The organism is Streptomyces flavotricini (assembly GCF_020639365.1).
Lineage (GTDB): Bacteria > Actinomycetota > Actinomycetes > Streptomycetales > Streptomycetaceae > Streptomyces > Streptomyces flavotricini.
On the sequence record NZ_JAINUL010000001.1, the window covers coordinates 5,832,404 to 5,947,746 of the forward strand.

Annotated in this window: 100 protein-coding genes, 2 tRNA genes and 1 pseudogene (1 of these 103 cut by a window edge); 66 read left to right on the forward strand and 37 right to left on the reverse strand. The window is 72.1% G+C overall.

Annotation, left to right across the window (positions count from 1 at the left end):
• From K7B10_RS26525 to galE, 6 genes are all read left to right on the forward strand, one after another.
• The coding region (locus K7B10_RS26525; protein WP_229339755.1) for an Rne/Rng family ribonuclease at window positions 1-3,148 on the forward strand (3,148 nt) is incomplete at its 5' end.
• Between the two features lie 276 nt (window positions 3,149-3,424).
• Window positions 3,425-3,745 (forward strand): 50S ribosomal protein L21, encoded by a 321-nt coding sequence (rplU, locus tag K7B10_RS26530; RefSeq protein ID WP_030159347.1) that lies wholly within the window; start codon window positions 3,425-3,427, stop codon window positions 3,743-3,745.
• A 13-nt stretch (window positions 3,746-3,758) separates the two neighbouring features.
• Complete coding sequence (gene rpmA, locus K7B10_RS26535) at window positions 3,759-4,013, forward strand: 50S ribosomal protein L27 (protein ID WP_048480572.1); 255 nt, start codon at window positions 3,759-3,761, stop codon at window positions 4,011-4,013.
• 169 nt (window positions 4,014-4,182) lie between these two features.
• Window positions 4,183-5,628, forward strand: coding sequence for a GTPase ObgE (gene obgE / locus K7B10_RS26540; protein ID WP_030862386.1), 1,446 nt, complete (start codon window positions 4,183-4,185; stop codon window positions 5,626-5,628).
• Between the two features lie 77 nt (window positions 5,629-5,705).
• Window positions 5,706-7,325 (forward strand): glycosyltransferase family 2 protein, encoded by a 1,620-nt coding sequence (locus K7B10_RS26545; RefSeq protein ID WP_229339757.1) that lies wholly within the window; start codon window positions 5,706-5,708, stop codon window positions 7,323-7,325.
• A gap of 79 nt (window positions 7,326-7,404) precedes the next feature.
• Complete coding sequence (gene galE, locus K7B10_RS26550; protein WP_229339759.1) at window positions 7,405-8,406, forward strand: UDP-glucose 4-epimerase GalE; 1,002 nt, start codon at window positions 7,405-7,407, stop codon at window positions 8,404-8,406.
• Between the two features lie 79 nt (window positions 8,407-8,485).
• On the opposite strand, the gene K7B10_RS26555 is transcribed toward galE, so the two are convergent.
• Both K7B10_RS26555 and K7B10_RS26560 read right to left on the reverse strand, forming a co-directional pair.
• The gene (locus tag K7B10_RS26555; RefSeq protein ID WP_229339761.1) at window positions 8,486-9,634 is read right to left on the reverse strand and encodes a glycosyltransferase; all 1,149 of its coding nucleotides are present in this window, start codon (window positions 9,632-9,634) and stop codon (window positions 8,486-8,488) included.
• Window positions 9,631-12,510 (reverse strand): CDP-glycerol glycerophosphotransferase family protein, encoded by a 2,880-nt coding sequence (locus K7B10_RS26560; protein WP_229339763.1) that lies wholly within the window; start codon window positions 12,508-12,510, stop codon window positions 9,631-9,633. Before K7B10_RS26560 ends, K7B10_RS26555 begins: the two co-directional genes overlap by 4 nt.
• A 158-nt stretch (window positions 12,511-12,668) precedes the next feature.
• On the opposite strand from K7B10_RS26560, the gene K7B10_RS26565 reads away from it, so the two are divergent.
• The 7 genes from K7B10_RS26565 to K7B10_RS26595 all read left to right on the forward strand — a co-directional run bounded on the left by K7B10_RS26565 (window position 12,669) and on the right by K7B10_RS26595 (window position 19,165).
• A complete protein-coding gene (locus K7B10_RS26565) occupies window positions 12,669-13,700 on the forward strand; it encodes a glycosyltransferase family 2 protein (protein WP_229339765.1) in 1,032 nt (343 codons plus the stop codon).
• 3 nt (window positions 13,701-13,703) lie between these two features.
• Window positions 13,704-14,126 carry a GtrA family protein gene (locus K7B10_RS26570; RefSeq protein ID WP_229339767.1) on the forward strand — a complete coding sequence of 141 codons (423 nt, stop codon included), beginning with the start codon at window positions 13,704-13,706 and terminating at the stop codon, window positions 14,124-14,126.
• Window positions 14,127-14,215: 89 nt separating this feature from the next.
• Entirely contained in the window at window positions 14,216-15,343 is a 1,128-nt protein-coding gene (gene proB, locus K7B10_RS26575) for a glutamate 5-kinase (RefSeq protein WP_229339769.1), read from the forward strand.
• Window positions 15,344-15,404: 61 nt separating this feature from the next.
• Window positions 15,405-15,824, forward strand: coding sequence for a DUF8830 family protein (locus K7B10_RS26580; RefSeq protein WP_372481466.1), 420 nt, complete (start codon window positions 15,405-15,407; stop codon window positions 15,822-15,824).
• A gap of 223 nt (window positions 15,825-16,047) precedes the next feature.
• Entirely contained in the window at window positions 16,048-17,325 is a 1,278-nt protein-coding gene (locus K7B10_RS26585) for a glutamate-5-semialdehyde dehydrogenase (RefSeq protein WP_229339773.1), read from the forward strand.
• Between the two features lie 77 nt (window positions 17,326-17,402).
• Entirely contained in the window at window positions 17,403-17,951 is a 549-nt protein-coding gene (locus K7B10_RS26590) for an SCO2584 family spore wall biosynthesis protein (protein WP_229339775.1), read from the forward strand.
• A gap of 68 nt (window positions 17,952-18,019) precedes the next feature.
• Window positions 18,020-19,165: an SCO2583 family membrane protein gene (locus K7B10_RS26595; RefSeq protein ID WP_229339777.1), complete on the forward strand. Its 1,146-nt coding sequence runs from the start codon at window positions 18,020-18,022 to the stop codon at window positions 19,163-19,165.
• Here K7B10_RS26595 and K7B10_RS26600 read toward each other — a convergent pair.
• Complete coding sequence (locus K7B10_RS26600; protein WP_229339779.1) at window positions 19,149-20,228, reverse strand: M48 family metallopeptidase; 1,080 nt, start codon at window positions 20,226-20,228, stop codon at window positions 19,149-19,151. The two genes, K7B10_RS26595 and K7B10_RS26600, sit on opposite strands and share 17 nt — an antisense overlap.
• A gap of 141 nt (window positions 20,229-20,369) precedes the next feature.
• Between K7B10_RS26600 and K7B10_RS26605 the strand changes: the two genes are divergently transcribed.
• The 14 genes and pseudogenes from K7B10_RS26605 to K7B10_RS26670 all read left to right on the forward strand — a co-directional run bounded on the left by K7B10_RS26605 (window position 20,370) and on the right by K7B10_RS26670 (window position 34,486).
• Window positions 20,370-20,537, forward strand: coding sequence for a hypothetical protein (locus K7B10_RS26605; protein ID WP_037836848.1), 168 nt, complete (start codon window positions 20,370-20,372; stop codon window positions 20,535-20,537).
• Window positions 20,538-20,605: 68 nt separating this feature from the next.
• Window positions 20,606-21,223: a nicotinate-nucleotide adenylyltransferase gene (gene nadD, locus K7B10_RS26610; RefSeq protein WP_030862415.1), complete on the forward strand. Its 618-nt coding sequence runs from the start codon at window positions 20,606-20,608 to the stop codon at window positions 21,221-21,223.
• Between the two features lie 24 nt (window positions 21,224-21,247).
• A complete protein-coding gene (locus K7B10_RS26615; RefSeq protein WP_229339781.1) occupies window positions 21,248-22,960 on the forward strand; it encodes an LCP family protein in 1,713 nt (570 codons plus the stop codon).
• A gap of 130 nt (window positions 22,961-23,090) precedes the next feature.
• Window positions 23,091-23,537: a ribosome silencing factor gene (rsfS, locus tag K7B10_RS26620; RefSeq protein WP_030159316.1), complete on the forward strand. Its 447-nt coding sequence runs from the start codon at window positions 23,091-23,093 to the stop codon at window positions 23,535-23,537.
• Window positions 23,534-24,190, forward strand: coding sequence for a histidine phosphatase family protein (locus K7B10_RS26625; protein WP_229345431.1), 657 nt, complete (start codon window positions 23,534-23,536; stop codon window positions 24,188-24,190). The genes rsfS and K7B10_RS26625 overlap by 4 nt, the downstream gene beginning before the upstream one ends.
• A 112-nt stretch (window positions 24,191-24,302) precedes the next feature.
• Window positions 24,303-24,375, forward strand: a tRNA-Ala gene (locus tag K7B10_RS26630).
• Between the two features lie 144 nt (window positions 24,376-24,519).
• Entirely contained in the window at window positions 24,520-24,753 is a 234-nt protein-coding gene (locus tag K7B10_RS26635; protein WP_008738908.1) for a hypothetical protein, read from the forward strand.
• Between the two features lie 169 nt (window positions 24,754-24,922).
• Window positions 24,923-24,995 (forward strand) — tRNA-Ala (locus K7B10_RS26640).
• 248 nt (window positions 24,996-25,243) lie between these two features.
• On the forward strand, window positions 25,244-28,114 hold the full coding sequence (gene leuS, locus K7B10_RS26645; RefSeq protein WP_229339784.1) for a leucine--tRNA ligase: 2,871 nt from the start codon (window positions 25,244-25,246) through the stop codon (window positions 28,112-28,114).
• Between the two features lie 159 nt (window positions 28,115-28,273).
• Window positions 28,274-29,017 (forward strand): hypothetical protein, encoded by a 744-nt coding sequence (locus K7B10_RS26650; protein WP_229339786.1) that lies wholly within the window; start codon window positions 28,274-28,276, stop codon window positions 29,015-29,017.
• 100 nt (window positions 29,018-29,117) lie between these two features.
• On the forward strand, window positions 29,118-29,963 hold the full coding sequence (locus tag K7B10_RS26655; protein ID WP_229339788.1) for a DegV family protein: 846 nt from the start codon (window positions 29,118-29,120) through the stop codon (window positions 29,961-29,963).
• Between the two features lie 365 nt (window positions 29,964-30,328).
• On the forward strand, window positions 30,329-31,099 hold the full coding sequence (locus K7B10_RS26660) for a ComEA family DNA-binding protein (protein ID WP_308284639.1): 771 nt from the start codon (window positions 30,329-30,331) through the stop codon (window positions 31,097-31,099).
• A pseudogene (locus tag K7B10_RS26665) lies at window positions 31,096-33,468 on the forward strand (ComEC/Rec2 family competence protein); the annotation flags it as partial. The gene K7B10_RS26660 and the pseudogene K7B10_RS26665, both read left to right, overlap by 4 nt.
• Before the next feature lie 136 nt (window positions 33,469-33,604).
• Window positions 33,605-34,486 (forward strand): YceI family protein, encoded by an 882-nt coding sequence (locus tag K7B10_RS26670; protein WP_372481467.1) that lies wholly within the window; start codon window positions 33,605-33,607, stop codon window positions 34,484-34,486.
• 41 nt (window positions 34,487-34,527) lie between these two features.
• Here K7B10_RS26670 and K7B10_RS26675 read toward each other — a convergent pair whose 3' ends face one another.
• A complete protein-coding gene (locus tag K7B10_RS26675; protein WP_037635347.1) occupies window positions 34,528-34,770 on the reverse strand; it encodes a hypothetical protein in 243 nt (80 codons plus the stop codon).
• Window positions 34,771-34,846: 76 nt separating this feature from the next.
• Here K7B10_RS26675 and holA point away from each other — a divergent pair, with 76 nt between their 5' ends.
• A complete protein-coding gene (holA, locus tag K7B10_RS26680) occupies window positions 34,847-35,839 on the forward strand; it encodes a DNA polymerase III subunit delta (RefSeq protein WP_229339794.1) in 993 nt (330 codons plus the stop codon).
• A gap of 216 nt (window positions 35,840-36,055) precedes the next feature.
• Here the strand turns inward: holA and rpsT are convergent, their stop codons facing one another.
• On the reverse strand, window positions 36,056-36,322 hold the full coding sequence (gene rpsT, locus K7B10_RS26685) for a 30S ribosomal protein S20 (RefSeq protein WP_030010251.1): 267 nt from the start codon (window positions 36,320-36,322) through the stop codon (window positions 36,056-36,058).
• 211 nt (window positions 36,323-36,533) lie between these two features.
• Between rpsT and lepA the strand changes: the two genes are divergently transcribed.
• The 3 genes from lepA to hemW all read left to right on the forward strand — a co-directional run bounded on the left by lepA (window position 36,534) and on the right by hemW (window position 41,851).
• Complete coding sequence (gene lepA, locus K7B10_RS26690; protein WP_229339796.1) at window positions 36,534-38,399, forward strand: translation elongation factor 4; 1,866 nt, start codon at window positions 36,534-36,536, stop codon at window positions 38,397-38,399.
• Window positions 38,400-38,589: 190 nt separating this feature from the next.
• Window positions 38,590-40,479, forward strand: coding sequence for an AMP-dependent synthetase/ligase (locus K7B10_RS26695; RefSeq protein WP_229339798.1), 1,890 nt, complete (start codon window positions 38,590-38,592; stop codon window positions 40,477-40,479).
• 169 nt (window positions 40,480-40,648) lie between these two features.
• Window positions 40,649-41,851 (forward strand): radical SAM family heme chaperone HemW, encoded by a 1,203-nt coding sequence (gene hemW, locus K7B10_RS26700; RefSeq protein WP_229345433.1) that lies wholly within the window; start codon window positions 40,649-40,651, stop codon window positions 41,849-41,851.
• Between the two features lie 49 nt (window positions 41,852-41,900).
• Here the strand turns inward: hemW and K7B10_RS26705 are convergent, their stop codons facing one another.
• Window positions 41,901-42,698, reverse strand: coding sequence for a DUF3097 domain-containing protein (locus K7B10_RS26705; protein ID WP_229339800.1), 798 nt, complete (start codon window positions 42,696-42,698; stop codon window positions 41,901-41,903).
• Between the two features lie 28 nt (window positions 42,699-42,726).
• Window positions 42,727-43,452 (reverse strand): MBL fold metallo-hydrolase, encoded by a 726-nt coding sequence (locus tag K7B10_RS26710; protein WP_229339802.1) that lies wholly within the window; start codon window positions 43,450-43,452, stop codon window positions 42,727-42,729.
• A gap of 155 nt (window positions 43,453-43,607) precedes the next feature.
• Here K7B10_RS26710 and hrcA point away from each other — a divergent pair, with 155 nt between their 5' ends.
• From hrcA to K7B10_RS26740, 6 genes are all read left to right on the forward strand, one after another.
• Window positions 43,608-44,624 carry a heat-inducible transcriptional repressor HrcA gene (gene hrcA, locus K7B10_RS26715; protein WP_229345436.1) on the forward strand — a complete coding sequence of 339 codons (1,017 nt, stop codon included), beginning with the start codon at window positions 43,608-43,610 and terminating at the stop codon, window positions 44,622-44,624.
• A complete protein-coding gene (dnaJ, locus tag K7B10_RS26720) occupies window positions 44,625-45,764 on the forward strand; it encodes a molecular chaperone DnaJ (RefSeq protein ID WP_229339804.1) in 1,140 nt (379 codons plus the stop codon).
• Between the two features lie 147 nt (window positions 45,765-45,911).
• The gene (locus K7B10_RS26725) at window positions 45,912-47,003 is read left to right on the forward strand and encodes a nitronate monooxygenase (protein WP_229339806.1); all 1,092 of its coding nucleotides are present in this window, start codon (window positions 45,912-45,914) and stop codon (window positions 47,001-47,003) included.
• Window positions 47,000-47,746 carry a 16S rRNA (uracil(1498)-N(3))-methyltransferase gene (locus K7B10_RS26730; protein WP_229339809.1) on the forward strand — a complete coding sequence of 249 codons (747 nt, stop codon included), beginning with the start codon at window positions 47,000-47,002 and terminating at the stop codon, window positions 47,744-47,746. Before K7B10_RS26725 ends, K7B10_RS26730 begins: the two co-directional genes overlap by 4 nt.
• Window positions 47,747-47,911: 165 nt before the next feature.
• Window positions 47,912-48,271, forward strand: coding sequence for a histidine triad nucleotide-binding protein (locus tag K7B10_RS26735; RefSeq protein ID WP_229339811.1), 360 nt, complete (start codon window positions 47,912-47,914; stop codon window positions 48,269-48,271).
• A 4-nt stretch (window positions 48,272-48,275) separates the two neighbouring features.
• Window positions 48,276-49,181: a ribonuclease Z gene (locus K7B10_RS26740; protein WP_229339813.1), complete on the forward strand. Its 906-nt coding sequence runs from the start codon at window positions 48,276-48,278 to the stop codon at window positions 49,179-49,181.
• 43 nt (window positions 49,182-49,224) lie between these two features.
• Here K7B10_RS26740 and K7B10_RS26745 read toward each other — a convergent pair whose 3' ends face one another.
• Window positions 49,225-50,496 carry an MFS transporter gene (locus tag K7B10_RS26745; protein WP_229339815.1) on the reverse strand — a complete coding sequence of 424 codons (1,272 nt, stop codon included), beginning with the start codon at window positions 50,494-50,496 and terminating at the stop codon, window positions 49,225-49,227.
• Window positions 50,497-50,757: 261 nt separating this feature from the next.
• On the opposite strand from K7B10_RS26745, the gene K7B10_RS26750 reads away from it, so the two are divergent.
• The 6 genes from K7B10_RS26750 to K7B10_RS26775 all read left to right on the forward strand — a co-directional run bounded on the left by K7B10_RS26750 (window position 50,758) and on the right by K7B10_RS26775 (window position 55,748).
• Window positions 50,758-51,846, forward strand: a complete 1,089-nt coding sequence (locus tag K7B10_RS26750) for a carbohydrate kinase family protein (RefSeq protein WP_229345438.1) — start codon at window positions 50,758-50,760, stop codon at window positions 51,844-51,846.
• 150 nt (window positions 51,847-51,996) lie between these two features.
• Window positions 51,997-53,043, forward strand: coding sequence for a PhoH family protein (locus K7B10_RS26755; RefSeq protein ID WP_229339817.1), 1,047 nt, complete (start codon window positions 51,997-51,999; stop codon window positions 53,041-53,043).
• Between the two features lie 13 nt (window positions 53,044-53,056).
• Entirely contained in the window at window positions 53,057-53,554 is a 498-nt protein-coding gene (gene ybeY / locus K7B10_RS26760; protein ID WP_229339819.1) for an rRNA maturation RNase YbeY, read from the forward strand.
• Window positions 53,551-54,855, forward strand: coding sequence for a hemolysin family protein (locus K7B10_RS26765; RefSeq protein WP_229339821.1), 1,305 nt, complete (start codon window positions 53,551-53,553; stop codon window positions 54,853-54,855). The genes ybeY and K7B10_RS26765 overlap by 4 nt, the downstream gene beginning before the upstream one ends.
• Window positions 54,852-55,205: an MmcQ/YjbR family DNA-binding protein gene (locus K7B10_RS26770; protein WP_229339823.1), complete on the forward strand. Its 354-nt coding sequence runs from the start codon at window positions 54,852-54,854 to the stop codon at window positions 55,203-55,205. Before K7B10_RS26765 ends, K7B10_RS26770 begins: the two co-directional genes overlap by 4 nt.
• A gap of 186 nt (window positions 55,206-55,391) precedes the next feature.
• Window positions 55,392-55,748: a cytidine deaminase-like protein gene (locus K7B10_RS26775; protein WP_229339825.1), complete on the forward strand. Its 357-nt coding sequence runs from the start codon at window positions 55,392-55,394 to the stop codon at window positions 55,746-55,748.
• Window positions 55,749-55,775: 27 nt separating this feature from the next.
• On the opposite strand, the gene K7B10_RS26780 is transcribed toward K7B10_RS26775, so the two are convergent.
• Window positions 55,776-57,104 (reverse strand): MFS transporter, encoded by a 1,329-nt coding sequence (locus tag K7B10_RS26780; RefSeq protein WP_372481469.1) that lies wholly within the window; start codon window positions 57,102-57,104, stop codon window positions 55,776-55,778.
• 71 nt (window positions 57,105-57,175) lie between these two features.
• Between K7B10_RS26780 and K7B10_RS26785 the strand changes: the two genes are divergently transcribed.
• The 3 genes from K7B10_RS26785 (at window position 57,176) to era (ending at window position 60,617) form a co-directional block, all read left to right on the forward strand.
• On the forward strand, window positions 57,176-58,201 hold the full coding sequence (locus K7B10_RS26785) for a GlxA family transcriptional regulator (RefSeq protein WP_229339827.1): 1,026 nt from the start codon (window positions 57,176-57,178) through the stop codon (window positions 58,199-58,201).
• Between the two features lie 96 nt (window positions 58,202-58,297).
• Window positions 58,298-59,587 (forward strand): WxL domain-containing protein, encoded by a 1,290-nt coding sequence (locus K7B10_RS26790; protein ID WP_229339829.1) that lies wholly within the window; start codon window positions 58,298-58,300, stop codon window positions 59,585-59,587.
• Between the two features lie 79 nt (window positions 59,588-59,666).
• Complete coding sequence (gene era / locus K7B10_RS26795; protein ID WP_030384631.1) at window positions 59,667-60,617, forward strand: GTPase Era; 951 nt, start codon at window positions 59,667-59,669, stop codon at window positions 60,615-60,617.
• Between the two features lie 83 nt (window positions 60,618-60,700).
• Here the strand turns inward: era and K7B10_RS26800 are convergent, their stop codons facing one another.
• The 3 genes from K7B10_RS26800 to K7B10_RS26810 form a co-directional block, all read right to left on the reverse strand.
• On the reverse strand, window positions 60,701-61,366 hold the full coding sequence (locus tag K7B10_RS26800) for an SAM-dependent methyltransferase (RefSeq protein ID WP_229339831.1): 666 nt from the start codon (window positions 61,364-61,366) through the stop codon (window positions 60,701-60,703).
• Window positions 61,367-61,460: 94 nt separating this feature from the next.
• Window positions 61,461-61,730 carry a protealysin inhibitor emfourin gene (locus tag K7B10_RS26805; RefSeq protein WP_229339833.1) on the reverse strand — a complete coding sequence of 90 codons (270 nt, stop codon included), beginning with the start codon at window positions 61,728-61,730 and terminating at the stop codon, window positions 61,461-61,463.
• A 10-nt stretch (window positions 61,731-61,740) separates the two neighbouring features.
• Window positions 61,741-62,805 (reverse strand): M4 family metallopeptidase, encoded by a 1,065-nt coding sequence (locus tag K7B10_RS26810; protein ID WP_229339835.1) that lies wholly within the window; start codon window positions 62,803-62,805, stop codon window positions 61,741-61,743.
• 364 nt (window positions 62,806-63,169) lie between these two features.
• Here K7B10_RS26810 and leuA point away from each other — a divergent pair, with 364 nt between their 5' ends.
• Window positions 63,170-64,933 (forward strand): 2-isopropylmalate synthase, encoded by a 1,764-nt coding sequence (leuA, locus tag K7B10_RS26815; protein ID WP_229339837.1) that lies wholly within the window; start codon window positions 63,170-63,172, stop codon window positions 64,931-64,933.
• A gap of 60 nt (window positions 64,934-64,993) precedes the next feature.
• Here leuA and K7B10_RS26820 read toward each other — a convergent pair whose 3' ends face one another.
• The gene (locus tag K7B10_RS26820; RefSeq protein ID WP_229339839.1) at window positions 64,994-65,752 is read right to left on the reverse strand and encodes an SDR family NAD(P)-dependent oxidoreductase; all 759 of its coding nucleotides are present in this window, start codon (window positions 65,750-65,752) and stop codon (window positions 64,994-64,996) included.
• A gap of 160 nt (window positions 65,753-65,912) precedes the next feature.
• Here K7B10_RS26820 and K7B10_RS26825 point away from each other — a divergent pair, with 160 nt between their 5' ends.
• The 5 genes from K7B10_RS26825 to K7B10_RS26845 all read left to right on the forward strand — a co-directional run bounded on the left by K7B10_RS26825 (window position 65,913) and on the right by K7B10_RS26845 (window position 70,979).
• Window positions 65,913-66,608 carry a TerB family tellurite resistance protein gene (locus K7B10_RS26825; protein WP_030862512.1) on the forward strand — a complete coding sequence of 232 codons (696 nt, stop codon included), beginning with the start codon at window positions 65,913-65,915 and terminating at the stop codon, window positions 66,606-66,608.
• A gap of 486 nt (window positions 66,609-67,094) precedes the next feature.
• Window positions 67,095-68,723, forward strand: a complete 1,629-nt coding sequence (locus K7B10_RS26830; protein WP_229339841.1) for a nucleobase:cation symporter-2 family protein — start codon at window positions 67,095-67,097, stop codon at window positions 68,721-68,723.
• Window positions 68,724-68,809: 86 nt separating this feature from the next.
• Window positions 68,810-69,556 carry a DNA repair protein RecO gene (gene recO, locus K7B10_RS26835; protein WP_229339844.1) on the forward strand — a complete coding sequence of 249 codons (747 nt, stop codon included), beginning with the start codon at window positions 68,810-68,812 and terminating at the stop codon, window positions 69,554-69,556.
• An 11-nt stretch (window positions 69,557-69,567) separates the two neighbouring features.
• Window positions 69,568-70,392: an isoprenyl transferase gene (locus K7B10_RS26840; RefSeq protein WP_030862524.1), complete on the forward strand. Its 825-nt coding sequence runs from the start codon at window positions 69,568-69,570 to the stop codon at window positions 70,390-70,392.
• A 56-nt stretch (window positions 70,393-70,448) separates the two neighbouring features.
• The gene (locus tag K7B10_RS26845; RefSeq protein WP_229339846.1) at window positions 70,449-70,979 is read left to right on the forward strand and encodes a hypothetical protein; all 531 of its coding nucleotides are present in this window, start codon (window positions 70,449-70,451) and stop codon (window positions 70,977-70,979) included.
• A gap of 22 nt (window positions 70,980-71,001) precedes the next feature.
• On the opposite strand, the gene K7B10_RS26850 is transcribed toward K7B10_RS26845, so the two are convergent.
• The 4 genes from K7B10_RS26850 to K7B10_RS26865 all read right to left on the reverse strand — a co-directional run bounded on the left by K7B10_RS26850 (window position 71,002) and on the right by K7B10_RS26865 (window position 74,162).
• Window positions 71,002-71,436 (reverse strand): Fur family transcriptional regulator, encoded by a 435-nt coding sequence (locus K7B10_RS26850; RefSeq protein ID WP_099892502.1) that lies wholly within the window; start codon window positions 71,434-71,436, stop codon window positions 71,002-71,004.
• Between the two features lie 61 nt (window positions 71,437-71,497).
• The gene (locus K7B10_RS26855) at window positions 71,498-72,364 is read right to left on the reverse strand and encodes a metal ABC transporter permease (protein ID WP_030862537.1); all 867 of its coding nucleotides are present in this window, start codon (window positions 72,362-72,364) and stop codon (window positions 71,498-71,500) included.
• The gene (locus K7B10_RS26860) at window positions 72,364-73,155 is read right to left on the reverse strand and encodes a metal ABC transporter ATP-binding protein (RefSeq protein WP_229339848.1); all 792 of its coding nucleotides are present in this window, start codon (window positions 73,153-73,155) and stop codon (window positions 72,364-72,366) included. The genes K7B10_RS26855 and K7B10_RS26860 overlap by 1 nt, the downstream gene beginning before the upstream one ends.
• 23 nt (window positions 73,156-73,178) lie before the next feature.
• Window positions 73,179-74,162, reverse strand: a complete 984-nt coding sequence (locus K7B10_RS26865; protein ID WP_229339849.1) for a metal ABC transporter substrate-binding protein — start codon at window positions 74,160-74,162, stop codon at window positions 73,179-73,181.
• A 155-nt stretch (window positions 74,163-74,317) separates the two neighbouring features.
• Here K7B10_RS26865 and K7B10_RS26870 point away from each other — a divergent pair, with 155 nt between their 5' ends.
• Window positions 74,318-75,700, forward strand: a complete 1,383-nt coding sequence (locus K7B10_RS26870) for a glycine--tRNA ligase (RefSeq protein WP_229339851.1) — start codon at window positions 74,318-74,320, stop codon at window positions 75,698-75,700.
• 71 nt (window positions 75,701-75,771) lie between these two features.
• Here the strand turns inward: K7B10_RS26870 and K7B10_RS26875 are convergent, their stop codons facing one another.
• The 4 genes from K7B10_RS26875 to K7B10_RS26890 form a co-directional block, all read right to left on the reverse strand.
• Window positions 75,772-76,431 carry a VC0807 family protein gene (locus tag K7B10_RS26875; RefSeq protein ID WP_229339853.1) on the reverse strand — a complete coding sequence of 220 codons (660 nt, stop codon included), beginning with the start codon at window positions 76,429-76,431 and terminating at the stop codon, window positions 75,772-75,774.
• Between the two features lie 216 nt (window positions 76,432-76,647).
• Window positions 76,648-77,241 (reverse strand): TetR/AcrR family transcriptional regulator, encoded by a 594-nt coding sequence (locus K7B10_RS26880; RefSeq protein ID WP_229339855.1) that lies wholly within the window; start codon window positions 77,239-77,241, stop codon window positions 76,648-76,650.
• Window positions 77,242-77,262: 21 nt separating this feature from the next.
• A complete protein-coding gene (locus K7B10_RS26885) occupies window positions 77,263-78,291 on the reverse strand; it encodes an aldo/keto reductase (protein ID WP_229339857.1) in 1,029 nt (342 codons plus the stop codon).
• 57 nt (window positions 78,292-78,348) lie between these two features.
• Window positions 78,349-78,693 (reverse strand): DoxX family protein, encoded by a 345-nt coding sequence (locus K7B10_RS26890; RefSeq protein ID WP_229339859.1) that lies wholly within the window; start codon window positions 78,691-78,693, stop codon window positions 78,349-78,351.
• A 91-nt stretch (window positions 78,694-78,784) separates the two neighbouring features.
• Between K7B10_RS26890 and K7B10_RS26895 the strand changes: the two genes are divergently transcribed.
• Window positions 78,785-79,240, forward strand: coding sequence for a MarR family winged helix-turn-helix transcriptional regulator (locus K7B10_RS26895; protein ID WP_229339861.1), 456 nt, complete (start codon window positions 78,785-78,787; stop codon window positions 79,238-79,240).
• Window positions 79,241-79,341: 101 nt separating this feature from the next.
• On the opposite strand, the gene K7B10_RS26900 is transcribed toward K7B10_RS26895, so the two are convergent.
• Complete coding sequence (locus tag K7B10_RS26900) at window positions 79,342-80,790, reverse strand: MFS transporter (protein WP_229339863.1); 1,449 nt, start codon at window positions 80,788-80,790, stop codon at window positions 79,342-79,344.
• Window positions 80,791-80,854: 64 nt separating this feature from the next.
• On the opposite strand from K7B10_RS26900, the gene dusB reads away from it, so the two are divergent.
• The 5 genes from dusB (at window position 80,855) to K7B10_RS26925 (ending at window position 87,752) form a co-directional block, all read left to right on the forward strand.
• A complete protein-coding gene (gene dusB, locus K7B10_RS26905) occupies window positions 80,855-81,997 on the forward strand; it encodes a tRNA dihydrouridine synthase DusB (protein WP_229339865.1) in 1,143 nt (380 codons plus the stop codon).
• Between the two features lie 376 nt (window positions 81,998-82,373).
• Window positions 82,374-85,082, forward strand: a complete 2,709-nt coding sequence (gene ppdK, locus K7B10_RS26910) for a pyruvate, phosphate dikinase (protein WP_229339867.1) — start codon at window positions 82,374-82,376, stop codon at window positions 85,080-85,082.
• A gap of 388 nt (window positions 85,083-85,470) precedes the next feature.
• Window positions 85,471-86,523, forward strand: coding sequence for an ArsR/SmtB family transcription factor (locus tag K7B10_RS26915; protein ID WP_229339869.1), 1,053 nt, complete (start codon window positions 85,471-85,473; stop codon window positions 86,521-86,523).
• Between the two features lie 208 nt (window positions 86,524-86,731).
• Window positions 86,732-87,196 (forward strand): group III truncated hemoglobin, encoded by a 465-nt coding sequence (locus K7B10_RS26920; RefSeq protein WP_229339871.1) that lies wholly within the window; start codon window positions 86,732-86,734, stop codon window positions 87,194-87,196.
• A 151-nt stretch (window positions 87,197-87,347) separates the two neighbouring features.
• Window positions 87,348-87,752, forward strand: a complete 405-nt coding sequence (locus K7B10_RS26925; RefSeq protein ID WP_229339873.1) for a VOC family protein — start codon at window positions 87,348-87,350, stop codon at window positions 87,750-87,752.
• 7 nt (window positions 87,753-87,759) lie between these two features.
• Here K7B10_RS26925 and nirD read toward each other — a convergent pair whose 3' ends face one another.
• The 3 genes from nirD to K7B10_RS26940 are packed head-to-tail and all read right to left on the reverse strand — an operon-like array spanning window position 87,760 to window position 91,963.
• Window positions 87,760-88,104, reverse strand: coding sequence for a nitrite reductase small subunit NirD (nirD, locus tag K7B10_RS26930; RefSeq protein ID WP_229339875.1), 345 nt, complete (start codon window positions 88,102-88,104; stop codon window positions 87,760-87,762).
• The gene (nirB, locus tag K7B10_RS26935; RefSeq protein WP_229339877.1) at window positions 88,101-90,677 is read right to left on the reverse strand and encodes a nitrite reductase large subunit NirB; all 2,577 of its coding nucleotides are present in this window, start codon (window positions 90,675-90,677) and stop codon (window positions 88,101-88,103) included. The genes nirD and nirB overlap by 4 nt, the downstream gene beginning before the upstream one ends.
• 2 nt (window positions 90,678-90,679) lie before the next feature.
• Entirely contained in the window at window positions 90,680-91,963 is a 1,284-nt protein-coding gene (locus tag K7B10_RS26940) for an NAD(P)/FAD-dependent oxidoreductase (RefSeq protein WP_229339878.1), read from the reverse strand.
• A 168-nt stretch (window positions 91,964-92,131) separates the two neighbouring features.
• Between K7B10_RS26940 and K7B10_RS40950 the strand changes: the two genes are divergently transcribed.
• Both K7B10_RS40950 and K7B10_RS26955 read left to right on the forward strand, forming a co-directional pair.
• Entirely contained in the window at window positions 92,132-93,427 is a 1,296-nt protein-coding gene (locus K7B10_RS40950) for a ferredoxin reductase family protein (protein WP_308284640.1), read from the forward strand.
• 463 nt (window positions 93,428-93,890) lie between these two features.
• On the forward strand, window positions 93,891-94,667 hold the full coding sequence (locus K7B10_RS26955) for a sulfite exporter TauE/SafE family protein (RefSeq protein WP_030862587.1): 777 nt from the start codon (window positions 93,891-93,893) through the stop codon (window positions 94,665-94,667).
• Here K7B10_RS26955 and K7B10_RS26960 read toward each other — a convergent pair.
• The 4 genes from K7B10_RS26960 to K7B10_RS26975 form a co-directional block, all read right to left on the reverse strand.
• Window positions 94,639-95,319 (reverse strand): class F sortase, encoded by a 681-nt coding sequence (locus K7B10_RS26960; protein ID WP_229339880.1) that lies wholly within the window; start codon window positions 95,317-95,319, stop codon window positions 94,639-94,641. The genes K7B10_RS26955 and K7B10_RS26960 overlap by 29 nt on opposite strands.
• A gap of 150 nt (window positions 95,320-95,469) precedes the next feature.
• Complete coding sequence (locus K7B10_RS26965; protein WP_229339882.1) at window positions 95,470-96,012, reverse strand: GVDTG sorting domain-containing protein; 543 nt, start codon at window positions 96,010-96,012, stop codon at window positions 95,470-95,472.
• Between the two features lie 193 nt (window positions 96,013-96,205).
• Window positions 96,206-97,480 (reverse strand): ATP-binding protein, encoded by a 1,275-nt coding sequence (locus K7B10_RS26970; RefSeq protein WP_229339884.1) that lies wholly within the window; start codon window positions 97,478-97,480, stop codon window positions 96,206-96,208.
• On the reverse strand, window positions 97,477-98,184 hold the full coding sequence (locus tag K7B10_RS26975) for a hypothetical protein (protein ID WP_229339886.1): 708 nt from the start codon (window positions 98,182-98,184) through the stop codon (window positions 97,477-97,479). Before K7B10_RS26975 ends, K7B10_RS26970 begins: the two co-directional genes overlap by 4 nt.
• A gap of 249 nt (window positions 98,185-98,433) precedes the next feature.
• Here K7B10_RS26975 and K7B10_RS26980 point away from each other — a divergent pair, with 249 nt between their 5' ends.
• Window positions 98,434-98,853, forward strand: a complete 420-nt coding sequence (locus K7B10_RS26980) for a gamma-glutamylcyclotransferase family protein (protein ID WP_229339888.1) — start codon at window positions 98,434-98,436, stop codon at window positions 98,851-98,853.
• Between the two features lie 30 nt (window positions 98,854-98,883).
• Here the strand turns inward: K7B10_RS26980 and dnaG are convergent, their stop codons facing one another.
• The 4 genes from dnaG to K7B10_RS27000 all read right to left on the reverse strand — a co-directional run bounded on the left by dnaG (window position 98,884) and on the right by K7B10_RS27000 (window position 104,369).
• Entirely contained in the window at window positions 98,884-100,803 is a 1,920-nt protein-coding gene (gene dnaG, locus K7B10_RS26985) for a DNA primase (RefSeq protein ID WP_229339890.1), read from the reverse strand.
• A 54-nt stretch (window positions 100,804-100,857) separates the two neighbouring features.
• Window positions 100,858-102,123, reverse strand: coding sequence for an NAD(P)/FAD-dependent oxidoreductase (locus K7B10_RS26990; protein WP_229339892.1), 1,266 nt, complete (start codon window positions 102,121-102,123; stop codon window positions 100,858-100,860).
• 93 nt (window positions 102,124-102,216) lie between these two features.
• On the reverse strand, window positions 102,217-103,566 hold the full coding sequence (locus tag K7B10_RS26995) for a deoxyguanosinetriphosphate triphosphohydrolase (RefSeq protein WP_229339894.1): 1,350 nt from the start codon (window positions 103,564-103,566) through the stop codon (window positions 102,217-102,219).
• A 65-nt stretch (window positions 103,567-103,631) separates the two neighbouring features.
• Complete coding sequence (locus K7B10_RS27000) at window positions 103,632-104,369, reverse strand: sirohydrochlorin chelatase (protein WP_229339896.1); 738 nt, start codon at window positions 104,367-104,369, stop codon at window positions 103,632-103,634.
• A 330-nt stretch (window positions 104,370-104,699) separates the two neighbouring features.
• On the opposite strand from K7B10_RS27000, the gene K7B10_RS27005 reads away from it, so the two are divergent.
• The 4 genes from K7B10_RS27005 (at window position 104,700) to K7B10_RS27020 (ending at window position 109,737) form a co-directional block, all read left to right on the forward strand.
• Window positions 104,700-105,383, forward strand: a complete 684-nt coding sequence (locus K7B10_RS27005; protein ID WP_229339898.1) for a SanA/YdcF family protein — start codon at window positions 104,700-104,702, stop codon at window positions 105,381-105,383.
• Window positions 105,384-105,441: 58 nt separating this feature from the next.
• The gene (locus K7B10_RS27010) at window positions 105,442-106,215 is read left to right on the forward strand and encodes a glucose 1-dehydrogenase (RefSeq protein WP_229339900.1); all 774 of its coding nucleotides are present in this window, start codon (window positions 105,442-105,444) and stop codon (window positions 106,213-106,215) included.
• Window positions 106,216-106,324: 109 nt separating this feature from the next.
• Window positions 106,325-108,406, forward strand: coding sequence for a molybdopterin oxidoreductase family protein (locus K7B10_RS27015; protein ID WP_229339902.1), 2,082 nt, complete (start codon window positions 106,325-106,327; stop codon window positions 108,404-108,406).
• 185 nt (window positions 108,407-108,591) lie between these two features.
• On the forward strand, window positions 108,592-109,737 hold the full coding sequence (locus K7B10_RS27020) for an RNA polymerase sigma factor (protein WP_372481470.1): 1,146 nt from the start codon (window positions 108,592-108,594) through the stop codon (window positions 109,735-109,737).
• Between the two features lie 84 nt (window positions 109,738-109,821).
• On the opposite strand, the gene K7B10_RS27025 is transcribed toward K7B10_RS27020, so the two are convergent.
• The 4 genes from K7B10_RS27025 to K7B10_RS27040 all read right to left on the reverse strand — a co-directional run.
• Window positions 109,822-111,744, reverse strand: coding sequence for an ABC transporter ATP-binding protein (locus K7B10_RS27025; protein WP_229339906.1), 1,923 nt, complete (start codon window positions 111,742-111,744; stop codon window positions 109,822-109,824).
• Complete coding sequence (locus K7B10_RS27030) at window positions 111,741-113,474, reverse strand: ABC transporter ATP-binding protein (RefSeq protein WP_229339908.1); 1,734 nt, start codon at window positions 113,472-113,474, stop codon at window positions 111,741-111,743. The genes K7B10_RS27025 and K7B10_RS27030 overlap by 4 nt, the downstream gene beginning before the upstream one ends.
• A 161-nt stretch (window positions 113,475-113,635) precedes the next feature.
• The gene (locus K7B10_RS27035; protein ID WP_229339910.1) at window positions 113,636-115,090 is read right to left on the reverse strand and encodes an FGGY family carbohydrate kinase; all 1,455 of its coding nucleotides are present in this window, start codon (window positions 115,088-115,090) and stop codon (window positions 113,636-113,638) included.
• A gap of 73 nt (window positions 115,091-115,163) precedes the next feature.
• Window positions 115,164-115,343, reverse strand: the 3' portion of a protein-coding gene (locus tag K7B10_RS27040; RefSeq protein ID WP_229339912.1) for a YtxH domain-containing protein. 123 nt of this gene lie beyond the right edge of the window; the window shows 180 of its 303 coding nt (coding positions 124-303); its start codon lies off the right edge, out of view; the stop codon is at window positions 115,164-115,166.

A 115,343-nucleotide genomic window follows, 5' to 3' on the forward strand; every position in this document is an offset into this window, starting at 1 on the left:
CCCCGGCACACGTGTCCGTGAGCCCCTCGGCGGTCATAGCAACGAGGTCGTCGGACTCGCCTTCGCCCCGGTCCGTGGCCGCCGCGCCGTGCGCCCCGCCGTCGCCGTGTTCCAGGCGCCGGTCTTCGCCGAGCCGATGTTCCAGACCCCGGAGACCGCGGCCATGGCCGCAGCGGCCGCCGCCGCGGCCGCCGAGGCGGAAGAGGTCGAGGAAGAGGAAGAGCTCGAAGCCGAGGCCGAGGTCGTCCAGGCCCCCGCCGCCCAGCCGGCCGGCCGCCGCCGTCGCCGTGGCCGCGGTGCGGCCGAGGCCGCCCCGGCCGCCGAGTCCGCGCCGGTCTCCCTGGCCGACGTGGAACGCGTCGAGGACGAGGCCGAGGCCGCCGAGCTCGACGAAGAGAGCGCCGAGTTCGAAGAGGGCGACGAGACGGGCGAGCGCCCGTCCCGCCGCCGCCGTCGCGGTGGCCGTCGCCGCCGGCGCGGTGAGGCCGCCGACCTGGACGAGTCCGCCGAGGACGAGGCCGAAGCCGAGGCCGCCGAGCAGGAGGCGGAAGAGGAAGAGACCGAGGACGACGAGGAGACCGGCGCCCTGGGCTCCAGCTCCAGCCGCCGTCGCCGTCGCCGTCGCCGCCGCAGCGGTGACTCCGGCGCCGAGGGCGAAGCGGGCGAGGACGACGGCGTACGCACCGTCGTCAAGGTCCGCGAGCCGCGCCCGGCCCGAGAGAAGGCCGAGCCGTCCGACGAGGTGCAGTCCATCAAGGGCTCGACCCGTCTGGAGGCGAAGAAGCAGCGCCGCCGCGAGGGCCGCGAGCAGGGCCGCCGCCGCGTCCCGATCATCACCGAGGCCGAGTTCCTGGCCCGCCGCGAGGCCGTCGAGCGCGTCATGGTCGTCCGCCAGGCCGGCGAGCGCACCCAGATCGGCGTCCTCGAGGACAACGTGCTCGTCGAGCACTACGTCAACAAGGAAGAAGCCACCTCGTACGTCGGCAACGTCTACCTGGGCAAGGTCCAGAACGTGCTGCCGTCGATGGAGGCCGCCTTCATCGACATCGGCAAGGGCCGCAACGCCGTCCTGTACGCCGGTGAGGTCAACTTCGAGGCGCTCGGCATGGCCAACGGGCCGCGCCGCATCGAGTCCGCCCTCAAGTCCGGCCAGTCGGTCCTGGTGCAGGTCACCAAGGACCCGATCGGCCACAAGGGCGCCCGCCTGACCAGCCAGGTCTCGCTGCCCGGCCGCTACCTGGTCTACGTGCCCGAGGGCTCGATGACCGGCATCAGCCGCAAGCTGCCCGACACCGAGCGCGCCCGCCTGAAGACCATCCTCAAGAAGATCGTCCCCGAGGACGCGGGCGTCATCGTGCGCACCGCCGCCGAGGGCGCGAGCGAGGACGAGCTGCGCCGCGACGTCGAGCGTCTGCAGGCCCAGTGGGAGGACATCCAGAAGAAGTCGAAGCAGATCTCGACCTCTTCGCCGAGCCTGCTGTACGGCGAGCCGGACATGACCGTCCGCGTCGTGCGCGACATCTTCAACGAGGACTTCTCGAAGGTCATCGTCAGCGGTGACACCGCCTGGGAGACCATCCACGGCTACGTGAACCACGTGGCCCCGGACCTGGCCGACCGGCTGTCGCGCTGGACCTCCGAGGTCGACGTCTTCGCGACGTACCGGATCGACGAGCAGCTCGCCAAGGCGCTCGACCGCAAGGTGTGGCTGCCCTCGGGCGGTTCCCTCGTGATCGACAAGACCGAGGCGATGATCGTCATCGACGTCAACACCGGCAAGTTCACCGGTCAGGGCGGCAACCTCGAAGAGACCGTCACCAGGAACAACCTGGAGGCGGCCGAGGAGATCGTGCGCCAGCTGCGACTGCGCGACCTCGGCGGCATCGTCGTCATCGACTTCATCGACATGGTCCTGGAGTCCAACCGCGACCTGGTCCTGCGGCGGATGCTGGAGTGCCTGGGCCGCGACCGTACGAAGCACCAGGTCGCCGAGGTGACCTCGCTGGGCCTGGTCCAGATGACCCGCAAGCGGGTGGGCCAGGGCCTGCTGGAGTCCTTCTCGGAGACCTGTGTCCACTGCAACGGACGCGGTGTGATCGTGCACATGGAGACGCCGACCGCGGTCGGCGGCGGTGGCAACGGCAAGCGCGCCAAGCGTCGCGGCGGCCGCGGTCACGAGCACGACCACGAGATCGAGGGTGTCGAGACCGTCGAGGTCCTCGAGACCGAGACCGAGGCCGAGGTGGCCGCCGAGCTCGCGGCGCCGGTGGCGCTGCCCGAGCCGGCGTTCGTCGCGGACGAGGAGCTCTACGGCAGCCCCGCCGAGGCGGAGGCCGCGGCCGGCCTGAGCGGTCGGCGCAACCGCCGCCGGGCCACCCGCAAGGCGACCGCCCCGGCGGGTGCCCCGCGCGGTGCGGCCGTCCCGGCGCCGGCCCCCGTGGCCGAGCCGGTGGCCGAGCCCGTCGTCGAGCCGGTCGTCGAGGCCGCCCCGGTGACCGAGCCGGCCGACACGGTGCTGGAGCCGGCCGCCGAGGTCGTCGCGGAGGCCGCCCCGGCCGCCGAGGCGGTCGAGGCCGCGCCCAAGGGCCGTACCCGTCGCCGGGCCACCCGCAAGGCCACGGCCCCGGCCCCGGTGGCCGAGACCGCCGCCGAGCCGGAGCCGGCGCCGGAACAGGCCGCCCCGGCCGCCCCGGAGCCCGAGGTCGTCGCAGAGGCCCCGGTGGCCGAGGCGCCGGTCGAGGAGGCCCCCGCGGCCGAGGCCGCTCCGGCCCGTCCGCGTCGCCGTGCCACCCGTAAGGCCACCGCACCCGCCGGCTCCCCGGCCGGCGCGGCGGAGGCTGCCGTGGTGGTCGTCGAGACCCCCGCCGCCGAGCCCGAGGCCGCCCCGGCCCCGGCCGAGGAGGCGGAGGCCCCGCAGGCCGACGACGCGGCGGCCGAGAAGCCGGCCAAGAAGGCGGTCCGCAAGACGGCCGCCAAGAAGGCCCCGGCGAAGAAGGCCACCGCCGCCAAGAAGGCGACGGCTGCCAAGAAGACCGTCGCGAAGAAGACGACGGCCAACAAGACCGTGGCGAAGCGGGCGACGAAGAAGACCGCGGCGGCCGAGCAGCAGTCGCTGCCCTCCGTCTCGGCTCCGACCGACGAAGCCTGATCCGCCGCACGGCCGTGGACCCCGCCCCGGGCGGGGCCCACGGCCTGCACGGGGCCCGGTTTGACCCTCCGGAACCGGCCCCGTAACCTAGACCGTCGGCATGTCCCAGACGATTACGTCTGGTGCGCGTCGCGCTCCTGAGCACCTTCCTCCGCCGGGCCTCGCCCGCAGGAGAGGCCGCTCGTCCAATCCGGATCAGTTCGGTCCCCCCGCAAGAGGGGGCTGCCTGAGCGGCTGGCTTCAGGAGCATCCGTCCCGAGTGAGAGAGAGATCCGCGTGTACGCCATCGTGCGCAGCGGTGGTCGCCAGCACAAGGTTGCTGTTGGTGACATCGTTGAGGTTGACAAGATTTCCACTGCCAAGGTTGGCGACACGGTCGAGCTCTCGACCCTGCTCGTTGTCGACGGCGACGCCGTGACCAGCGACCCGTGGGTGCTGGCCGGGATCAAGGTCCAGGCCGAGATCGTGGACCACCACAAGGGCGCCAAGATCGACATCCTGCGCTACAAGAACAAGACCGGCTACCGCCGTCGCCAGGGTCACCGTCAGCAGTACACGGCGATCAAGGTCACCGGTATCCCCACGGCTGCGAAGTAAGAGGGACTGAGACATGGCACACAAGAAGGGCGCATCGTCCACTCGGAACGGGCGCGATTCCAATGCTCAGCGGCTCGGCGTGAAGCGCTTCGGCGGTCAGGTCGTCTCCGCCGGCGAGATCCTCGTCCGCCAGCGCGGCACCCACTTCCACCCGGGTTCGGGTGTCGGTCGTGGTGGCGACGACACGCTGTTCGCGCTGCAGGCGGGTGCCGTCGAGTTCGGCACGCACCGTGGCCGCAAGGTCGTCAACATCGTTCCGGCCGCCTGATCCAGCTCCTGCTGATCAGCGGTACGTAACTTCCCGAGGGCGGATCTCAGCTCTTCCCGGCGCGAGCCGGGAAGAGAGGTCCGCCCTCGGTGCGTTGTCATACAGACCACGTTTTAATGGGCAGCTAGGCCTGCCCGGGACATTCCCGTATGTATCTGGAGGAACAACCATGACCACCTTCGTGGACCGCGTCGAGCTGCATGTCGCCGCGGGTAACGGGGGCCACGGCTGCGCCTCCGTTCACCGGGAGAAGTTCAAGCCGCTCGGCGGCCCCGACGGCGGAAACGGCGGCCGTGGCGGCGACGTCATCCTGGTGGTGGAGCAGGCGATCACCACCCTGCTGGACTACCACCACAGCCCCCACCGCAAGGCCACCAACGGCAAGCCCGGCGAGGGCGGCAACCGCTCCGGCAAGGACGGCCAGGACCTGGTCCTGCCCGTGCCGGACGGCACCGTCGTCCTCGACAAGGAGGGCAACGTCCTCGCCGACCTCGTCGGCCAGGGCACCACGTACGTGGCCGCCGAGGGCGGCCGCGGCGGCCTCGGCAATGCCGCGCTGTCCTCCGCCCGCCGCAAGGCCCCCGGCTTCGCCCTCCTCGGCGTCCCCGGCGCCACCGGCGACATCGTCCTGGAGCTCAAGACCGTCGCCGACGTGGCCCTCGTCGGCTTCCCGAGCGCCGGCAAGTCCTCGCTGATCTCGGTGCTCTCCTCCGCCAAGCCGAAGATCGCGGACTACCCCTTCACCACCCTCGTCCCGAACCTGGGCGTCGTCACGGCCGGCTCGACCGTCTACACCATCGCCGACGTCCCGGGCCTCATCCCGGGCGCCAGCCAGGGCAAGGGCCTCGGCCTGGAGTTCCTGCGCCACGTCGAGCGCTGCTCGGTTCTCGTGCACGTCCTGGACACCGCGACCCTGGAGTCCGACCGCGACCCGATCGCCGACCTCGACGTCATCGAGGAGGAGCTCAAGCTCTACGGCGGCGGCCTGGAGAAGCGTCCGCGCCTGGTCGTCCTCAACAAGGTCGACATCCCCGACGGCCAGGAGCTCGCCGACATGGTCCGCCCGGACCTGGAGGCCCGCGGCTACAAGGTCTTCGAGGTCTCCGCGGTCGCCCGCACGGGCCTCAAGGAGCTCTCCTACTTCCTCGCCGAGGGCATCGCCAAGGCGCGCGCCCGCAAGCCGAAGCAGGAGGCGACCCGCATCGTCATCCGCCCGAAGGCCGTGGACGACGCCGGCTTCACCGTCACGTACGACGAGGTCGAGGACGTGTACACGGTGCGCGGCGAGAAGCCGGAGCGCTGGGTCCGCCAGACCGACTTCAACAACGACGAGGCCGTGGGCTACCTGGCCGACCGCCTCAACCGCCTCGGTGTCGAGGACGCGCTGAAGAAGGCCGGCGCCCGCGCCGGCGACGGCGTCGCCATCGGCTCCGACGAGAACGCGGTCGTCTTCGACTGGGAGCCGACCATGATGGCCGGCGCCGAGATGCTGGGCCGCCGCGGTGAGGACCACCGCCTGGAAGCCCCGCGTCCGGCCACCACCCGCCGCAAGGAGAAGGAAGCCAAGCGCGGGGACTCGGCGCAGCAGGAGTACGACGAGTTCCGGCCCTTCTGATCTGCCGCTTTGCCGTGCGCGTGCCCCGGACGGCGGAGTTGAAGTGATGTTTACCCCGGTCGCCTAGGATCCACTGGGTGAGCAGCACCAACACTCCCAGCGTTTCCGTCGTGGTGATCGCGTACAACGACGCCGTGCTCGTGGGCGAGGCCGTTTCCTCGGCTCTCGCCCAGGGCCCGGTCGTCGCCGAGGTGATCGCCGTCAACGACGCCTCGGCCGACGGCACCGCGCGGGTGCTGGACGAGCTGGCCGCCGTCCACCCGCGCCTGAAGGTCGTGCACCGCACGGAGAACAGCGGCGGCTGCGGTACCCCGCGCAACGACGGGATCGCGGCCGCGAGCTCCCCGTACGTCCTCTTCCTCGACAGCGACGACGTGCTGCCCCCGGGGGCGGCCGACGCCCTCGTGCGCGCCGCCGAGGAGCACCGCGCGCCGGTGACCGTCGGCGCGTGCGTACGCCGTGAGCTGCCCCAGCACCACGACGTGCCCTGGATGCCCGGGCTGTACACCGCGGGCGACGTGATCGAGCGGCCCGCCGACCGGCCCGAGCTGGTCCGGGACACCCTCTGCGTCAACAAGCTGTACGAGCGGGCCTTCCTGGACAAGCATGCGATCCGTTTCCCGGACGGCCGGTTCATCTACGAGGACTTCGTCTTCACCGCGCGGGTCCTGGCCGCCGCCCCGCGCATCGCCGTCATCGGCGACCTCGTCTACGTCTGGCACGTGCGCCGCGATGCCGCCCAGGTGTCGATCTCCCTGGACCGCAAGGACGTCGGCAACTGGCGCTCCCGGATCGAGGCCCACCGCACGGCCTGCCGGATCATCACCGACTCCTCCCCGGAGCTGGGCCTCGCCTGCCAGGTGAAGTTCCTGGAGTACGACCTGCGCATGTACCTGCGCGAGCTCGGCCGGGACCCCGAATACCAGGCCGCCTGGTGGACGTTGACCCGCGATTACGTCGCCGGGTTCGACGAGGCCGCCGTGGAGGCCGCCGGGGCGCACGCCCGCTGGGTCGTCCGGCTGCTGCGGGCCACCGCGACCCCGCCCGCCGACGTCGAGCGGCTCACCCGCTTCGCCGCCGAGCCGCCCCGGCTGCTGCCCCCGTACGCGACCGGCCCGGACGGGCGGCCCGTGTGGAGCGAGGAGCTCCCGGTCGTCCTGGACGGGCTGGCCGGGCTGCCGGTGGCCGGACTGCCCGTCAGCATCGACGCCGAACCGGTGGGTGCGGGCCGGCTCCGGATCCGGGTGCGCGAGCTGTACGGGCGCCTCGCCGAAGCCGGACCGCGCACCGCCCGGCTGAGCTTCGTACCCCGCGCGGGCGGGCAGCCCGTGCAGGACCGGCCGGTGGAGCTGAGCCCCGCCGCCGACGGCGACGGCTGGAGCGCCGAACTGCCGTTCCGGCTCACCGCAGTGGCCGCCGCGGGACGCCGCCAGGGGCGCCGGGGCATGCAGTCGTGGGGCGTCCAGGTGGGAGTGGAGTTCGCCGACGGGAGCTCCCTGCTCACCTCCCCGCGCCCCCTCGACGACCTCCTGCGCCGCCGTGCCCTGCCGAGCAGCAGGTACGGTGTTCTGCTGGCGCAGCCGTTCCGTACGGGCGGGGGATCGCTGGCCCTGCGGCTCGCGCCGGGTGCCGCGGGCGCGCTGAGCCTCGTACGCAACCGTCTCCACCGGGCCCGGGCAGGCCGCGGATCGGAGTGAAGACAGTCGGCGATCGCAAGGTCGCCCGAGATTTCGGACAGGACTCCGGATCAGCTCCGGGGACCCCAGGGAGATACGCATGACTTTTCTGATCACTGGTGGCGCCGGCTACATCGGCTCCCACGTCGTCCGCGCGATGGTCGCCGCAGGTGAGAGCGTCGTCGTCTACGACGACCTCTCCACGGGCAACGAGGACCGCGTCCCGGAGGGCGTCCCGCTGGTGATCGGCACGGTCCTGGACCGGCTGAACCTGGACGAGACCATCCGGCGCTACAAGATCACCGGTGTGGTGCACCTGGCGGGCAAGAAGCAGGTCGGCGAGTCCGTCGAGAAGCCGCTGTTCTACTACCACGAGAACGTGCAGGGCCTCCAGGTCCTGCTGGGCGCGGTGGCCGCGGCCGGCGTCCGCAACTTCCTGTTCTCCTCCTCCGCCTCCGTGTACGGCATGCCCGACGTGGAGCTCGTCACCGAGGAGACCCCGTGCGCGCCGCTGAGCCCGTACGGCGAGACGAAGCTGGCCGGCGAGTGGCTGGTCCGCGCCGCCGGCAAGGCGTACGGCATCTCCACCGCCTGCCTGCGTTACTTCAACGTGGCGGGCGCGGCCGCCCCCGAGCTCGCGGACACCGGGGTCTTCAACCTGGTGCCGATGGTCTTCGAGCGGTTCGACAAGGGGGAGGGCGCCCGCATCTTCGGCGACGACTACGAGACCCCGGACGGCACCTGCATCCGCGACTACATCCACGTCGAGGACCTCGCCGAGGCCCACGTGGTGGCGGCCCGCAAGCTCGTCGAGTGGGGCGCGACCGGGGAGTACAAGGACCTCACCGTCAACATCGGCCGCGGCGAGGGCGTCTCCGTGCGGGAGATGGCGGAGCTGCTGAACGAGGGCACCGGGCACTCCTACGAGCCCGTCGTCGTCCCGCGGCGCCCCGGTGACCCGGCGAAGGTCGTGGCCTCGGCCGACAAGATCGCGGCGGAGCTCGGCTGGAAGGCCAAGCACGACGTCCGCGAGATGATCACCTCGGCCTGGGCGGGCTGGGAGGCCAACCGCAAGGGCGAGCTGCCGCACGTCGCGCGCTGAGCCCGTACGCCGCGTCGAACAGCACGAAGCCGCCCGCCCCGGATGCGTTCCGGGGCGGGCGGCTTCGTAGGGGGGCCGCTCAGCGCTCCAGGAACGAGAACAGCTCTTCCCAGCGGTCGGTGATCTCGGCGCTGGAGTACCGCTGCACGCTGCGGAACGCGTTGTCGCCGAGCCGGTCGCGCAGTGCGCGGTCCGACATCAGCACGTCGAGGTGCCCGGCCAGCTCCATCGTGTTGCCCAGCCGGGCCAGCAGCCCGTCCTCGCCGTGCGCCACGATCTCCCGGACGCCCGGCGCACAGTCGAACGCGGCCACCGGAACGCCCGCGGCCATCGCCTCCAGCAGTGTGATCGGGAAGCCCTCGGCCCGAGAGGCCTGCGCGAACACCGAGGCCCCGCGCAGCGCGCCCAGCACGTCGTCGGTGCTGCCCATCCACTCCACCGAGTCGGTCAGCCCGAGCCCGGCGGCGTGCGCCCGCAGCGCCGGCTCCTCGACGCCCGCCCCGTAGATCCGCAGGACCCAGTCGGGGTGGTGCGGGGCGGCGTCGGCCCACGCGTCGAGCAGCAGGTCCACGCCCTTCTCGAAGGCGAGGCGGCCGACGCTGGCGACGACCTTCTCCGTGCGCGGTGCGGGGGAGTCCGGCATGAACGGCAGCGGGTTCGGCATGCTGCCCACGTTCTCCATGCCGGCCCGGATCCACAGGTCCGCGTCCTCCGGGGTCAGCACCAGCAGCCGGTCGACCTCCCGGTAGTGGCGGCGGACCCGATCGGCGCGGGTGGACTTCTGGCTGGCCTCGAACGACTCGTGGCTCATGCCGATGACGCCGAGTCCCTTGGTGTCGGCGAGCGCCACCCACTCCATCGCCCAGACCTGCGTGACGATTACGACGGCCCCGGGGCCGGCCGCGCGGAAGAGCTCGTTCAGCTTCTCCGCCTTGGCCCGCATCTGCGCCCGCCGGGCCGCCTGGCGGCGCCGCTCGGGGGCGTTCAGCCTGCCCTTGATCCCGCGCAGGTGGCGGGCCTTCGGCGGGTGGGTGTCGTACAGGGTGGTCATCGCGTACGGCAGGTCCTGCGGCAGCTTCTGCCGGATCTCCTCGGCGACCGGGGCGATGCCGACGATGTGCACCCGGTGCCCGCGGTCGGTGAGCAGCCCGGCCATCTGGTGCGACCAGGTCGTGACGCCGCCGAGCTCGTCGACGCTGTTGGAGACGATGAAGATGTCCCGGCTCACTTGCGGCTCCCGGTGAAGAACTTCTCGACGATCTGGCGGGCGGCGTCCCCGCGGTCGTACTCGCCGAACTCGGTGAGGAAACGCTGCCGCGCCTCGGCGTACTTGGCGTCCGCCTCGTCGAAGGCGGCCAGCGCCTGGAGGAGTTCGTCGGCCGTGGCCACCACCGGACCGGGCGCCTTCTCCTTCAGGTCGAAGTACGTGCCGCGGATGTCGGTCGCGTACTTCTCGTAGTCGTAGGCGAAGAACAGCATCGGCCGGTCCAGGACCGAGTAGTCGAACATCACGGACGAGTAGTCGGTGATCAGACCGTCGGCGAGCGCCAGCAGCGGGGTGATGTCGTGGTGCCGGGACACGTCGATGACCCGGCCCGCCACCGACGGCGGCAGCGAGACGCTGTTGAGGTAGTGCGTGCGCACCAGCAGCGTGAAGCGGTCGCCGAGGCGCTCGGCGAACTCCTCCACGTCGAAGGGGAACTCGAAGCCCTCCACCGCGCCGTCCGCGTTCGCCCGGAAGGTCGGCGCGTACAGGAGCACCTTCTTCTCCGGGTCGATGCCCAGCTCGGCCGCGAGCGGCCCGCGCACCCGCTCCCCGCTCTGCGACTCGGCGCGGTGCGCCTCGACCAGGGCGTCGTTGCGCGGGTAGCCGGTGCGCAGCAGCACCTCGTCGCGCAGCCGGAAGCCCTTGGCGAGGGTGCGGGCGTCGTGCTCGGAGCGGATCAGGAAGTGGTCGAAGCGGTTGACCGCCGCCTGGAACCGGTCCTGGCCGGCCTTGCCCTGCGCCTTGGTGCGGGGCTCGTGGAAGCCCATGCGCTTGAGCGCGGAGCCGTGCCAAGTCTGGATGTACGTGGTTCCCTCGCGCTTGGTCAGGGCCAGGGGGAAGCCCTGGTTGTCGACCCAGAACTCGGCCTGCGCCAGCGCGCGCAGGTACGGCCAGCTCCAGCGGCGCACCAGGGTGGCGTCCTTGGGGAAGCCGGTGGGCTTGCCGCCCGCGTACGACCAGACCGCCTCGAACGGGACGCCTTGGCGGACCATCTCCTCGTAGATCGCCTTGGGGCTGTCGCTGTACTGCTTGCCCATGTGGCTCTCGAAGACGACCGTGCCCTTCTTGATCGGCAGCTTCGAGAAGACCTCGTGGTAGACCTTCACCTTCTGCTCGCCCGAGCCGAGGTTGCGCCGGGCCCGCAGCGCCTTGCGCAGGCCCCGCTTGACCACGCCCGCGGCTCTGCCGTGCATCGCGCTGCTGATCAGCGTCTGCGTGCGGACGGCGGCGGCTCCCTCGGCGGTCAGGACGTAGGAGAGGTTCCCCTTCTTGGTCACCTCCGGCGCGAAGCGGTCCGAGACCAGCCGGGTCAGCCGCGGGCGCACCCGCAGGCGGGCCGCCGACTCCAGGTCGACCCCGCCGACGGAGACGCGGGTGGTGAGGCGGGTGCCGCCCGCGTTCAGTTTCAGGCGGACGTCCCAGACGGCGTCGATGATGCCGAGGGGGCGGACGGTGCCGGCGACGTCGGCCGTGGCGGTCCACTCGATCGTGTCACCGGCGTGCCGCACGGTTGCCACCGGGAAGCTGAAGGACCGTACGCCGATCTGCCGGCGGGCCCGGAACTCCAGCGTGGCCGACAGCTGGGCGTCGGCCGGGATCCGGCCCAGCGGATTCACGACGGAGCCGGACACCGTCACGGTGCCCCGGCCGTCGTCCTCGTAGGAGGTGAGCCGGTTGCCCAGGGCGAGGGAGGTGAGCGGCGTGGTGTGGAAGGCCTGCCCGGTGACGTCCAGTATCCGCCGGGCCTCGTCGCCGTCGGGGCCGTCGATGTGCTCCGCGCACCAGTAGACGCGGCCGTCGCGCTCGGCGAGCGGGGAGGTCAGCCGGCCCTTGTTGGTCATCGCGTCGGCGGCCGGGAGCAGGTTGTCCCAGTCCTCCTTGCCCAGCAGGTACGCGCAGATCGCCTGGAGGTACGTGACGTTCTCGTACGCGGCCGGGTCGATGCCCTCCAGGTAGCCGTTGGCGAGGCGGGCGAACTCCTGGCGGTACTCGTCGCTCAGCAGCGGCAGGTCGCGCAGGTGCAGCACCAGGTCGTGCTTGAGGAACTTGGCGTCCTTCGCGGACTTGATGTCCGTGTGCCCCTTGGCGGCCAGCAGCTCGTCGACGCGGCGGTGGATCTCCATCCGGTGGACGAAGTTCGCGATCTCGTGGCGCCGGTTGCTGATCGACTTCGCGGAGGCCTTCTCGACCACGTTCCAGTAGTAGACGTGGTTCGGGATCAGCGTGATGCGGCGGGCGGCGACGTAGGCCTGCGCCGAGAAGAGCAGGTCCTCGTAGTGGATGCCGACCGGGAACTCCAGGCCCTGCTCCAGCAGGAACGCGCGCCGGTAACACTTGTTCGTCGAGAGGGTGTCGTAGACCAGCAGGTCCGGGTCCTCGGTGATCGACTCCAGCGTGCGGGTGCGCGAGTAGATCCAGGGGTACCACTCGGTGGTCTTGCCCCACCTGTTGTCGAGGTGGACGCGCACGCACATGCCGGAGACCAGGTCGGAACCGGTCCGCTCGGCCGCGGCCAGCATGTTTCGGCAGGCGTTTCGTTCCAGCACGTCGTCGCTGTCCAGGAACATGACGTACGTGCCGGTGGCCTGCCGGATGCCGTGGTTGCGCGGGGCACCGCAGCCGCCGCTGTTCTCCGGCAGGCGGAAGGCGCGCACTCTCCCCGGGTGCGCGGCCTCGAGCTCCTGCGCGACCGCGTACGACCGGTCCTTGCTGCAGTCGTCGACGATCACGACTTCGACCCCGTGCAGGGTCTGGTCCAAAACCGACTGGACGGCTGTCGGCAGACGCTCTGCGTCGTTGTAGACGATGACGACCACGGAGACGTCAGGCACGTGCACCTCGATCCCTTTGTTCCATTCCGCTTAACCCGTCAAAGCTACCGTGTGCCGCGCTCGGATCCGGCAGGCCGACCCCCGGCGTGCATACTTCTAAGGAAGAGGTGTGTGGCGGGTCCGGTCGCCGACAATCACCCGTTCGGACCCAGCAGGAAGTGTTCATGACGAAGCTGTCCGTAGTAGTCCCTTGCTACAACGAAGAAGCCGTGATCGACAGCTTCGACCTGGAGATCCGCAGGGTCCTGGACTCCCTGCCCGTCGAGTACGAGGTCTGCTACGTCGACGACGGCAGCCGCGACGGCACCCTCGCCAAGCTCCGCAAGATCGCCGCCGAGCACGGTGACAGGACCCGGTACGTCTCCTTCAGCCGCAACTTCGGCAAGGAGGCCGGCATGCTCGCCGGCCTGCGCGAGGCGACCGGTGACGCGGTCGTGATCATGGATGCCGACCTCCAGCACCCGCCGGAGCTCATCGCCACGATGCTCGACTACTACCGGCAGGGCCACGACCAGATCATCGCCCGCCGCACCCGCGAAGGCGACAAGAAGGTCCGCTCCGCGCTCAGCCGCCTCTACTACCGCGGGGTCAACCGCTGGGTCGACGTGGAGCTCACGGACGGCGTCGGAGACTTCCGCCTGCTGTCCCGGCAGGCCGTGGACGCGCTGCTGTCCCTGCCCGAGTACAACCGCTTCTCCAAGGGCCTCTTCTCCTGGATCGGCTTCGACACCGTCCACTTCGACTACCGCAACGCCCAGCGCGAGGCCGGCGAGACGAAGTGGAAGTTCGGCTCCCTGCTGAACTACGCCATGGACGGGCTGATCTCCTTCAACAACCGGCCGCTGCGGATCGGGATCTGGGCGGGCGTGTCGCTGGTGGCGCTGACCGTCCTGTACGCCGTGTACGTCGCCATCAGCGCGATGACCAACGGCATCGACGCACCCGGCTACGTCACCCTCGTCGCGATCATCACCGGCATCGGCGGCGTCCAGATGATCATGCTGGGTCTGATCGGCGAGTACATCGGCCGCATCTACTACGAGACCAAGCGCCGCCCGCACTTCCTGGTGAAGGAGGCGCACGGCGCGGACCCGCAGGCCCGGCCCGACGCCGCCGGGGTCCACACCGGCGCCCGCGAGCGCGGCGGCCTGTCCGCCACGCGCCCGGCGGTCTCCGCCGAGCGGGAGGTGCGCTGAACCATGCGCGGTCAGCTCGGCCAGATCTTCCGCTTCGGCCTCGTCGGCGCCGTCAACACCGGCACCTTCTTCGTCATCTACCTGCTGCTGCACCCGTGGATGCCGTACTTCCTCGCCTACACCCTCGCCTTCCTCCTGGCGATGGTCGGCTCGTTCTTCATGAACACGTACTTCACCTACCGGACCAAGCCCACCTGGAAGAAGTTCCTGCTCTTCCCGCTGACGAACATCACGAACTACGTGATCCAGTCCGCCGGGCTCTACGCCCTGGTGACCTGGGCCGGACTCGACACCCGGATCGCCCCGCTCGTCGCCGCGGTCGTGGCCATCCCCTTCACGTACCTGCTGTCGCGCAAGATCCTCGTCCCGGGCGCGGCCGCCGCGGCCCAGGACCCGGAGCCGGCCCGCAGCGGCACCGGGGCCTGAGTCCACCGGCTGAAACCCCTGCGCGGGCGCGCCGCACCACCCCGTAGATTGAGGTGGCAGACGTACCGGCAAGGGGCAAGGGGACAGACGTGTCAGCGGCTAGGCAAGGTGTCGTGGACGCCCGCAGGATCGTGGTCAAGGTCGGATCCTCCTCCCTGACCACCGCGGCCGGCGGACTCGACGCCGACCGGGTGGACGCCCTGGTCGACGTACTGGCCAAGGCGCGCAGCGGCGGGGAGAAGGAGATCGTCCTCGTCTCCAGCGGGGCCATCGCCGCCGGACTCTCCCCGCTCGGCCTGCGCCGCCGCCCCACCGACCTGGCCCGGCAGCAGGCCGCCGCCAGCGTCGGGCAGGGGCTGCTGGTCGCCCGGTACACCGCCTCCTTCGCCCGGTACGGGATCCGCGTCGGGCAGGTGCTGCTGACCAGCGACGACACCAGCCGCCGGGCCCACTACCGCAACGCGTACCGGACCCTGGACCAGCTCCTGGCCATGGGCGCCCTGCCGGTGGTCAACGAGAACGACACCGTCGCCACCGACGAGATCCGCTTCGGCGACAACGACCGGCTCGCGGCCCTCGTCGCCCACCTGGTCCGCGCCGACCTCCTCGTCCTGCTGTCCGACGTCGACGGCCTCTACGACGGCGACCCGTCGCTGCCCGGCACCACCCGCATCGACGAGGTGCGCGGCCCCGAGGACATCGCGCACGTGTCGATCGGCAGCGCCGGCAAGGCGGGAGTCGGCACCGGCGGCATGGTCACCAAGGTCGAGGCGGCCCGGATCGCGGCCGCGGCAGGCATCCCCGTCGTCCTCACCTCCGCGAGCCAGGCGGCCGACGCCCTGGCCGGCCGCCTCACCGGAACGCACTTCCACGCCACGGGCCGGCGCTCGGCGGACCGGCTGCTGTGGCTCCAGCACGCCTCGACCCCGCAGGGCCACCTGGTCCTCGACGAGGGAGCCGTACGCGCGGTGACCGAGCGCGGCAGCTCCCTGCTGCCCGCCGGGATCGCGGCCATCGAGGGCGACTTCGTCGCCGGAGACCCGGTGGAACTGCGCGGGCCCGACGGCCGCGCGGTGGCCCGCGGGCTGGTCAACTTCGACGCCAAGGAACTCCCGCAGCTGCTGGGCCGCTCCACCAGGGAGCTGGCGAAGGAGCTCGGCCCGGCGTACGAGCGCGAGGTCGTACACCGCGACGATCTGGTCCTGCTGGAGGGCTGAGGTTCGGTAAAACCGCCGCGCGGCGGGCCGGGGACTGGTCAACTGTGAAGGGCGGACAGGCATGGCGCAGACAGGAGGCGGGCTGGTGAGACGAGCGCTGACCAGCATCAGCGGCGGCGGGGACGGCGAGCAGGTCGAAGCCTCCCGCCTGTGGCACGTCACCCTGAGCGTCTCCGGCAAGCCGGCGCCGCTGTCGGAGGTCCGGCGCGGCCTGGAACAGCTGGCGCACGACCACCCCTTCCTGCTGACCAGTCGGTACGCCGACGACCACGCGGAGATCCGGTACTGGGAGGAGGCCCGCGACCTCCACGACGCCGCGGCCGTCGCCCTGCGCCTGTGGGGCGAGCACCGCTCCTCGGCGCAGCTCCCGCCGTGGGAGATCGTCGGCCTGGAGGTCATCGACCGCGCGACGTACCACCTCCGAGTGGCGGAGGGCTACGGCCCGCCCCCGGCGCATCCGGTGGGCGTGCACCCCTATTAGACGCGCGCCCCGCACGCCCCCCCCCGGGCTTCGGCCCACTGCACCGGACTCCGTCCGGCGGGCCGCGGGGCGTGGCCACGGGCGGAGCCGGGGCCGGTCCGTTTCAGTTCCCGGGCCCACGGCCCGCGGCCCGCGCGGTGTGGCGGCACGGGACCGTGTCCGGGGCGTCTCGCGGGGTGGAACCCCGTCGGCCCGGGCGGGGCCGGGGACTACCCTGGGCGGCATGACCTCGCTCGACGCCCCCGCCTCGCCCGTGATCGCCACCGCGCAAGCGGCCCGCACCGCCGCCGCGGCCATCGCCCCCCTCCCGCGGTCCGCCAAGGACACCGCGCTGCTGGCCATCGCGGACGCGCTGGTGGCCCGTACGGCCGAGATCGTCGAGGCCAACGCCGCGGACATCGCCAAGGCCCGTGAAGCCGGCACCAGCGAGACCGTCATCGACCGCCTCACCCTCACCCCCGACCGGGTCGCGGCCATCGCCTCCGACGTCCGGGACGTCGCCGCCCTCCCCGACCCCGTCGGCGAGGTCGTCCGCGGCTCGACCCTCCCCAACGGGATCGACCTCCGCCAGATCCGCGTCCCGCTCGGCGTCGTCGGCATCATCTACGAGGCCCGCCCCAACGTCACCGTCGACGCCGCCGCCCTGTGCCTCAAGGCCGGCAACGCGGTCCTGCTGCGCGGCAGCTCCTCCGCGTACGCCTCCAACACGGCCCTCGTCGCGATCCTCCGCGACGCCATCACCGAGGCCGGCCTCCCCGCCGACGCGATCCAGCTCGTCCCCGGCGAGTCCCGCGACTCCGTCCGCGAGCTGATGCGCGCCCGCGGCCTCGTCGACGTCCTCATCCCGCGCGGCGGTGCCTCCCTCATCAAGACCGTCGTCGAGGAGTCCATCGTCCCGGTCATCGAGACCGGTACCGGCAACTGCCACGTCTACGTGGACGCCCAGGCCGACCTCGACATGGCCGTGGACATCCTCGTCAACTCCAAGGCGCAGCGGCCCTCGGTCTGCAACTCCGCCGAGACCCTCCTCGTCCACCGCGACATCGCCGACGCGTTCCTGCCGCGCGCCCTCGACGCCCTCGCCGAGGCCGGCGTCACCGTCCACGGCGACGACCGGGTCCTCGCGGCCGCCGAGCACTCCAAGGCCACCGCGCTGCCCGCCACCGACGAGGACTGGGCCGCCGAGTACCTCTCGTACGACATCGCCGCCGGGGTCGTCGACTCCCTCGACGACGCCGTCGCCCACATCCGCCGCTGGACCTCCGGCCACACCGAGGCGATCGTCACCACCTCGCAGGCCGCCGCCCGCCGCTTCACCCAGCTGGTCGACTCGACCACGGTCGCCGTGAACGCGTCCACCCGGTTCACCGACGGTGGCCAGTTCGGCTTCGGCGCCGAGATCGGGATCTCCACCCAGAAGCTGCACGCCCGGGGCCCGATGGGCCTTCCGGAGCTGACCTCCACCAAGTACATCGTCACGGGCGACGGTCACGTCCGGTAGTCGGACCCCGCACACCGGGTGGCCGGAATTCGGCTCACACCCTGCCCAAAGCGGTCCCCCCGGTCTAGGCTTGTGCTGTGCCGGACGACGTGGGGGGCAAGTTCCCGGACGACGGGGACCCCGACAACGACGACCGCGGAGGCGCGGATCAGGACTTCGCCTCCGTGGTGTTCGACGAGGACTTCGTCCGGAGCGCAGAGATCCATGAGCCGAGCGCCGCGGAACGCCAGCGCGCCGCGGACCGGGCACGCGCGGAGGCGGAAGCCGCCCGGGCCGTCGCCGGCGGCTGGACCTCCGACGAGGACTACGACGGCTACGGCTACGGCCGCCCCGAGGGGTACGGCCTCGACGAACCCGGCTGGGACAACCGCCCCGGCTACGCGGAAGGCCCGTACGGGGCCTACGGCGGCGCCCTGCGGCCCTACCGGGGCCGCTCGCCCTGGCTGCGCCCGGTCGCCTGGGTGCTCGCCTTCGTGATGGGCCTCGGCATGGTCGCCCTGGCCTTCAGCGCCGTCTACCGCAGCGTGTCGAGCGACGCGGACCACGCGCCCGCGCCCGCCACCACCCCGCTCACCGAAGTCACCGGCGCCGGAGCGTTTACGTACCCCGTCGGCCGCCAACCCTGAAGGTACGACCCCACTCGCGTTCACCGGAGCAGGGGGCTTCTCTGAAGCGGGGACAGCGGGGAGAAGCAATGGCCGTGCCAGGAGATCCACCCGACGGCACCCCCGAGGGCATCGGCGGGGGCGACGAGGAGTTCCGGTCGGACGAGTACCGGTCGGTGGTGTTCGACGAGGACTTCGTCCGGGCTGCCCGGCTCCAGGAGTTCTCCGCCCAGGAGCGCATGGGTGAACACGCACGGGCCGTACGCAGCCGGTCCATGTGGTCCGGCGGCTCCTCCCGGCCCCGGACCAGCACCCCCGGCCGCGGCGCCCGCCAGGGCATGCTGCTCGTGCTGCTCATCGCCGTGGCCTTCGCCGTGGCCGTCTACATGGGCCTGAGCAACCCGGCACTGCCCCCGGCCATCGGCCGCGCCGAGCCACTGACCAGCACGGTCGTGCCGCTCGCGCCCTCCACCGCCGTGCCCGGCGGACGGCCCGTCGACCTGTACGCGAAGAGCCCGGCGGCCGACTACCGCGTCGGGGCGGCCGGGATCAACCTGCCCGGCGCGCGCCGCACCCACCACTTCACCGAGGGGCAGGTCGTCACCGCGCTGTCCATCGCCAAGGACTACCTGGTGCAGTCCTCGCTGGACCCCGACGTGCTGGCCGGGGCCGCCACCCGGCCCGTGCGGGTCCTGCTCGACCCCGACCAGACGGACCAGTTCGACCGCAGCATGACCACGCCCTCCGGAGACGGGCGGCACGCCGTCACCGGCTGGCTGGTCCGCTTCGACCCGGGCACGGCCGTCGTGGCCGACACCCGGGTCCGGGTCAGCGGCACCCTCGCCATCGACGAGGTCTCCGCGGACGTCCTCGAAGTGATCACCGACCACACCTTCGTGTACGCCGTGCGCCCCGCCACCGGATCCCCGGCCGCCGCCGACGGCGCCTCGCTCTTCACCGTCCGGCGGGAGCTGAAGCTGCGCTTCGACCGGGAGGACCTCACGGCCCGCCGGGCCGAGCTGGTCACCGCCTACGTGATGGCCGGGCCGCAGGACTGCTCCACCGATCCCGCCGAAGGATTCCGCCCGGTCCTGGCCGGAGCCGGACCGACCACGGTCGGCCCGGCCGCGAGCGACCCGTACGCCAGCGGCACCCCGAGGCGCACCGCCGGGCTGTGCGGCGTACTGGCGCCGCCCACGCCCGCCGGGGAGGCTCCCGTCAGCCCTGCCCCGTAGCCCCGCCCTTCGCCCCGCCTGCCGCGCCCGAGCCACCGCCGGCCGCGCCCGTGAACTTGTCGCGCAGCTTGCCGCCGACGTCGGCGGCCCCGCCCGCGATGTCCCCGACCAGCTTGAACAGCGGGTCCTTGCTGCTGCGCACCGATTCCGCGTAGTGCGAGGCCGACTGCCGGAAGGAGTCCGACACCGAGGCGTCCTTGTCCTCCTCGCGCCCCGGGTAGTGGCCGTCCATGATCCGCTGGTAGTCCCGGTTCTGGGACCACTTCTTGAGCTCGGCCGCCCGCACGGTCGTGAAGGGATGCGTCCGCGGCAGCACGTTGAGGATCTTCAGCACGGAGTCGCGCAGATCGCCGCTCGACTCGTACTCCTCGGCCTGGGCCAGGAAGGAGTCCACGTTCATCTCGTGGAGGTGGTTGCCGCCCGCGATCTTCATCAGGCCGCGCATCGAGGCGTTCACGTCCTGCCCGACCAGCAGGCCGGCCCGGTCGGCCGACAGCTCCGACTTGCGGAACCACTCGCGCAGCGCGGTCACGAGCGCCATGATCGCCACATTGCCCAGCGGGATCCACGCCACCTTCAGCGCCAGACCCGTCAGGAACAGCAGGATCGTGCGGTACACCGCGTGCCCCGACAGCGCGTGGCCCACCTCGTGGCCCACGACCGCCCGCATCTCCTCCTCGTCGAGCAGCTCGACCAGGCCCGTCGTCACCACGATGATCGGCTCGTCCAGCCCGATGCACATCGCGTTCGGCTTCGGGTCCTGCTGGACGTACATCTGCGGGACCTTCTCCAGGTCCAGGATGTAACAGGCGTCGCGGAGCATCTCGTGCAGGTGCGGGAACTGGGTCTCGCCCACCCGGACCGACTCCGACAGGAACAGCAGCCGCAGGCTCCGCTCCGGAAGCAGCCCGCTCAGGGCCTTGAACACGGTGTCGAACCCGCTCAGCTTGCGCAGCGCCACCAGCGCCGAGCGGTCCGCCGGATGCTCGTACGCGCGCGAGGAGATGCCCGGGAACCTCCTGCGGTCCCTTGCCGGCACCTTCTCGAAACCGGTCTCCGTCATAACGCCCTCCCCCTTGATCGGCCTGTGCGCTCCTGCGTCTATCCTCTCCAACGCCTGAGTCGGCGTGAGCGTGCCCCAGGCCCCCGCATACGATGTGAGCGAAGTCTCCGCCCGCTCCCCGACTCGATAGGTATCTGCCTGATGAGCCTCTCCTCCACCGCCCACAACCTGGTCGTTCTCGCGTCGGAGGGCGCCGAGCAGCACGGCGGCAACCACGACAGCCTGAACCCGTACCTGACCGGCGGCGGCGCGCTGTTCATCCTGCTCCTGATGCTCTGGGTGACCACGCGCCTGAACCGCGACCGCTGAACCGGCCGTCGCGCACGCGCGCGATCGCGGGTCCGCGCCGCTCCGCCGGGCCAGTAGGCTCTGCGCTCATGGGAGAGCAGGAGATGCCTACCGGCCCGGTCAAGCGCCGGCTCGGCGTGATGGGCGGGACATTCGACCCGATCCACCACGGACACCTGGTGGCCGCCAGTGAAGTGGCCGCCCTGTTCCACCTCGACGAGGTGGTGTTCGTACCGACCGGCCAGCCGTGGCAGAAGTCGCAGCGCGCCGTGTCCCCCGCCGAGGACCGCTATCTGATGACGGTTATCGCGACGGCCTCGAACCCCCAGTTCTCGGTGAGCCGCATCGACATCGACCGCGGCGGGCCGACGTACACCATCGACACCCTGCGTGATCTGAGCGCCCTCAACGAAGACGCCGACCTCTTCTTCATCACCGGTGCCGACGCCCTCGCCCAGATCCTGACCTGGCGCAACGCCGACGAGCTCTTCTCGCTCGCCCACTTCATCGGCGTCACCCGGCCGGGCCACGTGCTCACCGACGACGGGCTCCCCGAGGACGGCGTCTCCCTGGTGCAGGTGCCCGCGCTGGCGATTTCGTCCACGGACTGCCGCACCAGGGTCGCCCAGGGCGATCCTGTCTGGTACTTGGTGCCCGACGGTGTGGTGCGCTACATCGACAAGCGTGAGCTGTACCGGGGAGCCTGAGCTTCCGGAGAGAGGGGCCCCGCGGTGAACGACCGACAGGATCCGTACGACCCGTATGCCGCCCAGGAGCAGCAGCTCATCGGCTACGACCCGTACGGGCGGCCGGTGTACGGCCAGGTGCCCGCGCAGCCCGCCCCCGGGCAGCAGTACGACCAGCAGTACGACCAGCAGTACGACCAGCAGTACGAGCAGCAGCAGTACGGCTACGACCCCCAGGGCTACGCCCGGCAGCCGCAGCAGGCGTACTACCAGCAGCAGCCGCAGCAGTCGGCCGCCCCCGAGTACGGGCAGCAGGAGTACCCGCAGGCCCCCGGCCACGGGTACGACACGCAGCAGACCCCGCAGTGGATCCCGCAGCAGGCCGCCCCCGAGCCCCCGGCTCCCGCCCCGGCTCCCGCCCCCGCGGCCGAGCCGGAGCCGCCGCGCCCCGACCGCGTCCCCGAACCGCGCCGGTCCGAGGGCGGGCCGTCCGACCCGGACTACCGCACCGAGCAGTTCGCCTTCATCGACCAGCCGGACGAGGACTCCGAGGACGTCATCGACTGGCTCAAGTTCACCGAGAGCCGGACCGAGCGCCGCGAGGAGGCCCGCCGCCGCGGCCGCAACCGGGTCGTCGCCCTGATCGTCGTCCTCGCCCTCTTCGTCGTCGCGGGCGTCGGCTACCTCTGGTACGCGGGCAAGCTGCCGTTCCTCGACGGCCCCGGCCAGAAGAAGGGCGCGGCGGCCGCCGCCGGACCGCAGAAGCGCGACATGATCGTCGTCCACCTGCACAACACCAAGAAGGGCGGCACCACCACGGCGCTGCTCGTCGACAACGTCACCACCGGGAAGGGCGCCACCGTCCTGCTGCCGAACACGCTGGGCGTCGCGAAGGACGACGGCACCGGCACGGCCCTCGGCAAGGCGGTCGAAGAGGGAGGCGTGGGCGTCAAGGACTCCCTCGACTCGGTGCTCGGCACCCACATCGGCGGCACCTGGCGTCTGGACACCCCCTTCCTGGAGAACCTGGTCGAGCTGGTCGGCGGCATCGACACCGACACCGACGTCGCGGTCCCGGCCGACGACGCCGCCAAGATCCCGGCCGTGGGGCAGGGGCCGAAGCAGCACCTCAGCGGTGCGATGGCCGTCGCGTACGCCACGTACCGCGGCCAGGGCGAGCCGGAGGCCAAGCAGTTGGACCGGCTCGGCAAGGTGCTCTACGGAGTGCTGCGCAAGGTCCCCGGAGACGCGAAGTCGGCGACCGTCACCGTCGAGAGCATGGGCCAGATCCTCGACCCCTCCCTGAACGCCCAGGCCCTCGGCGCCCTGCTGGCCAGGCTCGGCGAGCACGCCAAGGAGGGCGCGTACCGCACGGACGTCCTCGCGGTGAAGCCCGACGGCACGCTCACCGACGACGCCAACAAGAACGTCGTCAAGGAGGTGCTCGGCGGCAGCTTCAGTGCGGCCCAGGCCGGCACCGCACCGCGCGTCGGCCTCAAGGACGCCACCGGCGACGAGAAGACGCAGGTCGCGGCGAAGGCGGCGCTGCTGAACGGCGGCTACACCTTCGTGGACGGCGGCAAGGCCGACAAGACCCAGCCCGCCACGCAGATCACGTACCAGGACGACGCGCAGCGGGCCAAGGCGGTCGACGTGGCCAAGACGCTGGGTCTGGCGGAGACCGCGGTGAAGAAGGGCGAGAACACCGTGAACGCCGACATCGTGGTGACCCTGGGCAAGGACTACAAACCGTCCTGACCAGGCCTTGGACCGGGCCTGACCAGGCCCTCGGGCGATGCCCCGGCCGCGCGGGACGCTGCGCGCGGGCGGGGTCGGCGGTACATGAGACCCTTGTATGGATCTGCCCGCCAACCCGAAAGCATGGCCAGTGACCGCCACGGACCGCTCCATCGAGCTCATCACCGCCGCCGCCCAGGCCGCGGCCGACCGGCTCGCGCACGACATCATCGCGTACGACGTCAGCGACGTGCTGTCGATCACCGACGCCTTCCTGCTCGCCTCGGCGCCCAACGACCGCCAGGTCAAGTCGATCGTCGACGAGATCGAGGAGCGCCTGCTCAAGGAGCTCGGCGCCAAGCCGGTGCGCCGCGAGGGCGACCGCGACGCCCGCTGGATCCTGCTCGACTACATCGACATCGTCGTCCACGTGCAGCACAGCGAGGAGCGGGTCTTCTACGCGCTGGAGCGCCTGTGGAAGGACTGCCCCGAGATCGAGCTGCCCGAGGACGCCAAGCTCACCAAGGGCAAGGCGGAGGAGCACGCCAAGCTGCGCGAGGCGGCGGGCGACGAGGACCTGGACGGTGATCTGTTCTGAGCGCGACCCCCACCCGCACGACGGGCCGGAAGATCGTTCTCTGGCGGCACGGCCAGACCTCGTGGAACCTGGAGCGCCGCTTCCAGGGCTCCACGAACATCGAGCTGACCGAGACGGGTGTGGCGCAGGCGCGCCGCGCCGCCCGGCTGCTCGCCTCCCTGAAGCCGGCCGCCATCCTGGCCTCGGACCTGCGGCGGGCCTCCGCCACGGCCGCCGAGCTGGCCGCCGTCACGGGCCTGCCCGTGACGCACGACGCCGCGCTGCGCGAGACGTACGCCGGTGAGTGGCAGGGCCTCACGCACGAAGAGATCATCGAGAAGTACGGCGAGCAGTACGCGGCGTGGAAGCGCGGCGAGCCCGTCCGCCGCGGCGGCGGCGAGCTGGAGACCGAGGTCGCCGACCGGGCGGCGCCGGTGGTGCTCGAGCACGCCGACCGGCTGCCGGACGGCGGCACGCTCGTCGTGGTCAGCCACGGCGGCACCATCCGTACGACGATCGGCCGGCTGCTGGGCCTGAACGCGTACGACTGGGAGGGCCTGGGCGGGCTCTCCAACTGCTGCTGGTCCGTCCTCGGCGAGGGCGCGCGCGGCTGGCGTCTGATGGAGCACAACGCCGGCACGCTGCCGGAACCGGTGCTCGGCGACGACGACTGAGCCCGCCTGAGGGCGGCTCCCACCCGGATTTCACTTTCCGGCTGGTCACAGGCTAGAGTTCTTCTTGTTCGCAGCGCGGAACACCGGAAACGGGGGGAGCGCGGCGGAGAGCGGGGCTATAGCTCAGTTGGTAGAGCGCCTGCATGGCATGCAGGAGGTCAGGAGTTCAATTCTCCTTAGCTCCACAATCAGGATCCCGTCCCCAACAGGGGGCGGGATCCTTCCGTTTGTTCCTTCGGTGCCTGCTGACCTGCCCCGTACCCGCGTGGCAGAATCGGGACCGCCGGAGGGGGAGTCGACGGCCCGACGTGGGAGGGAGTCGCTGACGGATGGGTGCACACCGGCGGCGGTGCGACTGGTGCAACAACGGCACGCCGATCGTGCGGGACATGGACCCGGTCAACCCCGACTACCAGTACTGGTGCGAGGAATGTGCGCGGGCGCTGATCATAAAAGGCGACCCGATCGAGACGTACCGCGAGCTGGAGGGGGAGCCGATCTACGGCCGACTGCTCGACGAGCACTGCACGCTCAAGCGGTTCTACCAGTTCGCGAGAGCGTAGCGACCGGCTCCGGGGTGCGGAGCCGCCGCGCGCACATGGGATGAAACGGGCAAAGTCGAGCGCCCGGAAACCGATTTTTGGACCTGGGCCATGACCGTGTAATGTTCTCGATGTCGCCAGGGGGAACCGGCAAGGGAAACCGAGCAGGGGCCCGGCGGCAGAGAAACAAGGGGCTATAGCTCAGTTGGTAGAGCGCCTGCATGGCATGCAGGAGGTCAGGAGTTCAATTCTCCTTAGCTCCACAGTGAAGAAGCGGGCCACCCGATCCGGGTGGCCCGCTTCTCGTTGTGCGGAACGGTCGAGCGGCCGCCGGACCCGCTGCGGTACCCTGGCGCCATGCGTGCCGTACGCCTTCTGCTTACCGAGCCGCGCTGATCAGTGCCGACCCTCCGAGACGGTCGGCATCGGCGCGGCGTCCCCTCCTGTGCGAGGGGTTTTTTCGTTTGGGCAGGCAGAGACGGCAGAGACGATCGATGGAGCTTCAGGAATCATGAGCGAGACGAACACCCCGGCCCCCGAGGCGGCCGAGGCGCACCGTTACACGGCTGCCATGGCCGCCGACATCGAGGCACGCTGGCAGGACGTATGGGACGCGCAGGGCACCTACGAGGCCCCGAACCCGGCCGGTGACCTGGCGGGTGACGCGGCGGTCGTCGCGCGCCCCAAGAAGTTCATCATGGACATGTTCCCGTACCCGTCCGGTGCGGGCCTGCACGTCGGCCACCCGCTGGGCTACATCGCCACCGACGTCTTCGCCCGCCACCAGCGGATGAGCGGCCACAACGTCCTGCACACCCTGGGCTTCGACGCGTTCGGCCTGCCGGCCGAGCAGTACGCCGTGCAGACCGGCACGCACCCGCGCGTCTCCACCGAGGCGAACATCGAGAACATGAAGGTCCAGCTGCGCCGGCTGGGCCTGGGCCACGACAAGCGCCGCTCGTTCGCGACGATCGACCCGGACTACTACAAGTGGACCCAGTGGATCTTCCTGCAGATCTACAACTCCTGGTACGACGCCGACGCGGCCAAGGCCCGTCCGATCGCCGAGCTGGTCGCCGCCTTCGAGGACGGCTCCCGTGAGGTCCCCGGGGGCCGTTCCTGGGCCGGGCTGACCGCGGGCGAGCGGGCCGACGTGCTCAACGAGCACCGGCTGGCGTACGCCTCGGACGCGCCCGTCAACTGGTGCCCCGGGCTGGGCACCGTACTGGCCAACGAGGAGGTCACCGCGGACGGCCGCTCCGAGCGCGGCAACTTCCCGGTCTTCAAGTCCAAGCTGAGCCAGTGGAACATGCGGATCACCGCCTACGCGGACCGCCTGATCGACGACCTGGACGCGCTGGACTGGCCCGAGGCCATCAAGCTGCAGCAGCGCAACTGGATCGGCCGCAGCGAGGGCGCGCGCGTCGACTTCGCGGTCGGCGACGACGCCATCACGGTGTTCACCACGCGCCCCGACACCCTGTTCGGCGCCACCTACATGGTCCTGGCTCCCGAGCACGCGCTGGTCGAGAAGATCGTCCCGGCCGAGTGGCCCGAGGGCACGCACCAGCTGTGGACCGGCGGCTCCGCGACCCCCGGCGAGGCCGTGGACGCGTACCGCAAGCAGGCCGCCGCGAAGTCGGACGTCGAGCGCCAGGCCGAGGCCAAGGACAAGACCGGTGTCTTCACCGGCGCGTACGCGGTCAACCCGGTCAGCGGCGACCTGGTCCCCGTCTTCATCGCGGACTACGTGCTGATGGGCTACGGCACCGGCGCGATCATGGCCGTCCCGGCGCACGACAGCCGCGACTTCGAGTTCGCGCGCGCCTTCGAGCTGCCGATGCGCTGCGTCGTGGAGCCCTCGGACGACCGCGACGCCGACCCGGCGGAGTGGGAGGACGCGTTCTCCTCGTACGACGGCACCATCGTGAACTCGACCGGTGAGGGCGTCTCCCTGGACGGCCTGGGCGTCGTCGAGGCGAAGGCCGCCATCACGGCCTGGCTGGCCGAGCGGGGCATCGGCGAGGGGACCGTCAACTTCCGGCTGCGCGACTGGCTGTTCAGCCGCCAGCGCTACTGGGGCGAGCCCTTCCCGATCGTCTACGACGAGGACGGCGTCGCGCACCCGCTGCCCGCCTCGATGCTGCCGCTGGAACTGCCCGAGGTCGAGGACTACTCGCCGCGCACCTTCGAGCCGGACGACGCCGCCTCGAAGCCGGAGACGCCGCTGTCGCGCAACGAAGAGTGGGTCAACGTCGAGCTGGACCTGGGCGACGGGCGCGGGGTGCGCTCCTACCGGCGCGAGACCAACACCATGCCCAACTGGGCCGGTTCCTGCTGGTACGAGCTGCGCTACCTGGACCCGAACAACGCGTCGGCGCTGGTCGACCCGGAGATCGAGCAGTACTGGATGGGTCCGCGCGAGGGCGCGCCGCACGGCGGCGTCGACCTGTACGTGGGCGGCGCCGAGCACGCGGTGCTGCACCTGCTGTACGCGCGCTTCTGGTCCAAGGTGCTCTTCGACCTGGGCCACGTGTCCTCGGCCGAGCCGTTCCACAAGCTGTTCAACCAGGGCATGATCCAGGCGTACGCCTACACCGACGCGCGCGGTGTGTACGTCCCGGCGGCCGAGGTCGAGGAGCGCGACGGCGGTTACTTCTTCCAGGGCGAGCCGGTCAAGCGCGAGCACGGCAAGATGGGCAAGTCCCTGAAGAACGCCGTCACGCCGGACGAGATCTGCGAGGAGTACGGCGCCGACACCCTGCGCCTGTACGAGATGGCGATGGGCCCGCTGGACGTCTCCCGTCCGTGGGACACCCGTGCCGTGGTGGGCCAGTACCGGCTGCTGCAGCGCCTGTGGCGCAACATCGTGGACGAGGAGTCCGGCGCGGTCACCGTCGTGGACGGCGAGCCGGGCGAGGACACCCTGCGCGCGCTGCACAAGGCGATCGACGGCGCGGGCGCGGACATGGCGGGGCTGCGCTTCAACACGGCCATCGCGAAGATCACCGAGCTGAACAACTTCCTGACGAAGGCCGGCCGCCCGCTGGAGCGCTCGGTCGCGGAGCGGCTGGTCCTGCTGATCGCCCCGCTGGCCCCGCACATCGCGGAGGAGCTGTGGCACCGCCTGGGCCACACCGACTCGGTGGTCCACCAGGACTTCCCGGTCGCGGACCCGGCGTACGTCGTGGACGAGAGCGTCACCTGCGTCGTGCAGATCAAGGGCAAGGTCAAGGCGCGCCTGGAGGTGCCGCCGGCGATCTCCGAGGGTGACCTGGAGCGGCTGGCGCTGGCCGACGAGGCGGTCGTGGCGGCACTGGGCGGGGCCGAGATCCGCAAGGTGATCGTGCGCGCTCCGAAGCTGGTGAACATCGTCGTGTGACGTGTGACGTGTGACGTGTGACGTGTGACGTGTGACCTCGGTGACCAATGGTCTAGGGGTTGTCCCGTACGGGCAGGTTGGGGGTTCGATGGGAACCCCCGACCTGCCCGCGGCGTTTACGGTGGAGGGGACGGAGACGGCAGGGGAAGGGAGCCTCTCATGGAGGCCGGCGCGTTGATCATCATCTTTGCCCTGTTGGTGCTGTTCGCCTTCCTGGGACTGGGTGCCTGGGCCACCGTGAAGGCGGTCGGGGCGGCCAAGCGCGGCGTGGACCGCACGATCACGCAGGCCCGCCGGACCGTGGAGGACACGGCGCTGAAGGCGAAGAGCTTCGGGCAGGTGGGTGTGGCGGGGGCGCTGGCGCAGCTGAGGCTGGACCTGCGGACCTCGATGCGGGCCACGCAGCAGGCGCTCTACCAGGGGGTTCAGGCGGATGCCTCGCTGAAGGAGTCGATCGGGCTGTTCGAGCGGCTGAGCGCGCACGGGTACGAGCTGGACGACGAGCTGAAGCGGCTGGAGCAGGAGCCGGACCGGGCGCGGATCGGCGCGATGCTGCCCGAGCTGAAGGAGCGGACCGCCAAGATCACGGAGGCGGCGGATTCGCTGCGCTGGGCCGCCCGCGACCGGGCGCGGCGCTTCGCGGAGGACGAGCTGTCGGCGCTGTCGGCGCAGATCGAGGTCGAATCCGGGGCGCTGCGGGACTGGTCCCGGGAGTCGGTGGACGACCTGGCCGCGGCGGCCGCGGCCTGGGACGCACAGCAGCCGCCCGCGGGGTCCGGAGTGCGTACGGGCTCCGCCGGGTCCGCCGGGCGGGCTCCGGAGCCCCCGGCGGCCCTGAACCCCACGCCCCCGCAGACCGGCTACCCGTGGCAGAAGGCGCCGCGGCCGGAAACGACGACCTGAGCCTCGGGCGCCCGCGAGCAGCGGCGGCTCGCCACCCTTCCCGTCCCCCGGCCCGGGGTCGGGCTGCCGTCGTGCCCCCACGGGCGGTAACCTCCGGCTCATGTCCCGCCATGTCGCGATCGTCACCGATTCCACGGCCTACCTGCCCCAACCGGCCATGACGCGGCACGGAATCACCTCCGTCCCGCTGACCGTGGTCCTCGGCGACGAGGCCCTCGAAGAGGGCACCGAGATCTCGGCCCGCAGCCTCGCCCTGGCGCTGCAGAAGCGCCGCCCGGTCACCACCTCCCGGCCCAGCCCGGAGGAGTTCGTACGGGCCTACCGGGCGGCCGCGGAGGCCGGCGCGACCGGCATCGTCAGCCTGCACCTGTCCGCCGAGTTCTCCGGCACCTACGACGCCGCCGTCGTCGCCGCCAAGACGGCCCCCGTGCCCGTCCGGGTCGTCGACACCGGCATGGTCGCGATGGCCCTCGGGTTCTGCGCCCTCGCCGCCGCCGAGGTGTCCGAAGCAGGCGGTTCCGTCGACGAGGCGGTGGCCGCCGCAGAGAAGCGGGCCGCGGACATGTCCGCGTATTTCTACGTCGACACCCTCGACTACCTGCGCCGCGGCGGCCGCATCGGGGCGGCCCAGGCCCTCCTGGGGTCCGCCCTCGCCGTCAAGCCACTGCTCACCCTGCAGGGCGGGCGGATCGAGATGCTGGAGAAGGTGCGTACGGCGTCCAAGGCCATCGCCCGCCTGGAGGAGCTGGCCGTGGAGCGCGCCGGGGCGGGCAGCGTGGATGTGGCCGTACACCACCTCGCCGCGCCCGAGCGGGCCGAGAAGCTCGCGCAGCGGCTGCGCGAACGCATCCCCGGCCTGGTCGAGCTGCACGTCAGCGAGGTCGGCGCGGTGATCGGCGCGCACACCGGGCCAGGGCTGCTGGCAGCGGTCGTCTCACCCCGCTGATCACCGGAACGAGTGGCGGGGTTATCCACAGCGGCCGGGATTTCCACCGGAATTGATAACTCCGAACTGGGGTCGGGATTCGCCCCTACCGTCGTGCCATGACTCTGCGCACACGTACCTCGCCCTCCTCCGGAGCCACCAGCGGTCCCGGCCGGTCCCGTCTCTCGGACGGGAGGCTGCGCCACCGCAGGGGGCGTCCGCGTCCGCCCGGCCCCGAGCCCGCCGCGGTGCGCCGCCGGGCCGAAGCCCTGCTGGGCGGAGGTCCTGTGCCCGGGGACGGTCCTGCGCTCGGGGGCGGGCCGCCGCCCGGCGGTGGCGTGCCGCCTTCCGGGGTGGCGCCGGGTGCGGGGCCCGGGATCCGGTCCGTGGCCGATCCGCCGCCCGGCGGGACCCCCGTGGTGATCCCGCCGGGCGGAGAGGGACCGCCGTCCGGGGGAGCCGGGCTCTCCGGGGGATCCGCGCTGCGGCTCGCCGTGCGGGAGCGGCTGCCGATGTGGCTCCAGGCCCGGTGCGCGGTGCAGCCGCGCACGGTGGCGGCCGTGGGGGTGGTGCTGGCCGCCGCCGTCGCCTTCGGGGCGCAGCAGTTCTGGACCGCCCGGCCGCAGTCGGTGACCGCTCCCGCGGTGGTCGCCCCCGCGACGGCTCCGGCCCCGGAGCCGAGCCCCGGGTCCGCCACCGGTGGTGGAGGTGCCGGCGCGCGGATCGTGGTGGACGTCAGCGGCAGGGTGCGTGATCCCGGTGTACGGCGGCTGCCCGCCGGGGCGCGGGTCGAGGACGCGCTGGCCGCCGCCGGGGGAGTGCGGCCCGGTGCGGACACGAGCGGGCTCAACCGGGCCCGGGTGCTCGTCGACGGCGAGCAGCTGGTGGTCGGAGCCCCGGCGCAGTCGGCCCCGGGCGGGCCGGGGTCCGGCGCCGGCCAGGGCGCCGGTGGCGGTGGCGCCGGCGGGCCGCTGAGCCTCGGCACGGCCACCGTGGAGCAGCTCGACGGCCTGCCGGGGGTCGGCCCGGTGCTGGCGCGGCACATCGTGGAGTTCCGGACCGCCCGCGGCGGCTTCCGCTCGGTGGAGGAGCTCCGGCAGGTCGACGGCATCGGCGAGCGGCGCTTCGCCGATCTGCGCAAGCTGGTCCGGCCGTGAAGGGCCCCGGGGAGCCGGGCCCGGTGGATCTGCGCCTGGTCGTACCGGCGCTGGCCGCCTGGGCGGCGGCCGCCCTCGCCCTCGACGCACCGGCCGGCCGGACCGCCGTCGGGGCCGGGCTCGGAGTCCTCGGCGCGGGGCTGCTGCTCCTGGCCGCCTGCCGCCGTCCCGAGTCGCTGTGGCGGATCGGCCCGGCCGCGGCCGCCGCCCTGCTCTGCGCGGCCGCGGGGGCCGGGGTGGCGGGCCTGCAGCGGGCCGAGGCGCGGGCCGGGCCCGTCGTGGGGCTCGCGGGGGAGCACGCCCGGGTCCTGGCCGAGCTCACCGTCGGCTCCGATCCGCGGGCGGCCCGCGGCGGGAGCGGGCCGCCCGCGGTGGTCCTGGACGCGGTGCTGACCCGGGTGACCGGGCCCGACGGCACGCAGACCCGGGTCGAGACCCCCGTAAGGGTGCTGGCCGGCCATCCGGGGTGGGCCCGGCTGCAGCCCTCCACCCGGGTCGCGGTCGTCGCCCGGCTGGCACCGGGGCGGGCCGGGGAGCGGGCCGTGGCGCTGCTGCGCCCCGCGGGGGACACCCCGCCGCGGGTGACCGGCGGGCCCGACACCGTCCAGCGGATCGCCGGGAGTCTGCGGGCGGGGCTGCGCGAGGCCACCGAGGGACTCGCCCCGGACGCCCGGGCCCTGCTGCCGGGGCTGGTCGTCGGGGACACCTCCCGGGTGCCGCCCGAGCTCGACGGGGCGTTCCGGGCCACCGACCTGCTGCACCTGCTGGCCGTGTCCGGGTCCAACCTGACCGTGGTGCTGTTCCTGCTCATCGGCCCGCCCGCCGCCGCGCAGCGGGCCGAGCGGGGAGGCCTGGCGCCCCGCCTCGGGCTGTCCCTGCGGGCGACGGCCCTGTGCGGGGCGGCGCTGACCTCCGCCTTCGTGGTGGTGTGCCGGCCGGAGCCGAGCGTGCTGCGGGCCGCTGCCTGCGGGGCGATCACCCTGCTGGCCATCGCCACCGGGCGGCGCAGGTCCCTGATCCCCGCGCTGGCGGCCGCCGTCCTGCTGCTGGTCCTCCACGATCCGTGGCTCGCCCGCAGCCCCGGCTTCCTGCTCTCGGTCCTGGCCACGGGGTCCCTGCTGACACTCGGCCCGCGCTGGAGCGAAGCGTTGCGCAGGCGCGGGACGCGGCCCCGGCTCGCCGAGGCGCTCGGGGCCGCCGCGGCCGCCCAGGCGGTGTGCGCGCCGGTGGTCGCCGTGCTCTCGGCCCGGGTGAGCCTGGTGGCGGTGCCCTGCAATCTGCTCGCCGAGCTCGCTGCGGGCCCGGCCACCGTGCTCGGCTTCGCGACGCTCGCGGCGGCGCCGGTGTGCATGCCCGTCGCCGAGCTGCTCGCCCGGTGCGCCGGGGTGCCGGCCGGTTGGATCGCCGGCGTGGCCCGCACCGGGGCGCGGCTGCCGGGCGCGGAGCTGGCCTGGCCGGGCGGGCTCACCGGGGGGCTGCTGCTGGCCGCCGCCACCTTGGCCGTCGTGGGGCTCGGCGCGCGGATCAGGCACCGGCCGTGGGTGTGCACCGCGCTGGCCGTGCTGCTGCTCCTGGCCGTACTGCGGCCGCCGCAGCTGACCCGTACGCTCACCCGCTGGCCGCCGCCCGACTGGAGCTACGTGCAGTGCGCGGTGGGGCAGGGCGACGCGGCCGTACTCGCCGTGGGCCCGGGCACGGCCGTCGTGGTGGACGCCGGTCCGCAGGCGGCCCCGGTGGACGAGTGCCTGCGCGCCCTGGGAGTGAGCCGGGTACCGCTGCTCCTGCTGACGCACTTTCACGCCGACCACGTCGGCGGCTTGTCCGGGGTGCTGCGGGGCCGGTCCGTGGGTGTGATTCAGACCACCACGCTGGAGGAGCCGGCCGCCCAGGCCGAGTTCGTCCGGCGGACCGCGGCGGCCGCGCGCGTACCCGTCGTGGCGGCCGCGGCGGGCGAGCGGCGGCGGGCCGGGCCGCTGGAGTGGCAGGTGCTGTGGCCCTCGCCCGAGGGGCCGCGCCCGGAGGGGCCCAACGACGCCAGCGTCGCGCTGCTGGTCCGCAGTGCGGGTCTGACCCTCCTGCTGCTCGGAGATCTCGAACCGCCTTCGCAGGAAGCCCTTTTGAGGGCGCGCCCGGACCTGGGTCCGGTCGATGTCCTCAAGGTCGCCCACCACGGTTCCGCCCACCAGGACCCCGGCCTCCAGGGCCGGATCCGGCCCCGGCTCGCGCTCGTCCCGGTCGGCGAGGGCAACAGCTACGGGCACCCGGCACCGGGCACGCTCGCACGGCTGCGGGCCATGGGTGCGACGGTGCTGCGCACCGATACCGACGGTTCGATCGCCGTGGCCGGGAGCGGTCCGGGGATGCGGGCGTTCCCCTCGCGCAGGCGGCGGCGCCGACACGGGCATACCGGACACCGCCTTTCCGTTTGCCCGCAACCCGACAGCATGATCGAATGCGTCTTCGCCAGAGCGGTACAAGTCCACACAGCACGGGGGTGCATCAACCATGTTCGGTCGCAGAAGGGGGATGGAGACGGCCGGAAGCGCCGGTCAGGACACATCCGCGACACTGACGCTGCCTCATACGGCGCGGCTGCTCAGCTGTCGTGTCCTCGACACGGTCCACCAGCCGGTCAGACAGGCCAGGTTCGAAGTGACCGACCCCATCGGGCGGCGCATCGTCAGCGGCGAGACCGATCCGTACGGCGGGTTCACCGCGGCCGTGCCGGAGGGCCAGTACCGGCTCACCGTCACCGCCGAGGGCTACGCGCCGTTCCACGGGGCGACGCTGGTGGGGGACCCGGCGCAGCCCGGCACGGGGGAGATCGTGCTCGACGCCGTGGAGCCGCCGCTGCTCCCCGCGCCCGGGCACTGGGAGATCGACCCGACGCATTCCTCCATCGGCTTCATCGCCCAGCACATCGGCTTCGCCCGGATCCGCGGCCGGTTCAACACCTTTGCCGGTGCGGTGCGGATAGCCGACCGCATGGAGGACTCCTCCATGCACGTGATCATCGACGCGGCGAGCATCGACACCGGCGTGCGGATGCGGGACGACCACCTGCGGTCCGCCGACTTCCTGGACGCGGCCCGGTACCCGACGGTCGAGTTCTACAGCGAGCGGTTCATCCACCGCAGCGGCAGCCGCTGGGCCGTCGCGGGCGCCCTGACCCTGCACGGGGCCAGCCGCTCGGTGACCCTGGACACCGAGTACCTGGGTCTGGGCACCGGGTTGGAGGGCGAGCCGCGCGCGGCCTGCCGGGCGACCGCGGATCTGCACCGCGAGGACTTCAGCCTCAACTGGCAGTCCGTGCTGGCCCAGGGGATAGCGGCGATCGGTTCGAGCGTGGAAGTGGTGCTGGACGTCCAGATCGTGCACAAGGCCTAGGCACGCGCGCCCTGGCAGCGGCCCGCGGGGGGTCGGCGGGGCTACGGGGTCTCCAGCCATCCCTCGTACTCGGCGGCGAGGCCGTCTAGCACCGTGGCGTCGAGCCGTTCCTGCGGGTCCTCGACGACCACGAGCCACTGGGCGTCCTCGGCGTCGTCCTCGCCGGCGAGGGCGTCGCGGAACAGCTGCGGCTCCTCGGGGAGGCCGAAGCGGTCCACGGCCTCCTGGGCCACCTCCTCGGCGGCGTCGCGGTCGGGCAGCACCAGTACATGTCGCACGTTCACCGGGCCATTCTCGGGGATGCGGCGGGGGAGGCCGCGGTGCGGGGGGCTGTCAGTGCGGCGTGGGATGCTGGACGCGATGGCCACCAGGAAGAACTCCACCGACGATCCGCTCGCCCCGCTCACCCTCGCGGTGGGGCAGGAGGACCTGCTGCTCGACCGCGCCGTACGGGAGGTGGTGGCGGCCGCCCGGGCCGCCGACGCCGATACGGACGTGCGCGACCTCGCACCGGAGCAGCTCCAGCCCGGCACGCTCGCCGAGCTCACCAGTCCCTCGCTCTTCTCCGAGCGCAAGGTGCTGGTCGTACGCAATGCGCAGGACCTCTCCGCGGACACGGTCAAGGAGGTCAAGGCGTACCTCGCGGCGCCGTTCGAGGAGATCATCCTCGTGCTCCTCCACGCGGGCGGGGTCAAGGGCAAGGGGCTGCTGGACGCGGCCCGCAAGGCCGGAGCCCGGGAGATCGCCTGCCCCAAGATGACGAAGGCCGCGGACCGGCTGGCGTTCGTGCGGGGCGAGTTCCGGACGCTGGGCCGGTCGGCGACCCCGGAGGCGTGCCAGACGCTGGTCGACGCGATCGGGAGCGATCTGCGGGAGCTCGCGAGCGCTGCCGCGCAGCTGTGCGCGGACGTCGAGGGCACGATCGACGAGTCCGTGGTCGGCCGCTATTACACGGGCCGGGCCGAGGCCTCCAGCTTCACGGTGGCCGACCGGGCGGTCGAGGGCCGGGCGGCGGAAGCCCTCGAAGCCCTGCGGTGGTCGCTGTCCACGGGGGTGGCGCCGGTGCTGATCACCAGTGCGCTCGCGCAGGCGGTGCGGGCCATCGGCAAGCTGGCCTCCGCCCCGCGCGGCGCCCGCCCGGGCGACCTCGCCCGGGACCTGGGGATGCCGCCCTGGAAGATCGACAGGGTCCGCCAGCAGATGCGGGGCTGGTCGGCGGACGGCGTCGCGGACGCCCTGCGCGCCGTGGCCGCGGCCGACGCCGGCGTCAAGGGTGGCGGCGACGATCCGGAGTACGCCCTGGAGAAGGCGGTCGTGGCCGTGGCCCGGGCGGCCCGCCCCCAGCGCCGCTGACCGGTCTGCCGGTCTGCCGGTCTGCCGTCCGGCAGACCGGCAGACCGGGCAAGGCGAAGGCCCCGGGGGCCGCCCTGGGGAAGGGGGGCTCTCGGGGCCTTCGTTACTTCTTGTTGCGCCGCACCCGCGTGGCGAACGCTTCGTGTGCGGCGCGGGGTGCCGGTCAGGAGCGGGAGAGAGGGCCCGCTGGGTCCGTTCCGGCGATCACATCAGAGCTCAGCCCTGGAGGGAGGCAACCTTGGTGGCCAGCGCCGACTTCTTGTTGGCGGCGGCGTTCTTGTGGATGACACCCTTCGAGACAGCCTTGTCGAGCGCACGCGCGGCGGCGCGAGAAGCCACGGTGGCCTTCTCGACGTCACCGGCGAGGACGGCCTCGCGGGCCTTGCGGATCGCGGTCTTGAGCGAAGACTTGACGGCCTTGTTGCGCAGGCGCGCCTTCTCGTTCGTCTTGTTCCGCTTGATCTGGGACTTGATGTTCGCCACGAAAGAGCCTTTTCAGGTTCAGAGTTTGATCTTCGGATTGTGTCCCGACAGCTGAGAGGGCATACGAGACACAGCTGCCCAGGCTACCAGGCACGCTCCGACCGGCCCAAACCGAGCGCATCGCCCCGTCCATGGGACCATGGGAACCTGCGTACAGATCCGACGAGAGCCGGAAACGCTTCCGACTGCGACCCGAGAATCAGGACACTGCGTGCCCGCGATCCCCAGCCACGTGCCCGAGCCGAGCCGTACCGACCCGGCGCTGATCCGCAATTTCTGCATCATCGCGCACATCGACCACGGCAAGTCGACGCTCGCCGACCGGATGCTCCAGCTCACCGGCGTCGTCGACCAGCGGCAGATGCGCGCCCAGTACCTCGACCGCATGGACATCGAGCGTGAGCGCGGTATCACGATCAAGTCCCAGGCGGTCCGACTGCCCTGGGCGCCCACCGTGGGCGAGGGCCAGGGCCAGACGCACATCCTCAACATGATCGACACCCCCGGGCACGTCGACTTCACGTACGAGGTCTCGCGCTCGCTCGCCGCCTGCGAGGGCACGGTCCTCCTCGTGGACGCCGCACAGGGCATCGAGGCCCAGACCCTCGCCAACCTGTACCTGGCGATGGAGAACGACCTCGCGATCGTCCCCGTCCTGAACAAGATCGACCTGCCGGCCGCCCAGCCGGAGAAGTTCGCCGAGGAGCTCGCGAACCTCGTCGGCTGCCAGCCCGAGGACGTCCTGCGGGTCTCCGCGAAGACCGGTCTCGGCGTGGACGCCCTGCTCGACAAGGTCGTCGCCACCGTCCCGGCCCCGGTCGGCGTCAAGGACGCCCCCGCCCGCGCGATGATCTTCGACTCGGTCTACGACTCGTATCGCGGTGTCGTCACGTACGTCCGTGTGGTCGACGGCCAGCTCAACAAGCGCGAGCGCATCCGCATGATGTCCACCGGCGCCACCCACGAGCTGCTGGAGATCGGCGTCTCCTCCCCGGAGATGACCCCGGCCGACGGCATCGGCGTCGGCGAGGTGGGCTACATCATCACCGGCGTGAAGGACGTCCGTCAGTCCAAGGTCGGTGACACGATCACCAGCCTGCACAACGGCGCGACCGAGGCCCTCGGCGGCTACAAGGACCCGAAGCCGATGGTCTTCTCGGGCCTGTACCCGCTCGACGGCTCCGAGTACCCCGACCTGCGCGAGGCCCTGGACAAGCTCCAGCTCAACGACGCCGCGCTCGTCTACGAGCCGGAGACCTCGGCGGCGCTGGGCTTCGGCTTCCGCGTGGGCTTCCTGGGCCTGCTGCACCTGGACGTGGTCCGCGAGCGCCTGGAGCGCGAGTTCGGCCTCGACCTGATCGCCACCGCGCCGAACGTGGTCTACCGCGTCGTCCTGGAGGACGGCAAGGAGGTCACGGTCACCAACCCGAGCGAGTTCCCCGAGGGCAAGATCTCGGACGTGTTCGAGCCGGTCGTCCGGGCCACCGTGCTCGCGCCCACCGAGTTCATCGGCGCGATCATGGAGCTCTGCCAGACCCGCCGCGGCACGCTGCTCGGCATGGACTACCTCTCCGAGGACCGGGTCGAGATCCGCTACACCCTCCCCCTCGCGGAGATCGTCTTCGACTTCTTCGACCAGCTGAAGTCCAAGACCCGCGGATACGCCTCCCTCGACTACGAGCCCACGGGCGAGCAGTCCGGCAGCCTGGTCAAGGTCGACATCCTGCTGCACGGCGACAAGGTCGACGCCTTCTCCGCCGTCACCCACAAGGACGCCGCGTACGCGTACGGCGTGCGGCTCGTCGCCAAGCTGCGCGAGCTCATCCCGCGGCAGGCCTTCGAGGTGCCGATCCAGGCGGCCGTCGGCTCGCGCGTCATCGCCCGCGAGACCATCCGCGCCATCCGCAAGGACGTCCTCGCCAAGTGCTACGGCGGTGACATCTCCCGTAAGCGGAAGCTGCTGGAGAAGCAGAAGGAAGGCAAGAAGCGCATGAAGATGGTCGGCTCGGTGGAGGTGCCCCAGGAGGCCTTCATCGCCGTCCTCTCCAGCGACGAGTCCGGCGGCAAGAAGAAGTAGCCGCCGCGACCGGCGTCGTGTGAGACAAGCCCCCGCGCGGATGCGCGGGGGCTTGTTTCGTTATGAATCGGCCGCTCGCGGACCCTTACGCCCCGGCCGGTGGAGACCTAGTCTGATCACTGCTCGATGGTTACTCGCCAGTTACAAGCCCCTGAATGACACGCCCTGCCGCGTGGTCCGGAGGACGTCCGTGAGCGACACACAGACCTTGATCGAGAACCGCCCGCCCACCGTGGCGGCCCTGTTCCTTGAGCGTGTCGCCGCCACGCCGAACGCCGAGGCCTACCGGTTCCCGGTGCCCGCGGCCGGCGGCAGCGGCCCCGACGACTGGAAGTCGCTGAGCTGGGGACAGGCGGCCGAGCGGGTCTTCGGCATCGCCGCCGGCCTGCTGGACCTGGGCCTGCAGCCCGAGGACCGGGTCGCGCTCGCCTCCAACACCCGCGTCGAGTGGATCCTCTCGGACCTCGGCGTCATGTGCGCCGGCGGCGCGGTGACCACGATCTACCCCAGCACCAACGCCGAGGAATCGGCGTTCATCCTCTCCGACTCGGCCAGCCGCGTGCTGATCGCCGAGGACGCCTCCCAGCTCGCCAAGGCCCGCGAGCGCCGCGCCGAGCTGCCCGAGCTCGCCCACGTGGTGGTCGTGGAGGCCGCCGACGCGGTACCGGCCGCCGGCGATCCGGAAGGCTGGGTGCTCTCCCTCGCCGACCTGGAGGCGCGCGGCAGGGAGTACCTCGCCAAGCACCCCGAGGCGGTCAAGGAGCGGATCGCGGCCATCACCGCCGACCAGCTCGCCACCCTCATCTACACCTCGGGCACCACCGGCCGTCCCAAGGGCGTACGGCTCCCGCACGACAACTGGTCGTACATGGCCAAGGCCACCGTCGCCACCGGGATGATCTCCAGCACCGACGTCCAGTACCTGTGGCTGCCGCTCGCGCACGTCTTCGGCAAGGTCCTGACCTCCGGACAGATCGAGGTCGGGCACGTCACCGCCGTCGACGGCCGCATCGACAAGATCATCGAGAACCTGCCGGTCGTCCAGCCCACCTACATGGCGGCCGTCCCCCGCATCTTCGAGAAGGTCTACAACGGGGTCGCCGCCAAGGCCCGGGCCGGCGGGGGCGCCAAGTACAAGATCTTCCAGTGGTCGGTCGGCGTGGCCCGCGAGTACGCCAAGACCAGCCAGGACAACCACCGGCGCACCGGCAGCCCCGCGGTCCCCTTCGGCCTCGCCACCAAGCACAAGATCGCCGACGCGCTCGTCTACTCCAAGCTCCGCGAGGCCTTCGGCGGCCGGCTGCGCGCCGCCGTCTCCGGCGCCTCCGCGCTGGCCCCCGAGATCGGCTACTTCTTCGCCGGCGCCGGCATCAACATCCTCGAGGGCTACGGCCTCACCGAGTCCAGCGCGGCCTCCTTCGTCAACCCCGGCGAGGCCTACCGCACCGGCACCGTCGGCAAGCCGCTCCCCGGCACCGAGGTCCGCATCGCCGACGACGGCGAGATCCTGCTGCGCGGCCCCGGCATCATGCAGGGCTACCACCTGCAGCCCGAGAAGACCGCCGAGGTGCTGGAGGAGGACGGCTGGCTGCACACGGGCGACATCGGCGAGCTCTCGCCCGACGGCTACCTGCGCATCACGGACCGCAAGAAGGACCTGATCAAGACCTCGAACGGGAAGTACGTCGCGCCCGCCGAGATCGAGGGCCGGTTCAAGGCGATCTGCCCGTACGTGTCGAGCATCGTCGTGCACGGCGCCGACCGGAACTTCTGCGCCGCCCTGGTCGCCCTCGACGAGCCGTCGATCATGGGCTGGGCCGCCGAGAACGGGCTGGAGGGCAAGACGTACGCCCAGGTCCTGGCCGCGGCGGAGACGAACCGGCTGATCGAGACGTACATCCAGACGCTGAACGAGGGCCTCCAGCGCTGGCAGACGGTCAAGAAGTTCCGGATCCTGCCCCGCGACCTCGACGTGGAGCACGGCGACCTCACGCCCAGCCTCAAGCTGAAGCGGCCGGCCGTCGAGCGTGAGTTCAAGCACCTGATCGACGAGATGTACGAGGGCTCGCGCGAGGCGTAGCGCGGCCGCGGGCGGCGGCGCGGGCGGTACGAGGGGCCCGGGGGCGGCGGTGAGCGGCCGGGCCGACGAGGTCCGCCTCGCCCGCAAGGTGCTCGGCGACGACCCGCGGGCCGTGCGGACGGTCTTCGTGGGCGGCGGCACGCCGACGCTGCTGCCCGACGGTGAACCCATGCCCGAAGACGGCTCGCTGCCGTCGCATGCCCTGGCGGGTGCCGGGGACCGGCCGCTCGGGTTCTACCTGCACGTCCCGTACTGCGCCACGCGGTGCGGGTACTGCGACTTCAACACGTACACCGCGACCGAGCTGCGCGGTACCGGCGGCGTGCTCGCCTCCCGGGAGAACTACGCCGACACCCTGATCGACGAGGTCCGCCTCGCCCGCAAGGTGCTCGGCGACGACCCGCGGGCCGTGCGGACGGTCTTCGTGGGCGGCGGCACGCCGACGCTGCTGCCCGCCGCGGACCTCGTACGGATGCTCGCGGCGATCCGGGACGAGTTCGGACTCGCCGAGGACGCCGAGGTCACCACGGAGGCCAATCCCGAGTCGGTGAACCCGCAGTACCTGGCGGAGCTGCGGGCCGGCGGCTTCAACCGGGTCTCCTTCGGCATGCAGAGCGCGAAGCAGCACGTCCTGAAGGTGCTCGACCGCACGCACACCCCGGGTCGGCCGGAGGCGTGCGTCGCGGAGGCGCGCGCGGCGGGCTTCGACCACGTGAACCTGGACCTGATCTACGGCACGCCGGGGGAGACCGACGAGGACTGGCGCGCTTCCCTGGCCGCGGCGCTCGGCGCCGGCCCGGACCACATCAGCGCGTACGCGCTGATCGTGGAGGAGGGCACGCAGCTGGCACGGAGGATCCGGCGCGGCGAGGTCCCGATGACGGACGACGACGTGCACGCCGACCGGTACCTGATCGCGGACTCCGTGATGGCCGGGGCCGGGTACCACTGGTACGAGGTCTCGAACTGGGCCACCTCGGAGGCGGGCCGCTGCCTGCACAACGAGCTGTACTGGCGCGGCGCCGACTGGTGGGGCGCGGGCCCCGGGGCCCACTCGCACGTGGGCGGGGTCCGCTGGTGGAACGTGAAGCACCCGGGCGCCTACGCCGCCGCCCTCGCGCAGGGCCGCTCCCCGGGCGCCGGACGCGAACTCCTCTCCGAGGAGGACCGCCGGGTGGAGCGGATCCTGCTGGAGCTCCGCCTCGTGGACGGCGTCCCGCTGTCCCTGCTGGCCCCGGCCGGCCTCGCGGCCTCCCGCCGCGCCCTCGCCGACGGCCTCCTGGAGCCCGCCCCGTACGAGGCGGGCCGCGCCGTCCTGACCCTGCGCGGACGGCTGCTGGCCGACGCGGTGGTCCGCGACCTGGTGGACTGACCCCTCGGAGGAGTGAACCCGTACGCCCTCCGCCGCGGCTGGGCACCCCCTATGCCGTGACGAAGTCGATCAGCTCCTCCACCCGCCCCAGCAGGACCGGCTCCAGGTCCTTGTAGGAGCTCACGCGGGACAGGATGTGCTGCCAGGCGGCGCCGGTGTTCTCCGGCCAGCCCAGCGCCCTGCAGACGCCCGTCTTCCAGTCCTGGCCCGGCGGGATCACCGGCCACGCGGTGATGCCCAGCGCGGACGGCTTCACCGCCTGCCAGACGTCCACGTACGGGTGGCCGACGATCAGGACGTCCGACGAGGTCACCGACGCGGCGATGCGGGACTCCTTGGAACCCGGGACCAGGTGGTCCACCAGGACGCCCAGGCGGGCGTCGGCCGTCGGGGCGAACTCGGCGACCACCGCGGGGAGGTCGTCGATGCCCTCCAGGTACTCCACCACCACGCCCTCGATCCGCAGGTCGTCGCCCCAGACCCGCTCCACGAGCTCCGCGTCGTGCCGGCCCTCCACGTAGATCCGCCCGGCGCGCGCCACGCGGGCGCGCGCCCCCGGGACGGCCACCGAGCCGGACGCCGTACGCAGGGGGGCCGCGGGCGCCCGTGAGGGGCGGGTCAGGGTCACCACGGCGCCCTCCAGCAGGAACCCCCGCGGCTCCAGCGGGAACACCCGCCGCTTGCCGAAGCGGTCCTCCAGGGTCACCGTGCCCGCCTCGCAGGCCACCACCGCGCCGCAGAAGTCCGTACCCGCCACCTCGACCACCAGGTCGGTGTCCGCCGGTACCTCCGGCACCGGCTTGGGGCGCTTCCACTGCGGGGTCAGATCGGGGGAGTACTCGCGCATCCGGCCGAGAGTAGGAGAGAGTGCGGGCTCACGGGGCCGACACGCCGAACCGCCGTGCCAGTGTGTCGCGTTGCTCACGGACGAAGTCCGCGGAGACCACCGCTCCGTGACCCGGCACGTACAGGGCGTCGTCCCCACCCAGCGACAGCAGCCGGTCGATCGCCGCCGGCCACTGCGCCGGCACCGCGTCACTGCCCGCCTGGGGCTCCCCCGACTCCTCGACGAGGTCCCCGCAGAACACCGTCTCGCGCTCGCCCGGCACGAACACCGCCAGGTCGTACGGGGTGTGCCCGGGCCCGACGTTGGCCAGCAGCGCCTGCACCCCGCCCAGCTCCAGCGTCCATTCGCCCGACACGGAATGCCTCGGCACCACCAGCAGGTCCACCGCCTCGGCGGCCTCGGCCTCCGCCAGCCCCTGCGCGACCGCGCCGGCGCGCAGCTCCTCCCGGCCCGTGGACAGCTCCGCGTCCAGCCCGACGGCCCCGTACACCTCGGTCCCGGCGAACGCCGCCACGCCCAGTACGTGATCGAAATGGCCGTGCGTGAATGCGATATGCGTCACGCGCCGGCCGGTCAGCCGCTCCGCCTCGGCCCGCAGCTGCGCCCCTTCGCGCACGCACGAGCCCGGATCGATCAGGAGCACCGACTCGTCCCCCACCACCAATCCCACCGTGCAATCCCACACCGGGAGCCGTCGCCGTCCGGTCCGCCCGGTCAGCCGCTCCCAGCCCGCCTCTTCCCAACGCACGTCCATGCCGCGACGCTACCTTGGCGGGCCGCCCTTGCCAGGGCCTGACTACCCGGCCGTACACTGGCCGGGGGATCTCTGGCACTCGAACGCCCGGAGTGCCAACGAAGCAGATCAAACCGACCATGACGAGCGACGACGACCAGCTGGAGGTGTGCGCGATGCTCAGCGAACGCAGACTCGAGGTGCTGCGCGCCATCGTCCAGGACTACGTCGGGACGGAGGAGCCGGTCGGCTCCAAGGCGCTCACCGAGCGGCACCGGCTCGGCGTCTCGCCCGCCACCGTGCGCAACGACATGGCCGTGCTGGAGGACGAGGGCTACATCGCCCAGCCCCACACCAGCGCCGGCCGGATCCCCACGGACAAGGGCTACCGGCTCTTCGTCGACAGGCTGGCGGGGGTCAAACCGCTGTCGACGCCCGAGCGCCGGGCCATCCAGAACTTCCTCGACGGCGCCGTCGACCTCGACGACGTCGTCGGCCGCACCGTGCGGCTGCTCGCGCAGCTCACCCGGCAGGTCGCCGTCGTCCAGTACCCGAGCCTGACCCGGTCCACGGTCCGGCACGTCGAGCTGCTGTCGCTGGCTCCGGCCCGGCTCATGCTCGTGCTGATCACCGACACCGGCCGGGTCGAGCAGCGGCTCGTCGACTGCCAGACGCCGTTCGGCGAGACCTCGCTCGCCGATCTGCGGGCGCGGCTCAACAGCCGGGTCGTCGGGCGCCGGTTCACCGACGTGCCGCAGCTCGTGCAGGACCTGCCGGAGTCCTTCGAACCGGAGGACCGCGGCACGGTGTCGACCGTGCTCTCGACCCTGCTCGAGACGCTGGTGGAGGAGGCCGAGGAGCGGCTGATGATCGGCGGAACCGCCAATCTCACGCGCTTCGGACACGATTTTCCCCTGACGATCAGGCCGGTGCTCGAAGCGCTGGAGGAGCAGGTCGTGCTCCTCAAGCTGCTGGGCGAGGCCAACGAGTCGGGAATGGCCGTACGGATCGGGCATGAGAATGCCTACGAGGGACTGAACTCCACGTCCGTCGTCTCGGTCGGCTACGGTTCGGGCGGCGAGACAGTCGCCAAACTCGGCGTGGTCGGACCGACCCGCATGGACTACCCCGGAACGATGGGAGCGGTACGCGCAGTGGCACGTTACGTCGGACAGATCCTGGCGGAGTCGTAAGTGGCCACGGACTACTACGCCGTTCTCGGCGTGCGCCGCGACGCATCCCAGGACGAGATCAAGAAGGCCTTCCGCCGCCTCGCGCGCGAACTCCACCCGGACGTGAATCCGGACCCGAAGACGCAGGAGCGCTTCAAGGAGATCAACGCGGCGTACGAGGTGCTCTCGGACCCGCAGAAGAAGCAGGTCTACGACCTCGGCGGCGACCCGCTGTCCTCCTCGGGCGGCGGCGCGGGCGCGGGCGGATTCGGTGCGGGTGGCTTCGGCAACTTCTCCGACATCATGGACGCCTTCTTCGGCCAGGCCTCGCAGCGCGGCCCGCGCTCGCGGACCCGCCGCGGCCAGGACGCCATGATCCGCCTCGACCTGGAACTGGACGAGGCCGCTTTCGGCACGACCAAGGACATCCAGGTCGACACGGCCGTGGTCTGCACCACCTGCTCCGGCGAGGGCGCGGCCCCCGGCACCTCGGCGCAGACGTGTGACATGTGCCGTGGTCGCGGTGAGGTGTCGCAGGTCACCCGGTCCTTCCTGGGCCAGGTCATGACCTCGCGCCCCTGCCCCCAGTGCCAGGGCTTCGGCACCGTGGTCCCGACCCCGTGCCCCGAGTGCGCGGGCGACGGCCGGGTCCGCTCCCGCCGCAGCCTCACGGTCAAGATCCCGGCCGGCGTCGAGAACGGCACCCGGATCCAGCTCGCGGGCGAGGGCGAGGTCGGCCCCGGCGGCGGCCCCGCCGGCGACCTGTACGTGGAGATCCACGAGCTGTCGCACCCGACCTTCCAGCGGCGCGGGGACGACCTGCACTGCACGGTGACCATCCCCATGACGGCCGCGGCCCTGGGCACCAAATGCCCGCTGGAGACCCTGGACGGCATGGAGGAGATCGACATCCGGCCCGGCACCGGGTCCGGCCAGTCGATCCCGCTGCACGGGCGCGGCGTCACGCACCTGCGCGGCGGCGGCCGCGGCGACCTGATCGTCCACGTCGAGGTCACCACCCCGAGCAAGCTGGACGCCCAGCAGGAGGAGCTGCTGCGCCAGCTCGCCAAGCTGCGCGGCGAGGAGCGGCCCATGGGCCAGTTCGCGCCGGGTCAGCAGGGCCTGTTCAGCCGCCTGAAGGACGCCTTCAACGGCCGCTGACCGGCCTGCCGGCACACGTACGAGCCCGGTCCGGGGACGCCCCGGACCGGGCTCGCCGCATTGATCCGGACGCCGCCGGGGAAGCGGACTATGCCAGGCGAATGCCGTGATTTAGCCCGGTGAGCGGGACATGGCACGATGCAGTCCATGTCCTCCGCACCGTACGGTCTCTCCCCCCACCCGATCGTGCAGGCTCCCATGGCGGGCGGCGCCTCCTGTCCGCCGCTCGCCGCCGCCGTCTGCGAGGCGGGCGCCCTGGGCTTCCTGGCCGGCGGCTACAAGACCGCCGACGGCATGTACCAGGAGATCAAACAGCTGCGCGCGCTCACCCGGCGCCCGTTCGGCGTGAACCTCTTCATGCCGCAGACCGGGTACGTGGACCCGGCCGCCGTGGAGGCGTACCGCGGACAGCTGGCCGGCGAGGCCAGCTGGTACGAGCTGTCCCTGGCCGACGAGGACATCATCGGCACCAGCGACGACGGCTACGACGCCAAACTCGCCATCCTCCTCGAAGATCCGGTCCCCGTGGTCTCGTTCACCTTCGGCTGCCCCGCGCCCGCGGTGCTCGCCGCCCTGCGCCAGGCGGGTACCTACTCCGTCGTCACCGTCACCTCGGTCGACGAGGCCCGCGCCGCCCGGGCGGCGGGCGCCGACGCCGTCTGCGTCCAGGGCGTGGAGGCCGGCGGCCACCAGGGCACCCACCGCGACGACCCGCAGACGGACGGCACGGCGGGCGTGGGCCTGCTCGCGCTGGTGGCCCAGGTACGGGAGGCGGTGGACATCCCGATCATCGCGGCGGGCGGCCTGATGCGCGGCTCGCAGATCGCGGCGCTGCTGGCGGCGGGCGCGGAGGCGGCGCAGCTCGGCACCGCGTTCCTGGCCTGCCCCGAATCGGGCGCGCACCCGCTGCACAAGCAGGCGCTGACGGCCCCCCTGTTCCCCCACACCGAGCTGACCAGGGCGTTCTCGGGGCGGCCGGCCCGGGGCCTGGTGAACCGGTTCATGCGGGAGCACGGGCCGTACGCCCCGGCCGCGTACCCGCAGATCCACCACATGACCGCCGGCCTGCGCAAGGCGGCCGCCGCGGCCGGGGACCCGCAGGGCATGGCCCTGTGGGCGGGCCAGGGGCACCGGCTGGCCCGGGCGCTGCCCGCGGGGGAGCTGGTGGAGGTGCTGGCGGCCGAACTGGCCGAGGCCCGGTCCGCGTTGAAGTCGACGAACGACAGGAGTACGTCATGACCGCCCCCGTGTTCGTGGTCGAAGAGGTCCCCGCGGGGCCGGAGTTCGTGCTCGACGGCCCCGAAGGCCGGCACGCGGTGTCCGTGAAGCGGTTGAACCCCGGTGAGGACGTGGTCCTCACCGACGGGCGCGGTCACTGGACGGAGGGCGTGGTCAAGGCAGCCGAGGGCAAGGACCGGCTGGTCGTCATGGACCTGAACTCGATCGAGGAGGAGCCGGAACCGGCCGTCCGGATCACCGTCGTCCAGGCCCTCCCCAAGGGCGACCGCGGCGAGCTCGCCGTCGAGACCATGACCGAGACCGGCGTGGACGCCATCGTCCCCTGGCAGGCCTCGCGCTGCATCACCCAGTGGCGCGGAGACCGCGGCGCCAAGTCCCTGGCCAAGTGGCGGGCCACGGCCCGGGAGGCGGGCAAGCAGTCCCGCCGGGTCCGCTTCCCGGAGGTGGCGGAGGCCATGTCCACCAAGCAGGTCGCGGCGCTGCTGGCCGGGGCCGACCTGGCGATGGTCCTCCACGAGGACCGGGACACCCCCTCGGGGGCGCTGGCCACGGCCGAACTCCCGGCCGGCGGCTCCATCGTCCTGGTCGTCGGTCCGGAGGGCGGGGTCTCCCCGGAGGAGCTGGCCGTCTTCGCGGAGGCCGGAGCCCACCCCCACCGGCTGGGCTCCTCGGTCCTGCGCACCTCCACCGCCGGCACGGCGGCGACGGCGGTCCTGCTGGCGCGCACCGGCCGCTGGTCCTGAGCCCCGGGCCCGGGTCGCGGCCCCGAGCCCCGGCCCTTGGCCCCGGTCCCGGGTCCTCCCGAAACGCACATGAGGGCGCGGGCGGCGCCGGATACGATGCCGGGGCTGATCATCGTCGGCGCCGGCGGCCCGTCCGCCCGTGCCACTGTCTCGGAAGGCGAAGCAATGGCCGGGGAACCGCAGGCGGACTGCCTGTTCTGCAAGATCGTCGCGGGGAACATCCCGGCGACCGTGGTCCGGGAGACGGAGACGACGTTCGCCTTCCGGGACATCAACCCGCAGGCGCCCACGCACGTCCTCGTGATCCCCCGCGTGCACTACCCTGACGCTGCCTCCCTCGCCGCCGCCGAACCTGCCGTCGCCGCCGACCTGCTGCGCGAGGCCGGGCGGATCGCGGCCGAGGAGAAGCTCGACGACCACGGCTACCGCGTGGTGTTCAACACCGGCGCCGGCGCCGGCCAGACCGTCTTCCACGCCCACGCGCACGTCCTCGGCGGCCGCGGCCTCCAGTGGCCCCCCGGATAGCACCGTGTCCGTACGAGAGTTCGTGGTGCTGGGCACCGCCAGCCAGGTGCCCACCCGCCACCGCAACCACAACGGCTACCTCCTGCGCTGGGACGGCGAGGGCATCCTCTTCGACCCGGGCGAGGGCACCCAGCGTCAGATGCTGCGCGCCGGGGTGGCCGCGCACGACATCAACCGGATCTGCGTCACCCACTTCCACGGCGACCACAGTCTCGGACTCGCCGGGGTGATCCAGCGCATCAACCTGGACCGGGTCCCGCACCCCGTCACTGCGCACTACCCGGCCTCCGGGCAGAAGTTCTTCGACCGGCTCCGGTACGCCACCGCCTATCGGGAGACCGTCGAGCTCGGCGAGGAGCCGGTGGCCGCGGACGGGACGCTGGCCGAGGGGCCCTCGTACGTCCTGGAAGCCCGGCGGCTCTCGCACCCGGTGGAGTCCTTCGGCTACCGGATCACCGAGCCGGACGGGCGCCGCATGGTGCCCGAACTGCTCGCGCGGCACGGGATCAAGGGGCCCGACGTGGGGCGGATCCAGCGCGAGGGGCAGCTGGGCGGGGTCACGCTCGACGACGTCAGCGAGCACAAGCCGGGGCAGAGCTTCGCCTTCGTGATGGACACCCGGCTGTGCCCCGGAGTGGACGCGCTCGCCGCGGGCGCCGACATGCTGGTGATCGAGTCGACGTTCCTCGACGAGGACGTGGCGCTGGCCACCGACCACGGGCACCTCACCGCCGGTCAGGCGGCCCGGGTCGCGCGGGACGCGGGCGTACGGCACCTCGTGCTGACGCACTTCTCGCAGCGCTACCCGGACCCGCGGGAGTTCGAACGCCAGGCCCGCGCGGCCGGCTTCGAGGGCGAGCTGACGATCGCCGCCGACCTCGTACGGGTCCCCCTGCCGAAGCGGGGATAGGGCCTGCCCGCTCCCTGATCCGGCATGATCGGCGAGACCCCCCTTAGCGCTCGGCCTTGGCCTTCTGGCTGCGGCGGGCCGCCGGGGAGAGCAGCAGGACCCGGCGGGGCTTCCCGGCTCCGGTGGGGACCGCGGGAGCCGGGATCTCGATGCGGAGTTCCGGTTCCCCGGCCGTGGCCGCCCGGCTCCTGCCCGCGTGCAGGGCGACGGCGGTCAGCGGCCCGGCCACCGCGAGCAGCAGCCCGCCCAGGACCAGCCCCATGCCCGGGAATCCGAAGGCCTCGGCGAGCAGGCTGCCGACCACGGGCCCGCAGGCCGTGCCCAGCGAGGAGGCGGCGCCCGCGAACACCGCCCAGCGGCCGCGCGCGTCCAGGGCGGCCGCGAGGCCGATCACGTACGACAGGACGACCGGGTAGACCGCGTTCCACAGGATCTCCCCGGCCGCGAAACCGGTGAGCCCGTCCGCGGAGGAGGTCAGCACCACGCAGCCCGCGATGGCCGCCGTGCCCGCGCCGATCGGGACCGCCCGCCCCAGCCGGGTGCCGAACGCGGAGGCGCCCGTGACCCCGAGCAGGCCCGCGCCCAGTGCCACCGCGAAGACGACGCCCAGGGCGGCCTCGGACAGTCCGGCCTGCTCGGCGCCGATCCGGCCGCTGACGCCCCACAGGGCCTCCTGGGTCAGGGACCACAGCAGCAGGCAGCCCGCCAGCACCGCCCCGGCGCGCGGGTGCGGCGGCCGCCCGGAGCTCCGTACGGCAGGACCGGGGCGGGTCGGCCCGCCGAGCCGGCCGGTGGCCGGCCAGGCCAGCGCCGCGACCAGGGCGATGGCGGCGAAGGGCAGCCCGTGACCGCCGCCGAGGTGCGGCAGGGTCAGGTACAGGGCCCCGGCGGTCGCCGAGACCGACAGCAGCCCGAGCGACGAGACGCGGTGCGGATCGCGGTGCCCGGCGATCCCGGCGGCGGCCACGGCGGTGGCGGTCCCGGAGCCGAAGCCGCCGACCACCACGCCCGCGACGACCAGCGGGAGCAGCGAGGTCGAGGCCGCGGCGCCGTAGCCCAGGGCGGCGAGCAGCAGCCCGAGCCGGGCCAGCGGGCGCGACCCGAGGCGCGGGATCCGGGAAGCCAGGGTGAAGCCGGCGGTGGCCGAGCCGAGCAGCAGGGCGGTGCCGACGAGCCCGGCCTGGGCGGGGCTCAGCGGCAGATGGGCGTCGAGGCGTCCGACGACGGTGGGAAGCAGGTAGGGGGCGACGTACCCGGCCGTGAAGAGGGCCACCAGGGGCCAGGCGGCGGGCGGCGCGGAGGTGTTGTCGGACACGGCTCTTCCCGGTGGTGCGCAGGTGGGGCGGGATGTTCCGCGAGGCCGCGGTCCCCTTGTCTATCAAGTGCCCGGCGACCCGGAGAAGAGCGGCACGAGAGTGATGTGCGCCACACTGTGTTTTGGCCCTGCCCGGGGCGGGCAAGGCTGGCAGCTTTCCACCGCATGCCCGCTTGCAGAAACGAGCCTTCGCACCAGCCCGGGGAGAACACCGTGACCAGTCGGGACAGCCGCACCAGCCGCACCAGCCGCGGCGCAGCCATGGGCCCGCTCGACAGCGCGGCCGCCGCCGTGGACCCGCTCGGTCCGCTGCGCAGCCCCCTGGAGCCGGGCTTCGACGTCTACCTGACCGGCACGGTCTTCCTGGACATCATCTTCACCGGCCTCGACTCCGCCCCGGTGCGCGGTACGGAGTCCTGGGCGCGCGGCATGGGCTCCAGCCCCGGGGGCGTGGCCAACATGGCCACCGCCCTGTCCCGGCTCGGCCTGCGCACCTCGCTGGCCGCGGCGTTCGGTGACGACCACTACGGCGAGTACTGCTGGGACGCGCTGGAGCAGGGCGAGGGCATCGACCTGTCGATGTCGCGGACCATCCCCGGCTGGCACAGCCCGGTCACGGTCTCCATGGCGTACGAGGGCGAGCGCACGATGGTCTCGCACGGCCACGAGGCCCCGCCCCCGGCGGGCCCCGGGCCGTTCCCGCAGTGCCCGCCGCGCACCCGGGCGGCCGTGGCCTCGCTGGCGCAGGGCCGGACGGAGCCGTGGATCGCGGAGGCGGCGCGGCGCGGGGCGCGGATCTTCGCGGACGTGGGGTGGGACGAGAGCGGCCGCTGGGACCTGGGGGCCCTGCCCGACCTGGAGCACTGCGAGGCCTTCCTGCCGAACGCGGGGGAGGCGATGCGGTACACGCGGACCGACTGTCCGAGAGCCGCGGCCCGGGCGCTGGCCGAGAAGGTGCCGGTCGCGGTGGTGACGATGGGCGCGGAGGGCTCGTACGCGGTGGACGGCCGGACCGGGGAGACCGCGGAGGTCCCCGGGATCGCGGTGGAGGAGCTGGATCCGACGGGGGCGGGGGACGTCTACGTGGCGGGCTTCGTGACCGGCACCCTGGCGGGCTGGCCGCTGGCGGACCGGCTGGCCTTCGCGGGCCTTACGGCGGCCCTGTCGGTCCAGGAGTTCGGCGGCTCCCTGTCGGCCCCGGGCTGGCCGGAGGTGGCCCACTGGTGGCGCACGGCCCCCGAGGCCCTGCGGCCGCGCTACGGCTTCCTGGACGCGCTGGTCCCGCCGGGCGCAGAGCCCGCCTCCCGGCGCAGGGCGGTCCCGACCATCGGCTTCCGCCACCCGGTCTGACCGCGGCGGATCCGGCCGGGGCGGGGCCGGGAGAGGGCGGTGGAAAACCCCTCGGGGATGGCGTGGCGGAGTCGTACCCTTGGTACTCCGGAGGTCGTCGATCGGCGCGGCCCTTCAGCGGGAGGTATGTGCAGGCCACAGTGCCGGCCCATGACTCAGACACCCACAGCCCAGAACCCGGCGCCGGGGCAGGCGCGAGCCCACTTCACCGTTCCGGCCAGGCACCCGATGGTCGCGGTGCTCGGCTCTGGTGACGCCCTGTTGCGCGTAATCGAGAAGGCCTTCCCGAAGGCCGACATCCATGTTCGGGGCAATCAGGTCAGCGCGATCGGTGACGCGGTGGAAGTCGCCCTGGTCCAGCGCCTGTTCGACGAGATGATGCTGGTGCTCCGCACCGGGCAGCCGATGACGGAGGACGCAGTGGAACGCTCGATCGCCATGCTCAAGGCGAGCGGCAACGGCAACGGCCCGGACGAGACGCCGGCGGAGGTGCTCACGCAGAACATCCTCTCCAGCCGCGGCCGCACCATCCGCCCCAAGACCCTCAACCAGAAGCGGTATGTCGACGCGATCGACAAGAACACGATCGTGTTCGGCATCGGCCCCGCCGGTACCGGCAAGACCTACCTCGCCATGGCCAAAGCGGTCCAGGCCCTGCAGTCCAAGCAGGTCAGCCGGATCATCCTGACCCGCCCCGCCGTCGAGGCCGGAGAGCGGCTCGGCTTCCTGCCCGGCACGCTCTTCGACAAGATCGATCCGTACCTGCGCCCGCTGTACGACGCGCTGCACGACATGATCGACCCGGACTCGATCCCGCGCCTCATGGCCGCGGGCACGATCGAGGTCGCGCCGCTCGCGTACATGCGCGGCCGCACCCTCAATGACGCGTTCGTCGTGCTCGACGAGGCACAGAACACGACCACCGAGCAGATGAAGATGTTCCTGACCCGGCTCGGGTTCGATTCGAAGATCGTCATCACGGGTGACATCACCCAGGTCGACCTGCCCGGCGGCGCCAAGTCGGGTCTGCGCCAGGTCCAGACGATCCTCGAAGGGGTTCCGGACATCCACTTCTCGCGGCTCACGTCCGAGGATGTCGTCCGGCACAAGCTGGTCGGCCGTATCGTCGATGCGTACGAGAAGTACGACGACAGCCAGGACGCCCAGCAGTCCCGGAACGGCTACCAGCGGAAGTAGAACCCAGCGCACCATGTCGATCGACGTCAACAACGAGTCCGGAACCGAGGTCGACGAGCGGGCGATCCTCGACATCGCCCGCTACGCGCTCACCCGGATGCGGATCCACCCGCTCTCCGAACTGTCCGTCATCGTCGTCGACGAGGACGCCATGGAGCAGCTCCACATCCAGTGGATGGACCTGCCCGGTCCCACCGACGTCATGTCCTTCCCGATGGACGAGCTCCGTCCGCCGTCGAAGGACGACGAGGAGCCCCCGCAGGGGCTCCTCGGTGACATCGTGCTCTGCCCCGAGGTCGCCAAGAAGCAGGGCGAGGACGCCCCGACGCAGCACTCCATGGACGAGGAGCTCCAGCTCCTGACCGTCCACGGGGTGCTGCACCTGCTCGGGTACGACCACGAGGAGCCGGACGAGAAGGCCGAGATGTTCGGCCTCCAGGCGGCCATCGTCGACGGCTGGCGCGGTGAGCGCGGCATGACCGGTCCGTCCCCGGCCCCGACCGTCTCGTGACCGCCCCGCAGCTGATCACCGGCGCGGTGCTGCTGGTGGTGGTGGCCTGGTTCGCGGCGTGCGCCGAGTCCGGGATCGCCCGGATCTCCAGCTTCCGCGCCGAGCAGGCCGTACGGGAGGGGCGGCGCGGCAGCGAGAAGCTCGCGCAGGTCGCCGCCGACCCCACCCGCTACCTCAACGTGGCGCTGCTCGTGCGGGTCACCTGCGAGATGGCGGCCGGCGTGCTCGTCACGTACGTCTGTCTCGACGAGTTCGGCGACAACTGGAAGGCCTTGCTCGTCGCGATCGCCGTGATGGTGCTGGTGTCCTTCGTGGCCGTCGGGGTCTCCCCGCGCACCATCGGCCGCCAGCACCCCCTCAACACGGCGACGGCGGCCTCGTACGTCCTGGTCCCGCTCGCCCGTGTCATGGGGCCCATCCCGCAGCTGCTGATCCTCATCGGCAACGCGCTCACCCCCGGAAAGGGCTTCCGCAAGGGGCCGTTCGCCTCCGAGGCCGAGCTGCGCGCGATGGTCGACCTGGCGGAGAAGGAGTCGCTGATCGAGGACGAGGAGCGCCGGATGGTGCACCAGGTCTTCGAGCTCGGCGACACGCTGGTGCGCGAGGTGATGGTGCCGCGCACCGATCTGGTCTGCATCGAGCGGTACAAGACGATCCGTCAGGCGACCACCCTGGCGCTGCGGTCGGGCTTCTCGCGCATCCCGGTGACCGGGGAGAACGAGGACGACATCGTCGGCATCGTGTACCTGAAGGACCTGGTCCGCAAGACGCACATCAGCCGGGAGGCGGAGGCCGACCTGGTCACCACCGCGATGCGGCCCGCGGTGTTCGTACCGGACACCAAGAACGCGGGCGACCTGCTGCGGGAGATGCAGCAGGTGCGCAACCACGTGGCCGTGGTCATCGACGAGTACGGCGGCACGGCGGGCATCGTCACCATCGAGGACATCCTCGAGGAGATCGTCGGCGAGATCACCGACGAGTACGACCGCGAGCTCGCGCCCGTCGAGGAGCTGGGCGAGGACCGCTACCGGGTGACGGCGCGGCTCGACATCACCGATCTCGGCGAGCTGTTCAAGGTCGAGGACTACGACGACGAGGACGTGGAGACGGTCGGCGGCCTGCTGGCCAAGGCACTGGGCCGGGTGCCGATCGCAGGCGCCTCGGCGGTCGTGGAGCTGCCGGACGGCCGGCCGCTGCGGCTGACGGCCGAGTCCCCGGCGGGCCGGCGGAACAAGATCGTGACGGTGCTGGTGGAGCCGCTGGCGCGGGCGGCGGGCGAGGAGGGGGAGGGCGCATGACGCCGGCGGAGCTGCGCGCGTTCTGCCTGGGGTTCAACGCGGCGGTGGAGGAGTTCCCCTTCACGCCCGAGACCTCGGTGTTCAAGGTGCTGGGCAAGGTGTTCGCGCTGAGCGCGCTGGACGCCGACCCGCTGAAGGTCAACCTCAAGTGCGAGCCGGAGCAGGCGGTGCGGCTGCGGGCGGAGCACGAGGCGATCGTGCCGGGCTGGCACATGAACAAGCGTCACTGGAACACGGTGACGGTCGGCGGGCTGCCGGACGCGCTGGTGCGGGAGCTGGTCGAGGACTCCTACGACCTGGTGGTCGCGGGTCTGCCGAGGGCGGAGCGGTTGCGGCTGGACCGGCCGTGAGGCTGGAACGCGAACAGGACGAAGGTCGCGGAGTCATGTGACCTTTGGATCGCAGGCTCTGCCGACTGGGTACTTGTGTTTGGTCCAGCGTGGCACAAGATCCAGGGGGCCGCGGGGGACGGAGGGGAGAGCGTCTCGGCGGGGCCGTCGTGCGGCCCCGCCGAGACCCTCCATATGCTTTCGCCCATGACCGACAGCACCGGGATCAACCCCGAGGACAGCAAGATCATCACGCTGGCGCGCAGCGCCCGGGCCCGCAACGGGGTGCCCGAGGGCGCGGCGGTGCGGGACGAGACGGGTCGCACGTACGTCGCCGGGACGGTGGAGTTGGACTCCCTGAAGCTGAGCGCGCTCCAGACGGCGGTCGCGATGGCAGTGGCGAGCGGGGCCGAGTCCCTGGAGGCCGCGGCCGTGGTCAGCTCGGCGGAAGCGGTGGCCGACGCCGACCGCGCGGCCGTCCGCGACCTCGGCGGCGCCGCCACCCCGGTCCTGCTGGCCGGCCCGGACGGCACCCTCAAGTCCACGACCCCGGCCGGCGCCTGACCCCGGCGGGACCCGCCGCCGCCCCGGTCACGCCGTGAGGGCGGCGGGGCGGCGGCGGATCACCATCGCCATGAGCGCGGCCATCGCGCACAGCGCGCCCGAGGCGTACCAGACCAGGTCGTACGAGCCGAAGGCGTCACGGGCCAGGCCGCCCAGGAAGGCCACCAGCGCCGCGCCCACCTGGTGCGAGGCCAGGACCCAGCCGAAGACGATCGCGCTGTCCTCCCCGTAGTGCTCGCGGCACAGCGCGATGGTCGGCGGGACGGTCGCGACCCAGTCCAGCCCGTAGAAGATGATGAAGAAGACCATCGGCGGGTGCACGGACGGCGCCAGCAGCATCGGCAGGAACATCAGCGAGATCCCGCGCAGCGCGTAGTACACCGCCAGCAGGCGGCGCGCCTCGAAGCGGTCCGTGAACCAGCCGGAGGCGATCGTGCCGATCACGTCGAACACGCCGACCACCGCGAGCAGCCCCGCGGCCGCCGTCACCGGCATGCCGTGGTCGTGCGCCGCCGGCACGAAGTGCGTCTTGACCAGACCGTTGGTCGAGGCCCCGCAGATCGCGAAGGTGCCGGCCAGTAGCCAGAAGGGGCCGGTCCGGGCCGCCTTGAAGAGCACCGTCACCGCCCGCCGCGCGGCGCCGGGGGCAGGCGCGGGCTTCTCGGCGTAGGTGCCCCCGTACGGCGCGAGCCCCACGTCGGCCGGGTGGTCGCGCAGCAGCAGCCAGACGAACGGGGCGACGACCAGGGCCGCCAGCGACACCGTCACGGCCGCCGGACGCCAGCCGTGGTGCACCACCAGCCAGGACAGCAGCGGCAGGAAGACCAGCTGACCGGAGGCTCCGGCCGCGGTGAGGATGCCGGTGACGAGCCCGCGCCGGGCGGTGAACCAGCGGTTGGTCACCGTCGCCGCGAACGCCAGCGCCATGGAGCCGCTGCCCAGGCCCACCAGCACGCCCCAGAACAGCACCAGCTGCCAGGACGCCGTCATCCACAAGGTGGCCACCGTGCCGCCGGATATGACGAGCAGGGCCAGGGCCACCACCCTGCGGATGCCGAAACGGTCCATCAGCGCGGCGGCGAAGGGCGCGGTGAGTCCGTACAGCGCGAGGTTCACCGAGACGGCGAAGCCGATCGTGCCGCGCGACCAGTCGAACTCCTCGTGCAGCGGCTCGATGAGCAGTCCGGGCAGGGAGGCGAAGGCGGCGGCGCCGATGATCGTCACGAACGCGACGGCCGCGACGAACCAGGCGCGGTGGATGCGCCCGCGGGCGCCCGGGGCCGGGGCTGGGGCCGGGGCCGGGGCCGGGGGAGTGGGGGCGGGAGCGGGCTGGGGATTGGGGGCTGTCTGCGTCACGCAGACAGCTTCCGGCCGGGAGGGCCCCGTACGACAGTGGCCTGACCGACACCCTTCGATACGATTGGGCCATGGCCCCTCACCGCGTCGTCGTCCTCGCGCTCACCGGGCTGCTGCCCTTCGAGCTCGGCATCCCGCACCGGATCTTCGGCCGCGCCAAGGATCCCGCCGGAGCGCCGCTGTACGAGATCCTCACTTGCGCCCTCGTCCCCGGGCCGGTGCGCACGGACGCCGATTTCGCGGTCCACGTGGAGCACGGTCCCGAGCTGCTGGCCACCGCCGACACGGTGGTGGTGCCCGCCTCGTACGAACTGGGGCCGGTGTACGAGGAGGGCCGGCTGACCGACGAGCTCGCTGCGGCGCTCGCCCACGTCCGGCCCGGCACGCGGCTCGTCTCCATCTGCACGGGCGGGTACGTGCTGGCCGCCGCCGGGTTCCTGGACGGCCGCCCGGCCACCACCCACTGGGCGCACGCCGAGCACTTCCAGCGGCTCTTCCCGGCCGTACGGGTGGACGCCGGCGTGCTCTACACCGACGACGGGGACGTGCTGACCTCGGCGGGGGTCGCCGCCGGCATCGACCTTTGCCTGCACATCGTGCGCCGCGACCACGGGGCCGCCGTCGCCAACGACGTGGCCCGGCGGACCGTCGTACCGCCCCACCGGGACGGCGGACAGGCCCAGTTCGTCGACCGGCCGGTGCCGCAGCCGCAGCTGGCCAGTACGGCGGCGGCCCGCGCCTGGGTGCTGGACCGGCTGCACGAGCCGGTGCGGCTGGTCGACCTGGCCCGTCAGGAGGCCATGTCGGTGCGGACGTTCACGCGCCGCTTCCGGGAGGAGTCGGGGGTCAGCCCCGGCGAGTGGATCGTGGGGCAGCGCGTGGAGCGGGCCCGGTGGCTGCTGGAACGGACGGACCTGCCGATGGAACAGGTGGCGCGGGAGACGGGGTTCGGGACGGCGCAGTCGCTGCGCAAGCACGTACAGGCGGCGCTGGGGGTGAGCCCGACGGCGTACCGGCGCACCTTCCGCGCGACCGGCGGGCGGGGGAGCCTGCCATCTCCTGATGGGCCATCAGTTGATGCCGGGTCCGTGCATTGACTTCTCCCGCCCCCCGCTCGTGAATGGCCCCCTGTCGGCGCGAGGGAACCCAGGGGGCGGGCCGTGCGAACACGGGCGGGCAGCAGGAGATGGTCGGTGGCCGTCGGCGTGGCCGCGCTCGCGGCGACGACCGGGGGCGCGCTGAGCCCTTCCGCCGCGGCGGAAGGCGAGGCACCGTCCGGGCAGGTGGAGTTCCCGACGCACTGCGCGGCGCCGCCACAGGCGGGTCTGCCGCCCGCCGACGGGCCGACCACGGCCCGGATCACCGTGGACGACCCGGCCCCGAAGGCCGGCGACACGGTGACCGTCACGTACCAGGTGGCCCGCACCCCTGCCGTGAACCCGATGGGCGCCGGACTCCCGGCCGACGTGCTGACCCCGACGGGGCGGATCGTGCTGGGGGGTGCGCAGAGCGGTGAGGTCACCGTCGTGGGGGCGAAGCGTAACGATCCCGTCGAGGCGGGGGCGGCGCTGCCGGCCGTCACGATGACCGGCACGTTCACCGTCACCGGGGCCGGCGGGATCACACTGGCCCCAGGCGGCTACACGCTGCACACCAGCCACATGGTGGACCTGGACACCACCTGCGCCGTGGTCGGGGCGCCGGTGTCGGAACGGCTCACCGCGAGCCCTCTGCCCCGGGCCAGCCTGCGGTCGCTCGCGCTCGGCACGGCGTACGGGAGACCCGGCGCCGAGGTCGAGGTCACCGGCGCCGGCTTCGCCCCGGGCGCGGCCGTGACGGTGGCCGGCCGCGCGGGCGCCGCCGAGACCGCGGACCGGGTGGCGGCGACGGCGGACGAGCGGGGCGGGATCCTCGCGCGGCTGCCCGTCACCGACAGGGCGACGACGGCGGTGGTGGCGTACGAGGGCGCGGCGTGGTCGGCGCGGCGGGGCTCGGGCCCGGCGGCGTACACGGTGGTCGCGGCGGCGCCGACCGCGACGCAGCGGGTGTCGGCGGTGGTCGGGCCGGGCGCGCTGTCGATGACCCAGGCGGGCGAGTCGATCACGCTGGGCGGGGTCTCGTACGGGCAGGGCGGCGCGGCCCCGGGCCGGATCGGGACGGTCACGGTCACGGACGCCCGGGGCGGACCGGCGGGATGGACGCTGACCGGCAAGATCACGGAGTTCACGGGGCCGGGCGGGGTCCGGATCCCGGGCGCCTCGCTGAGCTGGACCCCCAGGTGCACGGTGGCGCCGGGCGGCACGGGCCGGTGCGTGGCCGGCGGCGCCGGGGCGGTCGGGCCGGAGGGGGCGGTGCTGGCGTCGGCGCCGGACGCCGCGCAGGCGGGCGGGGCCTTCACCATCGACGCGACCGTCACCCTCCGGGTGCCCCCCTACACCCCGCCGGGCGCGTACCGGGCGGTCCTGACCCTGACCCTCTCGTGAGCCCGGCGGCGGCCGTTGCGGGGCCCGCCCGGCCCTCCTCGCGGCGGGCTGGTCGGCGCCGGGACCCGCATCGGGGAGAATGGCCCGTATGAGCGATCGTTCCCCCGAGTCCACCGCCCCGCACCGTGCGGGCTTCGCCTGCTTCGTCGGCCGCCCCAACGCGGGGAAGTCGACCCTGACCAACGCACTCGTGGGCACCAAGGTCGCGATCACCTCCAACCGGCCGCAGACCACCCGCCACACCGTCCGCGGCATCGTGCACCGCCCCGACGCCCAGCTCGTACTGGTCGACACGCCCGGTCTGCACAAGCCGCGCACCCTGCTCGGCGAGCGGCTGAACGACGTCGTGCGGACCACGTGGGCCGAGGTCGACGTGATCGGCTTCTGCCTGCCCGCCGACCAGAAGCTCGGCCCCGGCGACAAGTTCATCGCCAAGGAGCTCGCGGGGATCAAGAAGACCCCCAAGATCGCCATCATCACCAAGACCGACCTGGTCGAGTCCAAGCAGCTGGCCGAGCAGCTCCTCGCCGTGCACCAGCTCGGCGCCGAGCTCGGCTTCGAGTGGGCAGAGATCGTCCCCGTCTCGGCGGTCGGCGACACCCAGGTCCAGCTGCTGGCCGATCTGATCGCGCCGCTGCTGCCGGAGAGCCCGCCGCTGTACCCGGAGGGCGACCTCACCGACGAGCCCGAGATGGTGATGGTCGCGGAGCTGATCCGCGAGGCGGCGCTGGAGGGCGTACGGGACGAGCTCCCGCACTCCATCGCCGTCGTGGTCGAGGAGATGATCCCCCGGGAGAACCGCCCGGCGGACCGCCCGCTGCTGGACATCCACGCGAACGTCTACATCGAGCGGCCCAGCCAGAAGGGCATCATCATCGGCCCGAAGGGCTCCCGGCTGAAGGAGGTCGGGATGAAGTCGCGCAAGCACATCGAGGCGCTGCTCGGCACCCCGGTCTTCCTCGACCTGCACGTCAAGGTCGCGAAGGACTGGCAGCGCGACCCCAAGCAGCTGCGCAAGCTCGGCTTCTGAGGCGCGCGGCCGCACCGCACGACGACGGACGGACGCGGCCCCTGGCGGGGGCCGCGTCCGTCCGTCGTCCTGGTGTCGGGCCGCTACGCGGGCCGGCGTACCCGCACCACGTTGTCCGTACGGTGCCCCGGCGTACCGTCGGGCTTCTCCTGGACCCGCTCGGTCTCCTCGGCCCGCAGCACCTCCCAGCCCGCCGTGACCGGCTCCAGCTGCGCGAGGACCTCCTCGGGCGTGGGGAAGTGCGCCTCCTCCCGGTCCTCCTGCCAGGGTGCCCATCCCGCGTGGCCGACCACCAGCAGGGTGCCGCCGGGGGCCACGGCCGCGGCGGCCCTGCGCAGGACGGCGTCACGCGGGAAGTCCCCGTAGTTGTGCAGGAAGCAGGCCGAGACGAGGTCGAACTCCCCCTGCGGGAAGGACTCCGTGAGATCGTGCCGCGCGAAGGAGACCCGGTCCGCGACCCCGGCGTCCACCGCGTGCCCGGCCGCCCGGCCGAGGGCGACCCCGGAGATGTCGGTGCCGGTGACGGTCCACCCGCGGCGGGCCAGCCAGACGGCGTCGCCGCCCTCCCCGCAGCCGAGGTCCAGGGCCCGCCCCGGGGCGAGGCCGGACACCTCGCGCACCAGCATGGCGTTGGCCTCGCCGCTCCAGATCCGGTCGCTCTCCGCGTAGCGGCCGTCCCAGAACTCCTCTCCCGCCGGGGGGCCGGACGCCGGGGGGTGCTGCGTGTGCGTGTGCGCGTGCTCGGTCATGGGTTCCTCTTCCCGTACGGATGCCGGTACGGCCGATGCTCCGCCCGGCCCGCCCGCACGGGCAAACCTTGTTGCCGTTCCGGCAACACGCCGCTCAGGCGCCCTCCTTGAGCAGCCGGGAGATCAGCGTCCGCTGCGCCTCCGACAGGTTCGGCTCCCGGCAGGACACGGTGCGGTCGTCGACGGTGATCCGGTACGAGAACCCGTCCCGGATCCGGTCCGACCCGGGGGCGGGCGGGACGGGCCGCAGCGCCAGCCGGGCCAGGGCCCGCCACTCCTCCTCGTCGGGCCGGCCCGAGGTGTCCACCTCGGCCCGGCGCTCGATGCCCGCGAAGCCGCCCGTCCGCACCACCAGAATCCGCATGTCCTGCGTCCTACCCCAGGCCGACGGCCGACCACGCCTTCTGGAGGGCCTGGTGCTCCGCTCCGCCGTCCCCGTACCGGGCCACGGCGGCCGCCACCGACAGCCGGGCGAAGTCCTTGAAGTCCGCGTCCGAGGCCAGCTCGCCGCCCGTCAGCGTGTCGTACCAGATCCGCCCGGCCCGCTCCCAGGCCTTGCCGCCGAGCTCGGTCGCCAGCAGGTAGAAGGCGTGGTTCGGGATGCCCGAGTTGATGTGCACCCCGCCGTTGTCCTGCGAGGTCTTCACGTAGTCGTCCATCGTCGCCGGCTGCGGGTCCTTGCCGAGCTCGTCGTCGTCGTACGCCGTGCCCGGCGCCTTCATCGAGCGCAGCGCGACCCCGCTGACATCCGGCCCCAGCAGGCCGGCGCCGATCAGCCAGTCCGCGTCCTGGGCCGTCTGGTCCAGCGAGTACTGCTTGATCAGCGAGCCGAAGACGTCGGACATCGACTCGTTCAGCGCGCCCGACTGCCCGTGGTACTCGAGGTTCGCCGTGTACTGGGTGACCCCGTGCGTGAGCTCGTGCCCGATGACGTCGATCGACACGGTGAAGTCGAGGAAGATGTCCCCGTCCCCGTCGCCGAACACCATCTGCTGGCCGTCCCAGAAGGCGTTGTTGTAGTCCTGGCCGTAGTGCACGCTCGCGTCCAGGGCCAGCCCGGAGTCGTCGATCGAGTGCCGGCCGAAGCCCTTCAGGAACAGCTCGTACGTGGCGCCGAGCCCGGCGTACGCACGGTTGACGGTGGCGTCGCCGGTGGGCTCGGCGCCCTCCGCGCGCACCTTCTTCCCGGGCAGCCGGGTGCGGTGCTGGGCGTCGTAGACGGTCCGGCGGGGCGCGTCGGAGACGGGCGTCCCCACGGCGGGGGCGATGCCGCGCAGGGTCGTGACGCTGCGCCGGGTGCGCAGCAGGGCGTCCTGTTCGAGGGTGCGCTGGGCGGCGTCGGCGCGCCGGAGCTGCTCGGACCGGGCGATCTTGTCGAGCAGGTGGGGCGGGACCACCGTGCAGAAGACGGGGTGGCGGGAAACGTGGGAGGCGTCCATCCCGGCAATGTGGCAGTGAGTCATGATGCTGTCACTACTCGCAACCATGATTCATTCGGTTGTCTGAAAGCGGTCACGCCGCGTTGACGGATCGGCCGGACCTGTATCGATATAAGCGATGTACCTCACATTAGGTACAAATCGGACAGGGCGGTCCCGCATACTGAAACAGGTCCTCGCGTTACGGCGCGGCTCGGTTAGGCTCGGTCCATCATGCGTTTCGGGCTGCTTCTCCTTAGCTGCCGCGGCGAGGGTCTGTAGTCGTAGGCCGACCCCCTCCCCGCGGAGTTTGGTGTTGCGGTTTTTACGACCGCCGTCGGCCGTCCCAGCGAACTACACGCGGACACGCGAGGAGCCCAACGCCATGAGCCAGCAGCCTTTTGTCGGTCGCCCCACGCCCATCACCAACGCGACCCACACCCAGAAGACCTCCGGGATGCCGATCCACAAGTACGGCCGCTACGAGCAGGTCGACATCGCGGACCGCACCTGGCCGGACGCCCGCGTGACCAAGGCCCCCCGCTGGCTCTCCACCGACCTGCGCGACGGCAACCAGTCGCTGATCGACCCGATGACCCCCGCCCGCAAGCGCGAGATGTTCGACCTGCTGGTGCGCATGGGCTACAAGGAGATCGAGGTCGGCTTCCCCTCCTCCGGCGAGACCGACTTCGCCTTCGTGCGCTCCATCATCGAAGAGGGCGCGATCCCGGACGATGTCACGATCTCCGTACTGACCCAGGCCCGCGAGGACCTGATCGAGCGGACCGTCGAGTCGCTGATCGGCGCCAAGCGCGCCACCGTGCACCTGTACAACGCGACCGCTCCCACCTTCCGCCGCGTGGTCTTCCGCGGCTCCAAGGAGCAGATCAAGCAGATCGCCGTCGACGGCACCCGCCTGGTCATGGAGTACGCCGAGAAGCTGCTGGGCCCGGAGACCACCTTCGGCTACCAGTACAGCCCGGAGATCTTCACCGACACCGAGCTGGACTTCGCCCTGGAGGTCTGCGAGGCCGTCTGTGACGTCTGGCAGCCGTCCGAGGGCCGCGAGATCATCCTGAACCTGCCGGCCACCGTGGAGCGCTCGACGCCGTCCACGCACGCGGACCGCTTCGAGTGGATGGCCCGCAACCTGACCCGCCGCGAGCACATCTGCATCTCCGTGCACCCGCACAACGACCGCGGCACCGCCGTCGCCGCCGCCGAGCTGGCCCTGATGGCCGGCGCCGACCGCATCGAGGGCTGCCTGTTCGGGCAGGGCGAGCGCACCGGCAACGTCGACCTGATCACGCTGGGCATGAACCTGTTCTCCCAGGGCATCGACCCGCAGATCGACTTCTCGCAGATCGACGAGATCCGTCGCACCAGCGAGTACTGCAACCAGATGGAGGTCCACCCGCGCCACCCCTACGCGGGCGACCTGGTCTACACCGCCTTCTCCGGCTCCCACCAGGACGCCATCAAGAAGGGCTTCGACGCCATGGAGGCCGACGCGGCCGCCGCCGGCAAGACCGTCGACGACATCGAGTGGGCGGTCCCGTACCTGCCGATCGACCCGAAGGACGTCGGCCGCTCCTACGAGGCGGTCATCCGGGTCAACTCGCAGTCCGGCAAGGGCGGCATCGCGTACGTCCTGAAGAACGACCACAAGCTGGACCTGCCGCGCCGGATGCAGATCGAGTTCTCGCGGATCATCCAGGCCAAGACCGACGCCGAGGGCGGCGAGGTCACGCCGAAGGCGATCTGGGACGTCTTCTCCGACGAGTACCTGCCCAACCCGGAGAACCCGTGGGGCCGCATCCAGCTGCGCTCCGGTTCCACGGCCACCGACAAGGACGGTACGGACACGCTGACCGTCGAGGCGGTCGTCGACGGTGTGGACGCGGTGCTGAACGGCACCGGCAACGGCCCGATCTCGGCCTTCTTCGACGCGCTGGCCGGCATCGGCGTCGACGCCCGCCTGCTGGACTACACCGAGCACACGATGAGCGAGGGCGCCTCCGCCGTGGCCGCCTCGTACATCGAGTGCGCGATCGACGGCCGCGTCCTGTGGGGCATCGGCATCGACGCCAACACCACCCGCGCCTCCCTGAAGGCGGTCATCTCCGCCGTCAACCGCGCGGGCCGCTGATCCCTCGTACGTGAACCCCGTCCCTCCCTCCGGAGGGGCGGGGTTCCGCCGTTCCCGCCGTCAGCGGGCCAGGTAGCCGCCGTCGACTGGCAGGATCGCGCCCGTCACGAAGGAGGCCGCGTCGGAGGCCAGGAACGCGATGACCCGGGCCACCTCCTCCGGCTCGCCGAGGCGCCCCATCGGATGGGCCGCGGAGACCTCCGCCAGGTACTCGGGGCCGCCCGGCTCGTCCTTCAGCGCCAGCACCCGCTCCGTACGGATGGTGCCGGGGGCCACCGCGTTGACCCGGATCCCGCGCGCCGCCCACTCCACCGCCAGGTGTTTGGTCAGCCCCGACGCCACGAACTTCGCCGGTCCGTACGCCGCCTGCCGGGCCTGCCCGGCCACCCCCGAGACCGAGGACACGCAGACCAGCGCCCCGCCGGGCCGCTCCTGCGCGGTCATCGCCTCGATCGCGTACTTGCAGGTCAAGAACATGCCCCGGCCGTCGATCGCCATGACCCGGTCCCAGTCTTCGGGGCTGGTCTCGTTCACGTCCGAAAGAGGGAGCACCCCGGCGTTCGCCACGGCGACGTCGAGCCTGCCGTACGCCTCCACGGCCGCGTCGACCATCGCCCGGTTGGCCTCCGGATCGGCCACGTCACCCGCCACGACGGTGACGCCGATGCCCTCGGCGGCCAGATCCGTACGCAGTTCCTCGACCCCGGGGCCATTGATGTCGGCCGCGGTGACCCGGGCCCCGGAGCGGGCCAGCAACAGGGCGGTGGCCTTGCCGATGCCGCTCGCGGCACCCGTCACCAGACATGACTTCTCGTTCACGCGGCAGAGCGTAGGGAAAAACGGAGGCGTGCGGGGGCGCAGTTCGGCCAAGTCCCCTGGGTGGCGCAGGTTGTCTTGTCACACGACTGACGGATCCTCACCGATGTGGCTAACATCACGCCAAACCGGCGGTGCTGCCGGAAGGTGACGGAGGTGCGACGTGCTGCCAGTTCGGGGTGGGGACGGCCGGAAGCTGACGGTCTGGGGCATCCGTACCACCTGGAGCACCGTGGGTGACGGGGAGTTCTTCTGCCCCGACTGCGGTGGTGACCGCAACTACCGCCGGCGCACCGGGCGCCGCCGGTTCACGGTCCTCGGCGTCCCGCTGCTGCCGCGCGGAGCGGCCGGGCCCGTCATCGAGTGCCAGGGCTGCCGGGAGCGCTTCGACACCGAGGTGCTCGACCACCTGACCACCACCCGCTTCTCGGCGATGCTGCGCGATGCCGTGCACACCGTGACGCTGGCGGTGCTCGCGGCCGGCGGGACCACCTCGCGCGGGGCGCTGGAGGCCGCCGTGTCGGCCGTACGGGCCGCGGGCTTCCAGGACTGTACGGAGGAGCAGCTGGAGTCCCTGGTGGAGGCGCTGGCCACCGACGAGGGCCGGCTCGGGCTGTACGACGTACCCGAGTGCTGCGGCGCCGCGCTGGCCATAGAGCTCCACGAGGCCCTGGAACCGCTGGCTCCGCACCTCGCCGGGCCCGGACGAGAATCGATCCTGCTCCAAGGTGCGCGGATCGCGCTCGCGGACGGCCCGTACATCCCGGCCGAGCGGGAAGTGCTCGCCACGGTGGGCGCCGCCCTGCGGATCGCCTCGGAGGACGTGTCCCGTCTGCTGTCGGCGGTCCGGGCGCCGTAACCCTGGCCGGAACGGCCTCGCTCCGGGCTCGGAACGGCCTCGGTACGGCCTCGTCAGGACGTCGGCGGGGTAACGATCCGGCCTCGCGCGACGGAATCCGCCCCCCTTCGCACTCCGCGTGAAGGGGGGATTCGTGCGTTCCGGCCCCGGCCGTCCACCCCTTGGACACCCGGACGGGGCCGTGACCTGCACGTACCGGTGTCGCGACCGCTGGCATTACGCCCCTGCGCAGACATGCGCCAGTGGAGATACCCACAGATCTGACGGCCTCAGGCGTCAACACTTTGTGGAAGTCCACGATATCTGTGAGCACCCCCACAGGCGTTCAATTCCGGTCACACGACGAGACGCCGCCGGTAACACAGCGGGGCTTCGATTCACGTGAACGCACTGACAACCCTGGCGAACAAACGGGATAGCGACCCACTTCGCCCAGGGATAACCAGATTCCTCTCGTTTACCTACCTCTTGAAGGGCAAGGCAGAGATGGCACGTGTCGCCGCCCGGTTCTCCGTCAGCGGAGAGCCCAGTACGCACCCGGTCGACGAGGTGCTCCCCCTCCCCAAGCTGGCGCTGTACGGCTTCCAGCACGTACTCGCGTTCTACGCCGGTGCGGTGATCGTCCCGATCATCGTGGGCGGCGCCCTCGGCCTGACCACCGAGCAGTTGGTCTACCTGATCAACGCCGACCTGTTCACCTGCGGCATCGCCTCGATCATCCAGGCGTGGGGCATCGGTCGGATCGGCGCCCGTCTGCCGCTGATCCAGGGCGTCACCTTCACCGCGGTCTCCCCGATGATCGCCATCGGGCTCGGAGCCGGCGGCGGTACGGCGGGGCTGCTCGTCATCTACGGCGCGGTGATCACGGCCGGCATCGCGACCTTCGCCTTCGCCTGGCTGCCCCCCAAGGCCTTCCGTACGGTCATGCGGCTCTTCCCGCCGGTCGTCACCGGCACGGTGATCACCGTCCTCGGCATCGTGTTGATCCCCGTCGGCCTCAACGACGCCGCGGGCGGCCTCGGCAGCCCCGACTTCGGCGACCCGAAGAACTTCGCCTACGCCGGCGGCACGATGCTCTTCATCCTCGTCCTGATGAAGCTCGGCAAGCCCTTCCTCTCCAGCATCTCCATCCTGATCGGCCTGGTCGGCGGCACCGCCGTCGCCTTCCTCCTCGGCGACGCCAAGTTCGGCGACGTGAGCAACTCGGACTGGATCGGCATCACCACCCCGTTCCACTACGGGGCCCCGAAGTTCGCCTGGTTCCCGATCCTGCTGATGCTCATCGTCATGCTGATCACCATGGTCGAGACGACCGGTGACACGTACGCCGTCGGCGACATCGTCGGCAAGGAGATCGACAGCGAGACCGTGGCCCGCGCCCTGCGCGCCGACGGAGCCGCGACCGCCCTCGGCGGTGTCCTGAACTCCTTCCCGTACGTGGCCTTCGCCGAGAACGTCGGCCTGGTCCGCATGACCAAGGTCAAGAGCCGCTTCGTCGTGGTCGCCGCGGGCGTCTTCATGATCGTGCTCGGGCTGATCCCGAAGGCCGCCGCGATCGTCGCCGCGGTCCCGCACGGAGTGCTCGGCGGCGCGGCGACGGTGATGTTCGCGATGGTGGCGCTGGCCGGTATCCAGACCCTGGCCAAGGTCGACCTCAAGGAGGAGAAGAACGCGCTGGTCGTGGGCGTCTCCCTGGCCTTCGCGCTGCTGCCGGCGACCGTCCCGGTGCTCTTCAAGGACCACATGGACGCGGACCTGTCCTCGCTCCTCAACAGCGGTGTGACGCTCGGCGCCACCTCCGCGATCGTGCTCAACCTGATCTTCAACGGCCTGGGCAAGAACGATCCGCACCGGGACTCCCGCGCAGAGCTGCCCGCACAGTCCTCGGCCGCGCCCGACGCCGCGCCCGCGCCCGATGCCGCGTCCGCGCCCGATGCCGCGTCCGCGCCCGACGCCGCGCCCGCGCCCGAGGCGGAGGCGGAGGCGGTGCCCGCGGCGGAGGCGGCGGGTGAGGCCGAGACGGTGGCCGAGGCGACCGTCGGAGCCGCCGTGGCCGCGACCGTCCCCGCGGCCGCGAAGGCGGACGCGGGCGACGGGGCGACGCCCGCGTCCTGACCCTCCCAAGGGGCGAAGGCCCTCCGTGCGGACCCGGGTCCACACGGAGGGCCTTCCGCCGTCCCGGCACAGGCGACAATGGGCGCATGAGTCTGTTCCGCGACGACGGCATCGTGCTGCGCACCCAGAAGCTGGGTGAGGCGGACCGCATCATCACGCTCCTCACCCGGGGCCACGGCCGGGTGCGGGCCGTCGCCCGCGGGGTGCGGCGTACCAAGTCCAAGTTCGGCGCCGGGCTGGAACCTTTCTCCCACGCCGACGTGCAGTTCTTCGCCCGGGGCAGCGAGCTGATCGGCCGCAGCCTCCCGCTCTGCACCCAGACCGAGATCATCGCCCCGTACGGCAACGGCATCGTCACCGACTACGCCCGCTACACCGCCGGCACGGCGATGCTGGAGACCGCCGAGCGGTTCACCGAGAACGAGGGCGAGCCCGCCGTACAGCAGTACCTGCTGCTGATCGGCGCCCTGCGCACGCTCGCGCGCGGCGAGCACGAGCCGAACCTCATCCTCGACGCCTTCCTGCTGCGCTCCCTCGCCGTCAACGGCTACGCGCCCAGCTTCACGGACTGCGCGAAGTGCGGGATCCACGGCCCCAACCGGCACTTCTCGGTCGCCGCGGGCGGGGTCGTCTGCGGGGACTGCCGGGTCGCCGGCAGCGTCGTACCCTCGTCGGAGGCCATCGCCCTGCTCAGCGCACTGCTGACGGGCGACTGGGGGCATGCGGACGCCTGCGAGGCGCGGTACGTGCGGGAGGGCAGCGGGCTCGTCTCCGCCTATTTGCACTGGCATCTGGAGCGCGGGCTACGCTCCCTGCGATACGTCGAGAAATAGGAGCTGGGCACATGGCACGACGCGGGATTCTGGGACGCTCTCGCCGGGAGTACAAGGTTCCCGAGCCGCACCCGTCCGGTGAGCGCCCGCCGAAGATCCCCGGCGAGCTCGTCCCGAACCACGTCGCGGTGGTCATGGACGGCAACGGCCGCTGGGCCAAGGAGCGCGGGCTGCCGCGCACCGAGGGCCACAAGGTCGGCGAGGGCGTCGTGCTCGACGTGCTCAAGGGCTGCCTGGAGATGGGCGTCAAGAACCTCTCCCTGTACGCCTTCTCGACGGAGAACTGGAAGCGTTCGCCCGACGAGGTCCGCTTCCTGATGAACTTCAACCGGGACGTCATCCGGCGCCGCCGTGACGAGATGAACGAGCTGGGCATCCGGATCCGCTGGGTCGGCCGTATGCCGAAGATGTGGAAGTCGGTCGTCCAGGAGCTCCAGGTCGCCCAGGAGCAGACCGTCGACAACGACGCGATGACCCTGTACTTCTGCGTGAACTACGGCGGCCGCGCGGAGATCGCGGACGCGGCGCAGGCGATCGCGCGGGACGTGGCCGCGGGCAGGCTGGACCCGTCGAAGGTCAACGAGAAGACCTTCGCGAAGTACATGTACTACCCGGACATGCCGGACGTGGACCTGTTCCTGCGGCCGAGCGGCGAGCAGCGCACCTCCAACTACCTGCTCTGGCAGAGCGCGTACGCCGAGATGGTCTTCCAGGACGTGCTGTGGCCGGACTTCGACCGCCGCAACCTGTGGGCGGCCTGCCTGGAGTACGCCCAGCGCGACCGCCGCTTCGGCGGCGCCGTCCCGAACCAGGCGGAGCCGGGCTCCACGGCCTGATCCGAGGCGGGAAAAGGCCGTCGCGGAGGCTCGGCCGGGGGATAGGGTCCGTTGTCATGGACACGGATGGGGAACAGGTGCCGGTGCGGCTCAGCTACCGGATCACCACGGCGGACGTCGCGCAGGCGCTCCGGGCACGTGACGCCCGGGTGCCCGCGGGGCGCCGCAAGCGGCTGCTGCTGATCGTCTTCGGGGCGCTGCTGCTGGTCTTCGGGGGGCTGGCGTCCCTGGGCGGCGGCTCCCTCACCCGGCCGCTGTCCGTCCTGGGCGGCGGCGTCCTGCTGCTCGTCCTCACGTTCTTCGGCCCGCAGCTCACGGCGCGGGCCTTCGCGGGACTGCTGGCGAAGGCCGGTCAGACCACGGCGGTGATCGACGCCACGGGGCTGTGCGTGAGCACCGCCGACACGCAGTCGCGCATCAACTGGGCCGCGCAGCCGATGTACACGGAGACGGCCGACACCTTCGTCACGCTCAGCGTCGCCAAGCGGGCGGTGGCCATGACGATCCTGCCCAAGCGCGGGGCCGAGGCCCCGGCGGACGTCGACCGCCTCCGGGCACTCCTCGACCGCAATCTGCAGAAGCTCTAGGCGGGCGTTCCAGGCAGACGTTCTAGGCGGAGGCGGCGGCCGCGCAGTCGGCGCAGGTGCCGAAGATCTCCACCGTGTGGGCCACGTTCACGTAGCCGTGCTCGGCCGCGATGGACTCCGCCCACTTCTCCACGGCCGGGCCCTCCACCTCGACCGCCTTGCCGCACTTGCGGCAGACCAGGTGATGGTGGTGGTCCCCGGTGGAACAGCGCCGGTAGACCGACTCCCCGTCGCTGGTGCGCAGCACGTCGACCTCGCCGGCGTCGGCGAGCGACTGGAGGGTGCGGTACACGGTGGTCAGGCCCACCGAGTCGCCGCGGTGCTTGAGCATGTCGTGCAGTTCCTGGGCGCTGCGGAACTCGTCCACCTCGTCCAGCGCCGCGGCGACGGCTGCCCGCTGCCGGGTGGATCGTCCTCGTACTGGCGCGGTATTCATCTCGCCAGGCGCAGTCGCCACCGGTTCCTCCTCGTATCGGCCTCGGCCCATTGTGCCAGGCGGCCGTACCTCCCAGATCTGCCTAGACCTTCACATCATCGCGCGTGCAGACCTCTTCGGCGGCGCGGGCCGCGTTCGCGCGGCGCCGGGCCAGTGGCGTGGACAGCGCGGTCATCACCATGAAGACGCCGATGGCGAGCAGCACGATGGTGCCGCCGGAGGGGGCGTCGATGTAGTACGTGAGGGTCGTACCGGAGAGCGAGACCAGCACGCCGATCACCATGGCCACCGACAGGGTGGCGGTGAACCCGCGGGTGACGCGCTGCGCCGCCGCGACCGGGATCACCATCATGGCGCTGACCAGCAGCAGACCGACGATCCGCATGGCCACGGTGACGGTGACGGCGGCGGTGACCGCGATCAGCAGGTTCAGGAAGCGCACCGGCAGTCCGGTGACCCGGGCGAACTCCTCGTCCTGGCAGACGGCGAACAGCTGGCGGCGCAGCCCGAGGGTGACGGCGATGACGAAGGCCGCGAGGATCACGACCGCGGTGACGTCCTCGGCGGAGACCGTGGTGATCGAGCCGAAGAGATAGCTGGTGAGGTTGGCCGTCGAGCCGCCCGGAGCCAGGTTGATGATCATGACGCCGCCCGCCAGGCCGCCGTAGAAGAGCATGGCGAGCGCGATGTCGCCACTGGTCTTGCCGCGGGAGCGGATCAGCTCCATGCCGACCGCGCCGATGACCGCGACCAGGGTCGCCATCCACACCGGGCTCGCGTTGAGCAGGAAACCGAGCGCGACCCCGGTCATGGCGACGTGCCCGATGCCGTCGCCCATGACGGCCTGGCGGCGCTGCACCAGGTACGTGCCGATGGCCGGGGCGGTGACGCCGACCAGGACGGCCGCGAGCAGGGCCCGCTGCATGAAGGCGTAGTCGAGGAGGTCCATCAGCTCAGCAGTCCCGTCCGGAGCGGCTCGGCGCCGTGCGCCGCGTGGGGGTGTACGTGGTCGTGGCCGGGCAGGGCGTGCTGCCCCACGGCCTCGGGGGGCGGGCCGTCGTGGACGACGCAGCCGTCGCGCAGGACGACGGCGCGGTCGATCAGGGGCTCCAGCGGGCCCAGCTCGTGCAGGACGAGCAGGACGGTCGAGCCGGCGGCGACCTGCTCGCGCAGGGCGTTCGCGAGGACCTCCTGGTTGGCGAGGTCCACGCCGGCCATCGGCTCGTCCATGATCAGGAGTTCCGGCTCCACGGCGAGCGCCCGCGCGATGAGCACGCGCTGGTGCTGCCCGCCGGAGAGGGCGTTGACGGAGGCGTCGGCGTACTGGCTCATGTCGACGAGGGCCAGGGCCCGCTCGACGGCCGCCTTGTCGCTCTTGCGTAGGACGCCGAAGCGGGAGCGGGCGAGCCGGCCGGAGGAGACGACCTCGCGGACGGTGGCCGGGACCCCGCTGGCGGCGGTGGTGCGCTGCGGGACGTACCCGATGCGCGACCAGGCGCGGAAGCGGTTGAAGTCCGTGCCGAACAGCGCCAGTTCGCCGTCCGAGAGCGGGACCTGTCCCACGATCGCGCGCACGGCCGTGGACTTGCCGGAGCCGTTGGCGCCGAGCAGGGCGACGACCTCGCCGCGCCGGACGGTGAGGTCGACCCCGCGCAGCACGGGGCGCGAGCCGAGCGAGGCCGTGGCCCCGCGCAGGGATATGACGGGCTGGTCCGCTGCCTCCGCGGGCTGGGACTCCATGGCACGCGCCTCCGTTACTGCCATTACTTGCTACCGAGCGCCTTCTGCAGGTTCTTCAGGTTGGACCGCATGACCTCGAAGTAGTCAGCGCCCTGGGACTTGTCGGTGATTCCCTCGAGCGGGTCGAGGACGTCGGTCTTCAGGCCCGTGTCGGTGGCGAGCGACTTGGCCGTCTTGTCGCTGGCCAGCGTCTCGAAGAACACGGTCGAGACATTGTCCTTCTTCGCGACGGCCTGGAGCTCCTTCATGCGGGCCGGGCTCGGCTCGGACTCGGGGTCGACGCCGGAGATGCCCTCCTGGTCGAGGCCGTAGCGCTCGGCGAGGTAGCCGAAGGCGGAGTGCGTGGTGATGAAGGTCTTGGTCGCGGTGTTCTGCAGGCCGTTCTTGAACTCCGTGTCGAGCGCGGTCAGCTTGCCGAGCAGCTCGTCGGTGTTCTTGCGGTAGTCCGCCGCGTGGTCCGGGTCGGCCTTCTCCAGGGCCGCGCCGACGCCCTTGGCGACCTCGGCGTACTTCACCGGGTCCAGCCAGACGTGCGGGTCCTCGCCGGCCTCGCCGTGAGCGTGGTCGTGGCCCTCCTCGCCGGCGGTGTGGCCCTCCTCGCCCTCGTGGGCGTGGTCGTGGCCGGAGGAGCCGTGGACTTCCAGCTCGGTGAGCTTGGCGGCGTCGACGACGTGCTTCACGCCGGACTGGGCGACGGCCTTGTCGACGGCGGGCTGCAGGCCCTTGAGGTAGAGGACGACATCGGATTCGCCCAGCTGCCCGGTCTGCTTCGGGGTGATCTCCAGGTCGTGCGGTTCGACGCCCGGCTTGGTCAGGGTGTCGACCTTCACGTGGTCCTTGCCGATCTGTTCCGCCAGGAACTGCATCGGGTAGAACGACGACATGACGTCCAGCTTGCCGTCCTTGCCGCTTCCCGCTCCGGCTCCGGAGCAGGCGGTGAGGGCCGTGGCGCCGAGGGCTACGGCTCCGGCGAGGGCGGCGGTGGGTATGAGGCGTCGTACGTTCATGACATCCATTTTCATCAAAGATGGAAACGATTGTCAAAAACCCAGGTGAGGAGCCCGGGGACGGTGCCGTGGAAGGGGAACCGATTTGAAAGGGGGGGTGCGGGCGCCGGTAACCTAAAGCCTTCGCCGTTCGTCCTCGTAATGAAGAGAGCACCGTGGCCGCCGACAAGATCGAAACCATCGTCAGCCTGAGCAAGCGCCGTGGCTTCGTTTTCCCGTGCAGTGACATCTACGGCGGCTCCAAGGCCGCCTGGGACTACGGTCCGCTCGGTGTCGAGCTCAAGGAGAACATCAAGCGCCAGTGGTGGAAGGCCATGGTCACCGGGCGCGAGGACATCGTCGGCCTCGACTCTTCCGTGATCCTGGCCCCCGAGGTCTGGGTGGCCTCCGGTCACGTCGCGACCTTCTCGGACCCGCTGACCGAGTGCACCTCCTGCCACAAGCGCCACCGCGCCGACCACCTGGAAGAGGCGTACGAGGCCAAGCACGGCCGCCTCCCCGAGAACGGTCTCGCCGACATCAACTGCCCCAACTGTGGTGTGAAGGGTCAGTTCACCGAGCCGAAGCAGTTCTCCGGCATGCTGGAGACCCACCTCGGCCCGACCCAGGACACCGGCTCGAAGGCGTACCTGCGCCCCGAGACCGCCCAGGGCATCTTCACCAACTACGCCCACGTGCAGACCACCGCGCGCAAGAAGCCCCCGTTCGGCATCGCGCAGATGGGCAAGTCCTTCCGCAACGAGATCACTCCGGGCAACTTCATCTTCCGCACGCGCGAGTTCGAGCAGATGGAGATGGAGTTCTTCGTCAAGCCGGGCGAGGACGAGCAGTGGCAGGAGTACTGGATGCAGGAGCGGTGGAACTGGTACCGCGACCTCGGCATCCGCGAGGAGAACATCCGCTGGTACGAGCACCCGAAGGAGAAGCTGTCCCACTACTCGAAGCGCACCGCCGACATCGAGTACCGCTTCAACTTCGGTGGCAACGAGTTCTCCGAGCTGGAGGGCGTCGCCAACCGCACCGACTTCGACCTGAAGGCGCACTCCGCGGCCTCCGGCCAGGAGCTCGTCTACTTCGACCAGGAGACGAAGGAGAAGTACACCCCGTACGTCATCGAGCCGGCGGCCGGCGTGAACCGCGCGATGCTCGCCTTCATGCTCGACGCGTTCAACGAGGACGAGGCCCCGAACGCCAAGGGCGTCATGGAGAAGCGCACCGTGATGCGCTTCGACCCGCGCCTGGCCCCGGTCAAGGTCGCCGTCCTGCCGCTGTCCCGTAACGCGCAGCTGTCGCCGAAGGCCAAGGGCCTGGCCGCCGACCTGCGCAAGTTCTGGAACATCGAGTTCGACGACGCGGGCGCCATCGGCCGCCGCTACCGCCGCCAGGACGAGATCGGTACGCCGTTCTGCGTCACCGTCGACTTCGACACCCTGGACGACAACGCGGTGACCGTGCGCGAGCGCGACACCATGAAGCAGGAGCGCGTCTCCCTGGACCAGATCCAGAGCTACCTCGGCAGCCGTCTGCTCGGCTGCTAGCTCTCGCTCGAAAGGCCGGTGGCCCGGTGCGCGGATCGCGCACCGGGCCACCGGCCTTTTCCGTACGGGGCTCAGGCGGTGAGGCCACCGGCCTGTCCGTCCGCGGCAGCCGCAGCGTCCGCGGCGGCCCGCTTCTCGCCCTCCGCCTTGGTGCGCTTGACGAAACGGACCGTCCAGAAGGCCAGGCCGCCGAGCGTTCCGTAGATCATGAACGGGCTGAGGGTCACCATGGCGGAGGTGTCCAGGACGAACGACAGGGCGATGCGCACCGCCGCCTCGATGAGGTAGACCACGCCCCAGACCAGGGTCATGCGGCGCTGAGCGTCGCGGAAACCCTCGAACCGCCACAGGCCGTTGTAGTAGGCGACGCCCGCCGCGGTGCCGTCCGTGCCGAACTTCCGGCCGAAGTAGAACATCAGCGGACGCGGTGCGAGCAGCGTGGCCAGGCACAGGACCCCGAAGAGGCCCGTGACGACCGAGTCCTTGACCAGCAGGGCCTCCGTGGACCGGGCGCCCACGAGGGAGACCACGGCGGTGATCACCAAGAACACCAGGGTGACGATGGCGAACTCGTCGAGCTTGCGCCGCCAGGCCACCATGACGGCGCTGTCGAGCACCGGCCAGGCGCCGCTGGCCAGCAGAGCGGAGGCTTCGCTCCAGCCGTGGTCGTCCACGAGGGTGTTGTACGTGATGATCGGTGCCACCACGTTCAGCGCGATGGTCAGGATCAAGCCGATCGCAGCGGCGCCGCCTGAACGGGCCGGAGGCGCGGGCTGCGCTGCCTGAGCGGGTTGAGCAGGTTGAGCGGACAAGATTCCCCCTGGGACGTGCCTGATGAAGTGCGGTAGGGGGAACGTATGGAATTTGACGGGGTACGGACAAGGCGGTCCCACCCCAAATGATCATCAAGTCGTTCGGAGCGGCTCGTTCCGGACGTTCTCGACCGGTCAGGCGCGCAGGCCCCGGATCACGAGCGCGGTGACCGCCTCGAACTCCGTGATGATCGTGGGCCTCAGCCACTCCGCGGCGTACTGCGGATCGTGGAACCGGCCGGTGGCGTCGAACACCGCCCGGGCGGCTGCCGGTACGTCGGGCGCGCTGAGCGAGCCCGCCTCGACTCCCTCCGCGATGATCCGGCCCAGCTGCTCGATCAGCTGGTGCAGGTGCTGGTCCACCACGTCGCTGTTCTCGGCGAGCAGCACCGTGTACGTCGCGAACAGCTCCGGGTCGTCACCCGCCTTGTGGCGCTTGGCCTCGAAGAGCGCCTCCAGCCACGCCTCCAGCTTGGAGGGCCCCGTGCCGCCGGGGGCCGACGTGATCTCTTCCAGGCGGACGACGTTCTTGGTGAGCCAGCGCTCCGTGACGGCCTCGCGCAGTGCCGCCTTCGACGGGAAGTGCCGGTACACGCTGCCGTGGCTGACGCCCAGGGCGCGGGCCACGTCCACCACGGTCGCCTTGGTGGGGCCGAAGCGGCGCAGCACCTCCTCGGTGGTCTCGAGGATGCGCTCGGGTGTCAGGGGCTCGGCAGCAGCGGGGGGCATGAGTACGACCGTACCGCCCGCTCAGTGCTCGCTGTCGAGGTGGGCCATCTGCGCTGCCGGGTACCGCTCGCCGGCCGCTGCTCCCGCCGGGACCGCCTCCTCGATGGCCGCCAGGTCCGCCTCGGTCAGCTCCACGGCCATGGCACCCAGTGCCTCGGCCAGTCTGTCCCGACGGCGGGCTCCCACCAGCGGCACGATGTCCTCGCCGCGCGAGAGCACCCAGGCGATGGCGGTCTGGGCGACGCTGACCCCCTTGTCCTGCGCGATCTTGCGCAGGGCGTCGACCAGGTCGAGATTGCGCTGCAGGTTCTCGCCCTGGAAACGGGGGCTCATTCCGCGGAAGTCGCCGGGCGCCAGCTCCCGGTCGCGGCTGAAGTGCCCGCTGATCAGGCCGCGGCTCAGCACTCCGTACGCCGTGATCCCGATGCCCAGCTCACGGGCGGTCGGCAGGATCTCCGCCTCGATGCCGCGGGAGATGAGCGAGTACTCGATCTGGAGGTCCGAGATCGGCGCCACGGCCGCGGCCCGGCGCAGGGTGTCCGCACCGACCTCGGAGAGGCCGATGTGGCGTACGTGCCCGGCCTCGACGGCCTCGGCGATGGCGCCGACGGTCTCCTCGATCGGGACGGACGGGTCGACGCGGGCGATCCGGTAGACGTCGATGTGGTCCCGGCCCAGGCGCTGGAGCGAGTAGGCCAGGAAGTTCTTGACGGCCTCGGGGCGGCCGTCATAGCCGGTGAAGCCGCCCTCGACGGTGCGCAGGGCGCCGAACTTCACGCTGATCAGGGCCTGCTCGCGGGCCGCGGCGGGCGCGGTGCGCAGGGCTTCGCCGATCAGCATCTCGTTGTGCCCCATGCCGTAGAAATCCCCGGTGTCGAGCAGTGCGCTCGCGCTGTCGGGGACGGCGTCCAGGTACGCGTGGATGGTCGCGAGGGACTCGGTGCGGTCGGCCTCCCCGTACAAGGCGGACATGCCCATGCAGCCCAGCCCCAGCGGGAAGACGGAGGGGCCGGTCGAGCCGAGGGTGCGGGTGTTCTCGTTCGTGGTCATGGAGCAACCTTGGCATGACGGGTGACAGATTTCAATATCTGTCACCCGTCAGGGTGGCTATGCCGCCACCCGCAGGGCCAGCGCCGCCGCCGCGACCAGGGCGAGGATGGCCGCCGGGGCCAGTTCGAAGTCCTTGACGCGCAGGTGGCTGATGACGGCGCCGATGAAGTAGAGCGTCACGCCGACGGCGGCGGCCACGCCCAGCGGCGTCACCCACAGGCCCGCGACCAGGCCTGTCGCGCCCGCCGCCTTCAGGGCGGCCAGCCGCGGCAGCCAGGCGTCCGGGACCTCCACCTTCCGCATGCTCGCCATGACCGCCTCGTTCCGCTGGAGCGTGAAGGTGGCGGACGCGGTCAGGGCGAGTGCGAGCAGACCGGCGACGACGGCGTAGGCAATGAACATGATGGACTCCAATGATCGGTAATGTCGAATCATTGAACAACATCAACGATCGAAACTCTGCAACCATTCCTCGATTGTTACGATGTCCGATATGACGGCAGCTCAGGACTCCCCGCACCCCCCGCAGCGACTGGGCCTGCTGCTGGCCTGGCACGGCTCGATCACCGAGACCCGCATGAAGAAGGCGCTCAGCACGGCCGGGCTCACCCCGCGGCACGCGATGACGCTGATGCACCTGGAGGACGGCCCCATCGGCCAGCGGGCGCTCGCCGAGCGGCTGGAGGTGGATCCGAGCGTGCTGGTCGGCATCCTGAACGACCTGGAGGGCGAGGGCCTCGCCGTCCGCCGCCGGGATCCGGCGGACCGCCGCCGTCACAACGTGGCCATCACCGAGGCCGGATCGAGTGCCCTCGCCAAGACGAACGCGGCGCTCGACGAGGTCGAGCTCTCGCTGTTCTCGGCGTTCTCGCAGCAGGATCAGGACGCCCTGCGCACGCTGCTGGGCCGGATCGACTCGAACGCCGAACACTTCGAATGCGGCGAGTAGGCGCCCGGGACGGGCGCCCCGGACGGTCCCCACGGCCTGTCCTGCGGATCAAGGCCGGATGGTCCTCAAGGCCGGATGGGCCCCGGGCCCCGTCTTCCGGATCAGCCGCGCGGTGGAGCCGAGGTCCGTGACGGGCCCGCGGCCTGCTCCAGCGTGCGGGCCGTCCGCGCCGCCGTCGCCATGGCCCACCGGCCACTGGTCGCGGCGCCCACCACGAGCGCGAGCAGTCCGCAGCCCGTGATGATCCACCAGGCCGGCCGCGCCGCCTCGACGAAATCGGCGCCGCCCGCCGTCCCCGCCGCCAGGACCGCGCCGATCACGGCCACGCCCAGCGTGCCGCCGGTCTGCCGGCTGGTCGAGGCGACCGCGGCCGCCACCCCCGCCTGAGCCCGGGGCATCCCGGAGACCGCCGTGTTCGTGATGGGCGCGTTCACCATGCCGAAGCCGAGTCCGAACAGCACGTACGCGGTGAACAGCAGCGGCGTCGAGGTCTCCGCCGAGAAGGCGGCGAACAGCACCCCGCTCGCCGCCATCGCCGTCCCCGCGATCAGCAGCGACGGCCGCGGCCCCCGATTGCCGACCAGGCGGCCCGACAGCGGGGCGCAGACGAAGGTGAGCAGGGCCATCGGCAGCATGTAGAGCCCCGCCTCGAGCGCGCTGAGCCCCCGTACGTCCTGCAGGTACAGGGTGTTCAGGAACAGGAACCCCGACAGCGCTGCGAAGGCGCCGATCGCGATCACCGTCGCGCCGCTGAAGGGAGCGCTCCGGAAGAACCGCGGGTCGATCAGCGGCTCCGCCCGCCGCGGCTCGTAGAGCAGCAGCCCCGCCAGCGAGGCCACGGCCAGGGCGGCGCAGCCGAGGATGACGGGAGAGCTCCAGCCGGCGCTCGGCGCCTCGATGATCCCGTACGTCATGGAGCCCAGCAGGGCCATGACCAGCAGCTGGCCCACCGGGTCCGGGCGGCGCGGGCGCGCGGCCCGGGACTCGGGGACGAACCGCAGGGTCAGCGCCAGCGCCAGCAGCCCGATGGGGAGGTTGATCCAGAAAATGGACCGCCACCCGACGGACTCCACCAGGAGCCCGCCGATCAGCGGTCCCACGGCCATGGAGATGCCGACCACCGCGCCCCAGGCGCCGATGGCCCGGGCCCGTTCGCGCGGATCCGTGAAGGTGTTGGTGATGATCGACATGGCGACCGGGTTGAGCATCGAGCCGCCCACGGCCTGGACCATCCGGAAGGCGATCAGCCACTCCAGCGTCGGTGCCAGCGAGCAGAGCAGCGAGCCGGCCGTGAAGAACACGAGGCCCACGCTGAAGACCCGGCGGCGCCCGATCCGGTCCGCCGTGGAGCCCGCCAGCATCAGCAGCGAGGCCAGGACCAGCGTGTACGCGTCGATCGTCCACTGCATGCCGGAGACCGAGGCGCCCAGCTCACGGCGCATCGAGGGCAGTGCGACGTTCAGGACGGTCACGTCGAGGCTGACGATGAGCAGGCTCATGCAGCAGATCGCCAGGACCAGCATCCGCCGCCGGCGGCTCAACTCCGACATGGTTCCGATAGTACGCCTAACTAAAGAGATGCGTGCTCCCCTCCGGCTGGGCGACAATGGGGGGATGACCACGCTCCCTCCGCCGCTCGCGATCGGCCCGCACACCGTGCAGCCCCCCGTGGTGCTCGCCCCCATGGCCGGCATCACCAATGCCCCGTTCCGCACCCTCTGCCGGGAGTTCAGCGGCGGCAAGGGACTGTTCGTGAGCGAGATGATCACGACCCGCGCCCTGGTCGAGCGCAACGAGAAGACCATGCAGCTGATCCACTTCGACGAGATCGAGAAGCCTCGCTCGATCCAGCTGTACGGAGTCGACCCGGCGACGGTCGGCAAGGCGGTCCGCATGATCGTCGAAGAGGACCGCGCCGACCACATCGACCTCAACTTCGGCTGCCCGGTGCCCAAGGTGACCCGCAAGGGCGGCGGTTCCGCCCTCCCGTACAAGCGGAACCTGCTGCGCGCGATCCTGCGCGAGGCGGTCGCGGGCGCCGGCGACCTGCCGGTCACCATGAAGATGCGCAAGGGCATCAACGACGACCACCTCACCTACCTGGACGCCGGCCGCATCGCCGTCGAGGAGGGCGTCACCGCCATCGCCCTGCACGGGCGCACCACCGCCCAGCACTACGGCGGCACCGCCGACTGGGACGCCATCGCGCGGCTCAAGGAGCACGTGCCGGAGATCCCCGTGCTCGGCAACGGCGACATCTGGTGCGCCGAGGACGCGCTGCGCATGGTCCGCGAGACCGGCTGCGACGGAGTGGTCGTGGGTCGCGGCTGCCTCGGCCGTCCGTGGCTGTTCAACGACCTGGTCGCGGCCTTCGAGGGGCGCCCCGAGGACTTCCACAAGCCCACGCTGCGCGAGGTCGCGGGCACCATGCACCGGCACGCCCAGCTGCTGGGGGAGTGGATCGGCGACGAGGCGCGCGGGGTGATCGACTTCCGTAAGCACGTGGCCTGGTACCTCAAGGGCTTCTCGGTGGGTTCCGAGATGCGGAAGAAGCTCGCGGTCACCTCGTCCCTGGCCGAGCTGAACGCTCATCTGAGCGAGCTCGACCTGGACCAGGCGTGGCCCGAGAGCGCGGACGGCCCGCGCGGCCGGACGTCCGGAAACAACCGGGTTGTCCTCCCGGATGGCTGGCTGAAGGATCCGTACGACTGCGCGGGCGTGAGCGAGGACGCCGAACTGGACGCGTCCGGGGGCTGAGAATCAGCTGACAAACTATGCCACCAGCGGCGTGACATACGCCACGCATGGGTGGGGTTGCGCTCACATGAGCGCGAAAATCACGGGTAAGACTTCCAAAGGGTGGCACTGGGTGCCACCCTTTGTCTGTTCAAGACTTGAACGCAAATGTATCGATGATCGCTCATCCGAGCGGGAACAAGCCCTAAGAGGCCCTTCCGGTTTCGGGAGGTGAACGCTCTTCGTATGTTCTGGCTACCCAGCGGTTACTTTCGATCTGGTGGCGCACGAGTGGTTACAGGCACATGACGGCCAAGTGGACGTACCCAGAAGCCTTCGATCTGGGTATGTTCCTGGCCGTCAGGGCAGCCACCGAGTCCTCGAGGAGTCGAGACCCGTGTCGGAAAACAAAGATCAGAAGTTCGTCTACGACTTCACCGAGGGAAACCGCGACCTCAAGGACCTTCTCGGCGGCAAGGGGGCCAACCTCGCCGAGATGACCAACCTGGGTCTGCCGGTCCCTCCCGGCTTCACCATCACCACCGAGGCCTGCAAGGTCTACCTCGCCAGCGGTGAGGCCCCGGCCGCGCTGCGCGACGAGGTCAGCGCCCACCTGGCGGCCCTCGAGGCGAAGATGGGCAAGAAGCTCGGCCAGTCGGACGACCCGCTGCTGGTCTCCGTGCGTTCCGGTGCCAAGTTCTCCATGCCCGGCATGATGGACACGGTCCTCAACATCGGCCTCTCCGACGAGTCCGTGGCCGGCCTCGCCGCCCAGGCCGGCAACGAGCGCTTCGCGTGGGACTCGTACCGCCGCCTCATCCAGATGTTCGGCAAGACCGTGCTCGGCGTCGAGGGCGAGCTCTTCGAGGAAGCCCTCGACGAGGCCAAGGCCGCCAAGAAGGTCACCGTCGACACCGACCTCGACGCCGCCGACCTCAAGAAGCTGGTCACCCGCTTCAAGAAGATCGTCGCCAAGCAGGCCGGCCGCGAGTTCCCGCAGGACGCCCGCGAGCAGCTCGACCTCGCCGTCGAGGCGGTCTTCAACTCCTGGAACACCGACCGCGCCAAGCTCTACCGCCGCCAGGAGCGCATCCCGAGCGACCTGGGCACCGCGGTCAACATCTGCTCCATGGTCTTCGGCAACCTGGGCCCCGACTCCGGCACCGGCGTCGCCTTCACCCGCGACCCGGCCAGCGGCCACGCGGGCGTCTACGGCGACTACCTGCAGAACGCCCAGGGCGAGGACGTCGTCGCGGGCATCCGCAACACCGTCCCGCTGGCGGACCTGGAGTCGATCGACAAGGCTTCGTACGACCAGCTCATGACGATCATGACGACGCTGGAGACCCACTACAAGGATCTCTGCGACATCGAGTTCACCATCGAGCGCGGCCAGCTGTGGATGCTGCAGACCCGCGTCGGCAAGCGCACCGCCGGCGCCGCCTTCCGCATCGCCACCCAGCTCGTGGACCAGGGCCTGATCGACGAGGCCGAGGCGCTCCAGCGCGTCAACGGCGCCCAGCTCGCGCAGCTGATGTTCCCGCGCTTCGACGAGGGCGCCGCCACCGAGCTGCTCGGCCGCGGCATCGCCGCCTCCCCGGGCGCGGCCGTCGGCAAGGCCGTCTTCGACTCCTACACGGCCGTCAAGTGGTCGCGCTCCGGCGAGAAGGTCATCCTGATCCGCCGCGAGACCAACCCGGACGACCTGGACGGCATGATCGCCGCCGAGGGCATCCTGACCTCGCGCGGCGGCAAGACCTCGCACGCCGCCGTCGTGGCCCGCGGCATGGGCAAGACCTGCGTCTGCGGCGCCGAGGACCTCGAGGTCGACACCAAGCGCCGCCGGATGACGGTCGGCGGCACGGTGATCGAGGAGGGCGACGTCGTCTCCATCGACGGCTCCACCGGCAAGGTCTACCTCGGTGAGGTACCCGTCGTACCGTCCCCGGTCGTCGAGTACTTCGAGGGCCGCATGCACGCCGGCGCCGACGACGCCGACGAGCTGGTCCAGGCCGTCCACCGGATCATGGCCTACGCGGACCGCGTCCGCCGGCTGCGGGTGCGCGCCAACGCCGACAACGCCGAGGACGCGCTGCGCGCCCGCCGCTTCGGCGCCCAGGGCATCGGCCTGTGCCGCACCGAACACATGTTCCTCGGCGAGCGCCGCGAACTGGTCGAGCACCTGATCCTCGCGGACACCGACAAGGAGCGCGAGGAGGCACTGAGTGCCCTCCTGCCGCTCCAGAAGAAGGACTTCGTCGAGCTGTTCGAGGCGATGGACGGACTGCCCGTCACCGTCCGCCTCCTCGACCCGCCGCTGCACGAGTTCCTGCCCGACATCACCGAGCTGTCGGTGCGCGTCGCCCTCGCCGAGGCCCGCAAGGACGCCAACGAGAACGACCTGCGCCTGCTCCAGGCCGTGCACAAGCTGCACGAGCAGAACCCGATGCTGGGTCTGCGCGGTGTCCGCCTCGGTCTGGTCATCCCCGGTCTGTTCGCCATGCAGGTCCGGGCGATCGCCGAGGCCGCGGCCGAGCGCAAGAACGCCAAGGGCGACCCGCGCGCCGAGATCATGGTCCCGCTCGTGGGCACCGTCCAGGAGCTGGAGATCGTCCGGGAAGAGGCCGACGCGGTCATCGCCGAGGTCGAGGCCGCCACGGGCACCAGCCTCAAGCTGTCCATCGGCACGATGATCGAGCTGCCGCGCGCCGCCCTGACCGCCGGCCAGATCGCCGAGGCCGCGCAGTTCTTCTCCTTCGGCACGAACGACCTGACCCAGACGGTGTGGGGCTTCTCCCGCGACGACGTCGAGGCCAGCTTCTTCACCGCGTACCTGGAGAAGGGCATCTTCGGGGTCTCGCCGTTCGAGACCATCGACAAGGACGGTGTCGGCGCCCTGGTCCGCAGCGCGGTCCAGGCCGGCCGGGAGACCCGCCCCGACCTCAAGCTCGGCGTCTGCGGCGAGCACGGCGGCGACCCCGAGTCCGTCCACTTCTTCCACGAGGTGGGTCTCGACTACGTCTCCTGCTCGCCCTTCCGGATTCCGGTGGCGCGTCTGGAGGCCGGCCGTGCCGCCGCCGAGGCGAAGGGCAGCGACAGCCGCTGAGTCCCTCCAGGCCTGACACGGCCCGCTGACTGCGCGTCCGCCCCCGGGTTCCCTGACCCCCGAGGGCGGACGCGCCTCTTTTTGTTGTTCAACAAATCTTTACGCCAGCAGGCGGTGGACGGATCCCCACCCGTCCACCGCCTGCCGGCAATCTGCCAGGCACGTCGGCGCTTCCCGGTGCGACCGACCGCCAGGCCCCGCAAAGCCCCCCACGGCCTTCACGGAGCGTTTCGGTCGCACCGGAGTGTGCCTGGCGGAGTACAGGATTTCGGTTGTCACGCCCCCGCCGAAAGGGGTTTCAACTGTGGCCGAAAGGGCGTGGTGACGTCGTGTGACGGCATGCATACTCATGGGGCGGGGGGATTGCGGTTGCACAGGTGGGGGTTCGGTGCTGCGTATCCATTTCACTGGAGTGGACCTGGCACGCGTACGGATGGCAGGGCGTCCCGATGCGTTGTGGGAAACGATTCTGAGTTTTCACCGCTTAAGAGACCGGCGTGATGCCCGGCTCTTCGGTGAATGGCGTACGGAAACCCGGAGCAGGTTGAATAGTGAAACACGTTTGCTCGGTGCGCTCATACCGAGTCGTGGTTATTTTCCCGATTTCCTGACCCCTGTGGAGGGGCAGTACGGGTGGGACGTGGGCCTGGACGCCCTGCGCGGGATCCGTCCCGAGCGGATGCGGCGCGAGCTGGCGCTGCTGGGCGCGGGCACCGGTGTCGGGGCCGCCTTCGGCATGCCCGCGACCGTCAGCGGGGGCGCCGACGCGCCGGTCCCGCGGCGGCTGCGGGACTTCATGGAGGGCGGCACCAAGCACCTGCCGAGACTGCTGGGCGAGCTGCGCGGCTACCACCGGGTGGCCGTGGAGCCGTACTGGACCCACATCCAGGCCCAGATCGAGGCCGAGCGGGCCGCGCGCGGCCGGGCCCTGCTGGACGGGGGCGCGGACGAGCTGCTGGCCTCGCTGCCGCCGATGCTGCGCTGGCGGGCGCCGGTCCTGGAGTGCGACTACCCGGTGGACCGCGACGTACGGCTGCGCGGGCGCGGGCTGCTGCTCCAGCCGTCGTTCTTCTGCCGGCGCACCGCAGTGACCCTGCACGACCCGGAGCTGCCGCCGGTGCTGGTCTACCCGGCGGCGGCGCAGCTGGCCTCGGCCTCCGCCGCGGGTGAATCGATTCGCCCCCTGGAGGAGCAGCGCCAGCGCACGCTGGGCAAGCTCGTCGGGCACACCCGCTCGGTGGTGCTGCGGGCCATCGGTGACGGGGCCACCACCAGCGAGCTGGCCCGCCGGGCCGGGGTCTCGCTGGCCTCCGCGAGCCAGCACGCCTGCGTGATGCGCGAGGCGGGCCTGGTGACCACCCTGCGCCGGGGCAACGCCGTGCTGCACACCGTGACCCCGCTGGGGGCCGCGCTGCTGAAGGGCGGCGCGGTGGCCTCCTAGGACAGGTCCCGGCCGGTCCCGGCCGTCCGGCCGGCCCTGCCGGTCGTCGAGGGCCCCCGGACCGGCCGTACGGGTCGGGGGTCGCCCGGCGGCCGGTCCGCGGGCGGCCGCTTCGCGGGCAACCGGTTCGCCCGCGGTCCGCACGAAGTGACGAACGGCGGGACTTTCCGCCCTGGAACACCCCCGCGTGCGCCAGGATGGTGAAGCCATGAACCAGTTCGCTGCGGACAACGACATCTGCGGCCGCGCCGATCTCACCGTCGTGCTGCGCCGCTTCTACACCGCCGCTTTCGCCGACCGGCGGATCGGGCCGTTCTTCACCGAGATCGCCGGCACGGACCTGGAGGTCCATCTGCCCCGCATCACGGATTTCTGGGAGCGGGCCCTGTTCCGCACGGCCGGTTACGGGCGCGACGCCTTCGGCCCGCACGCCGCCCTCCACACGGCGCGGGCGATGACCGCCGAGGACTTCGGGCGCTGGGTCCAGCTGTGGAACGCCGCCGTCGACGGCCTGCACCGGGGGCCGAACGCGGAGCGGGCCAAGGCGACCGGCGAGCGGATCGCCCTGGCCCTGCACAAGCGGCTGGCCGGGGAGGACCCCGCACTGCTCCGGCGGGAGGACACCCGGGGCTTCGTCCCACTGGCCGCCCTGGAGCTGCGCTCACCGGCCTGACCTGCGTAAACGCACCCCGCCCGGCGGCCCGCGGCGAAGGGGCGGCGCGGTTTCCGGAAAACTTCCGCGGGAGCGATGAGTTTTCCCGGTGCCCCCGGTCTATCTCTCGAAAGCGCACACGAGACGCACACACGAGAGAAGAGGGACCGAGATGCCCACCATGATCTTCGTCAACCTGCCGGTCAAGGACATCGAGGCCGCCAAGGCGTTCTGGGGCAAGCTCGGCTACTCCTTCAACCCCCAGTTCAGCGACGAGCAGACCGGCTGCCTGGTCATCAGCGACACGATCTTCGCGATGCTCATGACCGAGGCCCGCTTCAAGGACTTCGCGACCAAGGAGGTCGCGGACGCCACCAAGACCACCGAGGTGATGCTCGCCCTGAGCGCGGAGAGCCGGGAGCAGGTCGACGAGGTGGTCGGCGCCGCCCTCGACGCGGGCGCCACCGAGCCCCGCCCGGCCCAGGACCTCGGCTTCATGTACGGCCGAGCCTTCGAGGACCTGGAAGGCCACGTCTGGGAGTACGTCTGGATGGACCCGGCCGCCGTCCAGGGCTGATGCCCCGCTACGCCACGGCGGCCGAGGTCACGGCGGTCCGCACCGGGTAGGTCCGGACCGCCTCCGCCTCGTCGTCCAGGCAGCGCCCCGAGACGAGGTCGAAGCGCTGCTTCAGCAGCGGCGAGGCGACGAAGGGCCTGCCCTCCGCGCACCCGACCAGCCCCCGCGAGAGCACGGCCGCCCCGGTGAACGGATCCCGGTTGTCGATGGCGTACGTACGCCCCGACCGGTCGATGAACACCGCGGCCTGGCCCCCGTCGGGCAGCAGGACCGCCACCCCCCGCCCGGGGGTCAGGTCGGACAGTTCGCACACCGTCAGCCAGCCTTCGCTCACGTGCAGTTCCACGGTCATCGGGTGCCTCCCACGGCCTCCAGCGGCCGGATGTCGAGAATGGTCAGGTCGGGCTTGACCTGGTCGCGTTCGGGGACGAACTTCACGGTCGGGTCGGGGGCGCCGGGCGCGTTCACGAAGGACACGAACCGGCGCAGCCGCTCCGGGTCCTGCAGGGTCTCGGCCCATTCGTCGCGGTAGTGGGCCACGTGGTCGGCCATCAGCGACTCCAGCTCCGCGCACAGCCCGAGCGAGTCGTGCACGACCACGTCCCGCAGGTGGTCCAGGCCGCCCTCCAGCCGGTCCAGCCAGGTGGAGGTGCGCTCCAGCCGGTCCGCCGTGCGGATGTAGAACATCAGGAACCGGTCGATGAGCCGGACCAGTTCGGCGTCCGACAGGTCCTGGGCCAGCAGGTCCGCGTGGCGCGGGGTGGCCCCGCCGTTGCCGCCGACGTAGAGGTTCCAGCCGTTGGCCGTCGCGATGACCCCGAAGTCCTTGCTCTGCGCCTCCGCGCACTCGCGGGCGCAGCCGGAGACCGCCGACTTGAGCTTGTGGGGGGCGCGCAGGCCCCGGTAGCGCAGCTCCAGGTCGATGGCCATGCGGACGGAGTCCTGGACTCCGTACCGGCACCAGGTCTGGCCCACGCATGACTTCACCGTGCGCAGGGCCTTGCCGTATGCGTGCCCGGACTCGAAGCCGGCCTCCACGAGCCGGGCCCAGATCCGCGGGAGCTGGTCCACGCTGGCCCCGAAGAGGTCGATGCGCTGGCCTCCGGTGATCTTCGTGTAGAGCCCGAAGTCGCGGGCCACCTCGCCGATCACGATGAGCTTGTCGGGGGTGATCTCACCGCCCGGAATGCGCGGGACGACCGAGTACGAGCCGTTGCGCTGCAGGTTCGCGAGAAAGTGGTCGTTGGTGTCCTGGAGGGCGGCCTGCTCCCCGTCGAGGACGTAGCCGCTCGCGCCGAGGGTGGGGGCGAGCGAGGCGATGATCGAGCCGACCGTCGGCTTGCAGACCTCGCAGCCGTCGCCGCCCCGGGCCGCCTCCCGGCCGTGGCCGTCGAGGAGCTGCTCGTACGAGGTCAGCCGGCGGGTGCGGACGATCTCGTAGAGCTCGGCGCGGGTGAAGGGGAAGCAGCCGCACAGCCCCTTGTCGGCGGCCGCGGGCAGCAGCTGGCCGATCATCTTGACGCAGCTGCCGCAGCCGGTGCCCGCCTTGGTGCACTGCTTGACCTCAGGGAGGGTCGAACAGGCGGTGATCGCCTTCTTGGTGACGTTGTGGCAGGAGCAGATCACCGCGGAGTCGGGCAGTGCCGACGGGCCGAGTGCGACGGGCGCGCCGAGGCCGGCGGGCAGGACCAGCTGGTCGGGGCTGACCGGCGGGACGCTGCCGGTGAGCGGGCGGAGCAGGCCGTACGACTCGGCGTCGCCGACCAGGACCCCGCCGAGCAGGACCCCGTCGGGGGAGACGACCAGCTTCTTGTAGACCCCGGAGCGGGAGTCGGAGTAGATGACGTCGAGGCTGCCGGGGGCCGCGCCGTGGGCGTCGCCGAAGGAGGCCACGTCCACGCCGAGCAGCTTGAGCTTGGTGGAGAGGTCGGCTCCGGTGAACTCCTTGTCCCGGCCCAGGAGGTCTTCGGCGGCCGTCTCGGCCATCTCGTACCCGGGGCCGACCAGCCCGTACACCCGGCCGTCGGCGGCCAGCGCGCACTCGCCGATGGCGTAGACGCGCGGGTCGGAGGTGCGGCAGCGGGAGTCGACGCCGATGCCGCCGCGCTCGCCGACGGTCAGGCCCGAGGCGCGGGCGAGGTGGTCGCGGGGGCGGACCCCGGCGGAGAAGACGACGAGGTCGGTGTCGACGGTGGAGCCGTCGGAGAGCCGCATGCCGCTGACGGAGCCGTCGGCTCCGGTGAGCACCTCCTGGGTGCCGACGCCGGTGTGGACGGTCAGCCCCATCGACTCGATGGTGCGCAGCAGGGCCGCGCCGCCGCCGTCGTCGACCTGGACGGGCATCAGGCGCGGGGCGAACTCCACGACGCGGGTGGCGAGGCCCAGACCCTTGAGGGCGCCGGCCGCCTCCAGCCCGAGGAGCCCGCCGCCGACGACCGCGCCGCTGGGGGTTCCCCCGGACGAAGTCTGGGGGAGGGTCTTCGCGTACTCCTCGATCGCGAGCAGGTCCTCGATGGTGCGGTAGACGAAGCAGCCGGGGGCGTCCTTGCCGGGGACGGGCGGCACGAAGGGGTAGCTGCCGGTCGCGAGGACGAGGACGTCGTACGGGAACACCCGCCCGGAGCGGGAGGTGACGGTGCGGGCGTCGCGGTCGACGGACTCGGCGGGGTCGCCGAGGTGCAGCTCGATCCCGTGCCGCTCCATGAACCCGGCGGGGGTGAGGGAGAGGTCCTCGGGGGTGCTGCCGGAGAAGTACGAGGTGAGGTGCACGCGGTCGTAGGCGGGCCGGGGCTCCTCGCAGAGCACGGTGATCCGGTGCGTGGCGGTGGCCCCGCGCTCGGCGAGGGCCTCCAGGTAGCGCTGGCCGACCATGCCGTGACCGATGAGCACGATGGCGGGGGTGGGCGTGGGCGTGGCTGCGGCCATGATCAGGAGCCTCCGTCGTCGGTGAGCAGGTGGAACAGGTCGGTCAGGGACTCGGCGTCCTCCCAGCTGCGGGCGAGGGCGCCCACGGTGGAGAGTTCGCCGAGGAGGACCCCGCCGACGAGGCGGTCGCCGCGGACGACGACCTTCCGGTAGGTCCGGCGGGTGGCGTCGGCGAGGCGGACCACGTCGTCACCGGGGAGCGGGGTGGTCTCGCCGAAGGCGGCGAGGTCGAGCGGGCCGGGGCCGCCGGGAGCGGTGGCGGTGCCTGCGGCGGTGCCGAGGGTGAGGCGGGTGAGGGCGCGGGTTCCGGTGTATCCGGGGGCGGCCCCGCCGGTGGTGGCGCCCAGCTGCTCCGCCAGGGCGTCGGCCTGTTCCAGCGCGGGGCCCGCGAGGCCGTACACCCGGCCGGCGTGCTCGGCGCAGTCGCCGATGGCGTGGATCCGGGGGTCGCTGGTCCGCAGCCGGTCGTCCACCACGATCCCGGTGCGTACGTCGAGCCCGGCGGCGAGCGCGAGCCCGGTCCGGGGCCGCACGCCGCAGGCCAGTACGACGACATCCGCGTCGAGCCGGTATCCGTCGGCGAACTCGACTCCGGTGACGCGCCGGCCGCCCGCCCCCCGCGCCTTCGTCGTCAGGCCGCGGACCCGGCACCCGGTGTGGATTTCGATGCCGAGGGTGGTCAGGTGGGCGTGCAGCAGTGCCGAGGCGTCGGCGTCGAGCTGGCGCTCCATCAGTCGTTCGCCCTGCTGGGCCAGGACCACCTGGGCACCGCGCTCGGCCAGGGCGCGGGCCGCGGAGACGCCGAGGAGGCCGCCGCCGATCACCACGGCGCGCACGCCGGACCCCGCGGCCACCGCGGCCGTCAGGGCGAGGCAGTCGTCCATGGTGCGGAACGCGTGGACCCCGTCGGGGAGTTCCCGCCCCATCGGCTCGAACAGCCCGCGCAGCGGCGGGAGGACCGCGTTCGAGCCCGTGGCCAGCACCAGCGCGTCGTACTGCTCGGTGCTGCCGTCGTCGCAGTGGACCGTCCGGTCGGCGCGGTCGACGCGGACCGCGCGGACGCCCCGCCGCAGTGCCGGGCCGGGGTCGGGGAGGGCGGTCACCTCCGGTGCGTACCGGCCCGCGAGGACCTCCGCCAGCAGCACCCGGTTGTACGGAACGTGCGACTCCTCGCCGAGGACCGTCACCTCCGTACGCGCACCGTCCCGCGCGCCCAGCCGTGCGGCGAGCCGCAGGCCCGCGAGGCCGCCGCCGATCACCACCACACGCTGCTGTTCCGAGGTCATGGCACGAGCGTGCGCGTTCGCTGTTTCCCCGCCGCATCGCCGTTGTTACCCGGACGGAACGCGCACCTCAGCGCCCGGGTTAAGGGTCGGTGAGGCGTCCCTCAAGGGCGGCTTAAGGATGCGTTCGGGCAGGTCGGCGGGGTTCGGACCGCCCTTAGCGTGATCCTCGTGCGAGATGCGGCGGTGCGGGTCAGGGGCGGGATGCTCGGCGGTGCGGGGCTGGTGGCGCTGCTGTGGGCGGCCCAGGTGCGGCCCTCCGCGCGGCTCGACGCGCTGTTCGCGACCGCCGCGCATCTGACCGGCCTGCTCGCCGGGTACGGCGTTCTCGTACTGCTCTTCCTGATGGCCAGGGTGCCCGCCGTCGAGCACGGGGTCGGCGCCGACCGGCTCGCCCGCTGGCACGCGCGGGGCGGCCGGCACGTGCTGCTGCTCTGCCTCGGGCACGCCCTCTTCGCCCTGTGCGGATACGCGGTCCACGAGGGCGTCGACGTGGTCTCCGCCGTCCGGGACCTGTTCGGCTACCCGGCGGTGGCCGCCGCCTTCGCCGGGACGGCCCTGCTGGCCGCCGTCGGGGTGAGCTCCGCCCGGGCCGTACGCCGCCGGGTCAGTCACGAAACCTGGCGCGGGGTGCACCTCCTCGTCTATCTCGCGGCCTCCCTGGCCTTCGGCCACCAGCTCGCCGGGCCCGATCTCGCCCTGACCGGCTGGTTCTGGGCCCTCGCCCACGCCACCGTGGCCGTCCTGCTGGTCTGGTACCGGGCCGTGGTCCCCGTACGGCAGGCCCTGCGGCACGCGCTGCGGGTCGCCGAGGTGCGGGCCGAGGGGCCCGGAGTGGTCTCCGTCGTCGTGTACGGGGAGCACCTGGCGGAATTGCGCGCGGAGCCGGGCCAGTTCCTGCGCTGGCGGTTCCTGCAGCGCCGCCTGTGGCGCACCGCCCTGCCGTTCTCGCTGTCCGCGCCGGTCCAGGGCCACGCCCTGCGGATCACCGTGAAGGCGCTCGGCGGGCACTCCCGCCGGATCCGCCGGCTGCGCCCCGGGACCAGGGTCATCGCCACCGGGCCGTTCGGCGCGCTCACCGCCGCCCGGCGGACCCGGCCCAAGGTGCTGCTGATCGGGGGCGGGGTCGGCATCACGCCGATGCGGGCGCTGTTCGAGACGCTGCCCGGCGGGCCGGGGGAGATCACCCTGCTCTACCGGGCCGGGACCGCGGAGCACCTGGTGCTGCGCTCGGAGCTGGAGGCCATCGCCGCCGAGCGGCAGGCCGGGCTGCACTACCTGCTCGGGTCCTCCGACGCCGCCTACGATCCGCTGGCCCCGCAGGCGCTGCTCGCGCTGGTGCCGGACCTGACCGAGCGCGACGTCTACCTCTGCGGTCCGCCGGGGATGGCCGAGGCGACGCAGGGCGCGCTGCTGCGGGCCGGGGTGCCGGCCGGGCGCATCCATGCGGAGTGCTTCAGCTTCTGAACCCGACTTCTGAACCCGACTTCTGACCCTGACTTCTGACCGCGAATTCCGACCGCGACGTCCGACCCCGACCCGCACGTGATTCCGAGAGGCCGCCGCGCCATGCGTCACCCGCTGCACGTCCCCCTGTCCGTACCGGTCGGGGGCGCCACCTCCGCGTCTCTGCAGGCGCCCGCGCCCGTGTCCGTGCCCGCGGCCGTGCCGGCTGCCCGGCACCGGGGGCCCCGGCGGCCCTCCGCCCTGCGGGCGGGCGCGACCGCGCTGGCCGCCGTACCGCCCGCGCGGCGGCTCGTGGCCGGGCTCGGGCTGGCCAGTGTGCTGGCCGCGACGGCGCTGACGGCGACCGTGAATCCGGCCGCGCCGGTGGCCCCGGACCGGGTGCCGGCCCGGCAAAGCTCAACGTTTGCGCAAGTTTCCGGAGATTGATGGTTGCTGCACCCATCGGTTCCATAAGGTCGTGGCCGTGCCTGACATATCAACGACCATGATCATCGTGCTGTGCGTGGCCGCCGCCGCGGCCGGCTGGATCGACGCGGTGGTGGGCGGCGGCGGACTGCTGCTCCTTCCCGCCCTGCTCCTCGGTCTGCCGAACGCGCACCCCGCCGCGGTGCTCGGCACCAACAAGGCCGTGGCCATCGTCGGCACCGCGGGCGCCGCGGTGACGTACGCGCGCAAGGCGCCGGTGGACGTGAAGCTCGCCGTCCGGATCGGCATCGCCGCGCTCGCCGGATCCATGGGCGGCGCCGCGCTGGCCGGCGGGATCAGCAAGGACACGATGCGCCCGCTCATCATGGGCGTGCTCGTGGTCGTCGCGGGCATCGTGATCTTCAAGCCCGGCTTCGGCACCGCCCCTTCGACCGCGCCCGTCAGCCGGCAGCGGGTGCTGCTCGCCATCGGGCTCGCCGGCCTCGGCATCGGCTTCTACGACGGGCTCATCGGGCCCGGCACCGGCACCTTCCTGGTGCTCGCCCTGACCGCGCTGCTCCACCTCGACCTGGTCACCGCCTCCGCGACCGCCAAGATCGTCAACTGCTGCACGAACGCCGGGGCGCTCGCGATGTTCGCCTACCAGGGCATGGTGCTGTGGCAGCTGGCCGCGCTGATGGCGGCGTTCAACCTGGCCGGAGGCATGGTCGGTGCGCGGATGGCGCTGAAGAAGGGCAGCGGGTTCGTCCGCGGTGTGCTGCTGACGGTGGTCGCGGCGCTGGTGGTCAAGCTCGGCCTGGAGCAGTGGGGCTGACGGGCCGCCCGGTCGCGGCGCCGTCCGGTTCCCGGTACGTGCCGGTGAGGTGGGCGAAGACGACCACGTTGCCCCGGTAGCCGGTTCGCGGCGAGAAGCCCCCGCCGCAGGTGATCACGCGGAGCTCCGCGCGCGGGGAGGGCCCGTACACGCGGGAGTCGGGGAAGCGGTCGGCTTCGTACACCTCGACCGCGTGGACGGTGAACACGGCCGTACGTCCGTCCGCGCGCGGCACCTCGATCGAGGCTCCGCGGTGCAGCGCGCCCAGGTGGTAGAAGACCGCCGGGCCCGTGGCGTGGTCGACGTGGCCGACGACGACGGCGGTGCCGGCCGCGCCGGGGGTGGTGCCGTCCCGGTACCAGCCCGCCAGGTCGCGGCGGGCGGGCGGCGGCACCTCGATGCTGCCGTCGGGGCCGAGCCCCAGCCCGGTCAGCGGAGCGTCCACCCGGATGGACGGGATCCGGATCCGGGTGGGCGGGGAGCCGGGGAGCGGGTCGATGCTGCCGGGGTAGTGCGCCCGCGTGCCGAGCGCGTCGGCGGGGGAGGGCAGCGGGGGGCCGGTCGACTGGTCGGAGCCGCTGCAGACGAGCCAGACGCCGACGCAGGCGGCGAGCGCGACGAGCCCGCCGCGGCCGGCCTGGCCTCTGCCCATGGGTGCCCCCTGGCGGTGTGATCCGGGTCCGTGTTCCGTGCTCCGTACGGCAGGCCGTCGCCCGGCCCCGCGAACGGGGGGGACCTCGCGGGGCCGGGCGACGGGGGACGGTACCGGTCGGACCGCGGCCGAAGCCGCGGTGGGCGCCCGTCAGCTCCGCGTGCCGCTCGCCCGGCGACGCAGGAACCAGGTACCGCCGACGGCGGCCGCGGCCAGCACGACCGCTCCCGCCGTGATCTTGGTGGGGTCGACGGTGGTGGTCGTCGCGCCACCCACCCCGGTGTGGACGTGGCCCTTGGGGCCGCGCTCGGTGACGACCAGGTCGCCGCTGGCGAACTTGCCGTCGGCGCAGGTCGCGCCGATGTTGTAGGTGCCCGGGCGGATGCCGCGGGCGATCTGGAACTGCCCGACGACCACCTCTTTGTGGGTGCCGGGGACCAGCTTGAAGCGGCCGCCCCCGACGGTGGTGGCATCGCCGTCGGCGTGACTGCCCGTGCCGCAGGCGGTGGTGTTCACGGTGACACTGGCTCCGGGAACGGCATTTTTCGGCCAAACTTCGAGCTTCGCGAAGTCGCCGGGTGCGAAGCCCGCGGTGCCGAGCTCCGCGGCGGCGACCGCCCCGGCGACCGGGCCCGTGAACGCGGCGGCGGTCAGCGCGGTGGCGGTGAGCACGTGGGCGGTGCGTCGGCGCATGAGGGCTCCTGGAGACACGGGGTCGTGTTCCCGAGGAAACCCTGCCCGGCCGCCGCCCGCCTGCTGATGTTCCGTCAGATCGAGGTGGATGGTTGTCGTTTCCGCAGGTCACCGCCACACCTTCGGCCGTTCGGGCGCGGCACGCCGTCCGGGTGAGCGCGATCCCCGGCCCGGGGCGCGCGGCCGCCCCCGCTCACACCACGGGCAGGGTCACCGTCGCCGCCGCGCCCGCCGGAGCCGGGTTCGACAGGGTCACCCGAGCCCCGATCACCCGGGCCTGGCCGAACGCGATCGTCAGGCCCAGCCCCGTCCCCTGCCCCCGCTCGGCCGCGCCCGTCAGGAACCGCTGCGGCCCCTCCCGCAGCAGCTTCGCCGGGAAGCCCGGACCGAAGTCCCGTACCGTCACCGCGTTCGCGCACACCGTCACCGTGACCGGCTCCCGGCCGTGCCGCCCGGCATTGACCAGCAAGTTCGTCAGGATCCGCTCCAGGCGCCGGGCATCCGTACGGACCACCGCCGGGTCGTCCCCGCCGACCACCTGCGCCGCCACCCCCGACCGCCGCGTGATCGTCGCGACCAGCGGACCGAGCGCGTGCGCCCCCAGCTGCGCCTCCTCCCGGCGCGCGTCCAGCCGCGCCACCTCCAGCAGGTCCTCGGTCAGCGTCCGCAGCGCCGCGACCCGGTTCCGGACCAGCTCCGTCGGCCGTCCCGTCGGCAGCAGCTCGGCCGCGGTGTGCAGCCCCGTCAGCGGCGTCCGCAGCTCGTGCGCCACGTCCGCCGTGAACCGCTGCTCCGCCTCCAGCCGCTGCTGGAGACTGGCCGCCATCGTGTCGACCGCCGAGGACAGCTCGGCCACCTCGTTGCGGGTCCCCGGCGCGCCCGACGTCCCGATCCGCGCGTCCAGTTCGCCCTCGCTGATGCGGCGGGCCGTCTCCGCCGCCGTCCGCAGGTCCTTGCTGAGCCGGCTCGCCATCAGCGCGCCGCCGATCGCCGCGAGCGTCACGACCCCGGCCCCGGAAGCCACCAGCTGCTGGTCCAGTTCCACCAGTTCGGCCTGCTCCCCGGTCAGCGACCGCCGTACGGACAGCACCTGGTTCCCGCCGACCGGGCGCGCCGCCCACACCGCCGGATCCGGCCCGGACAGGTCGAGGTAGGTGGTGCGCTGCCCCGCGAGGGCGGCCCGGCGCAGCGGTCCCGGCAGCCCCGGGCAGTCGATCCGCGCCTCCGCCTCGCCGACCTTGTCCTCGTCCAGCCGCCCCGTGAGCTCGTACACCTGGCGCACCCGGACGAGCTGCGCGAGCGCGCTCTCCCGGGCCGCGTCGGCCACCTGGTGGGCCCGTGCCTCGTGGATCAGTACACCGATCGTCGCCGCGACCAGCGAGCAGCCGACCGCGAGCAGGATCGAGATCTTCCACCGCAGGCCGAGGGCCCGCAGGAGGTGGCGGCAGCGGATCAGTGAGCGCTTCACTCGCACACCTGGCCGTACCTGTCGGTACGCCTCGGCTGCGGGGTCCGGTCGCTTTCGCAGCCCGGCAGGGACTTGCTGTAGCGCCGTTCGTCGCTGACGACCCGCATCCGCTCACCGTCCCAGTGATAGCGGACGGCCTGCTCGGAGCCGTCGTCGGCGGCGGTGCGCAGCAGGAGGTCGCCGCCGATGGTCTCGACGGCCGGCCGGCGGCCGATGGTGAAGAGGATGGGGACGATCCGGGTCCCTTCCGCGGTGTACACGGTCAACGCGGTGCGCCCCGTCTCCGCGTCGGCGGCGACGATCAGCTCCTGGCTCCCGTCGCCCGTGAGGTCGCGGAAGACGGGCGGGCGCATGCCGACCTTGCCGGGCGCGTTGATCCAGCCCTTCGCCGCGAACGCCTTCATCTGCTTGTCGGCGCGTACGACGTCCTGCACGTTCACCGTGGGCAGCCCGCCGGGCCCCACCTCGGGCGCGTTCTTCAGCGGTTGCGGCGGGGGCTCCCGGGTGCCGACCGGTTTTCCGGGCCCGGAGACGGAGTGGTCGGTCCACAGGGGCCAGAGCGACTCGGGCTGCGGCTGGGCCGACACGGGCGGCGCGGGCTCGCCGGCTCCGAGCCCTCCGGGCGCGGAGCAACCGCCGACGGCGAGCGCGCAGACGGCAGTGCACACGAGGGCGGCGGCGAGGGGGCGGGCGGGTCGGTTCATGAGGAGCCAAAAGGGTTCTGAGGCAGGACGATCCGACGGTAGACGGCGACGATCACGGGCACCGGGAGGTTGTGTAACAGCGGTGCGTACGGTGGAGGGGCGCAGGCAGAATCGGGACCAAAGTCCCGGACCGCGCACGGTCCGTCGTACCCGAGGGAGGGCCCCCGTGACATCAGCCGATCGGCCGCCGCAGCCGGCACAGGGCAGCGTGGGCCACCCGGCCCGGTTCGCCGCCGGGGTGACGGCCGGATGAGCGGCGAGCTCCCCTTCTTCGTGTACGGGACCCTGCGCCCGGGGGAGGTCAACCACGACCTGTTCCTGCGGGGCCGCACGGCCGCCGAGGAGCCCGCCCGGCTCCCGGACGCCCTGCTGTACGACGGCCCCGGCTACCCGTACGCCGTCCAGCACCCGGGGTCGGAGATCGTCGGCGAGCTGATCACCGCGGCGCCCGACGCGTACGGGAGGCTGCTGGCCGAACTGGACCGGCTGGAGGAGTACCACGGCCCCGACCGCCCGCTGAACGTCTACGACCGGGTGTGCCGGAACGCGGTCCGCCCGGACGGCACCCGGACCGCCGCCTGGGTCTACCTGGCGGCCCCGCTGCTGGCCCGCCGACTGCGCGAGTCCGGCACCGAGATACCGGGCGGCGACTGGTTCAGACGGAGTTAGGCAGGCTCCCGCGGACCCCGCCCCGCGGTGTCACAGGCCCTCGGCCCCGCGGTTGCGCAGGCGCTGCCCGTACTGCTGGAGGACCCAGAGCTCCTCCTGGACCGCCGCCAGCTGCTCCGGCGGGGCCTGGGTGCCCAGGCGCGCCATCGTGCCCTGGATCTCGTGGACCCGGCGGTCGACCGCGCGCAGCCGGACCTGGACCAGCTGGACCCCGGCGTAGACCTCGTCCACCGTCTTGGCGTGGATGGCCTCCACCGCCAGCTCGGTGACCAGGGCGCGCACCGTGTCGTTCGGCGCGGCGTCGCGGACCCGGGCCAGGTAGTCGTCGGTGCCCAGGGAGGCGCCGCCCGCGGCCTGGATGGCCTCGCGGACCGCCGCGTACGGCGGGGCGGTGAACTCGTCGACCCCGTACGCGTCGAAGGCCGGCGAGACCAGGGCCGGCCGCTGGAGCGCCAGCTTGAGCAGCTCGCGCTCGGTGCGGTGCGCGGGGCTGCGCAGGTTCAGCGCGGGTCCGCCGCCCACGGGTGCGCTCGCCGCCGGGGCCGCCTCGTACGGGGATGCCTGCGACGGCCGGCCGCGGCCCTGCTGCTGTCCGCCGGGCTGGTTGCCCCGCTCCCGCGCCCAGCGCGCCAGCTGCGCGACCCGCTTGACGACGAACTGCTCGTCGCGGATGCCGAGCATCCCCGCCAGCTGTACCGCCGACTCGTGCTGGATCGCGATGTTCTTGATGTTGGCGACGACCGGGGCCGCCTCGTCCAGCGCGGCCGCGCGGCCCGCCGGGTTCTCCAGGTTGTGCCGGGCCACGATGTGCCGCAGCGCGAACTCGAACAGCGGGGTACGGGCCTCGACCAGCCCGGACACCGCCGCGTCCCCCTGCGCCAGGCGCAGGTCGCAGGGGTCCATGCCGCCGGGGGCGATGGTGATGGAGGTTTCGGCGGCGAACTTCTGGTCGTCCTCGAAGGCGCGGAGCGCGGCCTTCTGGCCGGCCGCGTCGCCGTCGAAGGTGAAGATCACCTCGGCGGTCGCGTTGTCCATCAGCAGCCGGCGCAGGATCTTGATGTGGTCGCCGCCGAAAGCGGTGCCACACGTCGCGATCGCGGTCGTGACCCCCGCCATGTGGCAGGCCATCACGTCCGTGTAGCCCTCGACCACCACGGCCCGCGAGGTCCTCGCGATCTCCTTCTTCGCCAGGTCGATGCCGTACAGGACCTGGGACTTCTTGTAGATCGCCGTCTCGGGGGTGTTCAGGTACTTCGGCCCGTTGTCGTCGTCGCGCAGCTTGCGCGCGCCGAAACCGACCACCTCGCCGCTGATGTCGCGGATCGGCCACATCAGGCGACCGCGGAAGCGGTCGATGGGCTTGCCGCTGCGGCTGTCCTGGGCCAGGCCGGAGGTGATCAGCTCCTTGTCGCTGAAGCCCTTGCCGCGCAGGAAGCGGGTCAGGTGGTCCCAGCCCGCCGGGCTGTACCCGACGCTGAAGTGCTCGGCGGCCGCCTGGTCGAAGCCGCGCTCCGCCAGGAACCTGCGGCCGATCTCCGCCTCGGCGCCGCCCAGCTGTTCCACGTAGAACTGGGCGGCCGCCTTGTGGGCCTCGACGAGCCGGATGCGCTCTCCGCGGCCGCTGGTGCCGGCGGTGTACCCGCCCTCCTCGTACCGGAGGGTGATGCCGGCCTGTCCGGCGAGGCGCTCGACGGCTTCCGAGAACGACAGGTGGTCGATCTTCATGATGAAGTCGAGCGTGTCCCCGCCCGCCTGGCAGCCGAAGCAGTGGTAGAGACCCTTGCTCGGGCTGACCTGGAAGGACGGGGACTTCTCGTCGTGGAAGGGGCAGAGGCCCTTGAGGTTGCCGCCGCCCGCGTTGCGCAGCTGGAGGTAGTCGGAGACCACGGCGTCGATCGGGACCGCGTCCCGTACCGCCTTCACATCGTCGTCGTTGATCCGTCCTGCCACCCGTGAAGTCTACGGCCGTGCGCCCACAAACCCGTCAGACCCCCTGGGCACCCCCTACCCCTCCACCAGGGAGTCCAGCGGAACCGACGGGTCCGCAAGCGCCTCGCGGTTGACCGGCGCCTTCGACCGGATCAGGGCCTGGATGTGCTCGGTGACATCCCACACATTCACGTTCATCCCGGCCAGCACGCGCCCGTCCGACAGCCAGAAGGCGATGAACTCCCGCTTGGCCACGTCGCCGCGGATCAGCACCTGGTCGTAGCCGCCCGCCGGGGCGTACCCCGAGTACTCCAGGCCCACGTCGTACTGGTCGGAGAAGAAGTACGGCACCCGGTCGTACGCGACCTCCTGGCCCAGCATCGCCCTCGCCGCGGCCGGGCCGCCGTTGAGCGCGTTCGCCCAGTGCTCCACCCGCAGCCGGGTCCCGAGCAGCGGGTGGTGCGCCGCGGCCACGTCCCCGACGGCGAACACGTTCGGATCGCTGGTCCGCAGCGAGGCGTCCACGGCGATGCCACCGCCGTGCTGCCGGTCGACGAGGGCCAGCCCGGAGGTCTCGGCGAGCGCGGTGCGCGGAGCCGCCCCGATCGCCGAGAGCACGGCGTGCGCCGGGTGCTCCTCCCCGTCGTCGGTCCGGGCCGCGAGCACCATGCCGTCGTGCCCGACGATCTCGGTGAGCCGCGCGCCGAAGTGGAAGCGGACCCCGTGCTCCGCGTGCAGGTCCCCGAACAGCCGGCCGATCTCCGGGCCGAGCACCGCGTGCAGCGGGGTCGCCAGCGGCTCGACCACGGTGACCTCGGCCCCGTACCCGCGGGCCGCGGCGGCGACCTCCAGGCCGATCCACCCGGCGCCCGCGATCAGCAGGTGGCCGTTGTCCCGGCCGAGGGTGGCCAGGACACCCTTCAGCCGCTCGGCGTGGGCGAGCCGGCGCAGGTGGTGCACCCCGGCCAGCTCCGTGCCCGGGATGTCGAGGCGGCGCGGCTCGGCCCCGGTGGCCAGCAGCAGCTTGTCGTAGTGCAGCGCCGTGCCGTCACCGAGGACGACCTTGCGGGCCTCCCGGTCCAGCTGGACGGCGGGCTGGCCGAGGTGCAGCTCGATGTCCGCCTTCGCGTACCAGGACGGCTCGTGGACGAAGACGCTGTCGCGCTCCTCCTTGCCCTGGAGGTACCCCTTGGACAGCGGGGGCCGTTCGTAGGGATGGTCGCGCTCGTCGCCGACCAGGATCACCCGCCCCGTGAACCCCTCGGACCTCAGCGTCTCCGCCGCCTTGGCCCCGGCGAGCCCTGCGCCGACGATGACGAATGTCCGGTGTGCGTCGACCACCTGATGCCTCCTCATAACCTCTCCGCCACATGCGACCACATGCGAGCGTCCCGCACCGAGCCTGCCGCGTGAAGGGGGAATGGCCCGATCGGCTCACCCGACAGGGCGGCGCGTGCGCCGTGTGAGCCGGGCGTGCAGGGAGCGCGCGGAGGCGTCCGTGAGCGCCGCGATCTGGTCGATGACCGCGCGTTTGCGCGCTCTGTCGTCGGGCGCGGCGTCGAAGATCGCCCGGAACTGCGGGTCCAGCCCCTCGGGCGCCCGCGCGCTGAGGGCCTCGGCGAGTTCGGCCAGGACGATGCGCTGGTCGGCGCGCAGCCGTTCCTGCTCGTCGCGCTGCATCACGTACAGGTCGGCCACCGCCTTGAGGACCGCGCACTCGTTGCGCGCCTCGCGCGGGACGACCAGCTCGGCCGCGTACCGGGTCAGCCGGCCGGAGCCGAACGCCTCGCGGGTGGCGCCCTCGGCGGCCAGGCAGAACCGGCCGATCAGCTGGCTGGTGGCGTCCTTGAGGCGGGCCTGGGCGACGGCCGACCCGTCGTACCCGTGCGGCCACCACTCCTGTTCCATCAGCCGGTCGAGCGCCTCGCGCAGCTCCTCCGGCTCCGTGTCGGCCGGCACGTACCGGCCGATCGCGACCCGCCAGATGGCCGTGCGCTCGGGCTCGGCGAAGAGGAGGTTCGGGTCGAGGTGCCCGGCGTGCAGCCCGTCCTCGAAGTCGTGGACGGAGTACGCCACGTCGTCCGACCAGTCCATCACCTGGGCCTCGAAGCACTTGCGGTCCGCGGGCGCCCCGCGCCGCAGCCACTCGAAGACCGGCAGGTCGTCGTCGTACGCGCCGAACTTGACCGAGTCGGGGTCGGTGGGGTGGCCGCCGCGGGCCCAGGGGTACTTGGTGGCGGCGTCCAGGCAGGCGCGGGTGAGGTTGAGGCCGACGCTCACGAGCTCGCCGGTGGCCGGGTCGGGCACGAACCGCTTCGGCTCCAGGCGGGTCAGCAGGCGCAGCGACTGGGCGTTTCCCTCGAAGCCGCCGCAGTCCTTGGCGAACTCGTTCAGCGCCTCCTCGCCGTTGTGCCCGAAGGGCGGGTGGCCCATGTCGTGCGAGAGGCAGGCCGCCTCGACCAGGTCCGGATCGCAGCCGAGGGCCGCGCCCAGCTCGCGGCCGACCTGGGCGCACTCCAGGGAGTGCGTCAGGCGGGTACGGGGGCTGGCGTCCCAGTCGTACGAGCGGCTGCCCGGGGTGACCACCTGGGTCTTGCCGGCGAGGCGGCGCAGTGCGGCGGAGTGCAGCACGCGGGCCCGGTCGCGCTGGAAGGCGGTCCGGCCGGGGCGTTTGTCGGGCTCGGCGGCCCAGCGCTCGGTGTCGGACGCGTCGTACGGGGCGCCGGGGGCGTCCGGGTCGGGGTGCGGGAGGGGTGCGGTACCGGTGCGTTCCATGCCTTCCATGCTCAGACGGTAACCGGGAACACCGACAATGCGACCAATCTGAGCAATCCGCGTCAACGGGGTCTTTATGCGGTGGCCAGTTCCAGCGGGGCCCCGGCGGGCGGGGGGAGGAGCTCCCGGGCCAGGGCTTCGTCGTAGCGCTGGAGTACGAGGCGGGCCAGGGCCGGGTGGTCGCCGAGGGGGGCGGCCGCCGGGCCGGGCGCGGCGGCGGCGCACTGCGTGGCGAAGCGGCCGGGGGCGGTGAAGTACGAGGCCACCGCGATCCGGTGGTGGCCGCGGGCGGCGAGGGCGCGGACGGCGTCGGGGACGGTGGGGGCGGCGGCGGAGGCGTAGGCGGGTACGACGGGCGCGCCGCCGAGGCGTTCGCGGAGCAGGGCGGCGGTGCGGCGGGTGTCTGCCGCCGCGTCGGGGTCGCGGGAGCCCGCGGCGGCGAGGACGACGGCCGTGCTCGCGCCGGCCGCCCAGCCGGCCTCCAGGAGCCGCTCGTACAGGGCCTCGACGAGCAGGGGGTGCGGGCCGAGCGGGGCGGCGACGCGGGTGCGCAGGTGGGCGGCGCGGGCGGCGGCCGCGGGGAGGTCCCGTTTGACGTGGTGGCCGCGGCCGAGGAGCAGCGGGACGAGCACGGCCGCTCCGGTGGTGGCGCGGAGGGTCTCGCCGAGCAGCGGCCGGTTCAGCTCGATGTGGCCGAGCCGGACGTCGAGGCGGGGGCGGAGCTCGCGGATCCGGTCGAGGAGGGCCGAGGCGGTGGGGAGGGCGCGGGGGTCGCGGCTGCCGTGGGCGACGGCGACGAGGGTGGGCTGCATGCGGGGGCTCCGTCGGACCGGCCCCCCGCCGGGCGCCAGGGGCGCAATCCGCTGAGCTGCGCCCCGAGTTGGGTGGTGATCCGGGTCAGCAGCTCCGTGGCGGTGGCGGGGGGAAAGGGGAGGGACAGGGACTCGGGAGGGTGCACCAGCTCCGTCATGAACCGATCCTGCGGGCCGCAGATGTCGGTGGCGTTGCGCAGGGGTGACGGGTGTTTACCGGGTGCTCACCCGCTCATTCGTACGAGTGAAAGGCGGGGGGAGGGGAACTGGGGCGCGGGCGTGGATCGTCAATGTGTGCGAACGAGGCGTGGTGCAACGGGGGGATCGACCATGAAGCGGAAGCTGATGCCGGGCTGGACGGGCACGGTGGCGGGGCGTCGGCGGGCCGTCCAGGCGGTGGTGGCCGGGTGCGTGCTGTTCCTGCTGCCCTCGGCGTGGACGCACGCGGCGGCAGCGGACCGGCTGCGGAGCACGGCCGACGCGCCGGCCGCCGAGGTGGCGGTGGTGTTCGGTGCGGGGCTGTGGGACGGGAAGCCGACCCCGTACCTGGCCAGACGGCTCGACGCCGCGGTGGAGCTGTACCGCACGGGCAAGGCCAAGGTCGTGCTCGTCACCGGGGACAACAGCCGCACCGAGTACGACGAGCCCGACGCGATGCGGACGTACCTGACGGCCCACGGTGTGCCGGGGGACCGCGTCGTCAGCGACTACGCCGGGTTCGACACGTGGGACTCGTGCGTCCGGGCCAAGGAGATCTTCGGGGTGAAGCGGGCGGTGCTGATCAGTCAGGGCTTCCACATACGCCGGGCCGTAGCGCTGTGCGGTGCGGCGGGTCTGGACGCGTACGGGGTCGGGGTGGACGACGAGCACGACGCGACCTGGTACTACGGCGGCACGCGCGAGGTCTTCGCGGCGGGCAAGGCGGCGCTGGACGCGGCCTTCAAGCCGGAGCCGCGGTTCCTGGGGCCGAAGGAGCAGGGGGTGTCGCGGGTCCTGGCCGCTCTGGCAGACTGACGCGCCGTCGGATGGTTATGCTGATTAGTCATATACGAGTCTGTCAGAGGTGGGGAACGTGGCCGTTGCGGATCTGACCGGCAAGACCGTCGTCATCACCGGGGGAGCGCGCGGGCTGGGCGCGGCGGCCGCGCAGGCCGTCGTGGACGGCGGCGGCCGCGTGCTGATCACCGACGTGTTGGAAGCGGAGGGCGCTTCGACCGCCGCGAAGCTCGGCGAGGCGGCGCGGTTCCTGCGGCACGACGTCACGAGCGAGGCAGACTGGCGGGACGCCCTCGACCACGCGGTGGCCCGGTTCGGACGGATCGACGGGCTCGTGAACAACGCCGGGATAGCCACCGGGCAGCTCCTGGAGCACGAGAGCGTCGAGCACTTCCGGCAGGTCGTCGAGATCAACCTGGTCGGCACCTTCATCGGCATCAAGACCGCGATACCGCTGCTGCGGGCGAACGGCGGCGGCTCCGTCGTCAACATCTCCTCGGCGGCCGGACTCATGGGCCTGGCGCTCACCGCCGGGTACGGGGCCTCCAAGTGGGGTGTGCGCGGCCTGTCGAAGATCGGCGCGGTCGAGCTCGCGGAGGCGGGGATCCGCGTCAACTCGGTGCACCCGGGCATGACGCTGACCCCGATGACCGCCCCCCTAGGAATCCGGCCCGGCGAGGGCCTCTTCCCCGGCGCCCCGATGGGCCGCGTCGGCGCCCCGGAGGAGACGGCCGCGGCGGTCGCCTTCCTCCTCTCCGACGCCGCCGCGTACATCACCGGCGCCGAGCTGGCCGTGGACGGCGGCTGGACGGCCGGCCCTCCGATACGGAACCTCACCGGGCAGGAGTAGCCGCCGTCCGCGTCCTCACCGGGCGTCGGCGGGCGTGCTGAGGTGGTCGTACGGGGCGCGTAACCGGGGGCGGCGGTCGGTGTAACACCGGCGGCGCAGGCTGGGCCGTATGCACACCCCGGATTCCGCCACCGCCACGCACTGCCCGTACTGCGCGCTGCAATGCGGGATGAACCTCCGTCCTGAGCCGGGCGGCGCGAGCGTGGTGGTGGAGGAGCGGGCCGATTTCCCCGTGAACCGGGGCGCGCTGTGCGGCAAGGGGCGGACCGCCCCCGCCGTGCTCTCCTCCCGGGTGCGCCTGACCGGGCCGCTCGTCCGCACCCACGCCACCGGACGGCTGGAGCCGGCCACCTGGGAGGAGGCCCTCGACGCCGTCGCCGAGGGCCTCGCCCGCACGGGCCGCGCGCACGGACCCGACGCGGTCGGGGTGTTCGGGGGCGGCGGGCTGACCAACGAGAAGGCCTACGCGCTCGGCAAGTTCGCCCGCGTCGCCCTGCGGACCTCGCAGATCGACTACAACGGCCGCTTCTGCATGTCTTCGGCGGCCGCCGCCCACCAGCGGGCCTTCGGGCTGGACCGAGGGCTCCCCTTCCCCCTGGAGGACATCCCCCGGACCGGCTGCGTCGTCCTGGTCGGCTCGAACCCGGCCGAGACCATGCCGCCCGCCCTGCGCTACCTCACCGAACTGAAGGCGAACGGCGGCACGCTGATCGTCGTCGACCCGCGCCGGACCCGCACCGCCGAACAGGCCGACCTGCACCTCGCCCCGCGCCCCGGGACGGACCTCGCCCTCGCCCTCGGCCTGCTGCACCTGGTCGTCGCCGAGGGCCGCACCGACGAGGAGTTCATCGCCGGGCGCACCACCGGCTGGGCGCAGGCCCGCGCCGCGGCCATGGCGCACTGGCCGGAGCTGGTGGAGCGGATCACCGGCGTGCCCGTACCCCGACTCCGCGAGGCCGTCGCCCTGTTCTGCGCGCCGTCCTCCGCGATGGTCCTGACCGCCCGCGGTCCCGAGCAGCAGTCCAAGGGCACCGACACGGTCGGCGCGTGGATCAACCTCTGCCTGGCCACCGGCCGCGCCGGCCGCCCGCTCTCCGGCTACGGCTGCCTCACCGGCCAGGGCAACGGCCAGGGCGGCCGCGAGCACGGCCAGAAGGCCGACCAGCTCCCCGGCTACCGCAAGCTCGCCGACCCGGCCGCGCGGGCGCACGTCGCCGGGGTCTGGGGCGTGGACCCGGCCAGCCTGCCCGCGCCCGGCCGCAGCGCGTACGAACTCCTCGACGCCCTCGGCACGGAGGTGAAGGCCCTCCTCCTCATGGGCTCGAACCCCGTGGTCTCGGCCCCCCGCGCCGCCCACGTCGAAGACCGCATCCGCTCCGTGGACTTCCTCGCGGTGGCGGACGTGGTCCTCTCCGAGACGGCCGCCCTCGCGGACGTGGTCCTCCCCGTCGCCCAGTGGGCGGAGGAGACCGGCACCACCACCAACCTGGAGGGCCGCGTCCTGCTGCGCCGCCGCGCCCTGACCCCGCCGCCGGGCGTGCGCACCGACCTGGAAGTCCTGCACGGCCTGGCCGGCCGCCTCGGCATCGAGAAGGGCTTCCCGACCGACCCCGAGGAGGTCTTCGAGGAGCTCCGCCGCGCCTCGGCCGGCGGGCCCGCTGACTACTCGGGCATCTCCTACGCCCGCATCGAAGCCGAACAGGGCGTCTTCTGGCCCTGCCCGGACGGCTCCCACGCCGGCACCCCGCGCCTCTTCCTCGACCGCTTCGCCACCGACGACGGCCGGGCCCGCTTCGCCCCCGTCTCCCACCGCGACGCGGCCGAAGTCCCGGACGCCGAGTACCCGGTCCTGCTCACCACCGGCCGCGTCGTCTCCCAGTACCAGTCGGGTGCCCAGACCCGCCGCGTGGACGAGCTCAACGCGGCCGCCCCCGGCCCCTTCGTGGAGATCCACCCGCGCCTCGCGGCCCGTATCGGCGCGGTCGAGGGCGCCCCGCTCGCGGTCGTCTCCCGCCGCGGCCGCGCCGTGGCCCCGGCCCGCATCACGGACTCCATCCGCGCGGACACGGTCTTCATGCCGTTCCACTGGCCGGGCGAAGGCCGCGCCAACACCCTGACCAACCCGGCCCTCGACCCCGTGTCCCGCATGCCGGAATTCAAGGTGTGCGCGGTCCGCGTCGAGCCGGCCTGACCGCCGGTCACTTCCGTCCGGCGGCCGGCTGCGCCGGCGCCCCGGGGCGCGACCCGGGGGGGCGTACGTACGGGCTCGAACTTCTCGGACATGCGTCCGGTCCGCATCGGGATTCCCGGCGGGGGGTAACCATCCGGTCACGCACCGGACTCAGAAAGTGCACGCACGCCCCTCGTGGCAGTGATGTGTCGTACCCCACACTGAGGTGCGGTGCCCCCGTCCTCGGAGCCCTGGAGGTCGCCCCCGTGCAGACCCGGATCCTGACCGTCAACGTGAGCCCGCCCGTCCAAGAAACCGAGGCCGCCGCGGGCGAAGAGCCCGAGGTCGAGGCCGTGGACGAGGAGCCCGAAGAGCCGGAGGTACTGGAGCTCATCGAGCAGGTGCCCGCGCCGCGCCGGCGCGCCGACACCGGCGGAGCGGGCCCTTCCGCCGACCTGTTCCGCCAGTACCTGCGGGAGATAGGCAGGATCCCGCTGCTCTCCGCCGCCGAGGAGGTCGAGCTCGCGCGCCGCGTCGAAGCCGGCCTGTTCGCCGAGGAGAAACTGGGCAACAGCCCCGACCTCGACCTGCGGCTCGCCCTCGATCTCGACAAGCTCGTCGTCATGGGCCGGATGGCCAAGCGGCGCCTCATCGAGTCGAACCTGCGGCTCGTCGTCTCCGTCGCGAAGCGCTACGTGGGCCGCGGGCTCACCATGCTCGACCTCGTGCAGGAGGGGAACCTCGGACTCATCCGGGCCGTCGAGAAGTTCGACTACGCCCGCGGCTACAAGTTCTCCACCTATGCCACCTGGTGGATCCGGCAGGCGATGTCGCGGGCCCTCGCAGACCAGGCCCGCACCATCCGCGTGCCCGTCCACGTCGTCGAGCTGATCAACCGGGTCGTCCGTGTCCAGCGCCGCATGCTCCAGGAGCGCGGCTACGAGCCCACCGCCGAAGAGGTCGCCGTCCACCTGGAGCTGACCCCCGAGCGGGTGCTGGAGGTGCTGCGCCTCGCCCAGGAGCCCGTCTCCCTCCACGCACCGGTCGGCGAGGAGGACGACGTCGCCCTCGGCGACCTGATCGAGGACGGGGACGCCGCCTCACCCATGGAGTCCGCCGCCTTCTTCCTGCTCCGCGAGCACCTGGAAGCGGTGCTGTCCACCCTCGGCGAGCGCGAGCGCAAGGTCGTGCAGCTGCGCTACGGCCTGGCCGACGGCAGGCCCCGCACCCTGGAGGAGATCGGGCGGATCTTCGGCGTGACCCGCGAACGGATCCGGCAGATCGAATCCAAGACGCTCAACAAGCTCCGCGACCACGCCTTCGCCGACCAGCTCCGCGGCTACCTGGACTGAGTGCGCAGACCGGAGCCGAGCCCGGTACGGAGAAGGGGTGCCCCCGTCCCGAGGGCACCCCCACGCCAAACCGAGACCCCGACGCTAGTCGACCTCGGCCACCGCCTGGGCGAACTGCGCCGCGTACAGGCGCGCGTACGCGCCCTCCGCCTCCAGCAGCTCCCCGTGCGTGCCCTGCTCCACGATCGAGCCGTTCTCCATCACCAGGATCACGTCGGCATCGCGGATCGTGGACAGCCGGTGCGCGATCACGAAGGACGTACGGCCGTGCGCGAGGCGCGCCATCGCCTTCTGGATCAGCACCTCGGTACGGGTGTCCACCGAGCTCGTCGCCTCGTCGAGCACCAGGATCACCGGGTCCGACAGGAACGCCCGGGCAATGGTGATCAACTGCTTCTCGCCCGCGCTGACGCCCGCGCCCTCGTCGTCCAGCACGGTGTCGTAGCCGTCCGGCAGGGTGCGGATGAACCGGTCCGCGTGGGCGGCCCGCGCCGCCTCCTCGATCTCGGCGCGCGTGACCTCGCGCGCGGCGCCGTACGCGATGTTCTCCGCGATGGTGCCGCCGAACAGCCAGGTGTCCTGGAGCACCATGCCGATGGCGCCGCGCAGTTCCTCGCGGGTCATCTTCGCGATGTCCACCCCGTCCAGGGCGATCTCGCCGCCCGTGACCTCGTAGAACCGCATCAGCAGGTTCACCAGCGTGGTCTTGCCGGCACCCGTCGGGCCGACGATCGCGACCGTGTGGCCGGGCTCGACCATCAGCGACAGGTTCTCGATCAGCGGCTTGTCCGGCTCGTAGCGGAAGGCCACCTTGTCGAGCGTGACCTGGCCGCGGATCCGCTCCGGGCGCTCCGGAACCTCGGCGTCGGGCTCCTGCTCCTCGGCGTCGAGCAGCTCGTACACCCGCTCCGCCGAGGCCACGCCGGACTGCACCAGGTTCGCCATCGACGCGACCTGCGTCAGCGGCATCGAGAACTGGCGCGAGTACTGGATGAAGGCCTGCACGTCACCGATCGACAGCGTGCCCGAGGCCACCCGCAGACCGCCGACGACCGCCACCAGCACGTAGTTGATGTTCGAGATGAAGAACATCACCGGCTGCATGATCCCGCTGACCAGCTGGGCCTTGAACGAGGCCCGGTACAGCGCCTCGTTCTGTTCGGCGAAGACCGCCGCGGACTCCTTCTGCCGGCCGAAGACCTTGACCAGGGTGTGGCCCGAGTACATCTCCTCGATGTGCGCGTTGAGCGCGCCCGTCGACTTCCACTGCGCCACGAACTGCGGCTGCGACTTCTTGCCGATCTTCGCCGCGACGAAGACCGACACCGGGATCGTCACCAGCGCGACCAGGGCCAGCAGCGGAGAGATCCAGAACATCATCGCCAGCACGCCGACGATCGTCAGCAGCGAGTTGAGCAGCTGGCCCATCGTCTGCTGGAGCGTCTGCCCGATGTTGTCGATGTCGTTGGTGGCGCGGCTGAGCACCTCGCCGCGCTTCTGCCGGTCGAAGTACGACAGCGGCAGCCGCGAGAGCTTCGCCTGCAGCTCCTCGCGCATCCGGTACACGGTGCCGTTCATGATGTGGTTCGACAGCCGCGTCGCGACCAGCATGAGCAGGCCTGCGAGGGTGAAGACCATCAGCGCCCAGATCGCCACGACCCCGACGGCACCGAAGTCGATGCCCTCGCCGGGGGTGAAGTCGGTGCCGGACAGCATGTCCGCCATCCCGCCCTCGCCCTTGGCGCGCAGCCCGTCCAGCGCCTGCTCCTTGGTGATCCCGGCCGGCATCTGCCGGCCGACGATCCCCGCGAACACCAGGTCGGTCGCCTCACCGAGGATCTTCGGACCGACGACCGAGCAGGCGACGCTGCCGAACACGGCGGCGACCATGCCCCACAGCCTGCCCCGGTCCTGCGCGATCTGGTTCAGCAGCCGCTTGCCCGAGCCCTTGAAATCCATGGACCGCTCGGCCGGCCCCATCATCATCCGTCCTCCGGGCCCGCTCATGCGGCCTCCGCCTCCGTCAGCTGGGAGAGCACGATCTCCCGGTAGGTCTCGTTGTCGGCCATCAGCTCGTGGTGGCGCCCCTCGCCCACGACCTGGCCCTCGTCCAGCACGATGATCCGGTCGGCGTCGCGGATCGTGGAGACCCGCTGGGCGACGATGACCACCGTCGCCTCCTCCGTCTCGCGGGAGAGCGCCGCGCGCAGCGCCGCGTCCGTCGCGTAGTCGAGCGCGGAGAAGGAGTCGTCGAAGAGGTAGATCTCCGGGCGCTGCACCAGCGTGCGGGCGATGGCCAGGCGCTGGCGCTGGCCGCCGGAGACGTTCGTTCCGCCCTGGGTGATGGGCGCGTCCAGGCCACCCTCCAGCTCGGACACGAAGCCCTTGGCCTGGGCCACGTCCAGCGCGTGCCACAGCTCCTCGTCGGTGGCCTCGGGACGCCCGTACCGCAGGTTGGAGGCGACGGTTCCGGAGAAGAGGTACGGCTTCTGCGGGACCATGCCGACCGTCTTGGCCAGCAGCTCCGGGTCGAGGCGGCGTACGTCCTCACCGTCGACCAGCACATCGCCGCCGGTCGCGTCGAACAGCCGCGGGACCAGGCCCAGCAGCGTGGACTTGCCGCTGCCGGTGGAGCCGATGACCGCGGTGGTCTCGCCGGGGCGGGCCACCAGGTCCACCCCGCGCAGCACCGGCGCCTCGGCGCCCGGGTAGCGGAAGTCGGCGCCGCGCAGCTCCAGCCGGCCGCGGACGAGCAGCTCGCGCACGGGGTCGGCGGGCGGGACCACGCTCGACTCGGTGTCCAGGACCTCCTGGACGCGCTCGGCGCAGACCTCGGCGCGCGGCACCATCATGAACATGAAGGTGGCCATCATCACGGACATGACGATCTGCATCAGGTAGGCGAGGAAGGCCGTCAGCTGGCCGATCTCCATGCCGCCGCTGTCGATGCGCATCGCGCCGAACCAGATGACCGCGACGCTGGAGATGTTCACGACCACGATCACGGTCGGGAACATCAGCGCGAGCAGCTTGCCGGCGGCCAGGGAGACCCCGGTCAGGTCGGCGTTGGCCTCCCGGAACCGGTCCTTCTCGTAGTCGTCGCGGATGAAGGCGCGGATCACGCGGTTGCCGGTGATCTGCTCGCGCAGCACCCGGTTCACGGTGTCCAGGCGGACCTGCATCTTCCGGAACAGCGGCCTCGTCCGCAGGACGATGGCGCCGACCGACAGACCGAGGACGGGGACCACGGCCAGCAGCACGCCCGACAGCTTCACGTCGAGCGAGAGCGCCATGGCGATGCCGCCGATGCACATGATCGGCGCCGAGACCATCAGCGTGAAGGTCATCAGGACCAGCATCTGGATCTGCTGCACGTCGTTCGTCGTACGCGTGATCAGCGAGGGCGCGCCGAACTGGCCGAGCTCGCGCGCGGAGAAGCTCTGCACCCGGTCGAAGACCGAGGCACGGATGTCGCGGCCGACGGCGGCCGCGGTACGGGCGCCGAAGTACACGGCGCCGCAGTTGCACACGAGCTGGACGAGGGAGACGCCGAGCATCAGCGCGCCGAAGCGAAGGATGTAGCCGGTGTCCCCGCTGACGACACCGTTGTCGATGATGTCGGCGTTCAGCGTGGGCAGGTAGAGGCTCGCACTGGTCTGCAGCAGTTGCAGCAGGACCAGCAGGGCGATCGGTTTCCGGTACGGACTCAGATGGGTCCGCAGAAGTCGTATGAGCACGCGCAGGCTCCGGTCGGCAAGATCGAGGGGGTTCACTCCATCTTCGGCCACCGCACGACCGATCCCCACCGGTTTTCGCAAAGGCCGGTCAAAAGGAGTAGACCGGCCACCGGACCTACTCCAACGGCAGTAGACCCCGCGTCCCGGACGTACGTCGCCGCTCAGCCCTGGAACGCCCCCGGGTGGATCTGCTCCCGCGTCGCGATGTACTGCTGGCGCACCGCCTGCCAGGCCGGGTACTCCTCGCCCGGCTCGAAGACCTGCGCCGCCGGACCAGGCCACACCGGCGGGGTGTGCGGGGCCAGCGTGCCCTGCTGCACCCCGAGCGCCCACGCGGCCTGCCGCGCCGCACCCAGCGCCGCGTAGTCGGCCGGAGCCGGTACGACGACCTGCGTCCCGAACAACCCCGGTGCCGCGGCCTGTACGGCGGGCAGCTCGGCCGCCGCGCCCAGCAGGAACACCCGGCGGATCTCCACCCCGCGCGAACGCAGCACGTCGAGCGCGTCGACCAGCCCGCACAGCATGCCCTCGAACGCGGCCCGCGCCAGGTGCTCCGGCTTCATCGAGTCCCGGCGCAGACCGGACAGGGTCCCGGCGGTGTGCGGCAGGTTCGGGGTCCGCTCACCCTCCAGGTACGGCAGGAGTACGAGGCCGTGCGCGCCCGGCGTCGACTTCAGCGCGAGCTCGGACAGCCCCTCCAGATCGGTGCCCAGCAGCTCGGCGGTGCCGCGCAGCGCCCGTACGGCGTTGGAGGTGTTCACCACCGGCAGGTGCATGCCGCTCGCGTCGGCCAGCGAGGTGATCAGCCCGCCCGGCTCCGAGAGGGCCTCGCGGTGCACGGCCATCACCGAACCGGAAGCGCCCAGCGAGACCACCGCGTCACCGGGGCCGAGGCCCAGTCCGAGCGCGGCGGCCATGGTCTCCCCGGTGCCGGCGGAGATCAGCAGCCCCTCCGGCGTCATCCCGGCGGCTTCGGCCGGCCCGAGCACCTCGGGCAGCAGCGCCATGTGCCCGAGCGCCAGCTCGACCAGGTCGGGGCGGTAGGAACCGGTGGCCGGCGACCAGTAGCCGGTGCCCGAGGCGCCGCCCCGGTCGGTGGTCCTCCGGGCCGGCCGGCCCAGCAGCTGCCAGACCAGCCAGTCGTGCGCGGACATCAGTACGGCCACCCGGCGGGCCGCCTCCGGCTCGGTGCGGGCCAGCCAGGCCAGCTTCGCCACCGGCTGGGCGGAGTGCGGGACGGACCCGACGGCCTCGGCCCAGGCCTGCCGGCCGCCGAACGCCTCGATCAGGTCCGCGGCGGCGACTTGGCCGCGCTTGTCGTTGCCGACCAGGGCCGGACGTACGAGGGCGCCCTGCTGGTCCAGCGGCAGCAGCCCGTGCTGCTGCGCGGAGACGCCGATGGCCTGCACGCCTTCGAGGAGCCCGCCGCCGGCGGCCTCGCCGAGGGAGAGCAGCCAGGCCTGCGGGTCGGTCTCGTGGGGGTGGACGCTCTCGGGATCGCCCGCGGGCTGCGGATGCGGGGCGTACCCCTGGCGCAGCACGGCACCCGTATCGGTGTCACAGACGATGATGCGAGTGAAGGCGGAAGAGCTGTCCAGCCCGGCGACTATCCCCATGCGGAGAATTCTGCCGCACGCACGGGCGGGATCCGCCGCCCGGAGGCGCCGGATCCCGCCCGCTTCCCGTGGTTCAGGTGTTGCTCGTGCCCCATTCATCCTCGGAGCCGGCGCCGGCCCGGTCGCGCAGTCCCCGCACCCGCCCGGACAGGGAGGCGGGCACCGCGTCGCCGACCTTGTCGCTCACGGCGGCGAAGGCCTTCCCGGCGAGCTCGCGCCCCGTCTGACCGGCGCTCTCGGCGGCATTGCGCAC

Coding starts and splice junctions, on each gene's coding strand:
- holA (WP_229339794.1), top strand. CDS start 34,847: ATGGCCACCAGGAAGAACTCCACCGACGATCCGCTCGCCCCGCTCACC.
- K7B10_RS26705 (WP_229339800.1), bottom strand. CDS start 42,698: ATGCGCGAGTACTCCCCCGATCTGACCCCGCAGTGGAAGCGCCCCAAG.
- K7B10_RS26995 (WP_229339894.1), bottom strand. CDS start 103,566: ATGGAAGGCATGGAACGCACCGGTACCGCACCCCTCCCGCACCCCGAC.
- K7B10_RS26775 (WP_229339825.1), top strand. CDS start 55,392: ATGACCGACAGCACCGGGATCAACCCCGAGGACAGCAAGATCATCACG.
- ybeY (WP_229339819.1), top strand. CDS start 53,057: ATGTCGATCGACGTCAACAACGAGTCCGGAACCGAGGTCGACGAGCGG.
- K7B10_RS26890 (WP_229339859.1), bottom strand. CDS start 78,693: ATGTTCATTGCCTACGCCGTCGTCGCCGGTCTGCTCGCACTCGCCCTG.
- rpmA (WP_048480572.1), top strand. CDS start 3,759: ATGGCACACAAGAAGGGCGCATCGTCCACTCGGAACGGGCGCGATTCC.
- K7B10_RS26880 (WP_229339855.1), bottom strand. CDS start 77,241: ATGCCCCCCGCTGCTGCCGAGCCCCTGACACCCGAGCGCATCCTCGAG.
- K7B10_RS27035 (WP_229339910.1), bottom strand. CDS start 115,090: ATGGGGATAGTCGCCGGGCTGGACAGCTCTTCCGCCTTCACTCGCATC.
- K7B10_RS26845 (WP_229339846.1), top strand. CDS start 70,449: ATGGACACGGATGGGGAACAGGTGCCGGTGCGGCTCAGCTACCGGATC.
- K7B10_RS26800 (WP_229339831.1), bottom strand. CDS start 61,366: ATGACCGAGCACGCGCACACGCACACGCAGCACCCCCCGGCGTCCGGC.
- K7B10_RS26975 (WP_229339886.1), bottom strand. CDS start 98,184: ATGAACCGACCCGCCCGCCCCCTCGCCGCCGCCCTCGTGTGCACTGCC.
- K7B10_RS27000 (WP_229339896.1), bottom strand. CDS start 104,369: ATGCAGCCCACCCTCGTCGCCGTCGCCCACGGCAGCCGCGACCCCCGC.
- K7B10_RS26885 (WP_229339857.1), bottom strand. CDS start 78,291: ATGACCACGAACGAGAACACCCGCACCCTCGGCTCGACCGGCCCCTCC.
- dusB (WP_229339865.1), top strand. CDS start 80,855: ATGACCACGCTCCCTCCGCCGCTCGCGATCGGCCCGCACACCGTGCAG.
- K7B10_RS26565 (WP_229339765.1), top strand. CDS start 12,669: ATGACGAAGCTGTCCGTAGTAGTCCCTTGCTACAACGAAGAAGCCGTG.
- K7B10_RS26595 (WP_229339777.1), top strand. CDS start 18,020: ATGGCCGTGCCAGGAGATCCACCCGACGGCACCCCCGAGGGCATCGGC.
- K7B10_RS26940 (WP_229339878.1), bottom strand. CDS start 91,963: ATGACCTCGGAACAGCAGCGTGTGGTGGTGATCGGCGGCGGCCTCGCG.
- hemW (WP_229345433.1), top strand. CDS start 40,649: ATGCCCGAAGACGGCTCGCTGCCGTCGCATGCCCTGGCGGGTGCCGGG.
- K7B10_RS26855 (WP_030862537.1), bottom strand. CDS start 72,364: ATGGACCTCCTCGACTACGCCTTCATGCAGCGGGCCCTGCTCGCGGCC.
- K7B10_RS26670 (WP_372481467.1), top strand. CDS start 33,605: ATGTTCGGTCGCAGAAGGGGGATGGAGACGGCCGGAAGCGCCGGTCAG.
- nadD (WP_030862415.1), top strand. CDS start 20,606: ATGGGAGAGCAGGAGATGCCTACCGGCCCGGTCAAGCGCCGGCTCGGC.
- K7B10_RS26860 (WP_229339848.1), bottom strand. CDS start 73,155: ATGGAGTCCCAGCCCGCGGAGGCAGCGGACCAGCCCGTCATATCCCTG.
- K7B10_RS26900 (WP_229339863.1), bottom strand. CDS start 80,790: ATGTCGGAGTTGAGCCGCCGGCGGCGGATGCTGGTCCTGGCGATCTGC.
- nirB (WP_229339877.1), bottom strand. CDS start 90,677: ATGGCCGCAGCCACGCCCACGCCCACCCCCGCCATCGTGCTCATCGGT.
- K7B10_RS26965 (WP_229339882.1), bottom strand. CDS start 96,012: ATGCGCCGACGCACCGCCCACGTGCTCACCGCCACCGCGCTGACCGCC.
- K7B10_RS26865 (WP_229339849.1), bottom strand. CDS start 74,162: ATGAACGTACGACGCCTCATACCCACCGCCGCCCTCGCCGGAGCCGTA.
- K7B10_RS26570 (WP_229339767.1), top strand. CDS start 13,704: ATGCGCGGTCAGCTCGGCCAGATCTTCCGCTTCGGCCTCGTCGGCGCC.
- K7B10_RS26635 (WP_008738908.1), top strand. CDS start 24,520: ATGGGTGCACACCGGCGGCGGTGCGACTGGTGCAACAACGGCACGCCG.
- K7B10_RS26725 (WP_229339806.1), top strand. CDS start 45,912: ATGTCCTCCGCACCGTACGGTCTCTCCCCCCACCCGATCGTGCAGGCT.
- K7B10_RS26805 (WP_229339833.1), bottom strand. CDS start 61,730: ATGCGGATTCTGGTGGTGCGGACGGGCGGCTTCGCGGGCATCGAGCGC.
- leuS (WP_229339784.1), top strand. CDS start 25,244: ATGAGCGAGACGAACACCCCGGCCCCCGAGGCGGCCGAGGCGCACCGT.
- leuA (WP_229339837.1), top strand. CDS start 63,170: ATGAGCCAGCAGCCTTTTGTCGGTCGCCCCACGCCCATCACCAACGCG.
- nirD (WP_229339875.1), bottom strand. CDS start 88,104: ATGACCGTGGAACTGCACGTGAGCGAAGGCTGGCTGACGGTGTGCGAA.
- K7B10_RS26580 (WP_372481466.1), top strand. CDS start 15,405: ATGGCGCAGACAGGAGGCGGGCTGGTGAGACGAGCGCTGACCAGCATC.
- obgE (WP_030862386.1), top strand. CDS start 4,183: ATGACCACCTTCGTGGACCGCGTCGAGCTGCATGTCGCCGCGGGTAAC.
- K7B10_RS27005 (WP_229339898.1), top strand. CDS start 104,700: ATGAAGCGGAAGCTGATGCCGGGCTGGACGGGCACGGTGGCGGGGCGT.
- K7B10_RS26925 (WP_229339873.1), top strand. CDS start 87,348: ATGCCCACCATGATCTTCGTCAACCTGCCGGTCAAGGACATCGAGGCC.
- K7B10_RS26605 (WP_037836848.1), top strand. CDS start 20,370: ATGAGCCTCTCCTCCACCGCCCACAACCTGGTCGTTCTCGCGTCGGAG.
- K7B10_RS26830 (WP_229339841.1), top strand. CDS start 67,095: ATGGCACGTGTCGCCGCCCGGTTCTCCGTCAGCGGAGAGCCCAGTACG.
- K7B10_RS26920 (WP_229339871.1), top strand. CDS start 86,732: ATGAACCAGTTCGCTGCGGACAACGACATCTGCGGCCGCGCCGATCTC.
- galE (WP_229339759.1), top strand. CDS start 7,405: ATGACTTTTCTGATCACTGGTGGCGCCGGCTACATCGGCTCCCACGTC.
- K7B10_RS26980 (WP_229339888.1), top strand. CDS start 98,434: ATGAGCGGCGAGCTCCCCTTCTTCGTGTACGGGACCCTGCGCCCGGGG.
- K7B10_RS27015 (WP_229339902.1), top strand. CDS start 106,325: ATGCACACCCCGGATTCCGCCACCGCCACGCACTGCCCGTACTGCGCG.
- K7B10_RS26840 (WP_030862524.1), top strand. CDS start 69,568: ATGGCACGACGCGGGATTCTGGGACGCTCTCGCCGGGAGTACAAGGTT.
- K7B10_RS26750 (WP_229345438.1), top strand. CDS start 50,758: ATGGGCCCGCTCGACAGCGCGGCCGCCGCCGTGGACCCGCTCGGTCCG.
- K7B10_RS26650 (WP_229339786.1), top strand. CDS start 28,274: ATGGAGGCCGGCGCGTTGATCATCATCTTTGCCCTGTTGGTGCTGTTC.
- K7B10_RS27025 (WP_229339906.1), bottom strand. CDS start 111,744: ATGAGCGGGCCCGGAGGACGGATGATGATGGGGCCGGCCGAGCGGTCC.
- K7B10_RS26600 (WP_229339779.1), bottom strand. CDS start 20,228: ATGACGGAGACCGGTTTCGAGAAGGTGCCGGCAAGGGACCGCAGGAGG.
- recO (WP_229339844.1), top strand. CDS start 68,810: ATGAGTCTGTTCCGCGACGACGGCATCGTGCTGCGCACCCAGAAGCTG.
- K7B10_RS26655 (WP_229339788.1), top strand. CDS start 29,118: ATGTCCCGCCATGTCGCGATCGTCACCGATTCCACGGCCTACCTGCCC.
- K7B10_RS26755 (WP_229339817.1), top strand. CDS start 51,997: ATGACTCAGACACCCACAGCCCAGAACCCGGCGCCGGGGCAGGCGCGA.
- K7B10_RS26810 (WP_229339835.1), bottom strand. CDS start 62,805: ATGGACGCCTCCCACGTTTCCCGCCACCCCGTCTTCTGCACGGTGGTC.
- K7B10_RS26735 (WP_229339811.1), top strand. CDS start 47,912: ATGGCCGGGGAACCGCAGGCGGACTGCCTGTTCTGCAAGATCGTCGCG.
- K7B10_RS26585 (WP_229339773.1), top strand. CDS start 16,048: ATGACCTCGCTCGACGCCCCCGCCTCGCCCGTGATCGCCACCGCGCAA.
- K7B10_RS26710 (WP_229339802.1), bottom strand. CDS start 43,452: ATGGACGTGCGTTGGGAAGAGGCGGGCTGGGAGCGGCTGACCGGGCGG.
- K7B10_RS26730 (WP_229339809.1), top strand. CDS start 47,000: ATGACCGCCCCCGTGTTCGTGGTCGAAGAGGTCCCCGCGGGGCCGGAG.
- era (WP_030384631.1), top strand. CDS start 59,667: ATGGCCCGTATGAGCGATCGTTCCCCCGAGTCCACCGCCCCGCACCGT.
- hrcA (WP_229345436.1), top strand. CDS start 43,608: ATGCTCAGCGAACGCAGACTCGAGGTGCTGCGCGCCATCGTCCAGGAC.
- K7B10_RS26895 (WP_229339861.1), top strand. CDS start 78,785: ATGACGGCAGCTCAGGACTCCCCGCACCCCCCGCAGCGACTGGGCCTG.
- K7B10_RS26770 (WP_229339823.1), top strand. CDS start 54,852: ATGACGCCGGCGGAGCTGCGCGCGTTCTGCCTGGGGTTCAACGCGGCG.
- K7B10_RS26785 (WP_229339827.1), top strand. CDS start 57,176: ATGGCCCCTCACCGCGTCGTCGTCCTCGCGCTCACCGGGCTGCTGCCC.
- K7B10_RS26960 (WP_229339880.1), bottom strand. CDS start 95,319: ATGGGCAGAGGCCAGGCCGGCCGCGGCGGGCTCGTCGCGCTCGCCGCC.